The organism is Spirosoma arboris, from assembly GCF_009754945.1.
In the GTDB taxonomy this organism is placed as follows: Bacteria; Bacteroidota; Bacteroidia; order Cytophagales; family Spirosomataceae; genus Spirosoma; species Spirosoma arboris.
The window spans coordinates 403700-519042 of sequence record NZ_WPIN01000004.1 but is presented as its reverse complement, the minus strand read 5'-3'; the positions used below and the strand labels follow the sequence as shown (position 1 = coordinate 519042).

General features: G+C 46.2%; 102 protein-coding genes, 1 tRNA gene and 1 riboswitch (2 of these 104 running past the window's edge). Of the genes, 62 read left to right on the top strand and 41 right to left on the bottom strand.

The annotated features are described in order from the left end of the window. The 5 genes from metH to GO755_RS13245 form a co-directional block, all read right to left on the bottom strand. Positions 1-2364, bottom strand: partial view of a methionine synthase gene (gene metH / locus GO755_RS13260; RefSeq protein ID WP_317165860.1) — the 5' portion only. The gene continues 1422 nt to the left of window position 1, outside the view; only the first 2364 of its 3786 coding nucleotides appear in the window; the start codon lies at positions 2362-2364; its stop codon lies off the left edge, out of view. Positions 2365-2472: 108 nt separating this feature from the next. After that, positions 2473-2580, bottom strand: a riboswitch (SAM riboswitch). Between the two features lie 74 nt (positions 2581-2654). Next, positions 2655-3017, bottom strand: coding sequence for an SxtJ family membrane protein (locus tag GO755_RS13255; RefSeq protein WP_157585460.1), 363 nt, complete (start codon positions 3015-3017; stop codon positions 2655-2657). A 3-nt stretch (positions 3018-3020) separates the two neighbouring features. Next, positions 3021-3170, bottom strand: coding sequence for a DUF5989 family protein (locus GO755_RS40910; protein WP_198174828.1), 150 nt, complete (start codon positions 3168-3170; stop codon positions 3021-3023). 8 nt (positions 3171-3178) lie between these two features. Beyond that, positions 3179-4342, bottom strand: a complete 1164-nt coding sequence (locus GO755_RS13250) for an SGNH/GDSL hydrolase family protein (RefSeq protein WP_157585458.1) — start codon at positions 4340-4342, stop codon at positions 3179-3181. A gap of 29 nt (positions 4343-4371) precedes the next feature. Then, the gene (locus GO755_RS13245) at positions 4372-6234 is read right to left on the bottom strand and encodes a carbamoyltransferase family protein (RefSeq protein WP_157585456.1); all 1863 of its coding nucleotides are present in this window, start codon (positions 6232-6234) and stop codon (positions 4372-4374) included. A gap of 177 nt (positions 6235-6411) precedes the next feature. Between GO755_RS13245 and GO755_RS13240 the strand changes: the two genes are divergently transcribed. Both GO755_RS13240 and GO755_RS13235 read left to right on the top strand, forming a co-directional pair. After that, entirely contained in the window at positions 6412-7299 is an 888-nt protein-coding gene (locus GO755_RS13240; protein WP_317165859.1) for a Ppx/GppA phosphatase family protein, read from the top strand. A gap of 195 nt (positions 7300-7494) precedes the next feature. Beyond that, entirely contained in the window at positions 7495-8862 is a 1368-nt protein-coding gene (locus GO755_RS13235; protein ID WP_157585454.1) for a sensor histidine kinase, read from the top strand. Between the two features lie 29 nt (positions 8863-8891). On the opposite strand, the gene GO755_RS13230 is transcribed toward GO755_RS13235, so the two are convergent. Further along, positions 8892-9680: a hypothetical protein gene (locus tag GO755_RS13230; RefSeq protein WP_227686944.1), complete on the bottom strand. Its 789-nt coding sequence runs from the start codon at positions 9678-9680 to the stop codon at positions 8892-8894. Between the two features lie 37 nt (positions 9681-9717). On the opposite strand from GO755_RS13230, the gene GO755_RS13225 reads away from it, so the two are divergent. The 16 genes from GO755_RS13225 (at position 9718) to GO755_RS13150 (ending at position 27712) form a co-directional block, all read left to right on the top strand. Further along, positions 9718-10668: a GNAT family N-acetyltransferase gene (locus GO755_RS13225; RefSeq protein ID WP_157585452.1), complete on the top strand. Its 951-nt coding sequence runs from the start codon at positions 9718-9720 to the stop codon at positions 10666-10668. Positions 10669-10767: 99 nt separating this feature from the next. Continuing rightward, the gene (locus tag GO755_RS13220; protein WP_157585450.1) at positions 10768-11670 is read left to right on the top strand and encodes a motility associated factor glycosyltransferase family protein; all 903 of its coding nucleotides are present in this window, start codon (positions 10768-10770) and stop codon (positions 11668-11670) included. A gap of 18 nt (positions 11671-11688) precedes the next feature. Further along, complete coding sequence (locus GO755_RS13215) at positions 11689-13206, top strand: sulfatase-like hydrolase/transferase (RefSeq protein WP_157585448.1); 1518 nt, start codon at positions 11689-11691, stop codon at positions 13204-13206. A gap of 45 nt (positions 13207-13251) precedes the next feature. Continuing rightward, a complete protein-coding gene (pseB, locus tag GO755_RS13210) occupies positions 13252-14271 on the top strand; it encodes a UDP-N-acetylglucosamine 4,6-dehydratase (inverting) (protein WP_157585446.1) in 1020 nt (339 codons plus the stop codon). 19 nt (positions 14272-14290) lie between these two features. Continuing rightward, a complete protein-coding gene (gene pseC, locus GO755_RS13205; protein ID WP_157585444.1) occupies positions 14291-15469 on the top strand; it encodes a UDP-4-amino-4,6-dideoxy-N-acetyl-beta-L-altrosamine transaminase in 1179 nt (392 codons plus the stop codon). Beyond that, positions 15466-16152 (top strand): pseudaminic acid cytidylyltransferase, encoded by a 687-nt coding sequence (gene pseF / locus GO755_RS13200; RefSeq protein ID WP_157585442.1) that lies wholly within the window; start codon positions 15466-15468, stop codon positions 16150-16152. The genes pseC and pseF overlap by 4 nt, the downstream gene beginning before the upstream one ends. Before the next feature lie 161 nt (positions 16153-16313). Beyond that, on the top strand, positions 16314-17354 hold the full coding sequence (pseG, locus tag GO755_RS13195) for a UDP-2,4-diacetamido-2,4,6-trideoxy-beta-L-altropyranose hydrolase (protein WP_157585440.1): 1041 nt from the start codon (positions 16314-16316) through the stop codon (positions 17352-17354). Positions 17355-17380: 26 nt separating this feature from the next. Then, entirely contained in the window at positions 17381-17887 is a 507-nt protein-coding gene (locus GO755_RS13190; RefSeq protein WP_157585438.1) for a GNAT family N-acetyltransferase, read from the top strand. 45 nt (positions 17888-17932) lie between these two features. Then, positions 17933-19012, top strand: a complete 1080-nt coding sequence (pseI, locus tag GO755_RS13185; protein WP_157585436.1) for a pseudaminic acid synthase — start codon at positions 17933-17935, stop codon at positions 19010-19012. A gap of 67 nt (positions 19013-19079) precedes the next feature. Beyond that, positions 19080-20576 carry a lipopolysaccharide biosynthesis protein gene (locus GO755_RS13180; protein ID WP_157585434.1) on the top strand — a complete coding sequence of 499 codons (1497 nt, stop codon included), beginning with the start codon at positions 19080-19082 and terminating at the stop codon, positions 20574-20576. Between the two features lie 114 nt (positions 20577-20690). Further along, positions 20691-21497: an FkbM family methyltransferase gene (locus tag GO755_RS13175; RefSeq protein WP_157585433.1), complete on the top strand. Its 807-nt coding sequence runs from the start codon at positions 20691-20693 to the stop codon at positions 21495-21497. 88 nt (positions 21498-21585) lie between these two features. Then, positions 21586-22572, top strand: a complete 987-nt coding sequence (locus GO755_RS13170; RefSeq protein ID WP_157585431.1) for a hypothetical protein — start codon at positions 21586-21588, stop codon at positions 22570-22572. Further along, the gene (locus GO755_RS13165; protein ID WP_317165858.1) at positions 22569-23861 is read left to right on the top strand and encodes a glycosyltransferase family 4 protein; all 1293 of its coding nucleotides are present in this window, start codon (positions 22569-22571) and stop codon (positions 23859-23861) included. Before GO755_RS13170 ends, GO755_RS13165 begins: the two co-directional genes overlap by 4 nt. Positions 23862-23904: 43 nt before the next feature. Further along, positions 23905-24663, top strand: coding sequence for a glycosyltransferase family 2 protein (locus GO755_RS13160; protein WP_157585429.1), 759 nt, complete (start codon positions 23905-23907; stop codon positions 24661-24663). Positions 24664-24905: 242 nt separating this feature from the next. Beyond that, entirely contained in the window at positions 24906-25880 is a 975-nt protein-coding gene (gene pfkA, locus GO755_RS13155) for a 6-phosphofructokinase (protein ID WP_157585427.1), read from the top strand. Positions 25881-26212: 332 nt separating this feature from the next. Next, positions 26213-27712: a TlpA family protein disulfide reductase gene (locus GO755_RS13150; RefSeq protein ID WP_157585425.1), complete on the top strand. Its 1500-nt coding sequence runs from the start codon at positions 26213-26215 to the stop codon at positions 27710-27712. Between the two features lie 68 nt (positions 27713-27780). On the opposite strand, the gene GO755_RS13145 is transcribed toward GO755_RS13150, so the two are convergent. Together GO755_RS13145 and GO755_RS13140 are read right to left on the bottom strand one after the other, a co-directional pair. Next, a complete protein-coding gene (locus tag GO755_RS13145) occupies positions 27781-28692 on the bottom strand; it encodes a DUF58 domain-containing protein (protein WP_157585423.1) in 912 nt (303 codons plus the stop codon). A gap of 215 nt (positions 28693-28907) precedes the next feature. Next, the gene (locus tag GO755_RS13140; protein ID WP_157585421.1) at positions 28908-29342 is read right to left on the bottom strand and encodes a septal ring lytic transglycosylase RlpA family protein; all 435 of its coding nucleotides are present in this window, start codon (positions 29340-29342) and stop codon (positions 28908-28910) included. A 272-nt stretch (positions 29343-29614) separates the two neighbouring features. Between GO755_RS13140 and GO755_RS13135 the strand changes: the two genes are divergently transcribed. Next, a complete protein-coding gene (locus GO755_RS13135) occupies positions 29615-29941 on the top strand; it encodes a DUF3276 family protein (protein ID WP_317165857.1) in 327 nt (108 codons plus the stop codon). Positions 29942-30211: 270 nt separating this feature from the next. Further along, the gene (gene ychF / locus GO755_RS13130) at positions 30212-31312 is read left to right on the top strand and encodes a redox-regulated ATPase YchF (RefSeq protein ID WP_157585417.1); all 1101 of its coding nucleotides are present in this window, start codon (positions 30212-30214) and stop codon (positions 31310-31312) included. A gap of 88 nt (positions 31313-31400) precedes the next feature. On the opposite strand, the gene GO755_RS13125 is transcribed toward ychF, so the two are convergent. Beyond that, positions 31401-32699 carry a type IX secretion system plug protein gene (locus tag GO755_RS13125; protein WP_157585415.1) on the bottom strand — a complete coding sequence of 433 codons (1299 nt, stop codon included), beginning with the start codon at positions 32697-32699 and terminating at the stop codon, positions 31401-31403. Between the two features lie 146 nt (positions 32700-32845). Here GO755_RS13125 and GO755_RS13120 point away from each other — a divergent pair, with 146 nt between their 5' ends. Continuing rightward, the gene (locus GO755_RS13120; protein ID WP_157585413.1) at positions 32846-33790 is read left to right on the top strand and encodes a bestrophin family protein; all 945 of its coding nucleotides are present in this window, start codon (positions 32846-32848) and stop codon (positions 33788-33790) included. Positions 33791-33813: 23 nt separating this feature from the next. Here GO755_RS13120 and GO755_RS13115 read toward each other — a convergent pair whose 3' ends face one another. Continuing rightward, the gene (locus GO755_RS13115) at positions 33814-34875 is read right to left on the bottom strand and encodes a PA0069 family radical SAM protein (RefSeq protein ID WP_157585411.1); all 1062 of its coding nucleotides are present in this window, start codon (positions 34873-34875) and stop codon (positions 33814-33816) included. Between the two features lie 158 nt (positions 34876-35033). Beyond that, positions 35034-37016, bottom strand: coding sequence for an ABC-F family ATP-binding cassette domain-containing protein (locus tag GO755_RS13110; protein ID WP_157585409.1), 1983 nt, complete (start codon positions 37014-37016; stop codon positions 35034-35036). An 85-nt stretch (positions 37017-37101) separates the two neighbouring features. Here GO755_RS13110 and GO755_RS13105 point away from each other — a divergent pair. Then, positions 37102-37174: transfer RNA gene (locus GO755_RS13105), tRNA-Thr, on the top strand. Between the two features lie 120 nt (positions 37175-37294). After that, on the top strand, positions 37295-37612 hold the full coding sequence (locus GO755_RS42175) for a hypothetical protein (RefSeq protein WP_394351023.1): 318 nt from the start codon (positions 37295-37297) through the stop codon (positions 37610-37612). A 509-nt stretch (positions 37613-38121) separates the two neighbouring features. Here GO755_RS42175 and GO755_RS13095 read toward each other — a convergent pair. Then, positions 38122-38400: an ArsR/SmtB family transcription factor gene (locus GO755_RS13095; RefSeq protein ID WP_157585405.1), complete on the bottom strand. Its 279-nt coding sequence runs from the start codon at positions 38398-38400 to the stop codon at positions 38122-38124. A 557-nt stretch (positions 38401-38957) separates the two neighbouring features. On the opposite strand from GO755_RS13095, the gene GO755_RS13090 reads away from it, so the two are divergent. The 5 genes from GO755_RS13090 to GO755_RS13070 all read left to right on the top strand — a co-directional run bounded on the left by GO755_RS13090 (position 38958) and on the right by GO755_RS13070 (position 47153). Continuing rightward, the gene (locus GO755_RS13090) at positions 38958-41426 is read left to right on the top strand and encodes a glycoside hydrolase family 9 protein (RefSeq protein WP_157585403.1); all 2469 of its coding nucleotides are present in this window, start codon (positions 38958-38960) and stop codon (positions 41424-41426) included. Positions 41427-41924: 498 nt separating this feature from the next. Further along, on the top strand, positions 41925-42371 hold the full coding sequence (locus tag GO755_RS13085; RefSeq protein ID WP_157585402.1) for a nuclear transport factor 2 family protein: 447 nt from the start codon (positions 41925-41927) through the stop codon (positions 42369-42371). 149 nt (positions 42372-42520) lie between these two features. Next, positions 42521-43693 carry a DUF1624 domain-containing protein gene (locus tag GO755_RS13080; RefSeq protein WP_317165856.1) on the top strand — a complete coding sequence of 391 codons (1173 nt, stop codon included), beginning with the start codon at positions 42521-42523 and terminating at the stop codon, positions 43691-43693. Positions 43694-44085: 392 nt separating this feature from the next. Next, positions 44086-44736 (top strand): DUF1028 domain-containing protein, encoded by a 651-nt coding sequence (locus GO755_RS13075; RefSeq protein ID WP_227686943.1) that lies wholly within the window; start codon positions 44086-44088, stop codon positions 44734-44736. 266 nt (positions 44737-45002) lie between these two features. Beyond that, the gene (locus GO755_RS13070; protein WP_157585400.1) at positions 45003-47153 is read left to right on the top strand and encodes a hypothetical protein; all 2151 of its coding nucleotides are present in this window, start codon (positions 45003-45005) and stop codon (positions 47151-47153) included. 31 nt (positions 47154-47184) lie between these two features. Here GO755_RS13070 and GO755_RS13065 read toward each other — a convergent pair whose 3' ends face one another. Beyond that, positions 47185-48057 carry an SDR family NAD(P)-dependent oxidoreductase gene (locus tag GO755_RS13065; protein ID WP_157585398.1) on the bottom strand — a complete coding sequence of 291 codons (873 nt, stop codon included), beginning with the start codon at positions 48055-48057 and terminating at the stop codon, positions 47185-47187. A gap of 107 nt (positions 48058-48164) precedes the next feature. On the opposite strand from GO755_RS13065, the gene GO755_RS13060 reads away from it, so the two are divergent. The 4 genes from GO755_RS13060 (at position 48165) to GO755_RS13045 (ending at position 51114) form a co-directional block, all read left to right on the top strand. Further along, on the top strand, positions 48165-48338 hold the full coding sequence (locus GO755_RS13060) for a hypothetical protein (RefSeq protein WP_157585396.1): 174 nt from the start codon (positions 48165-48167) through the stop codon (positions 48336-48338). Positions 48339-48649: 311 nt separating this feature from the next. Next, on the top strand, positions 48650-49291 hold the full coding sequence (locus GO755_RS13055) for a hypothetical protein (protein WP_157585394.1): 642 nt from the start codon (positions 48650-48652) through the stop codon (positions 49289-49291). A 39-nt stretch (positions 49292-49330) separates the two neighbouring features. Then, a complete protein-coding gene (locus GO755_RS13050) occupies positions 49331-50692 on the top strand; it encodes an erythromycin esterase family protein (RefSeq protein ID WP_317165855.1) in 1362 nt (453 codons plus the stop codon). A gap of 86 nt (positions 50693-50778) precedes the next feature. After that, positions 50779-51114, top strand: a complete 336-nt coding sequence (locus GO755_RS13045; protein WP_198174827.1) for a metalloprotease family protein — start codon at positions 50779-50781, stop codon at positions 51112-51114. Here the strand turns inward: GO755_RS13045 and GO755_RS41980 are convergent. Together GO755_RS41980 and GO755_RS13035 are read right to left on the bottom strand one after the other, a co-directional pair. Next, entirely contained in the window at positions 51072-51197 is a 126-nt protein-coding gene (locus tag GO755_RS41980) for a hypothetical protein (protein WP_317165868.1), read from the bottom strand. The two genes, GO755_RS13045 and GO755_RS41980, sit on opposite strands and share 43 nt — an antisense overlap. Positions 51198-51341: 144 nt before the next feature. Next, entirely contained in the window at positions 51342-51713 is a 372-nt protein-coding gene (locus GO755_RS13035; protein WP_157585388.1) for a winged helix-turn-helix transcriptional regulator, read from the bottom strand. A 106-nt stretch (positions 51714-51819) separates the two neighbouring features. Here GO755_RS13035 and GO755_RS13030 point away from each other — a divergent pair, with 106 nt between their 5' ends. The 4 genes from GO755_RS13030 (at position 51820) to GO755_RS13015 (ending at position 55228) form a co-directional block, all read left to right on the top strand. Next, on the top strand, positions 51820-52572 hold the full coding sequence (locus GO755_RS13030) for an SDR family NAD(P)-dependent oxidoreductase (protein WP_157585379.1): 753 nt from the start codon (positions 51820-51822) through the stop codon (positions 52570-52572). 16 nt (positions 52573-52588) lie between these two features. Next, positions 52589-53215 (top strand): NADPH-dependent F420 reductase, encoded by a 627-nt coding sequence (locus GO755_RS13025; protein ID WP_157585377.1) that lies wholly within the window; start codon positions 52589-52591, stop codon positions 53213-53215. Between the two features lie 76 nt (positions 53216-53291). Next, entirely contained in the window at positions 53292-54050 is a 759-nt protein-coding gene (locus GO755_RS13020; protein ID WP_157585375.1) for an SDR family NAD(P)-dependent oxidoreductase, read from the top strand. A 689-nt stretch (positions 54051-54739) separates the two neighbouring features. Next, positions 54740-55228, top strand: a complete 489-nt coding sequence (locus tag GO755_RS13015; protein ID WP_157585373.1) for a hypothetical protein — start codon at positions 54740-54742, stop codon at positions 55226-55228. Between the two features lie 240 nt (positions 55229-55468). Here the strand turns inward: GO755_RS13015 and GO755_RS13010 are convergent, their stop codons facing one another. The 3 genes from GO755_RS13010 to GO755_RS13000 form a co-directional block, all read right to left on the bottom strand. Beyond that, entirely contained in the window at positions 55469-56218 is a 750-nt protein-coding gene (locus tag GO755_RS13010; protein WP_157585371.1) for a hypothetical protein, read from the bottom strand. Next, positions 56218-57318 (bottom strand): serine hydrolase domain-containing protein, encoded by a 1101-nt coding sequence (locus GO755_RS13005; RefSeq protein ID WP_157585369.1) that lies wholly within the window; start codon positions 57316-57318, stop codon positions 56218-56220. Before GO755_RS13005 ends, GO755_RS13010 begins: the two co-directional genes overlap by 1 nt. Before the next feature lie 430 nt (positions 57319-57748). Next, on the bottom strand, positions 57749-58372 hold the full coding sequence (locus tag GO755_RS13000; RefSeq protein ID WP_157585367.1) for a dihydrofolate reductase family protein: 624 nt from the start codon (positions 58370-58372) through the stop codon (positions 57749-57751). Between the two features lie 88 nt (positions 58373-58460). Here GO755_RS13000 and GO755_RS12995 point away from each other — a divergent pair, with 88 nt between their 5' ends. Further along, positions 58461-59171, top strand: coding sequence for a dihydrofolate reductase family protein (locus GO755_RS12995; protein WP_227686955.1), 711 nt, complete (start codon positions 58461-58463; stop codon positions 59169-59171). A gap of 84 nt (positions 59172-59255) precedes the next feature. Beyond that, positions 59256-60662, top strand: a complete 1407-nt coding sequence (locus GO755_RS12990; RefSeq protein WP_157585365.1) for a serine hydrolase domain-containing protein — start codon at positions 59256-59258, stop codon at positions 60660-60662. Between the two features lie 106 nt (positions 60663-60768). Here GO755_RS12990 and GO755_RS12985 read toward each other — a convergent pair whose 3' ends face one another. The 11 genes from GO755_RS12985 to GO755_RS12940 form a co-directional block, all read right to left on the bottom strand. Next, on the bottom strand, positions 60769-61752 hold the full coding sequence (locus tag GO755_RS12985; RefSeq protein WP_157585363.1) for a glycoside hydrolase family 43 protein: 984 nt from the start codon (positions 61750-61752) through the stop codon (positions 60769-60771). A 172-nt stretch (positions 61753-61924) separates the two neighbouring features. Then, complete coding sequence (locus GO755_RS12980) at positions 61925-63448, bottom strand: hypothetical protein (protein ID WP_157585361.1); 1524 nt, start codon at positions 63446-63448, stop codon at positions 61925-61927. A gap of 59 nt (positions 63449-63507) precedes the next feature. Next, the gene (locus tag GO755_RS12975; protein WP_157585359.1) at positions 63508-65202 is read right to left on the bottom strand and encodes a TolB family protein; all 1695 of its coding nucleotides are present in this window, start codon (positions 65200-65202) and stop codon (positions 63508-63510) included. 84 nt (positions 65203-65286) lie between these two features. Further along, on the bottom strand, positions 65287-68106 hold the full coding sequence (gene galA, locus GO755_RS12970; protein WP_157585357.1) for a beta-galactosidase GalA: 2820 nt from the start codon (positions 68104-68106) through the stop codon (positions 65287-65289). 66 nt (positions 68107-68172) lie between these two features. After that, a complete protein-coding gene (locus GO755_RS12965) occupies positions 68173-71046 on the bottom strand; it encodes a glycosyl hydrolase (RefSeq protein ID WP_157585355.1) in 2874 nt (957 codons plus the stop codon). A 178-nt stretch (positions 71047-71224) separates the two neighbouring features. Next, positions 71225-72781, bottom strand: a complete 1557-nt coding sequence (locus GO755_RS12960) for a RagB/SusD family nutrient uptake outer membrane protein (protein WP_157585353.1) — start codon at positions 72779-72781, stop codon at positions 71225-71227. Positions 72782-72818: 37 nt separating this feature from the next. Then, positions 72819-76025: a SusC/RagA family TonB-linked outer membrane protein gene (locus GO755_RS12955; RefSeq protein WP_157585351.1), complete on the bottom strand. Its 3207-nt coding sequence runs from the start codon at positions 76023-76025 to the stop codon at positions 72819-72821. 33 nt (positions 76026-76058) lie between these two features. Continuing rightward, positions 76059-76193 carry a hypothetical protein gene (locus GO755_RS41825; protein ID WP_262887000.1) on the bottom strand — a complete coding sequence of 45 codons (135 nt, stop codon included), beginning with the start codon at positions 76191-76193 and terminating at the stop codon, positions 76059-76061. A 22-nt stretch (positions 76194-76215) separates the two neighbouring features. Beyond that, on the bottom strand, positions 76216-77037 hold the full coding sequence (locus tag GO755_RS12950) for an SDR family NAD(P)-dependent oxidoreductase (RefSeq protein WP_198174825.1): 822 nt from the start codon (positions 77035-77037) through the stop codon (positions 76216-76218). 42 nt (positions 77038-77079) lie between these two features. After that, entirely contained in the window at positions 77080-77487 is a 408-nt protein-coding gene (locus tag GO755_RS12945) for a hypothetical protein (RefSeq protein WP_157585349.1), read from the bottom strand. A gap of 33 nt (positions 77488-77520) precedes the next feature. Beyond that, the gene (locus GO755_RS12940; protein WP_157585347.1) at positions 77521-80964 is read right to left on the bottom strand and encodes a ThuA domain-containing protein; all 3444 of its coding nucleotides are present in this window, start codon (positions 80962-80964) and stop codon (positions 77521-77523) included. 380 nt (positions 80965-81344) lie between these two features. Here GO755_RS12940 and GO755_RS12935 point away from each other — a divergent pair, with 380 nt between their 5' ends. Further along, complete coding sequence (locus tag GO755_RS12935; protein WP_157585345.1) at positions 81345-82124, top strand: NUDIX hydrolase; 780 nt, start codon at positions 81345-81347, stop codon at positions 82122-82124. Between the two features lie 250 nt (positions 82125-82374). Here GO755_RS12935 and GO755_RS12930 read toward each other — a convergent pair whose 3' ends face one another. Next, positions 82375-82749 (bottom strand): permease prefix domain 2-containing transporter, encoded by a 375-nt coding sequence (locus GO755_RS12930; protein ID WP_157585343.1) that lies wholly within the window; start codon positions 82747-82749, stop codon positions 82375-82377. Between the two features lie 64 nt (positions 82750-82813). Further along, entirely contained in the window at positions 82814-83077 is a 264-nt protein-coding gene (locus GO755_RS12925; RefSeq protein WP_157585341.1) for a PadR family transcriptional regulator, read from the bottom strand. 169 nt (positions 83078-83246) lie between these two features. Here GO755_RS12925 and GO755_RS12920 point away from each other — a divergent pair, with 169 nt between their 5' ends. From GO755_RS12920 to GO755_RS12900, 5 genes are all read left to right on the top strand, one after another. Next, positions 83247-83984 carry a phosphatase PAP2 family protein gene (locus GO755_RS12920; protein WP_157585340.1) on the top strand — a complete coding sequence of 246 codons (738 nt, stop codon included), beginning with the start codon at positions 83247-83249 and terminating at the stop codon, positions 83982-83984. A gap of 18 nt (positions 83985-84002) precedes the next feature. Further along, positions 84003-85079: a BamA/TamA family outer membrane protein gene (locus GO755_RS12915; protein WP_157585338.1), complete on the top strand. Its 1077-nt coding sequence runs from the start codon at positions 84003-84005 to the stop codon at positions 85077-85079. Between the two features lie 2 nt (positions 85080-85081). Beyond that, positions 85082-86212, top strand: a complete 1131-nt coding sequence (locus GO755_RS12910; protein WP_227686942.1) for a tetratricopeptide repeat protein — start codon at positions 85082-85084, stop codon at positions 86210-86212. 56 nt (positions 86213-86268) lie between these two features. Further along, positions 86269-87285: a YncE family protein gene (locus GO755_RS12905; protein WP_157585336.1), complete on the top strand. Its 1017-nt coding sequence runs from the start codon at positions 86269-86271 to the stop codon at positions 87283-87285. Positions 87286-87710: 425 nt separating this feature from the next. Further along, entirely contained in the window at positions 87711-88361 is a 651-nt protein-coding gene (locus tag GO755_RS12900) for an START domain-containing protein (RefSeq protein WP_157585334.1), read from the top strand. Between the two features lie 48 nt (positions 88362-88409). On the opposite strand, the gene GO755_RS12895 is transcribed toward GO755_RS12900, so the two are convergent. Next, positions 88410-90131 (bottom strand): hypothetical protein, encoded by a 1722-nt coding sequence (locus GO755_RS12895; RefSeq protein ID WP_157585332.1) that lies wholly within the window; start codon positions 90129-90131, stop codon positions 88410-88412. Further along, positions 90121-90729, bottom strand: coding sequence for an RNA polymerase sigma factor (locus GO755_RS12890; protein WP_157585330.1), 609 nt, complete (start codon positions 90727-90729; stop codon positions 90121-90123). Before GO755_RS12890 ends, GO755_RS12895 begins: the two co-directional genes overlap by 11 nt. A gap of 173 nt (positions 90730-90902) precedes the next feature. On the opposite strand from GO755_RS12890, the gene GO755_RS12885 reads away from it, so the two are divergent. The 4 genes from GO755_RS12885 (at position 90903) to GO755_RS12870 (ending at position 93862) form a co-directional block, all read left to right on the top strand. Beyond that, positions 90903-91742: a hypothetical protein gene (locus tag GO755_RS12885; protein WP_157585328.1), complete on the top strand. Its 840-nt coding sequence runs from the start codon at positions 90903-90905 to the stop codon at positions 91740-91742. 120 nt (positions 91743-91862) lie between these two features. Then, on the top strand, positions 91863-92321 hold the full coding sequence (locus tag GO755_RS12880) for a hypothetical protein (RefSeq protein ID WP_227686941.1): 459 nt from the start codon (positions 91863-91865) through the stop codon (positions 92319-92321). 77 nt (positions 92322-92398) lie between these two features. Next, a complete protein-coding gene (locus GO755_RS12875; RefSeq protein WP_157585326.1) occupies positions 92399-93184 on the top strand; it encodes a LytR/AlgR family response regulator transcription factor in 786 nt (261 codons plus the stop codon). Positions 93185-93253: 69 nt separating this feature from the next. Continuing rightward, entirely contained in the window at positions 93254-93862 is a 609-nt protein-coding gene (locus tag GO755_RS12870) for a PepSY-like domain-containing protein (RefSeq protein ID WP_157585324.1), read from the top strand. A gap of 414 nt (positions 93863-94276) precedes the next feature. Here GO755_RS12870 and GO755_RS12865 read toward each other — a convergent pair whose 3' ends face one another. Together GO755_RS12865 and GO755_RS12860 are read right to left on the bottom strand one after the other, a co-directional pair. Beyond that, the gene (locus tag GO755_RS12865) at positions 94277-94450 is read right to left on the bottom strand and encodes a hypothetical protein (RefSeq protein ID WP_157585322.1); all 174 of its coding nucleotides are present in this window, start codon (positions 94448-94450) and stop codon (positions 94277-94279) included. 33 nt (positions 94451-94483) lie between these two features. Beyond that, positions 94484-94957 carry a glycosyltransferase family protein gene (locus GO755_RS12860; RefSeq protein ID WP_227686940.1) on the bottom strand — a complete coding sequence of 158 codons (474 nt, stop codon included), beginning with the start codon at positions 94955-94957 and terminating at the stop codon, positions 94484-94486. A gap of 231 nt (positions 94958-95188) precedes the next feature. Between GO755_RS12860 and GO755_RS12855 the strand changes: the two genes are divergently transcribed. Both GO755_RS12855 and GO755_RS12850 read left to right on the top strand, forming a co-directional pair. Further along, positions 95189-95542: a PadR family transcriptional regulator gene (locus GO755_RS12855; RefSeq protein ID WP_157585318.1), complete on the top strand. Its 354-nt coding sequence runs from the start codon at positions 95189-95191 to the stop codon at positions 95540-95542. Then, positions 95515-96630, top strand: coding sequence for a permease prefix domain 1-containing protein (locus GO755_RS12850; protein WP_157585316.1), 1116 nt, complete (start codon positions 95515-95517; stop codon positions 96628-96630). The genes GO755_RS12855 and GO755_RS12850 overlap by 28 nt, the downstream gene beginning before the upstream one ends. Before the next feature lie 5 nt (positions 96631-96635). Here GO755_RS12850 and GO755_RS12845 read toward each other — a convergent pair whose 3' ends face one another. Next, positions 96636-97808 carry a cytochrome-c peroxidase gene (locus tag GO755_RS12845; protein ID WP_157585314.1) on the bottom strand — a complete coding sequence of 391 codons (1173 nt, stop codon included), beginning with the start codon at positions 97806-97808 and terminating at the stop codon, positions 96636-96638. Positions 97809-98396: 588 nt separating this feature from the next. Between GO755_RS12845 and GO755_RS12840 the strand changes: the two genes are divergently transcribed. From GO755_RS12840 to GO755_RS12810, 7 genes are all read left to right on the top strand, one after another. Further along, entirely contained in the window at positions 98397-99314 is a 918-nt protein-coding gene (locus GO755_RS12840) for an LEA type 2 family protein (RefSeq protein WP_157585312.1), read from the top strand. 146 nt (positions 99315-99460) lie between these two features. Then, entirely contained in the window at positions 99461-100360 is a 900-nt protein-coding gene (locus GO755_RS12835; protein ID WP_157585310.1) for a hypothetical protein, read from the top strand. A gap of 31 nt (positions 100361-100391) precedes the next feature. Continuing rightward, the gene (locus tag GO755_RS12830) at positions 100392-101192 is read left to right on the top strand and encodes a class I SAM-dependent methyltransferase (protein WP_157585308.1); all 801 of its coding nucleotides are present in this window, start codon (positions 100392-100394) and stop codon (positions 101190-101192) included. Positions 101193-101196: 4 nt separating this feature from the next. After that, positions 101197-102018, top strand: coding sequence for a class I SAM-dependent methyltransferase (locus GO755_RS12825; protein WP_157585306.1), 822 nt, complete (start codon positions 101197-101199; stop codon positions 102016-102018). A 19-nt stretch (positions 102019-102037) separates the two neighbouring features. Then, positions 102038-102706, top strand: coding sequence for a HemK2/MTQ2 family protein methyltransferase (locus tag GO755_RS12820; protein WP_157585304.1), 669 nt, complete (start codon positions 102038-102040; stop codon positions 102704-102706). Between the two features lie 44 nt (positions 102707-102750). Further along, a complete protein-coding gene (locus tag GO755_RS12815; RefSeq protein WP_157585302.1) occupies positions 102751-104271 on the top strand; it encodes a B12-binding domain-containing radical SAM protein in 1521 nt (506 codons plus the stop codon). Further along, positions 104268-105065, top strand: a complete 798-nt coding sequence (locus GO755_RS12810; protein WP_157585301.1) for a class I SAM-dependent methyltransferase — start codon at positions 104268-104270, stop codon at positions 105063-105065. The genes GO755_RS12815 and GO755_RS12810 overlap by 4 nt, the downstream gene beginning before the upstream one ends. 207 nt (positions 105066-105272) lie before the next feature. Here the strand turns inward: GO755_RS12810 and GO755_RS12805 are convergent, their stop codons facing one another. From GO755_RS12805 to GO755_RS12785, 5 genes are all read right to left on the bottom strand, one after another. Continuing rightward, positions 105273-106391, bottom strand: coding sequence for a glycosyltransferase family 4 protein (locus GO755_RS12805; RefSeq protein ID WP_157585299.1), 1119 nt, complete (start codon positions 106389-106391; stop codon positions 105273-105275). Next, complete coding sequence (locus GO755_RS12800; protein ID WP_157585297.1) at positions 106388-107413, bottom strand: glycosyltransferase family 9 protein; 1026 nt, start codon at positions 107411-107413, stop codon at positions 106388-106390. Before GO755_RS12800 ends, GO755_RS12805 begins: the two co-directional genes overlap by 4 nt. Positions 107414-107510: 97 nt before the next feature. Then, positions 107511-108404 (bottom strand): dienelactone hydrolase family protein, encoded by an 894-nt coding sequence (locus GO755_RS12795; RefSeq protein WP_157585295.1) that lies wholly within the window; start codon positions 108402-108404, stop codon positions 107511-107513. 62 nt (positions 108405-108466) lie between these two features. Beyond that, positions 108467-109138, bottom strand: a complete 672-nt coding sequence (locus GO755_RS12790) for a YceI family protein (RefSeq protein ID WP_157585293.1) — start codon at positions 109136-109138, stop codon at positions 108467-108469. 195 nt (positions 109139-109333) lie between these two features. Then, positions 109334-110212, bottom strand: coding sequence for a PfkB family carbohydrate kinase (locus tag GO755_RS12785; protein WP_157585291.1), 879 nt, complete (start codon positions 110210-110212; stop codon positions 109334-109336). 301 nt (positions 110213-110513) lie between these two features. Between GO755_RS12785 and GO755_RS12780 the strand changes: the two genes are divergently transcribed. The 5 genes in view from GO755_RS12780 to GO755_RS12760 are tightly spaced (at most 44 nt apart) and all read left to right on the top strand, a layout consistent with a single transcriptional unit that may run on beyond the window. After that, entirely contained in the window at positions 110514-111179 is a 666-nt protein-coding gene (locus GO755_RS12780) for a TetR/AcrR family transcriptional regulator (RefSeq protein ID WP_157585290.1), read from the top strand. Between the two features lie 44 nt (positions 111180-111223). Further along, entirely contained in the window at positions 111224-111670 is a 447-nt protein-coding gene (locus GO755_RS12775) for a phosphatidylglycerophosphatase A family protein (protein WP_157585288.1), read from the top strand. A gap of 6 nt (positions 111671-111676) precedes the next feature. Next, complete coding sequence (locus GO755_RS12770) at positions 111677-112054, top strand: GtrA family protein (protein WP_157585286.1); 378 nt, start codon at positions 111677-111679, stop codon at positions 112052-112054. Next, positions 112051-114621 (top strand): DUF5686 and carboxypeptidase-like regulatory domain-containing protein, encoded by a 2571-nt coding sequence (locus GO755_RS12765; RefSeq protein WP_157585284.1) that lies wholly within the window; start codon positions 112051-112053, stop codon positions 114619-114621. The genes GO755_RS12770 and GO755_RS12765 overlap by 4 nt, the downstream gene beginning before the upstream one ends. Positions 114622-114640: 19 nt before the next feature. Then, a protein-coding gene (locus GO755_RS12760; RefSeq protein WP_157585282.1) for a DUF4833 domain-containing protein crosses the window boundary here: on the top strand, positions 114641-115343 show its 5' portion. Its footprint extends 590 nt past the window's final position; the window shows 703 of its 1293 coding nt (coding positions 1-703); it begins with the start codon at positions 114641-114643; its stop codon lies beyond the right edge, outside the window.

Here is a 115343-nt window from a genome sequence, read left to right as displayed (position 1 = left end):
ATCCAGAATTTTCTGCGTCGGCACCATTACGCCAAGATCAATAATTTCGTAGTTATTGCACCCTAGCACTACGCCAACGATGTTTTTACCGATGTCGTGAACGTCACCTTTAACGGTAGCCAACAGGATTTTCCCGGCTGATGACGACCCTCCGCCCGACTTCTCTGCTTCGATAAATGGTGTCAAATAAGCCACTGCTTTTTTCATTACCCGCGCCGATTTTACGACCTGTGGCAAGAACATTTTACCCGCGCCAAACAAATCACCGACTACGTTCATTCCGTCCATCAAAGGACCTTCAATGACGTGCAATGGCCGCTCAACCTGCAAACGAATCTCTTCTACATCCTGATCAATATAGTCGGTAATACCTTTTATGAGTGCGTGCTTGAGCCGTTCGCGAACAGGCTCGAGTCGCCAGCTTTCATCCTGAACAATGGCTTTCCCCTTCGCTTTTACTGTTTCAGCAAAATCTACCAAGCGTTCGGTGGCATCGTCACGGCGATTCAGCAGGACATCTTCGCAACGTTCCAGCAAATCTTTGGGAATGCTGTCATATACTTCGAGTTGACCCGCGTTCACGATACCCATATCCATGCCAGCCCGGATTGCGTGGTATAGAAATGCAGAGTGCATGGCTTCACGAACGACATCATTACCCCGGAAGCTAAACGAAATATTCGACACCCCCCCACTCACTTTGGCCAATGGTAGATTCTCCTTGATCCAGCGAGTAGCGTTGATAAAGTCAACGGCGTAATTATTATGCTCTTCAATACCCGTGGCAACGGTCAGAATATTCGGGTCGAAAATGATGTCCTGTGGGGCAAAATTGACTTTATCGACCAGAATCCGATAAGCTCGTTCGCAAATCTGAATACGCCGTTCGTAAGAATCAGCCTGGCCAGTTTCGTCAAACGCCATCACAACGGCAGCTGCACCGTAACGCTTCACTAATTTGGCCCGTTCAATGAACGCTTCTTCCCCTTCTTTTAGAGAAATAGAGTTTACAATAGCCTTTCCCTGAACGCATTTTAGACCTTCTTCAATCACTTCCCATTTTGAGGAATCAACCATGATAGGTACACGAGCAATATCAGGCTCGGCAGCAATCAGATTCAGGAAGGTTTTCATCGCTTCGACTGAATCCAGCATACCTTCGTCCATGTTGATGTCAATCACCTGCGCTCCACCTTCAACTTGTCCGCGGGCAATACTTAGGGCTTCGTCGAAATTACCTTCTTTAATAAGCCGGGCAAATTTCTTCGAACCGGTTACATTCGTCCGTTCACCAACATTCAGGAAGTTAGTTTGCTCCGTTATTTTCAGAGGTTCCAAGCCGCTCAGCTTCTGATAAGGCTCAGCTTCGGGCAGTTGCCGGGGCGGGTATTTAGCGGCTACATCTGCAATAGCCCGAATATGATCGGGTGTGGAGCCACAACAACCGCCCACAATATTGACGAAGTTACTTTTAATAAAATCTTCAATTTGCACCGCCATCATAGCTGGCGTTTCATCGTACTCGCCAAATTCGTTTGGCAAGCCTGCGTTCGGATAGGCCGATGTAAAGAAGGGCGCTTCTTTCGCTAACGTTTGAATATACGGACGCATCAATTCGGCACCAAGCGCACAGTTCAACCCCACACTCAGCAATGGTAAATGCGAAACTGAGTACAAAAATGCTTCGGTTGTTTGCCCCGAAAGTGTCCGGCCACTAGCATCCGTAATGGTGCCGGAAATCATAATGGGCAGAACCGTCTTCTGCGGATTCAAATTAAAATACTTGTCGATGGCAAACATAGCTGCCTTCGCATTGAGCGTATCAAATATCGTTTCAACCAGAAGCAAATCTGAGCCACCATCCACCAGCCCGCTTACCTGTTCATAATAAGCATTGACCAACTCATCGAATGTGACTGCTCTATAAGCCGGATTGTTTACATCAGGAGAAAGCGAAGCCGTGCGGTTAGTCGGCCCCATCGCGCCGGCGACAAAGCGTGGTTTATCTGGATTTTGCCGCGTAACGGCAACGGCAACCTCTTTCGCAATTCTGGCTGATTCATAATTGAGTTCATACGCCAGTTCCTCCATGCGATAATCGGCCATAGCAATGGTCGTACTACTGAAGGTATTCGTTTCAATAATATCCGCTCCTGCTTCCAGGTATTGTTCATGAATTGCCTGGATTATTTCGGGCTTCGTCAACGATAGCAAATCGTTGTTACCTTTTAGATCATGTGGCCAATCTTTAAATCGTTCACCCCGATAATCAGCGTCAGTGAGGTTATACCGTTGGATCATGGTACCCATCGCGCCATCAAGGACCAGGATACGCTCATGCAGAAGTTCGGATATTGTTTTCACAAGCAAGTTATAGAAGGCATGGTTGTTAGGACAGCTAACAAACAGCACACTTAAAAAAATCCAAAAAGCTAAAACACTTACAGACAGAAAGACAGGTAGTAGAGGCTAGTCTTATCTATCCCGCGATGAAGCGGGAGGAATTTGGCACCATTTCCTGGAGTGGGTTGGTTGCCAAGACATCATCGGGTCCGTTCCCTCCGTCTTTCTGGATAAGTTACAACAAAAATAGAAAAAAATAGGGTACGCCGTATATCGGCGTACCCTAGATTACTTTTTTGATAGGGTAGATTCTACCAAGTCTGCTCTAAATCTTCTTTTGTGTACAGGTGATTCCGCTCGTTATAAAACGACTTTTCGTCAGTTCGTTTAATAGACAATGGGTTTTTGGATGTCAGCCGATATAGCATGGCGATAGGCCATAGAAATACAAAAAACAGGACCGACAAAATGATTTTGCCATTTATGTTTCCCAGTACTTCAGCTATTTTAAACCATGCCTTCACGATCAGGTCACCTACAACCGGAACAGCCAGACTCAATACACCAACCGCAACGGCTCCATATAGAAACCAGGGCGACTTGAATACAAAATATAATACGACTAGCCCAGTTACAATAACCAACTGGGCTTTTACTTTTTCAGTAACATCCATGCTTTAAAACAACGTATAGATAAATGGAGCAACGGCAGAGCCACCGCCAATAACAATGAGAATACCAATGAGCAACAGCAGAATAATCATTGGAGCCAGCCACCATTTTTTACGCTGTGTCAGAAATTTGAAAATGTCCTGCAAAAATTCCATGCCTACTTTTAGTTTAGTTGTTTGTTAACAGATGGCGCCTGAATAATACCCGGATTTGCCTGCATTAGTCGGAATAGGGCATCACCCACACGTTGGTTCACTAGTGCACTGGCATGGCCATCATTGCGTCCCACTACCCGATCGTTTGGGGGGATATCGCCCATGAGTTTACCAACATCCAGAATAGGTACGTTACTACGTTGAAAAAAATCGACTACAGGTTTAACGTATACAGCCGTTTTCTCAATATTATGGGAGAACGGAAACATAACAACGTAGAATCGAGAATTATGCTCCTGTGCATAGGTTATGAATTTGTTAAGGTCACTCAGGTGGTCGTTAATAATGGCCGGAGTACCATAAGCTGTGCGAGCATACGTGTCGAAAGGGGCAAAATTACCGTGAGGAAACTGCCAGTATAAATAGTTGAGCAGATACGATTTAATAAATAGCGATTGGATAGCTCGTGGCATATCAGAATATGGCTCAAATCCAGATGGCACTAGACCATGATCACGGGCTACTTTTTCGATGTCGTTCGGAAAATATTGTAAAATTAGCACATCAGGCTTTTTCCCAAACTTTACTAATCGGGCATATTCATCACGCGTATCTGAGCCAGATATACCAAGGTTATAGGTCACATACTCTTTTGTGCCTAATTTCTCGCCAAGGATATTACCATATCGTTCGTCAGCAGATTTGAGACCATGCCCCGATGTAAACGAATCGCCCAGGACGAAAACATTCTTTTTCCCCACTGTATCTACTTTCGGCGTGTCTCGATAATCACCCACCATCGGTGGCCAGTACCGTTCGAACCAGATGTGCGACGCCAGTGTAAGCCCACCTTCCTGACTTTGTGAGATGCACATAAAGCCAATCTCGATCGTAACCAATAGTCCAACACTCAGAACGATCAACGTACTTAAATTACCAAGGAGCTTAGGCGATTTGGGATTTTTGACAATACCATAATAGTAGCACCGCAGCAGTTCAATCACAATTAGCACCAGGATGCATCCCTTAGCTAGTCGAACGTAAACATTATCAAAAAAACCTTTGTGCGGATAATCGAAGGTAACATGCAGTCGATCACCATAGTACAAAAGAAAGGCTAAAAATCCCAGCAAAAGCAAGCGGACAGCACTGGATACAAGTTTTGATCCCATCAGGACAAATTGTTCGGCAAGTAGTTTAGTTAGTCTAAAACGAATTCTTCTTTCCAGTTATCCTTCTCCTGCCATTCGGGCTGTTTGCGCTTATCGAACAGATAGTTACCGACGACTAAATAGTCCATTTCGGTACGCATAAAGCAGCGGTATGCATCGTCGGGCGTCAAAACGATTGGCTCGCCCCGCACGTTGAAACTGGTATTCACGATGACACCATAACCCGTAAGTTTCTTGAAGGCATCAATCAACCCATAATAACGCGGATTGGTGTCTTGGTGAACCGTTTGAATACGGGCCGAGTAGTCGATATGTGTAATCGAGGGCAAATCTGAACGCTGATAATACAGCTTTTCGCGCAGTGGGAAACTAGCATAGTCAGCAGGAACGGGCGTCCGGCGACTTTCGGCGACTGGGTGCACCAGCAGCATGTAAGGTGAAATACCGTCGTAATCAAAGTATTCCGCACAATCTTCGGCCAACACTGAAGGAGCAAACGGCCGGAACGATTCTCGATATTTGATTTTAAGGTTCAGCTTTTTCTGCATCTCGGCATTGCGGGGATCACCCAGAATGCTTCGTCCGCCCAGGGCTCTTGGTCCAAATTCCATCCGTCCCTGCACCCAGCCAACTACATTACCTTCGGCAAGCAAGCGCGCGGTTTCGGTGCTTAATTCGCCAAAATCGGTAAAATGCGTTGCAACCCCTTTGTATTTAACGGCCATGAGCTCAACGTCCAAGTCCGAAAAGGTTGGTCCCAGATAAGAGCCTCGCATAGCATCGCGTTCTTTGGTTACTTCACGCTCCTTCCCATAATAAATATGGTAGGCCGCCAGGGCAGCTCCTAAGGCGCCACCAGCATCGCCAGCGGCTGGCTGAATAAAAATATCCTTAAACAGGCCAGCGGCTTGTAGTTTTCCGTTCGAAACACAATTGAGTGCTACACCACCCGCCATTACCAGTGCATCGGCATTGGTCAGGCGTTTAGCTTCGCGAGCCATATTCAGCACAACTTCTTCAGTTAGGTACTGAATGGCAAGTCCCAGATTGCAATGATAATCTTTCAGCTCATCTTCAGGCTGACGCTTCGGAAAACCAAATAGCTCTCCCCATTTGGCCTCTTTTACCATTGTCAACCCAGTGGCATAATCAAAATACTCCTGATTTAGCCAAACGGAACCATCGGGACGAAGGTCAACTAGTTTTTCTTTGATGATGGCAATATACCGGGCCACATCGGGCGAATTCGGATCGCCATAAGGGGCCAATCCCATTAATTTGTACTCGCCGGAATTAACTCGAAAGCCCAGAAAATACGTAAATGCAGAATATAATAGCCCCAGAGAGTGCGGAAACCGCATTTCTTTCAGGATAGATATATTCTTCCCTTCGCCTAATCCGATCGAAGCCGTTGCCCATTCGCCCACACCATCGATAGTCAGGATAGCAGCCCGCTCGAAAGGAGATGGATAGAATGCGCTGGCTCCGTGGGACAGATGGTGCTCTGGGAACAGCAGCTTCACTTTTTTGGCCGGATCGTACCCTAACTTTTCTAACTCCTCCCGAATAAGCCGCTTAAGAAATAGTTTTTCTTTCAGCCATACGGGAATCGACATTAGAAATGATCGAATTCCCTTAGGCGCAAAAGCGTAGTAAGTTTCGAGCAACCGCTCAAATTTGAGCAATGGCTTGTCATAGAAAACGATGGCATCTAATTTATTTAGGTCTGCTCCGCTATATTGAAGGCAGTACTTAATGGCTTCGGCAGGGAAGCCCGGATCGTGCTTTTTACGCGTGAACCGCTCTTCCTGTGCAGCGGCAACGATACGACCATCTTCAATCAATGCAGCTGCCGAATCGTGATAAAAAGCAGAAATACCTAATATAGTCATGAACTAGAAGACTGATCAAACAGGGGCCAAAAGTAACTGTTTTTTTTCGCAAACACAGTATTAAGAGTTTGGTGACTTAGCCTACGGTCAGGCAAAAGGCCGGGAGGAATTAGACTATAGGGCGTCAAAAAAGAGTATCTTTGACCGTTTTATATTACGTAAAAGCGTCTTTATATCGTGAAACTGGCAGCCATTGACATCGGTTCCAACGCAGCTCGTCTGCAAATTTCGACAGTATTACACAATGACGATCTGGTTAGCTTTAAGCGCGTCGAATATGTGCGTTTTCCGCTTCGATTAGGCCACGATGTGTTCAATTATGGAGCCCTGACACCCGAAAGTGAAGCCCGGACATTGAAGCTCATGCAGGCGTATAAGCTTCTAATGGAGCTACACGAGGTAGAAGATTACATGGCCTGCGCTACATCGGCCATGCGTGAATCCGACAATGGACATGAGGTTGCCAAACGAATTGAAGCCCAAACAGGAATTAAAATCCATATTATTGAGGGTAGTAAAGAGGCTGAACTTATTAACAATGTAGTAGTACAGGCCCTGGATGACCAACAGTATTTACACATTGATGTAGGTGGGGGTAGTACTGAGCTAAACGTGTATGAGAACCGCAAAAAAATAAATTCTAAATCCTTTAAAATCGGCTCCGTTCGTTTGTTGGAGGGAAAAGAAACCAAAGGAGCCTGGCGCAAAATTGAGGACTGGGTTGAGGAAAATGTAGACGCAACGCGTGAAATCACGGCTGTTGGCACGGGGGGCAACATCAGTAAATTATTTAATCTGGCCTCCAAAATATCAGAGTTAGAAACGACACGTCTCGAAATTGAACGCATTCGAGACTACATTGCGAGCTTCAGCCAGGAAGACCGCATTAACAAACTTCGCCTGAATGCCGACCGTGCTGATGTAATTGTACCAGCGGCTGATATCTATATTTCGGTCATGAAATGGGCGGGTGCTCAAAAAATAATCGTACCCGATTTAGGCCTGAAAGATGGAATTATTCAATTAGTATACGCACAGCTTGGCAAGAAAAGGTTGTTAGTTTGACCGAACGTTTACCTATACACTGCATATTATTTCCAAAAGCTTTTGTTGCTAGTGTATTTGATTGGAAAAAAATAAATTACGTGACAATCAGTTTTTTAACGAGCGTATTAAATTTGGTTAATCTTTTGCTTATGTGCATACGGCATAAAACATAGCCGGTTTTCTGAGGAAAAAAGTGTTATTAACTACCGTAACATGGACGTACTGTCAACTACTCACTTACAGAAACAAATCGACGCCCTGGCCCTTGAAAACAGCCAGCTAAAATCTCAGGTCGATCAACAGAGCATCAATCAGCGTTTTCTACTGGAATTTTCAGATCGATTTGCCACCTATAAAGTTGGTGATGAATTCTTCCACTCCCTGGTCAATTATATTACCGAACAAACAAAGCTTGATTATGTGTTTCTAGGCGAGCTGGTAGAACCATCACCCGGTGCGTTTGCCATTCGTACCTATGCGCTCACGGCTTATGGACAAACCGTTGGCAATATTCAATACGATCTTCCCGACGGCCCTTGTGAACAGGTTATTCGGGGTCAGTTATCTACTTACCCCAGCCAGTGTCGGCGCCTTTTCCCCAAAAACCAGACCCTGGTTCAGTTTAATGTAGAAGGCTATATTGGTTACCCATTATACGATACGAAAGGGCATGCATTTGGTATATTGACTGTCATGCACCAATCGGCCATTAGCGAACCAGAATATATTTCATCGTTATTAAAAATTGTGGCCAAGCGAGCTGAATTTGAGTTAGAACGAATTCGCTACGAGACAGAATTAAAAGATATCAATCAGGCTCTGTTAGAAAAGAATCAGGAGCTAGTCCATCGAAATGCTGAACTAGCTTCGTTCAGTTATGTTGCTTCGCACGATTTACAGGAACCGCTACGTAAGATTCAGGCTTTTGGCGATCGGCTAAAAACAACTTACGCGCCCAACTTAGACGAAGAAGGAGCAGATATTGTTGAACGAATGGTGATAGCAGCAAGGCGTATGTCGATGCTGATTAAAGATTTACTCGATTACTCCCGACTTACGCTACGTCCTGATAGCTGGCGTCCCCAACCTTTAGGCGAACTTCTGGACACTGTACTGAATGAACTGGAAATCGGCATTCAGGATACTGGCGCGCTGGTGCAGATAGGCGAACTGGATACAATTCCTGGTGATGCCAGACAACTCATGCAGTTATTTCAGAATCTGCTTTCCAACGCAATCAAATTTATGAAGCCCGGCACAGCCCCTCACATTCGAATAGCGAGTCGGCGGGTGAGTGAATCTGAGCTCCCAGCGGTCTTTCTTCCTCTGGCTACCCAGACAGAGTACTGTCTGATTGAGGTTATTGACAATGGTATTGGCTTCGATGCTCACCAGGCAGAACGCATATTTGGTACATTCCAGCGGTTGCATGGCCCCGACAAATATCCTGGTACAGGCATTGGCCTAGCCATTGCCAAAAAGATTGCAGAAAATCACCGAGGTTATATTATGGCGCAGAGCCAGCTTGGAAAAGGGGCCACATTTAGTGTGTATTTACCAACACAAGACTTCATGAACTAACGGCATCCTAACTACAGTCATTTAGCAATTCAATGCCCTCTGCTTAGTTTCTGAATAACAATCGGCACACACTTTTCAGGAAGGCAATTGCAGGCTATGTTCGCCAGCGTTACTGATTGCACTGTATAACAACCAAATGCGCTGTACATTCTTACGTCGTATGTCTTTGGATTACCCGTTCGACTAAGGTGGCTCACAACGACCCCATCAGTCGGTATCGGATAATTTTGACCCGAAAACAGTCCATTGGTTGACACCTCATAGCGATCCGTCGGTTGATAGCCGATAAGCTTTATCCATCCGTCAGCCGCCGATTCCGAACCCATACAACTTGCTTCCTGCGCCTGTAGAGTAGCCATTGCGCTGGCTTTAATCGTCACTGTAATTAATGCGAATGGCTTACAGTTTACATCGGTCGGTGCAGGTGTTACGACTCCATACACATAATACGTTTTATCAGAAGCATCTGTGTTAGGCGGAAAAGCTATGGTTCGCATGGTGGCGATGCCATTTGATGAAATCAACTCACCTAGCGATACGCCGTCTATACGCTCATAAGGGTTAGTCTGAGGAGAGTTAAAACGTATTAGTTCGATCTTATCCGGCCAAAAAACGCTTGTCTTAACCTGCAAGCTATCAATGATGTAGCCAGTACAAGCAGTCACTGACGTTTGCGTCGTGTTAGTAATTGTAGGACAATCTCTTGCCTGCGCGTTTGATAAGAGTGGACTGAATAAGCCTAAAATCAACAAGCAAGTAACGCCAACCTCACGTACAAACCAATTACACCAACCCACGTTTCCCGTTACTTTATCCATACCCTTGGCGTCTTACACGAAGCCCACATATTAAAACATGGACAATTATACAATTATACGTCAACAAAATCCACAACCTCCCGACATTCGACCATTCTGTCAGCATGGTTTTCTATTTAATGAACGTGACCACCTTCGGCAACAGGCCGGTGGTCAGTTTTATTTATTGACAGCCCTCAACCAGACAACCCAACTAGCCGAAGCCCGTTGTGCATTTTTTATTCGTTCCAACGAGGCAATTAGTCCCGCTGCTGCTCCGTTCGGCTCTGTCGAATTTGCCGAGACACTACCCGAACTTGTTTTGGATACGTTTCTGAACTCGCTTATCGATTTCGCTTACTCGGCTAAGGCAACCCTATTGCGAATAGTTAATTACCCAACCTGTTATGCACCTAAACAGGCCACTATACTAACAATTAGTTTACTTAAATATGGTTTCCACATACAGGAAACGAGTCAAAATTTCTTTTTACCTATTACTAACCAGCCATTTGATTGTAGCATTGCACCTGCTGAACGCCGACGATTGCGCAAATGCCGTGACGCTGATTTTCAGTTTATACACTGGGCAACGCCTAACCTCTATAAAGTGACTGAATTTCTACAGAAAACTCGTCGACAGAAAGGGTATCCGCTCACGCTATCTCCCGAACAACTGATAAAGTTAGTACAGAGCTTTCCGGAGCAGTTCATTGTTTTTGCGGTAGAAAGTAAGGCTAAGCTTGTTGCGCTAACGGTGGCTGTGCGTGTTCGTCATGATATATTGTATAATTTTCTACCTGCATCCCATATCGATTATCAGACGTTTAGCCCGATGGTTATGCTCATAGATGGGTTATTTTCATACTGCCAGCAACAACAAATTCGGCTTCTCGATTTGGGGGTAGCACTCGACAATAACCGCCAGCCGAAGCCCGGCTTAATACGATTCAAACGAAATCTTGGTGCCAAGGAATCACCTAAACTGATTTTCGAGAAACAGCTCTGATTTCTGACAGGATTAACAGGATAAGACAGGATTGGTCCGGTCTGCTATTTTCTTCGTTATTTTGTAGAAAAAAAGGCTGCCTTTTCAGGAGCCGACAGCATGATTGAAGCTGGTTTTAATTCGGTTAGTCAATTCCTGAGTGAGTTGTTTACATCGCTGGTATCGCTATTGAAGGTAGCGATCCGTGGCCGCCATGCAACTCGTTTGCCCGCCCGGCAGCTTCCTGTTTGCTCTGTATTAGGCAACGGTCCTTCGTTGAATGAATCGCTAAGTGAGCAGTTCGATTTTATTCGCCAAACCGAAATTGTCTGTGTGAATAACTTTGCGCACGCCGATATTTTTCCACGATTACGTCCGCAGAATTACGTTATCTCGGACCCTAATTACTTCCTGTTTACAGAACAAACTACTGACCGTGAGGACATTCGCCGGACGTTATCGGTTTTCGTGGAATCTGTCGACTGGGCCATGACCTTGTATGTTCCGTATTTTGCCAAAGGTTCCTACGTACTTAGCAAGATCGAACAGGGAAATCCACTCATCAAGGTCGTCTATTTTAACTACACAGTTGTTCATGGGTTCAGATGGCTTATCTATTGGTTGTATGCCAAAGGTTTAGGTATGCCACGGGCGCAGACTGTTATCATTGCGGCACTGGCACTGATGATCAACCGGAAGTTCGAGACGATCTATCTTTTCGGCGCCGATACATCCTGGCATGAACAAATTCGATTAAACGATCAAAACCAACTATTAATCAAGCAAATACACTTCTACGATAAACCAAAAGACGTAACCCACCAGCCGGTATATTCCGATGCGCAACGGCAACGCACGTTTTCGATGGCATCTCAGTTTTTATCCTTACACAAAGTGTTTCATGGCTATGAGGTCCTGCGCGATTATGCCGACCATCGGGGTGTTCGGATCGTGAATGCCAGCGCCAAAAGTTATATCGATGCTTTCGAACGAGAATCTATCGGCCAGTCGGTTAATCAGTGAGTAACGGCTAAATGCAGCATGAAAACGACGTCTTTTTTCTTTCTTCTTGGTATTTGCCTATCATGCACAGTGGTTGTGGCCCAGCAAAAGCCCAATATTGTCCTGATTTATGCGGATGATTTAGGGTATGGGGATATTAGCTGCAACGGCGCGACGAAAATTCATACACCTAATATTGATCGAATTGCGAAGGAAGGACTGCAATTTACCAATGCACATGCCTCATCATCAACCTGCACACCTTCGCGTTATTCACTTCTAACGGGTGCATATGCCTGGCGGAAAACAGGAACGGGCATTGCTCCCGGCGATGCAGCTCTCCTGATCCCAACTGATCGTGTTACATTGCCTGGTGTTCTCCAAAAAGCAGGCTACAAAACGGGCGTTGTAGGCAAGTGGCATTTGGGTTTAGGCCCAAAGGGCGGTCCTGACTGGAATGGCGACATCAAACCCGGTCCGCTGGAAATTGGCTTTTCCTATTCATTTCTTTTACCCGCCACCGGCGACCGGGTTCCGTGTGTATATGTCGAAAATCACCGCATCGTTGGTTTAGATCCCGCAGACCCAATCCAGGTAAGTTATAAAGGTCCAGTCGGAAATGATCCGACGGGCAAGGAACACCCCGAATTGCTCAAGATGAAATACTCGCACGGGCATGATCAAACCATCGTAAATGGTGTCAGCCGAATTGGCTACATGAGCGGTGGTAAGTCGGCACGATGGGTAGATGAAGAAATGGCGGATGTACTGACGGGAAAAGTAAATCAGTTTATCGAAGCCAGTAAAAGCGGGCCTTTCTTTGTTTATTTCTCTACCCACGATATTCACGTACCTCGATTACCAAACTCCCGTTTTGCGGGTAAAAGTGGCATGGGACCGCGCGGAGATGCCATTCTTCAACTGGACTGGTGCGTTGGTGAAGTAACGAAGACATTGGATCGACTGGGTTTAACGGACAAAACGCTCGTCATTATCAGTAGTGATAATGGCCCAGTCGTTGACGACGGTTATCAGGATGACGCCGTTACAAAACTAAACGGGCATAAACCTGCTGGCCCACTTCGCGGAGGAAAATACAGTGCTTTCGATGCCGGAACCCGAGTTCCTTTTATCGTGCGCTGGCCGGGCAAGGTAAAACCGGGCACATCCGATGCATTGGTTAGCCAGGTAGATTTGTTAGCGTCATTTGCCGCACTAACGGGTCAGTCATTAGATAAAACAGAAGCAAGAGATAGCTTTAACATGATCAATACGTTTCTTGGAAAGTCTAAAAAAAGCCGGGAATACGTTATTGAACACGCGCTCAACGGTACACTTTCGTTGTTACAGAACAGCTGGAAATATATTGAACCCAGCAATGGCCAGGCCTTTATGCCAGAGGTTAAGATCGAAACAGGCTACACACCGCAACCGCAACTGTACGATCTGAAAACTGATCTGGGCGAGACCAAAAATCTGGTCGGACAATACCCCGAGATAGTTACTAAACTTAGTGCTTTATTGAACGCCATTCGGGAAAAAGAAGGCACTAACTAGACAGCTTTTTACACGGCCCGACGGCCAACTCAGTACCTATACGCAATGCTTGATTTATCGAATAAATCCATTTTGATTACGGGCGGCACCGGCTCCTTCGGCAAAAAGTTTGTCGAGATGGTGTATCAACGCCACCCGAATGTTAAACGCGTTGTCATTTACTCGCGCGACGAACTGAAGCAGTTCGAGATGGCACAATACTACCCGCAGCAAAAATATAAGTCCATCCGGTTTTTCATTGGCGATGTACGCGATGGAGATCGACTCAAGCGGGCTTGTGAGGGAATCGACATTATCGTGCATGCAGCTGCATTAAAACAGGTTCCGGCGGCCGAATACAACCCGATGGAATGCATTAAAACCAATGTCTTCGGGGCCGAAAATGTTATCAATGCCGCTTTAGACAACGGCGTCAAGCGCGTAGTGGCCCTTTCGACCGACAAAGCAGCTGCGCCGATTAACCTATACGGAGCCACAAAACTCTGCTCCGACAAGCTATTTGTTGCCGCCAATAACATGAAAGGCAGCCGCGATCTGCGGTTCTCGGTTGTTCGTTATGGCAACGTGATTGGGTCTCGTGGATCGGTGGTGCCGTTCTTTCTGGAAAAGCGGAAAGATGGTGTTCTGCCCATCACCCACCCCGACATGACTCGTTTTAATATCTCGCTCGAAGAAGGGGTTGAGATGGTGTTTCATGCCCTCGAACATGCCTGGGGTGGCGAGATTTTCGTTCCGAAAATTCCCTCGTATCGCATCACCGACGTAGCCACAGCCATCGGTCCCAACTGCGAACAGAAATTGGTTGGTATCCGTCCTGGAGAGAAACTGCACGAGGAAATGATTACCGAAACTGACTCACTCAACACGGTCGAGACAGATAAATACTACGTCATTACGCCATCAACGCCCACCTGGAGTGTCGACGATTATATGGAAGCCTTCAACGGCAAACAAGTTGAGATGGGCTTCAAATACAACTCCGGCACTAATACAGACTGGCTGAATGTGGAGCAATTACGCGAACAGATTCGGGAGCACGTTGATCCAGCATTTTCGATAAACTGATTGTTCGCCAGACCAAAATATGAATCAACCCATTCCATACGGTCGGCAGCACATTACCGACGAAGATATTGCTGCCGTTGCCCACGTACTACGCGGGCCATTTCTGACTCAAGGGCCGCATATCGGTGCGTTTGAAGCTGCGTTTGCCAGCTACATTGGCTGTAAATACGCCGTTGCCATTGCCAACGGTACAGCCGCTTTGCACCTTTGCTGCATGGCATTGGGCGTTAAAGAAGGTACTCGGGTTATTACGACACCGATTACATTTTCCGCTTCGGCCAACTGCGTTCGATATTGTGGGGGCGAAGTTTATTTCGCGGATATTGATTCAGAAACGGCCTTACTCGACATCAAGGCAGTTCGGGCTTTATTGGAACAGCATCCTAAAGGATTCTTTTCGGGCATTATTCCCGTCGATTTCGCAGGTTATCCGGTCGATCTGGCTGCCTTCCGCGAACTGGCAGACGAGTATGGATTATGGCTATTGGAAGATGCCTGCCACGCACCCGGTGGTTCAATTATTGATGAAACGTCGAATACTGAACACCGCTGTGGCGATGGGTCGCTGGCAGAATTAGCTATTTTCAGTTTTCATCCCGTCAAGCATATTGCAGCTGGTGAGGGGGGCATGATTACGACAAATGACGAAGCCCTTTACAAACACCTACTGCGACTCCGAACGCACGGAATTACCAACAAACTCAACGAGTTTACACAGCCTTATCCAGGCGAACCTGAACGTGGAGGCTGGTACATGGAGTTGCAGGAGTTGGGTTATAATTACCGCCTGACCGATATGCAGGCTGCTTTGGGAACGAGTCAATTACAGCGTGTTGATGCCATGTTGGCGCGTCGACAGGAAATTGCCAAACGCTATGATGACGCCTTTGCTGGAACCAACGTGACCATCATCGTTCCGCTCGCCAACGTGCATCACGCTTATCATCTTTATGTTATTCAGGTAGATGATCGAAAAGGGCTGTACGATTTTCTTCGCACGAAAAACATCATGGCGCAAGTACATTATATACCCGTACACCTGATGCCTTATTATCGGGAGTTTGGTTGGAAACCCGGCGATTTCCCAAACGCCGAACGTTACTATGCCCGATGCCTAAGTCTACCTATGTTTCCGACCTTGACTGACGAGGAACAGAATTACGTCATTGACTCGGTAAAGGAATTCGTGGGCGCATGAATAACGTAGCCATCATCACGGCAAGGGGCGGCAGCAAGCGGATTCCGCGCAAAAACATCCGTCCATTTCTGGGCAAACCTATCATTGCCTACGTCATTGATGCGGCTTTACAATCGGGTTTATTCAGCGAGGTGATGGTTTCAACCGATGACAGCGAGATTGCAGAAATTGCCCGGAACTATGGCGCGTCGGTTCCGTTTTTACGTACTCTTGAAACAGCAGATGATTTTGCCACAACTGCCCAGGTGCTAACGGAAGTACTCACCCAATATGTCCAGCAAAATAAACAGTTTAGCTACGCTTGCTGCCTCTATCCTACTGCCCCCTTCGTTACTCCTGACCTTCTGAATCGTGCCTTTTCGACTCTAATCGAAAAACAATTCGACACTGTGTATCCGGTTCAGCAATTCAGCTTCCCCATTCAGCGCGCTGTGCTCTTGAGAGAGTCAAAAGTGCAATGGTTTCAACCTGAACATGCCCTGACACGCTCGCAGGATCTGGAACCAGTTTACCACGATGCGGGTCAATTCTATTTCTTTAACGTGAATGCATTTCAGCAAAATCAGCGCCTGATTACGGACAATTCGGGCGGCATTATAATTCCTGAAATGGCCGCACATGATATTGATACAGAGACCGATTGGCAAGTAGCGGAATTCAAGTATCGGTTATTGCATCAGTAAAGAGGCAAGATTATATCAGCCCACTGCTTTAGCTGTGGTTCTATGTAAAGGCCAATATTGATTTTAACCGTTTCAACGGCTCACCCTTATATTTTCAATCTGATTATTTCACCCACAGCTAAAACCGTGGGCTGATATTACTCACTTACTGAACCTTCTCGATGAATTCCCTACAATCAATTCTTTTCCGCGCTGACGGTAACGCTCAAATTGGCCTCGGTCATGTGATGCGTTGCCTGGCTTTAGCCAATATGCTGAAAGGTGAATTTTCGATGCGCTTCGCAATCGTAGAACCAACACCAGAAGTCAGGCAATTGCTTGAAAGCGCAGGGTTATCGATCAGCTCACTCGCGGCATCAACTCAACAAGCCGACTTCCTGATCCAAATCGAACCTACTGAAATTGTCGTACTGGATGGTTATTCGTTCGATAAAACGTTTCAACAATCCGTCCGATCCCGCGCTAAGAAATTGGTCTTTATCGATGATTTGGTAACCGGACAACAGGCGGCCAATGTTGTTATCAATCACGCTGGGGGTGTTTCGGTTGCAGATTATGATACTTCTCCAGATACGCAGTTTTGTTTAGGACCACACTACGCTTTACTCCGGCCTGAATTCTTAAGATCAGAATGCTTCGGCGAAACGCCCATCGACGGTCCTATTTTCGTTAGTCTGGGTGGTGCTGATCCGCATAACACGTCGCTAACTGTGCTGGAAGCCATTCGTCAGGTTGATACTACGCTGCCTGTACACATTGTTTTGGGGCCATTTCATCCAAATCGTTCAGCTATCGAAGCCTTTCAAAGTCAATTACCGAATCTGACGATTCTTCAAAATCTGAGTGCGTCTCAAATGGGTAACGAATTACGATACTGTAGTCTGGCTATCACCGCTTGTAGTACAATTAGTTATGAGGTTTGCGCCATAAATCGACCACTCATTGCCGTTGTGACTGCTGATAATCAGGCTCGATTAGCGCAGTTTTTATTGGAAGAAAAACTGGCTCTTTCTGTCAATTTCCCAACATTACTAACTCGCCTGACTCCCGTACTTGCGTTAGATCAGTTATTAAAATTTTCGATTCAATCGTTTCAATTTTCTCCCGAAAACATCGCTGAAACACTCGTAAACCAACGTCGGTTTTTCGACGGCCACTCGCCCGAACGGTTTCGTGCGCTATTTCAACAATTAAGTGCGTAATTCGGTCAGATGTTCGCGCTACGACTATGCTTACCTACCGAACTGCCCAACCCGCCGATGCCCGTCTTTACTTCGATTGGGCCAATGACCCCGATACCCGGCAGCAGTCGTTCAACTCCGCACCAATTTCGCTGGAGACGCATACCGCCTGGTTCACGCGCAAATTAGTTGATCCCAATGCCTTGCTACTTATCTTTTCTAACGAAGTGGGCCAACCGGTTGGGCAAGTCCGTTTTGAGCGTACACCGATTGCCGATATGCCCGACGAAATTATTATTGGGATATCCGTCGATTCCCGGCAACGCGGCAAAGGTTTAGCCAGCCAACTAATTCAGCAGGCTTGTGCCATCTGCCAGAAACGGTGGGACGCCGTTACCATTCATGCCTATATCAAATCAGAGAATCAGGCTTCGGTTCGGGCTTTCCAGCGAGCCGGTTTCAAATTGTCGGGCGAAAGCGGTAAATTTGGGGATTCTGGCCAGGCCACGTTAGGCCAGCAGAGGCCGTGCTTGCTTTATGTTAAAACCTTATAATCGGGCCGCCGTCGCGGTTTAGTAGCCTATAAGGTTTGTTATATTATGACAAAAGACCAACCGATTCAGGTCGCCCACTATACTATTAGCCCGGCTCATCGTCCGTTTGTTATCGCCGAAATGTCGGGCAATCATAATCAATCGCTCGATCGGGCGCTGGAAATTGTCGATGCGGTAGCCGATGCCGGTGCACATGCGCTCAAACTCCAGACCTATACTCCCGACACGATTACCTTTAATGGTGGATCGGAGGAGTTTTATATCCGGGATGCCAAGTCGCTCTGGGCCGATAAAAACCTCTATAAACTTTACGCCGAAGCGTATACGCCCTGGGAATGGCACAAGCCCATTTTCGAGCACGCGCAAAAGCGAGGGATGATTGCCTTTAGCTCGCCTTTCGATACGACGGCGGTTGATTTTCTGGAGTCGCTGAATGTACCCCTCTACAAGATTGCGTCCTTCGAAAATACAGATCATATCCTGCTCAAGAAAGTAGCACAAACGGGTAAGCCAGTCATAATGAGCACAGGTGTAGCCTCTATTGCTGATCTCGACGAATCGGTAAAAGTCCTGCGGGCCAATGGGTGTAAAGACCTCATTTTGCTCAAATGCACCAGTACCTATCCAGCCACGCCCGAAAGCACGAACCTGCGTACGATTCCACACATGCGCGAGTTATTCGACGTGCCTGTGGGTCTTTCCGATCATACTATGGGCATTGGCGCAGCAGTAGCAGCAGTAGCTTTAGGCGCAGTTGTGCTGGAAAAACACGTTACGTTACGTCGAGCTGATGGCGGTGTTGATTCTGCGTTTTCATTAGAACCCGATGAGTTAAAAAACCTCGTCATCGAAACCGAGCGAGCGCATCTGGCTATGGGCCAAGTCAACTACACACTCACGCCCAAAGAGGAGAAAAGCCTGCAATTCAAACGGTCGTTATACGTCGTGCGCGACATGAAAGCGGGTGAACCGTTCACGTCGGATACCGTCCGTAGCATCCGTCCAGCCAACGGTTTACACACCCGTTATTACGACGACATCATCGGCAAAATCGCCAACCAGGACATTCAGGCTGGGACGGCGTTGGCGTGGAATTTAATAAAGAGTGAAAGAGTGAAAGAGTGAAAGTGCGGATTGCTGACGCCGGCATTTTTCGCTCTTTCACTCTTTCAACTCTTTCGCCTTTCATCACATGGGTATAATCAAACGGCAAACCATTCAGAGTTCTATTTACTCCTATGCGGGTGTGGCCGTTGGCTTTCTGACGCAAGGTCTTTGGTTTCCGAATTTATTTCGAGGAACCCAGGTAGTAGGCCTGTTAACCTTACTGATTTCGTTATCGCAGGTACTGGCGCAAGCATCAAACTTGGGGCTAAATGGGGCTGGTGGACGCTATTTCCCGCTCTTCCGAAATGCAGAACGACAGCATAATGGTTACCTGCTGATTACAACGCTGACGACGTTGGCAGGTTTTGGAATTTGCGTGTTGGTTCTTTGGCTGGCGCGTCCCTGGGTTATCGAATTCTACCAAAAGGATTCAGCCCTTTTTGTAGAATATTATTATCTGCTTATTCCATTAACGCTTTTTACCGTCTATTTTACAGTCTTTGACAACTACGCCCGGTTGCTCTACGATCCCGTTACAGGAACCCTGTTGCAACAATTTGTACTACGTCTGTTAATTCTTCTGGCGGGTGGACTATACTGGCTCGGGTGGGTTACGTTGCCGCAGTTTCTTGGCGTTTGGCTACTGGCGTTCCTCATTCCGCTGATTCTTATGATTATCAGCGTTGCCAGAGATGAGGCTTTATTTTTCAACCGTACGTTTGTGTCAGTCAATGCCGACTTACGGCGGAACCTGATGCGCTATGCCGGACTAACGCTCACTTCTGCCCTTTCGACACAGATTGTCTGGACTATCGACAAAGTGATGATTAACAGCAAGCAGGGCCTGGGCGATACAGGAATTTATGGTACTGCCTCTTATTTTGCCGCTGTGATTGCGATCCCGGCGACAGCTTTATACAAAGTTTCAGGAACACTCATCGCCGAGTCCTGGAAGACAAATGACTTGCAAAACATTGCCACTATCTACCGAAAAAGCTGCCTGAATCAACTGATTGCCGGTTGCCTGGTTTTTGTAGGTGTAGCTGCTAATCTCTCCAATGTTTTTCGTTTTCTCCCCCCCGACTATGAAGCAGGCTATTATGTAATTCTCTGGTTAGGGCTTGGCAAACTGATTGATATGGCGACTGGCGTAAACGGTATTATTTTGAATACATCACGCTACTATACCTACGACTCATTATTTTTTGTCGTGCTCATTTTCATTACCATTGCCGCCAATATGTTACTGATTCCACGTTTTGGCATTAACGGAGCTGCCATAGGTGCTGCACTGGCAACAATACTATACAACCTTGCCCGAACACTTTTCGTAGGATTTGCCTTTCGGATGCAACCGTTTACCTGGCGAAATCTCGTTGTTATCTTGCTGGGTCTTGTTGTGTGGTGGGTAACGATACAAATTCCTTACCCTAGCGCAGATGCTCCAAAATGGCGAACTATACTGGATATTGGCTGGCGATCAGCCTTAATTACTGGTCTTTTTGGTGGAGCAGTTATCGTCCTGAAATTATCTTCAGATATAAATCAGACGGTAGAGGGATTACGAAAACGGTTTTTATGATTTTATTTTTTGTCATGCTGACGAAGGAAGCATCTTAAAGCTCCCCAACCAGTCAGTAAGGAAGTTTTATGATGCTTCCTTCGTCAGCATGACAAAATCACACAGTTATAATCCATGTGGGTTTTTCGATTTTTATTTACTGAAGCGGCCCGACTTTTGCGATCGGTTGAGGGTCGTCGGTTATTAGGACTGGCGTTTCGCTATGGCGATCGACCACGTAATCAGGCCATTGATGTTACGTTTGGCCCCTACCGATTTCGAGTGCCAGACGCGCTATCGTTTGTCTGGCAATACCGGGAGATTTTTGTCGATGAGTTTTATAAGTTCACGACGACGAATCCTAATCCCGTCATTTTCGATTGCGGAACGAACATCGGCACAAGTGTCGTGTATTTCCGGCAGAACTACCCCAATGCGCGCATTGTAGCTTTTGAAGCCGATGAGCAGATCAGCGCGATCTTGCAGGATAATCTTCGCAAAAACCAGATTTCGGGTGTTGAGGTAATCACAAAAGCCGTTTGGACAAACGAAGAAGGTATTTGGTTCGGTAGTGACCAGGCCGATTCAGCCTCTATCTTCTCCCAGACCGATCGAAAATTAGTACCATCGGTACGGCTGCGCGACGTTCTCCTACGTGAGACCCGCATCGACATGCTTAAGATGGACATCGAAGGAGCCGAAACCGCCGTCCTAACCGATTGCCATGATGCACTGGCCCATGTCCAGAACCTATTCGTCGAATTCCATGCCTACCTCGACCACCCACAAACACTGACCGATGTCATGAAAGTCCTGGAAGGCAGTGGATTTCGTTATTATATCAATACCAGTCAGTACCGCCATGCGCCTTTGGTCAATCATCGTTATACTGGCAACGACACCATGGACTTGCAATTGAATATCTTTGCGTATAGAAACTAGTAGAGAAGTGAAGTAGGTGAACTAAGTGAAGTGCGTTATAGACTTTACTCACTTCACTTAGTTCACCTACTTCACTTACTAACTAATAATGATCGACAAAATCCTTTCCCGCCCTGAGTTCCAAACTGAACCACCTGTGCTGGTGGACATTGGTGCGTCAGGGCAATTGCATGGCCGGTGGAAGTCATTTGCCAAATACGCCGTTTGTATCGCTTTCGATGCCGACGATCGCGACTTTGGTTATGTCGAAAGTGAGTCCGGGCATTTTCGGAAGCTTTACACGTTCAATAATATTGTTACTGGACCCAGTTCGGATGAGGAAGATACCGAAACAGCCAATCCAGGCCGGGCCAACTTTTACCTGACCGTTTCGCCCCACTGTTCCAGTCTGCTACGTCCCCGACCCGATTTGATTCAGGAGTATGCGTTTGCGCCAAAATTTGAACCAACTAAAGTCGTTCAACTTAAGACAAGGAGCCTTCGCTCCACACTCGATAGCCTGAACATCAAACAGGTTGACTGGTTCAAAACTGACTCGCAAGGCACCGATCTCCGACTATTCCGCAACCTTGGCGACGATCGCGCTCAACGTGTGCTCACCGCTGAATTTGAGCCTGGAATTGCTTCTATCTACGATGGCGAAGACAAACTTTATCAGGTACTGCAATTCATGGAAGAAACGGGTAGTCACTGGCTCGCCGAGTTGCTACCAAAGGGATCTCCACGGATCACACCTGCTTTGCTGGACAGTTTCACAAACCAACCACTACTAAAGAAATTCGTCCTATTTTCGCTCAAGAACAGCGCCGTTTGGGGAGAAATGACTTATCTGAATCGGTTTGCTAATGAAACCATGCTTACCCAGCGAAACCTATTGTTAGGCTGGGTTTTTGCCACGACGCTAAAGCAACATGGCTTTGCACTGATTCTGACTCAGAAAGCCAAAAGCATCTCCTCAGACCCGATTTTCACCGAAATGGAAGCCTATTCACGTCGGCGAATTTGGGGGCGCGTATTTGGTCTGGGCTTCTGGCCTGAAGTCGTTAAGAAGTTCGATAAACTAGTGGGGCGGTGAGAGTTACGCACCTGAGCACATACCACCTTTTTGGAGGAGCGGCTGTGGCGGCCAATCGGCTTCATCGGGCGCTGCAAAAGCAAATATGGACCAGTACACCGGTTGATAGTACAATGCTCGTCGGAACAGCAAATCGGCTGGAAACACATAAATCAGAGTCAGGTGTCCTGTATTTAGCAAACAATTTCCTGGCTGAGCAAACTGCTTTTGGACGCTTCGTGGCTGAACGGCTATACTTTTTGCCACATGAGCGTGACGCTTCGGTGCGCTTTCAGTTTTCGCCCGCTAAGTTTGGCGCTACACTCAACTTTCATCCGGCAATCCAACAGGCTGATATACTGCACCTTCACTGGATCAACTTTGGCTTTTTGTCGATCAATGGTCTACAATCACTATTCGATTTAGGTAAACCCATCGTGTGGACGCTGCACGACCAGTGGGCCTTTACGGGCGGATGCCACTACTCACGCGGATGCGATCATTTTCTGACTCATTGCCACCAGTGTCCATATCTGAAAAAGCCAGCGGAACACGATTTATCCAATAAAGTTTTTGAGCAAAAACAACGCCTTTTCGGTAAGGCAAGCCTGCATTTTACACCACCGAGCCATTGGTTAGCCAATGAAGCTAAACGAAGCGCGCTGCTGCGGAATTTTCCGTTCACTGTTATTCCCTACGCCATTGACCAGACTGTTTTTTGCCCCGTTGACCGCGCCGAAGCAAACGCTCGTCTTGACCTTCCTGACACACAACACCCAAGGCTTTTGTTCGGTAGTGCGAACGTAACGGACACCCGCAAAGGCTTCACCTATTTTGCCGAAGCCCTAACGCTTTTGCACCGGCAACACCCTGATTTAACGCCTGAAATTCTGGTATTTGGCAAAGGGCGCTCCTATCTGTTCAATGAGCTTCCCTACCCTGTCCGACACCTCGGTTTATTAACCACCGAGGACGATATTGTAGCAGCCTATAATGCTGCTGATGCCATGATTGTCCCCTCTTTGGAAGATAATTTACCCAATACGGTTATCGAAGCTATGGCCTGTGGAACACCAGTAGTGGGATTCAGAACCGGTGGCATTCCTGAGATGATTGACCATCAGCAAAATGGGTATCTCGCCGACATTGGTTCAGCCCAGCAACTCGTCGACGGAATGGACTTTATATTAACAAATGCAAACCCGGAAATCGTACGCTATAATGCCCGAAAATCCGCCGAAAATCGTTTCTCGGAAGAAGTTATAGCGAAGCAACATATTGAGTTATATAATCAATTGTTGAATACCTGAATGATGAATTACGGAATGTCATTCATCATTCATCATTCAAGCCATGCCTACCGTCTCTATCATCACTATTACTTATAACGCTGAGCGGTTTCTGGAGCGTACGATTCAGAGCGTAGTAGCTCAACAGGCGACTGATTTTGAGTACATCGTGATTGATGGAGCATCGAAAGATAAAACCCTGGAAATTGTTAAACGCTATGAGAGTCATATTACGAGCTGGGTTTCGGAACCTGATCAAGGGCTTTACGATGCGATGAATAAAGGGCTTCATCAGGCCAAAGGGCAGTATGTCTGGTTTATGAACGCTGGTGATGAACTGTATGATTCGCAAACCCTGGCGAATCTGCTGGCCCGCATAAAAGAAACACAAGCGGATATTTATTATAGCGATGCTTTATTTGTCCGGGATGATGGAGGCTCCCAATCCGGGATACCGGTTGGGCTACGAAGTAAGGTGACTCCGCATAGTTTACCGCACAAGCTGACCTGGCACGATATGGCACTCGGTATGAAAGTTTGTCACCAGGCATTTGTGGCCAAACGAGCCATTGCGCCCGATTACCAGACGAATAATCTAAGTGCTGATTTAGACTGGGAAATCCGCTGTCTGAAAGCAGCCACCAAAATAGAGTTTCTACCGTTTGTCTTATGCAAGTACCTTATTGGTGGATTATCAGTGCAACAGCATCGCCGATCATTGATTGACCGATTCAAGGTTTTAGTAACCCATTTTGGCCTGCTAACGACCTTACGCAACCATATACAGATTATTTTACGAGCTAGTAGCTTCAAAAAACAATGAATATTTTGCTTTCTTCTTTATTAGTATTAAGAATTTTTGGTAACCGCTACTAATAGGTACTTGTTTAAAATCATTGCCCCTTAAACATGCTCATTTAGCCTATTTTATGAAATTTAGAGGAAAACAATGGGATAATTACCAGAGCGATGCCTTTAGATTGCGAAATGCGGATAAATTTGCGGGGTTTATTATAAGACCCGCCTGACCTTTTGTGCAAATCCGTTAAAAAATTGATTTAACCTATGAAACGAATAGCTGTTTTTACCTCAGGTGGTGATGCACCGGGTATGAACGCCTGCATCCGGGCGGTTGTCCGGGGGGCGGTCTATCATGGTCTCGAAGTGTTTGGTATACGCCGGGGGTACAGCGGAATGATAAATGGCGATATTTTTCAGATGTCTTCGCACTCGGTGAGTAACATCGTGCAACGCGGAGGCACCATCCTAAAATCGGCCCGCAGTAAAGAATTTATGACTACCGAAGGCCGAGCGAAAGCCTTCGATCAACTTAAAAAGTTCGATATCGAAGGGTTAGTTGCCATTGGAGGGAACGGCACATTTACCGGTGCAACGCTTTTTTATGACGAGTATGGTATTCCTACCGTTGGCGCGCCGGGTACGATTGACAATGACCTTTACGGCACCGACCATACAATTGGATTTGACACGGCCGTTAATACTGCGCTAGAAGCTATTGATAAAATTCGGGATACCGCCGACTCACACGACCGAATTTTCTTTATTGAAGTGATGGGCCGCGACTCGGGCTATATTGCTATTCAGTCGGGTATTGCGGGCGGTGCCGAAATGGTCATGGTACCCGAAGTATTAACGCCAATTTCTGAAGTTGTCGAAACGCTAAAATCAGGCTGGAGCCGTCAGAAATCGTCCTCTATCGTCGTGATTGCCGAAGGTGAGGAAGCAGGTATTGCAACAGAAATTGCCGAAAAAATTCGGCAACAAGTTGACTCCAACATGGACATGCGCGTTACGACTCTGGGGCACATCCAGCGAGGTGGTATTCCGACTGCCTACGATCGCATTCTGGCCAGCCGTTTGGGACTTGGCGCATTGGAAGGGCTAATGAATGGCGAGAAAAATGTTATGGCAGGTGTAGTCAATAACGAGCTAGTTTATACGCCTTTCCGCGATACAATTCGTCTACCCAAGCCTATCAATGAAGATTTACTAAGGATGGTAAAGATTTTATCCGTCTAATATCTTGTAGACCAGAGCTATAAGGCTTCATAAAGCCTTATAGCTCTATATAAATCCAGATCTCCTTTTACGCTTATAGAGTGTAGGCAGTACAAGTTATATGTATTGAAAACGACGTTTCTTTCCAGTACGTTAGTCATTACATTCTACCAGAATGGCAACTCATCCTCACGATTTTGAGCAGTAGTATTGGTGGTAGATCGTAGATATGCTTTAGAAAAGAAATAAACCATAGACTATAGCGGGTGTGGCAAGCGTTTTGTAGGCAATATAATTACGATCAAATACCGTAAATTTGACCCTATTTTCCTGCGAAGATCGTACCACCCTGTATGAAAAATCTCCTTCTGACTGCTCTGCTTGGCTTATTTTTACTACCTGTTGCCAAAGCACAATCAACCGCTGAAACCCCAACTGACGGTTTCCGGATCGCGGGCCAGATCAAAGGTCTGAAAGATACGACCTGTGTATTGGCTCACTATTTTGGAGCAACGCAGTATATTCCTAAAGATACAGCCCGCGTAGACGGAGCAGGCAATCTAATTTTTGAAGGAAAAAAGAGCCTGCCACAAGGCTTGTTTATGGTGGTAGTTCCAAATGTGGCTCCACAAAAAAGATACCTCCAGTTACTTATCACTGCTGATCAGCAATTTTCATTTGAAACTGATACGACCAATATCGTCAAGGATATGAAGGTGACGGGCTCTAAGGAAAATGAGTTGTTCTATGGGTATCAACAACAGCTTAGTAAACTCTCCGAGGAAGCCCAGGTGTTGAATATGCAGAAAAAAATTCGTACCGACGCGCCTTCAATAGCTATGCTAAATAAGCAGATGGGCGATTTGCAAAAGCAGGCTAATGACTACCGTAACCAGTTTCTAAAAGATAATCCAGGCACGTTCGCAGCCAAACTATTTAAAGCAACCGCCGAACCTGATGTGCCGCCTGCTCCTAAAGCATCAAACGGTCGGCCTGATTCTGTTTGGGTATTCAACTATTTTAAAAACCACTTCTGGGATGATTTTGATTTCTCAGACGAACGTTTCGTTCGTACCCCATTTTTGCAGGGGAAAATTGAGCGATATATTAAAGAATTAACTGTTCAAGTTCCTGATTCCCTCATTAAAGAAGCCGATTTTTTAGTGAATAAAGCCATTGTGGGTAAGAATAGCGAGGTGAAGTACTACACCATTTATTACATCACAAGTCAGTATGAGCAACCTAAAGTGATGGGAACGGATGGATTGTTTGTCCACATGTTCGAGAAGTATTACAAAACGGGGGTCATGACTGTATCAGATTCCTCTACGCTGAAGAGTATAGGCGAACGGGTAGCAACGTTGAAACCCAACCTTGTTGGTAAAGTGCTGGTTTCTCCTGTCATCAGCGACACTCTTCGTCGGCCTATTGCTTTCTCAGCGCTCAAAGCCGACTATACCGTCGTGTTTTTCTATTCGCCAACCTGCGGTCACTGTCGCGAAAGTGCGCCCAAGCTGAAAAAGTTTGTCGATGATTATAAAGGGAAGGGTGTTGATGTTGTGGCCATTGCCATCGACCAAAGCCCCGAAGAGTGGAAGAAGTTTATTAAGGAATTCAAACTTGGTAACGCAGTCAACGGCTACGATTTTACCTACCGCACCGATTACCGCCATCAATACGACGTCTGGACAACACCAACCGTTTACATGCTCGACAAAAACAAGAGAATCATCGCGCGCAAACTACCTGTTGAGCAAATCGAAGATTTCATGTTATTCCACAAACGCCAACAGGCTGCCCAGAAAACTGCCTCAGTAGCACCTGCGAATGCTAAGGCAAGTGTAAAAAAATGAGTGAATGATAGAGTGATTGTGTGAATAGCTGACGCAATTTTAATTCACACAATCACTCTATCATTCACTCATTTCATTTTCGTCCGCTTCACCAGATACGACGTCAGAATCTGGTCAAAGCCCCGATCAATATCTGCTTCGATAAAATCGATTTTGTACTGACCACAACGCATTTTCAATTCCTGAAAATAGGTTTTTACCGCTTGCTGATAGGTTTCCCGAACCTGCCCTGGCTGGAGTTTCACCTTCTCGCCTGTTTCAAGGTCGATGAATTCGTAAGGACGTTCCTCAAATGCGAAGTCTTCCTCGGTTTTCTTATCAGTAACGTGAAACAGGAGCACTTCATGCAGATTATGGCGAAGGTGTTGCAAAGCAGAAAATAGCGCATCGGCTTTTTCGCTATTATCGAACATATCGCTAAAAATAACGACTAACGACCGCTTGTTAATTTTCTCGGCTACCTGATGAATAACATCAGCAGCCGAAGTTCGACGCAACGGTTTCGGTTGCTGCATCAATAGGTCCAGTTGCGTAAAGAGCTTGTGAACATGCGACGGTGTTGACTTAGTAGGTGTTTGTAAGTCAATCTGATCGGCAAAAGTGGTCAAGCTTACCGCATCTTTCTGACGCTGTAGCATATACGCTAAACACGCTGCCGCCATGACGCTGAACGTCATCTTACCGTAGTTGGCTTCTGGATAATACATCGACGACGATGTATCAATCAGCAGATGGCAACGAAGGTTGGTCTCCTCCTCATACCGTTTGACAAATAGTTTTTCAGTCTTGCCAAATACTTTCCAGTCAATATGCCGCGTGGTCTCGCCAGTGTTATAGAGCCGGTGTTCGGCAAACTCCACCGAGAAGCCATGAAATGGCGATTTATGCAGGCCGGTAATGAAGCCTTCGACCAATTGGCGGGCTAAAAATTCGACGTTGCCAAACGAACGTACCTGACCTAGGTTAAGCGGTTGTTTCATTGAAGAGAAGAAGTATTTTTTGTCATTCCAACGACAGGAGGAATCTCAAGCTTGACTAATAGGGAACTTGAGATTCCTCCTGTCGTTGGAATGACAAAAACATTCGAGTATACTACCTCCAATTTAACGCAAAAACCGAACCGTTCGACATCTCCGGCAGGAATTGCACAGGGAAATGGCGAACGGTTCGGCTAAATGTACCTTAAAGAGGCAGGTTAAAATACGGGTTCCAGCATTGGCTGAAAAGCAATAGGGTTATCAAATGCAGAAGGGGTCAATGTAACAGGGCGACCCTTTCCAACAACCCGAAGCGATACATTGGCGATTCCTTTGGAAACCATACCAAGTGCATGAGCAGCTGCATGTGTCAAATCAATAACACGGCCTTTGGCGAAAGGACCCCGATCATTGATTCGTACAATTACTGACCGTTGGTTATCCAGGTTTGTTACTTCAACCAACGTGTTTAGCGGCAGGTGACGGTGTGCACCAGCAAGGGCTTCGGAACTAACTCGTTCACCGTAAAAGGTCTTCCGACCATTGAACTTCTTGGAATAAAAAGACGCTTTGCCTTTCTGTATGAGGCTCGGAAGAGCCTCCGCCGGTTTCATATTGCTAAAAAACAACATGATGGACATGATCAAACTCATACAGCTTTTGGTTACGTGAAAAAAATAGACGAATAGCATGAAGATTAATCCACTCATACCATCCGCCCCCAAAAAGTGCAATTCCTGTAAAACAAAGATAGTACAGACCGACTTAACTACCAAGCGATTAGCCAAAAAAGTGTGGAATAGCCTCCACAACCTTATTTGTTTTTGGGGTTATTATACCCCAAAATATATTTATACGCTTTCTTTTTGTTCTTTCTTTAATGACCGTACTTTAGCGTTTGCGAACCTATTAAACCTCACTGATTGTGGACGAAAGAGACCGGGAGAAAATCTATTCAAGGCGAGTTCGGGCGGGTAAGCGAACGTATTTTTTTGACGTTAAATCAACCCGAACAAACGACTATTACCTAACCATTACCGAAAGTCGCCGGCACCCGCAGGGCGAGGGGTTTGTCTATGAAAAACATAAGATGTTTCTCTACAAAGAGGATTTCGATAAGTTTGTTGAAGCCTTACAGGAAACGGTAGAGCATGTAAAAACTGAACTCATGCCCGACGTAGATTTTGCACAGTTCACTCAACGCGAACGCGACGAACAGGACGATTTCGCCAGCGAGCTAAAATGGGAATAAACAAGATTTACAACGAACGAATTACATTTTGCGCATGATCTAGACTTTACTTCATAATTATATCAACCGGGATTTGTCCCCACCGTACAGTTAGCCCTCGGTTTCACACCGAAGGCTTTTTTTGTGGTCCGCCAATGCGGTTGTATTTTTGCAAAAAACAAAGAGCGAAAGAGTGAATGAGCGAAAGAGCAGGCCGCCTAAGCGGTAAAAGAGTAACTAAACTGGCTACTCTTTCGCTCATTCACTCTTTCGCTCTTTCATAATTGAACTATGGGACTTCAATGTGGAATCGTAGGTTTGCCAAATGTGGGCAAATCGACACTGTTTAATGCAATTTCGAGCGGGAAAGCCGAAGCGGCTAATTATCCGTTCTGTACAATAGAACCTAACGTGGGCGTAGTAACCGTCCCCGATGAACGCCTGAATACGCTCGAAGGGCTGGTGAAACCACAAAAGGTGGTACCGACTATTATTGAGTTTGTTGATATTGCGGGTTTGGTAAAAGGAGCCAGTCAGGGAGCTGGTTTAGGCAATAAATTCCTGGCTAACATCCGGGAAGTCGATGCGATTGTGCACGTTATTCGTTGTTTTGAAGATGACAACATCGTCCACGTCGAAGGAAAAGTCGACCCCATTTCAGATAAAGAGATTATCGACGCTGAATTGCAGTTGAAAGATCTGGAAGCAGTTGACAAGAAAATTCAGAAAATTGCGAAAGCTGCTCAGGTTGGCGATGCAAAAGCAAAAGCAGAATTAGAAATTCTGAAACAATACAAAACGACTCTTGAAGCAGGAAAAAGTGCACGTACTGTGCTCTTGTCACCTGAAGAGCGAGACGCAGCCATCGGCGACATCTCACTCCTGACGATAAAGCCGGTCATTTATGTAGCCAACGTAGACGAAGGTTCATTACCCAACGGTAATAAATATTCAGACGCGCTTCGGGAAGCCGTGAAAGATGAAGGCGCCGAGGTAATTGTAATCAGCGCAGGTATCGAATCGCAGATTGCCGAAATGGAAGATCCTGAAGAACGGGAGCTGTTTCTGGGTGAATATAGTCTGACCGAATCGGGTTTGAGCAAATTGATCAAAGCCTCCTACAAGTTGCTGGGTCTGATTACCTACTTCACCGCTGGCGTGAAGGAAGTTCGTGCCTGGACGATTCATCGGGGTTGGAAAGCGCCACAGGCTGCCGGTGTCATCCACTCCGATTTCGAAAAGAAATTCATCCGGGCGCAGGTTATGAAACTACCCGATTTTTCGCAGTTTAAAACTGAAGCGGGCGTTCGCGAAGCCGGTAAGCTGGCGGTTGAAGGCAAAGAATACGTTGTTCAGGACGGCGATATTATGGAATTCTTGCATAGCGCCTAATTGGTGATTGGTGTAGTAAGTGAAAGTGGGTGGAGTAGGTGGAATGAGTAGATGGGTACTTACTCTCCTATTCCACTTACTACATCAATCATTTCCGTTTATTCACCCCTATTTTCCGATACGCAATTAACTGATCGGCTCGGGACGCGGGTGGTCGATGATAGACAAATACTTCGTAGTCATTTTCTGTCGACGAGAAACTACCCTCAATAAAATGCTCATCTACTTTAGGGGGCGAGGCTGTGATTTGCCCAATATAGTCGTAGTTATAAACACCCTGTTTGAGTAGAATAGTGGCTCGATAGGCACCTAACAAGGCATCGAACGACATGCGGTTGCGATCGTTTAACTGCCAGAAATTGAAGACTCCATTTACGTATATATCCCAGCCTGCTATTTCAGGGACTTTGAGAGTGAACACCGTTTCGATATAATCGGCGTTCGTTGCTCCGTTACTAGTTTCACGGTGGTCGATCACGAATAGACCATTGAAATCATCGCTCTGGATATAAGGCCCCTGGTTACGTGGCTGATCGGCCTGCACATACACAACATTCCGATCGGCAAGGCGGTCGATTCGGTCAATGTAATTAGCACGAGATAATACGGTTCGTGTATCAAAAAATCGAAATTCATTACCACCGGACATGGTGTTGCTCAAGTCAATAAGTCGATATTCCAATGTCTGATCGAAGGACTGTACATTGGTCGGACGAAGGCCCCGAATTTCGCGATCATCACGGTAATTCTGACGAATAACTACCTTGAAATCGTCCTGCGGAGAAATCACCTGATAGCCTTTATAGCTAATACTTAGGTCGATTTGCTGATCGGAGAATTGTCGGGATGGGTCAGTGGAGAATCGCGCTTCGGCAGATACCGTTACTCGATTCTGATACGTACTAAATCGACGGGTAAATATGATATTGTTCCGGTTACGTTCATCGTAAACAACCAGTAGATAATTGCCCGGAAGTTTCACTCGGGGAAGCGTAAACCGATAATGGTAATACGGAATTTTGGTGTTGATCGAATTCTGATATTCCGTAACTGGGGTGTCATTATACTCGTAGGTGAACTCGATGTCATTTAAAATAGAGCGTTTCCAGTCGGCATTACAATGAACAAGTCGGGCACGAAACGAGCGATAGGTAGCCGTCAGATCGTCGAATTCGAGTTGGAGTGGCACCTGTTCGTCCAGCGAAATAATCGGCGGATTTAGCGTTAAGGATGGATCGAGCTGGTTGGCACTAACCTGCGGAAACAACAACACAGTTTCCACTTTAGGATCATAAATATGGTCGACGGTTTTGAGCTCCTGACCCTTTAAGGGTATTGATAGTATCCCGAAAAACAAAAGAGCAGATAATCTGATAAGAACACCCATTTAAGCTGATTTTAATACGATAGAGTTGCTTGATAAACGCTTCGAAGTCGGTCTGATTATACAAAGTTGTCAACGTCAACGGATTTAACCGTTGTTATCGTCAACAAAATCGCGTATGATTATAGTCTACTCAGCAAAACAGATCTATGGTCAATTATAACCCGAAAGACTGGTTCCGGTTTATCATTACATTAAATCGGGCCGATACGGTACGCAAGCTATCCCCTATTTTACTAGCAGTTGGTGTTTACTCGTTCATTATCGTGCATCTGCTCGAACTATTGGGCATAAGTGAAAATCCACATCTTAAAAACTTTTCGCTCATGCACACGCTGCTGAGTTTCGTGATTTCGATGCTGTTAGTTTTTCGCACAAATACGGCTTATGATCGTTGGTGGGAAGGCCGTAAACTATGGGGATCGCTGGTCAATAACTCCCGAAACCTGGCCCTGAAACTAGATCAATTACTCGAACCCGACCAGGCCGATGCCCGCGAGTTTTTCAGGGCTATGATTCCCAATTTCGCCTTTGCTCTCAAAAATCATCTACGACAACAGTCGTTTGAAGGGGAGTTTACAGAACCGTCTTCCTTCAGTATTCAGAGCTTACACCTGAATGAGCATGTTCCTCAACAAGTTGCGTTAATTATTTTCGGCAAAATCAATGACTTACAGCGCCGGGGGATATTAATACCAGAACATCTTGTCATTCTCAACTCAGAGGTACAGGCATTAATGGATGTCTGCGGAGCCTGTGAACGAATCAAAAACACGCCTATCCCCTTCTCCTACAGTTCATTCATCAAGAAATTCATTTTCACCTATTGCCTGACGTTACCCATCGGCTATGTCTACACGCTGCACTATCTAGTCATTCCACTAGTCATATTCGTTTTTTATGTATTAGCAAGCCTCGAAATCATCGCTGAAGAAATCGAAAATCCATTTGGCACCGACGACAATGACCTACCACTCGATACGATTTGCAAGGGTATTCATAAAACCGTAACGCAATCTTTCGATCATAAACTTACATTGGAACCAGACGATTTGCCCAACGAAAAGCAAAAAGGCTTTTCGTATGAGAAATAGCTATCTGAAAGATCAACAGAACTCTACTCAAACAATCCAATTTGCCCCGCCGGTCGGAATAGGTTTGTTGTGAGCCGGGGAGCTTGACGACCACTGAGGTATTTCTGGCAACCAATACGATGCAGTTGAGCGATGTGCTGGGCATACATTCCTTCTCCTGACACGCGAGTTTTGAATCGTGAATCATTCAACTGCCCACCATGACAATCGGCAATCTGGTTCAGAACGCGTTCAGCACGGTCGGGAAAAGCTTGTTGAAGCCAATCGGTAAAAAGTGGACCGAGTGCTCCATTCAGTCGCACAACTGTATAAGCCGCCCAGCAAGCACCTTGCTTAGCCGCCTGCTCGATCAATTTAGGGATTTCGTGGTCGTTCAGAGAAGGAATAATTGGAGCGGTCATGATGCCTACCGGTACACCTGCCTGATGCAGTGTATGCATCGTTTTGAACCGTTGAGCGGCCGTAACCGTACGCGGTTCCATCAACAGTCGCAGGCTTTCGGTCAGGGTTGTAATCGAAATAGCTACACTTACTAGTTTGAGAGCAGCCATTGGCTTCAGAATATCCAGGTCGCGAAGAATCAGCGCGTTTTTTGTAATAATCGAAACGGGATTGCGATAGTGAAGACAAAGGGCAAGCATCCGTCGCGTAAGCTGATAGGTCCGCTCGGCGGGTTGGTAGCAGTCGGTATTGCCCGAGAAATGAATGACGACGGGTTTATAAGAACGAGACTGAAATTGTTTCTCCAGTAAATCAGGCGCGTTTTTCTTCACCATAATTTTGCTCTCAAAGTCCAGCCCTGCCGAAAAGCCCCAATACTCGTGCGAAGGCCGAGCATAGCAGTAAATGCAGCCATGCTCACAACCCTGATACGGATTAATAGACGCCGAAAAACCGATATCAGGGCTAGTAGATCGGCTGATAATCTGTTTTGGCGTTTCTAGCAAAAACTGCGTTTTTACCGTTGGCGCGGGGAAATCATCATCATACGACGCACTAAGATCATCATCTGGTTCGTATTGATGCTTCGAAAATGAATTCGCCGTATTAAACTGTGCTCCCCGCCCTTTTTTGTAGTCGCCCATGATCGTACAAATAAAACATAAATATATTTTACTTATACCATAAAGAAAATAATTGTAAGTACTAAGTTATAAAGCGGTAAGTGGCTGACGCGAGCATGATACTTGCGCCAGCCACTTACCGCTTTATAACTTAGTACTCTCTTTTGCTTCCGGCTTTTTTACGCTAATTTTTTCTCCCACTCTTCGGCTTCGAGCATGGCCAATTCCCACTCATCCTGCAGTTGGTTGATCTGGGCCGTTACATGTCGGTATTCGTCATTTTTGGCCTGCATCAGTTTATCGTCGCCATAGGTAGCGGGATTAGCCAATTCAACTTCGAGCCATTTCTTGCGTTCTTCCAATTGGGCGATTTTCGTTTCCGACTCCTGTGCTTGACGGTTCAGATTCTTAAGCGTCTTTTGCCACTCTTTCCGCTCATCATCCGATGGTTTGCCATTCGTAGCCTTCCCGTTTGTTGGTTGTCCGTTTGTAGTGGGTGTTGGGCTGGTTGCAGGTTGCATCTTTGAATTGTCGGCGGGTTGCTTCGAAGGACCAATACCCTGTGCCTTACGTTCTTCCTGCCACCATTCGTATTCGTCATAGGTGCCTGGATATTCTTTAATCTGTTCATCTTCGATGTACCAGATTTTATTAGCAATCTGCGATACAAAATATCGGTCGTGGGAAACAACTACGTAGGTACCTTCATACTGCTGAAGAGCCTGAATCAGGATATTCACCGATTGCATATCCAAGTGGTTCGTCGGTTCGTCAAGTAGCAGGAAGTTCGCCTGTGAGAGCAGTACTTTCGCCAGTGCTACGCGCGACTTCTCCCCCCCCGACAGCACTTTGATTTTCTTGAATACATCGTCGCCCGAAAACAAAAAGCAGCCTAGTACACCACGCAGTTCACCATCCGACTTGGTTGGGTTGGCCTGTTTGAGTTCATCCAGCATAGAGTCTTCGACCCGGAGGGATTCCAACTGGTGCTGGGCGTAGAAACTAAACGAAACATTATAACCTAAAACACGCTCACCATCAATGGGTTCTGAGCCCGAAATAATGCGCAACAGCGTTGATTTGCCACGTCCGTTAGCACCAATCAGAGCGACTTTATCTCCTCGCTCGAGCCGGGCTGTGGAATGAGTCAGAATACGTTTTTCACCATAAGCCTTCGAGATGTCGTCCAGATGCAGAATATGTCGACCGGGCTGCTGCGAGAAGTTGAACTTAAAATTGACTCGCGCATTACTGTCGATCACATCGTCTACCAGTTCCATGCGTTCGAGTTGCTTAACCCGACTTTGTGCTTGTTTTGCCTTTGAGGCTTTCGCCTTAAAACGTTCGATGAACCGCTCTGTTTGCCGGATTTTGGCCTGTTGGTTTTCAAATGCCCCTTTCTGAATCTCATTCCGTAGTGCTTTCTCTTCCATATAATAGGAATAGTCACCGGCGTAATAATTCAGTTTTGCACCCGATACTTCAACAATGGTATCGACTACGTTATCAACGAACTCGCGATCGTGGGAGACCACAATTACCGATCCTTCGTAGTTCTGAACATATTTTTCTACCCACTGAATCGACGGTAAGTCCAAGTGGTTGGTTGGCTCATCGAGCATTAGTAGCGAAGGCTTTTCCAACAGCAGTTTAGCGAGCATTACGCGCATCCGCCATCCCCCAGAAAACAACTTTAACGGCCTATGCAGATCGTCGGTCGAAAAGCCTAGCCCTTCCAGAATTTCTTCTGCTCTCGACTGAATTGTATAGCCATCGAGTGCATCGAACTCTTCCTGCGCCCTACCTAATTTATCGACCAGATCATCGGTATAATCGGTCTCCATTTTATGGAGCAACTCATCAATTTTGATCTGTAATTCATTTTGTCGGGCAAATGCCTGCATGGCAACAGACAGAATCGAATCGTCGGTCTGGTAGGATAGTAAATCCTGATTTAGGAAACCGATCGATACATCGCCCGCTTTGGAAATAATACCGCCATCGGGTTGGTATTCACCATTGATAATTCGGAGTAACGTCGATTTGCCGGTACCATTCAGGCCAATCAGACCGATTTTCTGGTTAGGCTTGATATGGAGCGATGCATTTTCGTAGAGCGCCCGGCTACCGAGGTAGTAAGAGAGGTTTGTGATGGAAATCATGGATGCAAATTTACCAAAAATAGAACGGATACTTGTGTTCTTAAATTCCAAACGGTTATATTTGCACCCGCAAAAGCAGCAAAAAGCCTCCTTAGCTCAGCTGGTAGAGCGACGCATTCGTAATGCGTAGGTCGCAGGTTCGAATCCCGTAGGAGGCTCAGTTTTTGAATGAAGGCTAATCAGTTTTAGAGCGTAACTTCTCTATATCAACTGGTTAGCCTTTTTTAGTTTATCGTACTTTACTACTAAGACGGTTTAGTAAAGTAAGTCCGCTCCCTATTCTGTCCCCGGTATTTATATTATTTGTAGCTTGGTATCGACCTTTTGAAAGACGCCCGCGCCGACCGACACTTATAAATCTCGTATTTCGGTACAATAACGTCCGGTTTAAAGCCTCAACAGGACTAACTATTGAGCCTTATCAATGGGATATGATTAGCCAGCGTGCCTACATCAATCAAAAGAATCAGGCTGCCCGTGAACCTTTCGAGACTATCAACGCTCACATTGATCGGTGGCGATCTGCTACCAAAAAGGTACTAAACGCGCTGCAACTTACCCAGGTTACCTTCGACAACGAAGGCATTCGGCGTTAGGCTATCTTTCCCCTTTCGACTAGTATAACAGCCAATTTCAAAATGTCGCTTAGCTATTTGTCCAGTGTTTTGTTGCAAGTCCACAATTTGAGATAGAGTGTAGCCAGAATGAACGCAATTGGTAGAAGTTCTGCGAACATCGCTTAAATGGGGCGTTTAATAGGACGTTATTTCGCCAAAAAATAGGCTGTGTTAAACTATGCAAAAAGGGCTATCCTACTTCTTTTGTAAGGATAGCTCAAACACTAAAGGCACAGTGGAAACTACTCTATAAGAGCCAAGATATCAATCAGTTTACCGAGACTGATCTAGATCAAAGCAATCCGATCAGGTTGATCGAAACGCGTGGCGAATGGAGTAAATATTTGATTGTTCGCTAGGCCCACTCAAAACGAAAATTAATTCCTAAACAGCAGGTGCAGGGCTTCACCGATAGCACCCAGGCAATCTGACGCTACTACAACAATGATTTATGTCGGGTGAGGAGCTTTAACGGTACGTGGGTTGAATTACCGAAGGAGCAACCTGACAATGTCAATCAAAACGGGGTCTACTAAGGAGTAATAGATTTCTTTACCCCTTCGAGTGCTACTAACCAGCCCATGATCGGTCATCTTTATTAGGTAAGTCGAAGTCAATGCCTGGCTAATCTTTAAATGAGATTGAATAACGCTCACATTGAGCTCACCCTGTTCTGCCAAAAGTCGGATAATCTGAATCCGAATGGGATTGGCTAGCACTTTTAACACATTAGCGATTCGAATGCGGTGATGCTCTTCTGGATTCATTTCGTATACCAATAGAAGGAGTTTACAACGGCGAACCAAGGATTCATGGCCCGCTAGAGCATATGGGCAAACGATACTCTTTTATACGGATGCGGTCGGCGTGGACTTATTACTTGAATACTGACCCTCGCAATCAAGGCCAGCCGTATTCTTAAGTCAGCTGACCGCCTATCGGTAGGAGTAGATCACCAGAATAACACAAAAGAAGAACGGTTTCCGTTGACTTAACAGGGGGTATTTCCCCTTTTTATACGGGAGATTTCCCCTTTTCTTTTAGGCTATTATCCTTTTTAAATTAACTCCTTGCAAGGTTATTAATCACGCCACTATCAGATGTACTCTTGCCGATTTTGAATGCATAGCTATAGCGAAGCTGTGACTCCCAGTCGAACGTGGCTAATCTGAAATTGCCTTTGGCCCACGTTCAACAGCAACTCCAGAACCAAACGCGCCATTCTCTAACGGATTGGCGAAGAAATACCCTGCTGTAGTCAGGACTTGAACTCCCATTTGTTAATTTTTTACGTTTGATTTACAGTTTCGTTTAACCTGCGCGAATGACTCTACGTGTACTCTATACTCTGCTGGTTGCCTGTACGGCTTCTGCTCTTAATGCCCAGCCCCCCAATGATGGAATTAAGATAGAATTAGTCAATGAGATTATTCGAAGTGGTGTCATTCATCGGCCCTTACCGCTAGATTATTCCCGGTCTTACGAAGCCATGTCGCTGAGAAAGCCAGTAGTAACAGCGGAGCCCCTGACCGCAGCGGCTGTTTTCAGCAATTGGAAACATATGGGCTACGGAAAGCTTGCCATGGCTAATAGCCGAACAAAATCTGGGCATCCTACTTTGCGATTGAGCCTTCCAACAGTTACCGGAAAAAGGGCTGTGGGTTCAAGTAATGACCCAGACTATGCCACGTATGGCAACTGCCGTATGCAGTTGAACTTGAATGGGGCGAATTGGGAAGCCTACAACCGACTTGAATTCTTTATTTATCCCGAGGCCGAAGGGGCGCCGGTAGTAAACATCAATATTGATTTTCGAAATAGAAACAGATCTGCCAAAAATGGAACGCTCATGGCTTCGGCCGATCATCTTCTAAATTTGACGAACAACCAATGGAACCGCTGTTATCTGGATCTGTCGGACCTGCGTCGCGATGAGGTGGAAGAAATTGCCTTTTACGTATCATTAAAAGGGAAAAACTTAACCAACGGTGACTCGGTCATCTATTACATTGATCAGCCCGTTTTAAAACAAGTAAAAACAAAGGAAATAAGCCATGGATGGATGCCAGCGCCCAACCATATTGTTTATTCCACATCGGGCTACATGACCGAGGGCCAAAAAACGGCTATTGCCAATCGGGCAGACGGTAGAAGCACTACCCGTTTTCAGCTGATCAATGAAGCGACTCGCCGGGTAGCTTATGAATCGAACGCAAAGCTAGTACAAACGTCCACGGGTGAATACGAGGTGCTCGACTTCAGTGATTTCAGAAAAGCCGGTAACTACCATATCGTCTTTGGTACGACTAAAACCGCTTCTTTCGGGATTGGCACTCGTATATGGACGGCTTCCCAGTGGCGGGTATTAAATTATATTTTTTGTCAGCGGTGTGGGTATGCGGTTCCGGAAATACACGGACAGTGTCACCTTGATCTGTTTTCTGAACATAAGGGACAAAAGATTTCCTACAGTGGTGGCTGGCATGACGCGGGTGATCTTTCTCAGCAAACCCTGCAAACGGCAGATGTTAGTTTTGCCTTGTTGGAATCGTTCAAAAACCAGCGAACAAAAAATCCATTACTGGCAGCCCGCTTGCGGGAAGAGGCCGAATGGGGGCTTAATTTTGTGTTGAAGAACCGCTATGACGATGGCTATCGTGCCAGCAGCATGGGATTGCTTATTTGGCAGGATGGTGTGATAGGCACGCTGGATGATATTCAATCAGTGCGGGTACAGAATAACTCGTTTGATACGTTTCTCTATGCTGCTTACGAGGCTTATGCCGCCATGACGCTGGATGGGGACCCTGCGTTTAGCGAATACCTGGGTAAAATGGCCCGGGAGGATTTTTCGTTGGCGATGAAGACGTATCGAGAAAGTGGGTATGGAGGCTTCACCCAGATGTATGAACATAGCTATAATACGTCGCAAAGCCAGTATATGGCCACTGTTTCCTGGGCAGCCAGTATGCTTTACCAATTGACGGGCGAAAAGCAATATGCCCAAACGGCGGCCGATTTTATCCGCTATACACTCAAGTGTCAACGGACCACTCCGCTAGGCGATGCCAAGGGGAGTAAAGGTTTTTTTTACCGGGATACGACCCGAAAGTCCATTGTGCATTTCGTGCATCAATCCCGAGATCAGGTGTACATGCAGGCACTTATTCTGCTATGCCAAACGCAGCGCAATCATTCCGATTATCCGAAATGGTATCAGGCGGTGCAGTTGTACGGCAATTACCTCAAGGGCATCCTGGTATACACCGCTCCTTACGGAATGATACCCAGTGGTGTATACCATAAAGATGAAGCATCTGATTCGGCGTCCTTCTATTCGCTGCATTTATTCCCGCCAGCCAACGCCAAGGAGTTATATATGGAACAACTGACAAAAGGTGTAAAACTGGACGAAGAGCATTACCTGAAGCGATTCCCCGTTTGGTTCAGTATTTTCAATGGCAATACGGCTGTCCATCTTGCCACCGGCAAGGCGGCTGCTATGTGTGGGAATTTTTTAAACGATGACAAGTTGCTTCAAATAGGGCGCGAACAATTATACTGGACGGTAGGAAAAAACCCATTTGGTCAATCGCTCATTTACGGGGAAGGAAACAGGTATCCGCAAATGGATAGTTTTTCTTCCGGGGAAATAACCGGGGAAATACCGGTTGGTATACGAACCGTCAATAACGAAGATGTTCCTTGGTGGCCGGCCATCAATAATGCTACCTATAAAGAGGTGTGGGTTACTTCAGCCGGCAAGTGGTTATCCTTACTGGCCGAATATTAGAGGGCTAAAGAAAAATGCGTAAAATTTAAATACGTAGCCATGATTTAATCCTTTCAAAAAATAGACTCCACCGTATACGACTGATTACAAACAGCTTTTAACAAAACTCCGCGTAAACCTTTCGAGCGTTAAGTTGAACGAAATCAAGGCCACTCTTAATTGCATTTAAGCTAGAAAAAAGCTGGATTAACCTTTTGAAATTACTAGTATTACAAATAGACTATTTTCAGGATAACTGCTATCAAACATTCCCAGCAATAGGGGTCTCTTTCAAGAAAGTACTAACATCAATCTTGCAAACCTCTTCCACGATCATACGTTTGTAAAAATGTTTTACATACTCATCTGTATTTTCAAAATGAGATACGGCCCGCCATCGCGGTTGATTTTTGAGACGGCGATTTGAGACTTTTGAATAAATCATTGGTACCGTTTCATAGGAATGGCCGCACTCTTGGATAAACGGGCGTTTTAAGAAACCATCAAACAGACTGAAAAATGACAGAAAATCAAATTGATGAAATTGTAAAGGAATTAGCAAAAGCATTACAAAACCGTGAATATGAGACGTTTGCCAGTTTTTTCACAGACAATGCTGTTTTTGAAATTCCCTTTACTGTGAATGGCGGAACAATTCTGAAAGGACTCCCTAAAATAAACGAACACTTTCTCAGTGTCGGCCAAAATCCGCTAACCAAACTGATTCAAATCGAAACGGTTACGGCTAAAGTATATCATAGCACAAGCGATAAAATGGTAACTGTTGAATATTTTACGAAGGGCAAATCCGTTAGTACAGAAGAAACTTTCGAGATTCAATCGTCAATTGCTCTGATTCAATTTGATGAGATAGGTATTATCTACTATAAAGACTTTCCCAACACCATTGGTATAGCCAAAAAAGCAGGTGTATTAGCTCAATTGGCCGCTATGTGGTCAAAATAACACGAGCCTATTGAGTTCATAAAAATGGGTTGCAACTAATTATTTAGCTTCAAGTAATCCTCCCAACTTGATACGAAGGAACTTTCTTAAATAGGGCGATTACCTCCCATAAACAGCACTTCTTTGTAAGCCTATTAACGAGCTTCGTTGTGACATCAATAATAAAGAGTCGGATTGCATCCATCGATCTCTTAAAAGGATTCGTGATGATAATTATGGCGATTGACCATACCCGTGAATATTTTCATGCACCGGCTTTTCTTTTCGATCCAGGTGATCCTGGTCATTCTTCATTACCCATTTTCTTTACCAGGTTCATCACCCATTTTTGTGCGCCTGCGTTTAGCTTTCTAGCAGGGATTTCTGCCTTTATGGCTGGCCAAGGAAAACCAAAAAAGGAACTGTCCACATTCTTACTCAAAAGGGGGGTGTGGCTAGTGGTTATGGAACTAACAGTGGTGAACTTCGGGTGGTATTTCGATGTGCACTTCAGAAATATTGACCTGCTGGTACTTTGGTCATTAGGTATTAGTATGATGGCATTGGCAGGCTTGATATATGTCCCAAGAGGGTTGTTAGTTTTGCTTTGCTGTCTTTTGATATTTGGGCATAATCTGCTGGATACTATCCATTTTAAAAACAGTATTATTTGGGGCTTGCTTCATGAAGAGAAAGTATTCCCTATTTCGGGCATTTACAACCTATATGTTGGTTATCCTGTTTTACCGTGGATAGCAGTAATGGCGTTGGGCTATTGTTTTGGCTTATTTTATTTGCCACTATTCGATGGAACTAAAAGAAGAAAGCTGTTTAATACAGTAGGTGCTTTTGCCTTGCTCCTATTCATACTTCTTAGAATCACAAACCTATACGGTGATGAAAGAGCTTTTGTCCATTATCATTCTTTGAGTAAAGACATGATCTCTTTTTTCAATCCCACTAAATACCCTCCTTCCCTTTTGTATTTATTAATGACATTAGGTACCGTCTTAATTTTTTTGGCTAATTCAGAAAACGTACGAGGTAAAGCCGTTACTTTCTTTTCTACATTCGGCAAGGTGCCTTTTTTCTATTATATTTTGCATATATATTTTATACATGGGCTAGCTATGTTATTTGCTCAATTGTCAGGTTTTGGCTGGCAACACTATCTGTTAACGGCCTGGACCAGTTTTAATCCTGACCTGCAAGGCTATGGCTATCCGCTTTGGGTGGTTTATGTAGTATGGATAAGCATTATTGCCTTGTTATATCCTTTATGTAAAAAGTTTGCTGCTTACAAACAAAGTCATAAAGAAAACTGGTGGTTAAGTTATTTATAACTCACCGGTAAGGTTTTCTACTATGCAGGCTGATGAAACGCATCTCATCCTTAGAATTCTAATCATCTTAAGTAAGCTAACGACAGACTGAATACGATTGTCAGCACAGTAGAAAGTCAGAGCCTTTGTCCGCTCCGCGCGGAGTAGTTATCAGTCTTCCGACAACTACTCCCGAGGAGCGGTTTATAGCCCAACCAACCCAAATTACACAAGTAAGTGTTTGCCATCCCTCATCGGCCGGCCGCCTATTCGTTTGGCTGTTGACTAATTTGCTTTATCTCATAAAAGGCTCCCAAAAGTGAGACTGAGAAGGCTGAAATTATTATGAGGGGCACATAGGCAACTTGTTGCTCATAAATTGCATCTGTGAAGTGTAACCCGGATGATTTTTTATGAAATACATTTTCCTCTGTTTGTCGTTTCTTTTAACACCAACTTATTCCTGGGCTACCTGGTCAATCATCCTCATTAATCCCAAAACAGGTGAAATCGGCATTGCTGGTGCCTCTTGTACCTACAACTGTAGTGGCATTGGTAAAATCATTCCTGGTCAGGGAGCCATTATTGTTCAGGCCATGAGTAATGCCGACGCCAGACGAAAAGGAACCCAGATGATTCAGGCTGGATATACACCTCAGCAAATCATCCAAGCCTTGCAAGATCCAGCTTTCACGCCTGAAGAGCAACAGTACGCTGTGGTTACCCTACAACAGCTGGCCGAACCCAGAACCTACACCGGAACAGCAACGAATCCTGCTGGTGGGAGTTTAACCGCGACCGGTATTTCCATCCAGGGCAACACGTTAGCCAATCAAGATGTATTATCTACGATCATGCAGGCGGTAGTAAAAGCTCAGGCCCAAGAGTTGCCAATGGCAGAAATTCTCATGCTGGCATTGGAGGCAGGGTCGGCGGCTGGTGGGGATAAACGGTGTGGGGAGCAACGCGCCACTTGTGCGTTTATCCGAATAGCTCTCCCCGCTGAGAAATCAACCAAATCCAGTTTATTCCTGGAGTTTTTTGGCCAGAAACGTGGGGTATGAATGCGGTAGATTTGTTACGAGGCAAGTATGAACGCTGGAAAGCAAAGCACCGTATTTGATGAATCTTAGCACTGTCAACCTCACCTGACATATTTCCTGCAAAGAAGGACTGTCTGACCTCTAGTAATTTATTCTCAAATAAAGCTCCTACTAGCTCTTATTTTGATACCTAGCTTATTTTGTAAGTGACAACTAGAATTGAATAAATCTCCTTTAGTCATCCAGATACGTAGCCCATTCCAAGACAAAGTAGGTAGTATTGGCAGATGATTACGAAATCAGCCATGCTAGTGAAACCCATTTTCCAACTCCTTGCACTGCTTTTAACACCTATTCTGGTGTGGTCCCACGCTTCTTACGGGCAATCATTCGTTCAGGAAGTGGCTACCTCCTATACGGTTGAAAGTGGACTTACTAAGGGAAAAATAACGGCGATAGCGCTGGTGAACAATTCTCCCCTTGCTTTCAGTAATAACGACATATACGAGCTGTCTGGACATACCTGGCGGTCAAAAACAGGCCATATACCGGCCAAACCAGCATCGGCATTAACTCAAATCGAGGGAGCAAAAGTCCTTTCTTCGGTTACGTATCAAAATCGGTTGATCGTAGGCACAGCCAAGGGATTATATCGTCTGACTGGAAAAAAAATCGAGCGTCTAATGCCCTCAAACGAAAAATACAATTGGGCCTTACGCAAGGTTTCGGTGGTACTAGTCGATTCCAGAAACCGCTTGTGGTTCGGCGCGGAAGAAGGGGTAGGCTATCTGGATGGAACACACTGGCATCTGTTTACCGGTAAAGAAGGGCTACCCTACAATCAGTTCACTTGTGGAGCCACTGCACCGAATGGGGTAGTCTGGTTTGGCACCTCCAAAGGCGCAATCAAGGTCGAAAACGATTTTTTTACCTATCGGTTCAGCCAACGGTGGCTTCCAGATGACGTTGTTAACGACATAGCGATCGCCAAAGATGGAACAGCCTGGTTTGCAACGAACAATGGCGTAGGGCAGATTAAACCCACTTCGATAACCCTGGAACAGAAAGCAGATTATTTCACCCAGCAAGTTGAGCAACGACACAACCGAATGGGTTTCATAGCCCAGAGTCATCTAAAAAAACAGTTTGATCGTGAGAGTTGGGAACACGCTATTTCAGACAATGACGGCATGTACACCGCCATGTACGGTGCAGCCCAGGCCTTCCGCTATGCAGCAACGGGCAATCCACAAGCCAAGATACTCGCAGATCGATGTTTCAATTCCTGCAAATGGCTGGTGGACATTTCACACGAACCGGGTTTCCCTGCAAGGGTAATTATTCCTATCGACTGGCCTGAGCCTGTCAACGAGCAGTATGGACACGAATACAATAAACGGCATCAGCAATCCGATCCGATGTGGAAAGACATTTACCCCCGATTTCCCAAAAGCAAGGACGGAAACTATAGGTGGAAATGCGATACAAGTTCGGATGAGCTGGCTGGGCATTTTTTCTTTTACGGAATTTATTATGACCTGGTAGCCAAAACCGACGAAGAGAAAAAAGCCGTGCAGGATGTGGTTCGTGCCATAACCGATCACCTGATTCGCCATGGATACAAACTGGTTGACCATGACGGGAAAGTGACCCGATGGGGTGACTTTTCACCGGAATACTTCAATTCGGTGTATGGGTATGATCAACGTGGACTAAACTCTATGATGATGCTCTCATTTCTTAATGTTGCCAAGCACGTAACCGGTGACAATAAGTATGATCTCGAAGCCGACAAACTGCGAAAGCAGTACAATTACCATATTTTCGCCCTGCATCCAAAAGAATTTTTCCCCCCAGAAAACGTAGTTCCCTGGGACAATAATCTTTGCCTGATGAGTCTCTACGGGTTGATTAACTATGAAACGGATCCATCGTTGTTACTCATGTACCGCCAGGCTCTGGAAACCGCCTGGTTACATGTCAGTAAGCAGAAAAATGCCTTTTGGGATGCCATTTACCAGTCATTGGCCAATAAGTTTACTGGTCTGGCCGATCAGAAGTACTTTGAAGGCAAAAATCTCTTTCCCGAAAACCACCTGTATGCCCCGTCTCTAGTCCAGAGCTGCTACAAAGCATCAAACAACCCAGCCTTTATTCTTGAAAATCTTCAGAAAATCCCGCTGGATTTAATTGGCTATACCATGGACAATACCCACCGGTTAGATATTGTTTTTGACCCTACTCCTGGACAAGATCCCACCAAAGGTTGGCGTACGGATGGCTATGCCCTCCCAATCGATGAGCGTGGACACGTAAGACAGGATCGTGACGGGTTTGCCCTCAGGTTATCAGAAGGAGATGGAAACGATGAACATGAAGGGACGTTTTTCCTCTTACCCTATTATATGTCGGTCTATCATAACCTCATTCAGCCCTAAAGCACCAGATATCAGATCCTACTTTACGTCATTAAACGCCTGGCAGTTCAGGTAGCGGTTGCTGATTGGTAAAGTCGATGTAAGCACTTACTTCTTTCCACCGGTCGGCAACTTTCCACTGTTGTTCACTGATCGCCCTGGCAAATTGATAGACGTCACTGCCCAGTAGAATGTGAGCAGGAAGCTGTTTGGCTTCGGCAATTTTAAGCACCAGTTGGGCTACTTTTTCGGGATCGCCACTTTCATGGCCCCAATACCCTTCAACAGCTTTATACTGTGCGCCAACTGAAGGTTCGTAATCTGGTAATAAGTCAAGAGTACCACTAAAGGCGCGTTGGCCCCAACTGGTTCGCATGCCACCCGGTTCCAGTGCCGTTATGTTTACCTGAAAAGGAGCTGTTTCTAGAGCTAAACTTTCCGTAAACCCGCCAATGGCCCATTTAGCTGCGTGATAGGCTGCATTGCCCGGTGTAGCAAAACGACCACCGATTGAGGAGATTTGAATGATATGGCCACTGCGTTGTTTTCGCATCGTGGGCAACACTTCGCGGCAGAGGGTGACCACCCCAAAAAAACAGGTTTCGACCAACTGCCTGAACTCATCAGCTGGCGTTTGTTCAAAGGGTCGTTTATCGCCATAACCCGCATTGTTGACTAACACATCAATTCGTCCAAAATACTCAATAGCCGATTGAACTACTTCTTTGGCCTGTTTTTCGTTGGTTACGTCCAAGACCGCTATTCGTATCTGCTGGCCGTATTGGTTGGCTAAATCCTCAAGTTGTGTTATGTTGCGAGCCGTTGCGATTACCTTATGTCCGGCTTGCAATGCAGATTCAACAATGTTTCTACCCAGGCCGTTACCACTTCCCGTAACGAGCCATACTTTTTCGGTTTGTCTCATTTTTAACTTTTTGCTTGAGACAAAAGTAGACGCGGGCCTGTCGCTCAGAAAGCTCGTTCCGCTGAGCGCGCCGAAAGCCGGAATGAGTGGGAGGAAACATGGGATAAATGAGCCGTTGTCTTTTACAGAAACACTTCCTGTTTAACCTTGTTCTAGGTCGATCACTCCATCGCCAAGATGGCTTTTTCGACACCTATCAAGTACTGGGTGTTGCCACAGAGATAATGGATATCAAGCCGGAAGGCTGGGATGCCATCGAAAAAATGCGGCAGGGTAAATGAACTGGGTTTATCACCGCCCCCTAAAACGCTCCCAAATGTGCGATGGAACGTTCATCTATCTGTTTCTTAAATAGGGTGTTTTAAGATGTGGTAAACTAAGCGGGCGAACCGTTAGTATTCTGACGCTTTATCTTAAAATGACCAAATTATAGCCTATAAAATCATTTTATGTTACTCGCAAAAGTAGCAATACAAGCTCAATTGCAATTATTTTTATATTTAACTACTATTTAATTATCCTTTTTCAATATCAGTAGTTGTGGAGATAGGTCCACTTTTCTGCCTGTTTAAGTTCCTTTTCCACTTTAGCGATGAAAGCCTTTACTTTACTAGTCGTTCCACTCTCCTTACTGCTATTGTTGACTGCCTGTAAAAAGCAGGAAACCCAACCCCAATCAATCGCTAATGCGGTGGTCAATGGGGATTTCGAAGCTACTCCCTACCAGGATTGGAGTTCAGCTGTCAACAGGAACTCACTGGTAAAACCTAACAGTTACTCGGTCGATTATACTACGGAAGCGGCTTCATCGCCCTCTCATTCAATTAAAGTGAGTTGCAATGCAGCCTACAATGATTCCACCTATCACCTCCTTCAGCAGAATTTTTATATGGCCAGTTCCAGCTCGTCACCCCCAGCCGGGGCTAAGGTACTATCGATACCGGCTGGAGCTAAGTTAACCATGAAGGCCAAAATCAAGACCGTCAACATCAAAGGTGAGGGTATCAATATCGCCATGGGTGGCTACTATGGAGCCGATAAGAAATATGCCTCGGCTTTCTATACAGAAAGCCGAGGGAAAATATCGATCAACGGTACCAATGACTTTACAGAATATACGATCAGCTTCGATTCATTTCCGCCTAACGTTTACAATATGTATGTAATAATCTTCTTCATGCCTAACACGACCGGAACCGCTTATTATGATGACGTATCCTTAGCGATTAATTAAGCGCAATACTCGTTCTGACAAACTACCCTCAATTAACCTGTGCATTTGGATAAGGCTATGTTCTCACCAACGTATAGGCTTTTCTGTCTTCTGGGACTCAGCCTGTTAATCGCTAGTTGTAAACACACGGACCCCGATCCGAATCAAGGGCTATCGACCAGCCAACTCGCCGTTGTCCAGGCCCTTAACCAGGTGGCATTGCCCATTCAGGACGCTGATCCTACACGTAGTTTTGCGGATCTATCCCCACTGGATAGCGTCCTGGCTAAAGCCCAGGTGATTGGCCTGGGCGAAGGTACCCATGGCACCCATGAGTTTTTCCAAATGAAAGACCGGTTGTTTCGGTATATAGTCCAACACCAAAGTTATCAGGCGCTTGGCTTTGAAGCTGACTTTGGCCTTTGTCTCACCATTAATCGGTTTATTCATGGGGAAAGTACTTCCTTCGGCTGGACGACAGATGCCGCCAGAAGTCTTCGCTTGTGGCCCTGGCAGGTTACCGAAGTAAGTGATCTGCTCCAGTGGATGAAAGACTACAATACGGGTAAAGTTGCTGATCAGAAAATCTCGTTTTATGGCTTCGATTGCCAATCGGCCGATGATAATTTTCCTATAGTTAGCGAATTTTTGTCGACGGTCGATCCCGCTTCCGTGGCTTCAATGGATTCAATCGTGAACTTATATTCCCTTAGCGGGGGATCAAGTACCCATGCTGCCTGGCAGCAATATTCCCAGCGTTTACCCACTTTATACAATCTCTTTGTTAACCATGAGGCTCAATGGATAGCTGCTGGTGGTCAGCAAGCGTATCAACTAGCCCGGCACGCCGTGCGCGTACTGATTCAAAACCAGGATGTAATCAGCAGTAATCAGGCGACTTGCCTGAGTTATTCAAAACGGGAACAATACATGGCCGAAAACATTCAGTGGCTCTACCAGACACTGGGCATTCATAAACTAGGCTTATGGGCTCACAGTGGTCATGTGGCGAACGTTCCTTCGAGTTGCGGCTCTGCTTCGATGGGTTATCTGCTCAAGCAGCAGTTGGGGAGTAAGTACCTGATTGTTGGGACAAGTTTTTCCAATGGCACCTTCACGGCTATCGATGCCAGCAAAACCAATCTCCCGCTTAGCAGCTTATCGATCCAGTCCGAATCCATTAAAAGCACCTCGAACTACCTGTTAGGTAAGGTACAGTATCCTAATTTTATGCTTAACCTTACCCAATCCCCTGCGGATTCATCGCTACGGAATTGGCTCCGGGGGACTCAGCCTCTTCTTTTAATAGGTGCCGGTTACGATGGTAGTAATCCCCAAAAGTACCTGTATAATTATCCTCTAACGGGTAGTTTCGATGTACTGATCCATTTTCGGGATACGACACCCACCCACATTTTGTAACACCCCCAGTTTTCTGGCCTGTTTAAGGTTGCCCTCAATTACCGTGATTCATCACTCTACGTTACATGGTTACCCAAGAGCTTACAATGTCCGCCCTGAGGGCCCAAATCTACGGACTAGTCGCTTTTTGCTTAGGAACTCCTCTGTTACTTTGGCCCTATGATCTCATCTGGGAAGTTCACCTGTCCAGCCACATCCAACTTTCTACCTCGCTTTGGTTCGGCCTACTGATGATCATGGGCATGCTTGCTCACGAACTCATTCATGGCCTGACAGCGGTTTGGTATGGACGAGTAAGCTGGCAGGATACTAAATTTGGGGTACAATGGCAGAGTCTAACGCCTTACTTCCACAGTACCGTACCGCTGAAGGCGCAGACTTACCGGGTAGTGGTGGTTAAGCCCCAATCCTTCATGGCGTAGATGATGGGAATTAACGTATCGGCATAGGCTTCTGCTGTATACGAAATCTTAACGGGGTAATCCCCGACTACGGTTCGCTTGATGAGTCAGTTGAAGCATGACCCATTTTTTTAAAAGCCAGAAGAAAAATGAGACAGGTTCTCAAAACCTGTTTCGTAATAAACAGCTACTGGTTTCCCCTTTCTTAGATAACTAGTAATGGGCTAGTTTCGGTCTTTTCAGGGCAATCAGTCGGTGGGGAGTTTACTCCATTGGTAATCAGTCTCTTTGGGGATTGTAGCTACTTCATATTTTAAATTCCATTCTTTGATGTGTTCTAAAATTGGCAAAAAAGCTAAGCCTTTTTCAGACAATTTATAGTCTACCCTTGGAGGTAGTTCCTTAAACGCCAATCGTTCCAATAAGCCATCTTCCTCCAACTCTTTTAACTGTTCGGTCAGCACTTTCCTTGAAATGTGGGGTACGATGGCATCTAACTGACCAAAACGCATGGTACGGGTGCCAAGTACATTAATAATGATTGGCTTCCATTTATTACCAATGGTGCCAATAGCTCTCGTAAATGGACAATTCGAATTGCAAAATCGGTCGTCTTTCATAGTCAAAATTTGTAGTTACCTACTAGTAACCAGAATAAACTATTATAGTTTCAAAAATAAACTATTGATGGTTCCTTTGCGAAACAAATGTAAAAGTAGCTAAAAAATGAGTAAGCTAAACAGCAAAGTTGCCGTGATTACAGGGGGTAATAGTGGCATTGGATTGGGCATTGCCCAGGAATTTAAAAAGGAAGGAGCGGTAGGTGCTATTGTCGGCAGAAATCAGGAAACGTTAGCGAGTGCTGCGGCTCAGCTTGGCGATACGTTTATAGCCATCAATGCCGATGTAACCAACCTGACCGACCTGGAAAGAGTGTTTAAAGAAACAGCGGAAAAGTTTGGTAAAATAGACGTGGTTGTAGCCAATGCGGGTGGTGGAACGATTGGAACGGTGGCAGATACCAGCGAAGCCGACTATGACAAGGCAATGGATCTGAACCTGAAGAGTGTCTACTTCACAGTTCAAAAAGCACTGCCCTATATGAATGATGGTGGCTCAATTATTCTTATCGGGTCAAATGCCGCCCATCGGGCCTATTCCTCATTTTCGCTGTATGGAGCGGCAAAAGCGGCTATCATCTATTTAGCGAAAGGATTTTCAAGCGACCTTTTAGAGAGAAAGATCAGAGCTAATGTCATCACACCCGGTACAACCGATACACCAGCCTTTGACAAGTTTGTTCCTGCCGAACAAATTGACGCGGTTAAAAAACACTATGCCGGTGTCATGCCGATCGGCAGGATTGGGCAACCATCGGATATTGGTAAAACAGCGGTTTTCCTGGCCTCTGATGATTCTTCGTTTATGCTGGGTGCTGAACTCCTGGTTGATGGGGGTATGACCTATTTGGCTAAGTAATTAAAAAATTCTGAAAATGAGTGAATTTAAAAACAACGTAGCAAGAAGCTACGCCATTATCGGCTTCGGCAAGATCGGCCAGGCCCTGGCCAAGGCGTTTGCCCGCAAGGGCATCGACGTAGCCGTTGCCACTACGCGAGACCCGGAAAGCTTTGCATCTGCCGCGGCCGCGATCGGACCCGAGATCATTCCCACCACACTCACGGAAGCCGTTAAGGCAGACATCATCTTTTTGGCAGTGCGTTTTGAAGCGCACCCAGATGTCGCAAAGGCGCTGCTCACCTGGCAGGGGAAGACCATCGTCGATGTGACCAATGCCTACGGCGTGTCCCCTGAGCAGCTGGGAGGACAGCCTTCCGGCAGGGTCGTCGCGCAGGCCTTCACGGGTGGAAAACTGGTTAAGGGTTTCAACCATTTGGGCGCTGCCGTCCTTGAACAAGATCCGGCCGTACAGGGTGGCAGGAGAGTCGTGTTCCTGGCAAGCGACGATGACGACGCAGCAACGCAGATTAGTGCGCTGGCGGACAATCTGGGTTTCGCGGCAATCAAACTTGGCGGGCTATCGGAAGGTGGACTGCTTGTGCAGGCGCACGGAAATACCTGGGGTCAACTGATCTTTAAGGACTTAGTCAAATTCGACTAATGAATCATGATCGCCAATGTCAAGGCGATTCTGCCTCGTGGCCAAAGGAGCCACAGTATCAAATAATAATAAAGAAATGAGTAAATTAAACAACAAAGTAGCGATAGTGACAGGTGCATCAAAAGGAATTGGTGCAGGAATTGCAAAGGCATTTGCCAAAGAAGGGGCAAGAGTTATTGTCAATTATGCATCAAGTAAAGAAGCAGCGGATAACGTAGTGAAATCTATAACCGATGATGGAGGCACAGCCATTGCAATACAGGGCGATGTATCAAAAGAAGCCGATGTAATCAGGCTGTTTGACGAAACAAAGAAGGCGTTTGGCACGTTGGATATTTTGGTCAACAACGCAGTCTTTCAGCAATTTTTACCTGTTGAACAGGCATCAGCAGACGCTTTTCATCAGCATTTCAACGTCAATGTGTTGGGTCCTGTACTGACCATCCGGGCAGCTTTAAACCTGTTTGGCTCTACCGGCGGCAATATCATCAATATCAGTTCGGGTGCCAGCAAATCGCCGATGGCGGGGGTGTCGTTATATTCTGCTACGAAAGCGGCCTTAGATGCCCTAACGATTTCTTTATCGAAAGAACTGGGAGCAAAAAACGTTCGTATCAATTCTATTTTGCCGGGCGCCACGGAAACCGAAGGGGCCACTAGTGCGGGCGTCACTACGGGCAGTGAGTATGAGCAACTATTTATTGCCAATACCCCGCTTGGTCGTAGGGGTCAGCCTGAAGATATTGCGAAAGCTGCCGTATTTCTGGCTTCCGATGATGCAGCCTGGATTACGGGCGAGCAACTTTCGGTTTCGGGTGGTATGTACGGTTTTTAACTCCATCCACTCAAAAAAAAGAAAACCAATGAGTCGGCATTATTGGTTGACGGTGGTTCTACCGACTGCGCCCTAAACGAAGTCATCAATCCCATTCTTAGCCCAAAAAAGCCACAGATATACAAGATATCCGTGGCTTTTTTGCTTTTCGGCCCACACGTTTAACTGACAGACAAAACGGGCGACAAAAGCCCGTGTTGGTACCAGCGGTTTTGCGTTAGTGCGACTGAAGCGTAAACTAAAAACTGAACCGCGGTGGCGACGGTCAGCCGCTGCTGGCCATTCGACAAGTATTGAAAATAATCGTCTCTCAAAACCCTCCTCAGTCTGAGACAGGGGCCCCTGATTGAGTAGAAAGTAAGAAATATTTGCCTACTCACAATAGGGCATCCTACCCCTATTTAGGCGGATCAATGATTATAGACCCAGCAGTTGGGCACAAAGCCAAGGTAAGATTACCTCGACTTTCTAGTCGAACTGGGTAGGCGATATGAATAGAAAAAAGCTATATAATTGGATCTTCGCCCATGCCTAGGTTTAAGGGTCTTTGGGAATAAAGGTTACTGCCTCACCAACTCGCCGTTTTACCTCCCAACAGTTGAGATCCGATATGTGCAGTAGTATTTCATGCTAGTCTCCATAGTGATGTTCGAAAGCTTATTTTTGCTAGTCCCAATGATCAACCCCTCATGCGATACGTCTATCTTTTCCTGCTGGCTAGTCTCCTTTTTTGCGCCTGTAAAAAACAGCAGCCTCAAAGCCTAGTGTCTCAGATCAAAGACGTAGCGATCTATAAACCAAGCCCGGATTCACTTTCGATCTATCTGATGTTAGCCGATACAGCGAATAAACCTGTTGCGGTCACTGGATCGTATCTGTTCATGTTGGCCGACTCTACCCTTGTTCCAGCTCCCATTTATTCCGACAGGGGTACCGTTCAAAAGACTGATTTCGCCCCGTCGTACCCTGGAATGCCCAAAAACGCAGAAAAGACACTGGCGGCCCAAATTGGCCGTTTTTCGGGCCAGGATCTTCGGAACTGGGCGGCTGACCACGGTCTACAGGAACGATCGTTGACTGGAAAACTTGAAATCAGAGTCTCGTTTCTACCAGCGACGGGTAATCCCCAAATTGACACGGTGTTTCTGTTTAAGCGGGTAAAGGTTGATCTAAATTAAAGTCCGATTTTATACAACTCAGAAGCTTCATAAAATCGGACTTAATAAAGGGATACTGATTACGTTAACTCAGGCAATATGGATTTGCTACAGTTTATTGGACAAAAAGATAAGTAACATCTGTCTTGAAAGGTAACAAGCCTAATCTCAACAAAGGCTCCTACCTGAGACGAACGAGATTTCATCTTAGGTGGTCCGAATCAGGAAGGTGATCACAATGGCTCATAAGGGACTAAGCCCTTAAAACGTTCGCTGAAGACCTAGCCTAACGCTTTGATATAGCCCATTTACAGGTCGGGGCTTATCGTATTGGAAATAGGTCAGTTGGTAGCTACTGACTGCCGCTATTTTTTTACTAAGTTGATACTGATATGATACCTGAATACCCAATATCGGATTCTGACCAAACCAGCTTATGGCAAGTTGATCCCGGCCAAAATAAGCGTAATTTGGCCGATAAACACCGCTAAGGACCGATACAAAGCCCTGTCCTTGAATATGTTGTCTAGCGCTCAGTTGGTAGCTCGCTTTTGCCGATAAACCCAAAGCGGCAATGCCTGTCGTCACTATCGTCGAGACGTCAATATCAGGTGAATAATTTGTTGTCGTGCTAAACAGATGAACGCCAAGACCACCAAAATACTGAAGCCGATTGCCCGGACGGCTAATCGACGACAATCGCCATAGGTAATTGAACGTTAAATCCACAAGCTGAGTGGACGCTTTTCGGGAGACGATGGATTGTGGGGTTGCCCGACTATAAGCCGCTTCGAGTAGCCATTGCTTAGTTGATCGGTTCTGCCCATAATAAGCTTGCAGACCCAATCCCACTCCCCGATAGGTGTAATCTGAACGAAACTGATCCTTGATTTGCAAAGGAGAAAACCCAGCTGTCAGCCCCAAAATTTGCGTTCGTTGCTGACCTAGAACCGGCTTATCCAACACTAGTACTCCATAAACCACTAGTATGGTCACTATATACTTACTCATCATAAAGCGGGAAGAATACCAAATCGAATCATACCAAATAGCTGTGCCGCGTATGGGGAATTCAAATTTCCAGCCGTTGAAACAACTACGATATTCTCGCTCGGAATAACGACAATATAGTGGCCGCCGTTGCCCGACGCATAGTAAGCAGGATAGGTTTTTCCATCCATCAGGAATGGCCTGCGCCACCATAAATAACCGTACGCCTGATCGCGTAATACTACCTGTTGGCGAGTCAACTCGTTCACCCAGTCAGTGGAAACTACCTGCTGACTCTGCCATTTGCCTTGATCCAGAACTAATTGGCCTAGTTTGGCCATGTCGCGTGGTCGAATAAACAGCCGTCCACTAGTATTGACCTGACCGGTCGGCATGCGATCCCATCGAATGGGCTGAATACCCAGGGGATTCCACAAATAGGCTTGAGCAAACTCGTCGACGGTTTTACCCGTCGCCCGCTCAAGAATACCGCCCAACACCGCAACGCCCCCCGTGCAATAGGCTGTTATCGTGCCGGGATCAGCCTTCATGGGCAAACTAAGCGTATAGCGGACCCAATCCGTTGACTTATACATGGTTGCTTCATTGCCAGGTGACAGCGGCTGGTCATCATCACACTCCAGGCCTGAACTCATGGTTAGCAAATTCCGGATCGTTATTTGCTTTTTGGCGGGAGTTAGGTTCGGCAAATCGGCGTATTGGGGAAAGTAATCAATGACTTTATCCTCAACACTGCCAATCAGGTGTTTGTCGAGGGCAATCCCAACCAGCACAGAGGTGATGCTTTTGGTGGACGAGTAGATGTTTTCGGGAATGGATTGGTTATAGCCATTGAAGTAGTTTTCGTAGACCAGTTTTCCGTTCCTGACGATCAACAGACTGTGAATATTGTGATATTGCTCAGTCAGGATCTGATTGGTTAACTCCTCAATCGGCTTAGGATCGACTTGCTGGCTTTGGAGCGAAGCTACTGACCAACCATCTGCGATCTGCCGGGGAAGCTGATAGGCATAGGTTGGCGGAGGGTCCTTACTGACCTGATTGCAGGCTGTTAAACCAATGAATATAGCCGTACGAGCCAGTACACGAAAATACTTCATTCTTCTCTGTTAAGTTGCTCACAAAAGTGTGGCCTTCCAGAAATTAATAAAAGCCTGGCCGCTAACCTTAACTTAATTTAACAGGCTGTCGAAACCAAGCCACCAATCTGTTTTAATTGTCAGCCGCTTCCCATGTAGTGTACTGTTCGGCAATAGTAATCCTACTCTCATAAAAGGCTGATTTTACCATCTGTCCTGTAGTTCCGCACAGGCGGTGGTACGGCCGGCTACCGCAGCTCAATCTGTAGCATATTGGTAGATGGAAAAGCTGACGCAGATAACTTTAATTTAGACGGGTCAGGATGACTTTCTCTTGCATTTATATGTGAATTAAAGCGTAGACTTCGGTCTGCTGGTTGTATTTGGCCAATAGACAAATCCGCTTACAGCGCATTCAAGGTCGACACCAAACATATTCCCCAATCAGCCCTTAGCGATTTAAATATCGATCAATTAACGTTTGAACAGGTTCGGTTGGAAACAGTTCTTCGGCTCGTTTGTACTGAGCAATAATGACTCCTTTTGTTGTGACAATATGCTCCGTCAGGGTAAAAGCTGTAGGAATCGTACCATTGTCAAACAACTTTTTTCCTTTGCCAAGAAGTATGGGAAAAATTCTAAGATGAAGTTCGTCCACTAAGCCATTTTCAAGAAGAAGATGGATAAGCTCGCTACTACCCCAAACCTGAATATCAGCACCTTCTGAATGTTTGAGCTGTTGGATATCGTTTAAACTTTGGAGGAATACCGTGTTATTCCAATCTGAGGTTTTAATCGTTTTGGACAGGACGTATTTAGTACCGGTATTGATGCCAGGCCATATAGTGGCATGTTTAGGCCAGTAGGCGGCAAAAATCTCAAAGGTTTTTCTACCCAACAGGTAATCTACGGGTTTATTCATCTCTTTTTGTATAGCTCTACCACTCATTGCATCCGCACTAGGTGCAGCCCAACCTCCATAGTTAAACCCCTCTGATGGATCTTCTTCAGAGGAAAGGGCTGCCTGCATGACACCATCCAAAGTAACATGGGTTGTTACGATAATTTTTCTCATATTTTTATTTTTAGTAGACTTGATCTGGTTGGCAAACTAAGTGAAAAAGCCGTTCTTTAACTCTGATCGCTTCGGTTGGTCCGCCGTGATGCGACATTCCGAAGCGGTTCCGATTGGGTCACCTAGGAGAAACGAATTTCATACGTTTATTATCGCAACGATACCCTGTTTAGATCGCCTGCGGATATTAGTACTAGAAACAAACACGATCCCGGACAAACTACTAATTAGTATGCGAAAATTAAAATTGCAGATACAGCTCTCTCTTGATGGTTTTGCCGCTGGCCCCAACGGCGAGGGCGATTGGGTGCTTCTGGCCGGCAAACAGGATCCGGCCGCGCTACAGTTCACCATTGACCTGGCCGATAGCTGCGACACCATTCTGCTGGGCCGCAAAGGTGTTCCAGGATTCGTCCCATATTGGGAAAACATAGTCGATAACCAGCCCGATAGCCCCTGGTACCCGGTAGCGCAACGTATGGTTACCATGCGGAAGATCGCTTTCAGCCGCACCGAAACGGACATCCCCGGCCGCAACCTCGAAGTGGAAAACGGCGATTTAGCAACCGTCGTGCAGACGCTGAAAGTCCAACCCGGCAAGGACCTCCTCGTTTATGGTGGTGTCGATTTTGTTAGCTCGCTGATCGATCTCAATCTGATCGACGAATATTACCTCATCATCAATCCCGTCGCAATTGGGAGCGGGCTGTCAATCTTCAAGGAGCGAAAGGTGCTGGCATTACAAAGTATAACGTCCTACACAAATGGGAAAGTGCTGCATAAGTATGTACCAGTATAAGGGAGTGTTTGATTTGTTGATCGAGTTAATCATTTCTGATCTACGACTTCACCTGGAAACAACTCATCCTTCATTAGTTCGCCCATGAACAAGTGGTTACTCATCAATCTGCTAGGACTAGCATCACTGACGGCCCAAGCCCAAGTGTCTTCTTACCGATCCTATTCAAAACTTAAGGAATTTCAGGGGCTCTATCAATATCAGAACCATACTACCCTCAAACTGGCAGCTTCGCCCCGAGATTCGCTCTTATACGCTATTATCGCCGAAAGCCGCTATCCACTCTATCCCATTGGCCCTGACCTGTTTCGCAACCAAAGTAAGGATACCATTGCGTTTCAGCGAAATCCACAAGGCAAAGTCATTGCCTATTCGGTTAAGCATCAACAATTTCTCCAACTCAGTGATACGCTGAGTTTCCCCATTCAAATGTGGTATCCCCGCTTAGGGCCACCCGGACAGTCACTGGTTTACACCTATCACCCCCCTTCACCTAACGAAGATGGCCTAATGGTTGGCAATCTCCGGCAATCGGGTTTAGATGCAGCACTACTTACAACGATGGTGGACAAAATTATTAAGGGCATTTATCCTAATATTCACTCGGTGTTGATCATTAAAGACGGTCGGCTGGTGTTCGAAGAATATTTTTATGAATACAATCAACAACGGCTTCATCAGCTCCGCTCAGCCACCAAAAGTTTTATTTCCGCTTTAACTGGCATCGCCATCGATCAGGGATACATTACCAGTGTGAACGCGCCTGTCTTACCGTTTTTTCCCGAGTATCAAGTTGCTAACAACTCGCCGGCCAAGCAAGCCATCACCATCGCCCACTTATTAGCTAATCAAAGTGGTTTGGATTGTGACGTTGCTAATGAGCACTCAATCGGTAATGAAACCCAAATGGATTATTCGGCGGACTGGGTAAAATATACCCTGGATTTACCTATGAGTGATGTGCCTGGGGGCAAAGGGATGTATTGTTCCGGTAACCCCATTACAGTAGGCCGCATCATAGAAAAGCAAACTCATCAATCGTTACCTAAGTTTGCCACCCAGCGCTTATTTACTCCCTTAGGTATCACCCAGTTTGATTGGCACTTTCAGCCCGACTCATCGAGTGCTGAGACCTATTGTCAGCTTTCATTGCGCCCAAGGGATATGGCTAAGTTTGGCCTGTTGTATTTAAATAAGGGGGTGTGGCAAGGCAAACAACTCCTCTCCCAAGATTGGGTCACCGCTTCGTTCACCAAACATTCGGTGGTCCAGAACGTAAACTATGGCTACCTGTGGTGGCTGAAGTACCTCAATGCGAATGGAACACGTTTCGAGGGCATGGCGGCCCAGGGAAATGGCGGCCAGCGGATCTACATCTGGCCAACCCTACATATGGTGACGGTGATTACCGGCGGCAATTTTAATCAACAGTCGCCGGCTGACGAACTCTTAGCAAATTACATCTTGAAGGCCTTTACCAACCAACGGTAATGGCTTATAGGAGGGCCCTAAGTCGGTCTGAATTAAAAATAGTATTTATTGAGGAGATTGATTGTCCGCTTCAATAAAGAAAATCTTCATCTCACAAAAAAGCTCCTCATTTTTCGGCCATTACAGGTACAATTACCTCTTTCTCTTTTACGCTAAAAGTAAAAACACCGGCTTTTTCATCCCATTGTTTTACTACTGGCACTATACGTGTCCTGCGTGGGCTTACTTTATCTGATGAGTTGTGAATATGGTATACATAATACAATTGCTTGTCTATTCCTTCAAACAAGTCACCATGTCCTGATCCGTTCTCACCAACTATAGTACGATGGATAATAGGGTTATTTTTATATTTTACCCAAGGCCCGTATGGCGAATCGGCCACGGCATAGCCAACAGCATAATCGATATTCTGGAAATGGTTGGCTGAATAAAACAGGTAATATTTATTTTTCAATTTTATAACGGTAGGACCCTCCATAATGGGGGCTGATTTATAATTAGGTGTTGCCTCCCAAGGTTCTGTTTGGTCAAAACATCTTTTCAGGGTTTCGGGGTTTATCTTACCGGTTTTCATGTCAAACTCGGCTACATACAGGTAATTACCTTTATTAAAACGTACACAGTAGAGGTAATATGTGCCATCGGTATCCTTGAAAATATAGGAATCGATATTTTTCTCAGAACCATCAATAGGTCCAACTTCTTTTTGCCTGTATGGGCCCAATAACGATTTTGACTCAGCCAATACGGTTTGTTCATCGGCCGTATAGGTAATATAATAAGTGCCCTTATCTTTGATTATTTGTGGTGCCCAGAAGCCCTTGGTGCCGAAGGTGTGGTCGCCTTTGGTAAGGATCATACCTAGCGAATCTGTTGACTTAGCAGGCACTGCCCATGTTTTCAGGTCCTTTGATTCTAAAAAGGCAAATCCCTGCGGCCCGACGCTCCCACCTTTTGACCCGGTAAGGTAATACATGCCTCCTTCAATATATATGGTTACATCTGCAAAAAAAATCTCTCGCTTTGCCTGTGCTGATGCTTGTAGTACAGCGAATAAAAGAAAAGGATAAATAAGAATTGATTTCATTTTTTCGGGATATAACTAATTAGTTGAGGGGTGGGCATTATTGACTAACCAGGATTATATACTGACTTAATACAGATAGAAGTAGTCTTGAAATCAAGACCAAAAACAGGGAAAAATAGGCCCCTAAAATAGATAAATTTGCCAGAAAGCGGGTCAGCTATAAAGTTTTATTTCACTTATTGAATTCAAGAAACACAATGCCATGAGCTGGCAAGATCACTTGCCCCTTTTTTACTGGCTTACCCTTAATAGGTGGTACGTTGCCATCCGTAGTTAGTTTTAATTCTGAGCCATTAAGCTTTACTTTTTTGGTAAGTAATTCATCCGCAGTAAGTAAATATTGCGTTGCTCCGACAGGTATAGTAACGGCAGTGGCTTTTTCAGTTGTATTTAAAATCAAAACACTTCTTCCGGTAGAATGTATTTTAGAGTTGTGGACAAACATATCAATACCAGGCTCTAACTGCCCCCCATCAAATACCTGATTTCCCATGAGCTTATTCCAGAGTAATGCCGCCCAATAATTCGGACGGGGGTTATGGGTATCCTGATCTAACAGGGCATATTCGCTTCGTGTCAATGTATTGTGCATCACGACCTGCACGCCTTTTTTAGCTAAGCGACCTAATTGCTCCAAATATCGGAAACTGTCAATATAAGTAACAGCCCAGGGGTTGCCTCCGCAGGCGGTTTCAGCCGTTTCGGTGAGCCAGATGGGTGCCCCAGGATCATATTTGTCTCTGGCACGCTGATAAAATTCGAGTCCTTTTTCCGTTTTACTTAGCCAGTCGGCGGTCAACGCGAGTTCCGGTTTCTGAGCGCCAAGACACCGTTTAGACACCGTGCCATAATAGTGATAGGTAAACACATCAAAGGTGGGTTTCGGTGAAGGCGACAACAATTGATCGACCGACAGATCCAGTCCGGAGGGAAGTATGCCCCCTTCGCCGGTAGAACCTGGGCCAAGGATCGTCATGTTAGGAGCCGCTTTCGCAACAAACGATTTAAAGAGGGAAAACTCCTGGGCGAACTGATCCCCATTATAGCCCCTGGGAGCGTCTCCATGAGAAGCATGGGAAGGTTCATTGAAAAATTCAGCCGCACTAATTTCTCCCCCTGCTGCTTTGGTGTACTCTAAAATGGCTTTTACCTGCTGGGGCTGCCATTTGCCATTTTCGTCTCGCATGCCATCGCTAATGGGAAACGAACTCACTAGTTTCCCATTGACAGCCTTGCAAAAATCAATTACCCCTTTCCATTGCTGCCGGGTGAGAATGTTTTTGAAACCATTCGGCGGGCTGGTCAATTTAGGTTCATCGTTGTTTTGAAAATAGACGCCATTGGCCCAGGTGCCACTTACGCGTACGTAGGTAGGGCCCAGGGCAGATGCCAGGTTACGTAATTTTTTATCGTACAAATTAATCGGTTCGATTTTCCACTTTAAGGCCGCAAATCCGGTTTTATTGGAATGCTTTTTTACTGAATCGACCAACTCATAAGGTATCCAGAAATCACCACCGATTACTTCACACATTTCGATATTGAAAGATTGGTATCGCTCATCAACTTTACCGATGAGCGGCATCGCCTTCAAATCGATAGCGTTTTGTTTTGTTTGCTCAAGGGTATTCTTATTCTGCGCATAACTGACAAGACTGACCAATGGCAATAAATAAATTAGCAATAATTTTTTCATAAGGAATAGATCGTTTTGGGGAGGTAAATACTGATGGGTGCTCTTGTCAACGTTCGAACCTACCGAAGCACACCGGGTACACCGGTCGGAATGCCATGAGAAAGGTCAACCTCGACTTTGTGTTTACCAAGTTCAGCCTGAATGGTCCCGGATGACATGCTGGTCGTTCTGAACTTTACGTCTTTGGCTTTTAAGAACCCTGTCTGTTTGCCGCTGACTTTAATATCAGCCTCCCAGGATACGGGCTTAGTATAGTCGGCTGTACCTATCGTAGATGACTCAACACCATTTAAAATGTATACGCCATCATCCGAAAAGTCAACGTATTTTATGACTCGTCGGACTTCATCGGTAGACCCTTGGGCCGGTTTCACCGTGCTAATTTCAGCATACCCAGAAACGTATCCTTTTAGAGTTCCCTTCTCCGGATAGGTTGGGGTGATCCATTTATAGTCCTTCAGATCAGGTGCCCAGTTTATTTCAGGTCGAACGGGCGTTAACGGTTTTGTGGGCTTTCTGGATGTAAACCGAATCATACGTAGCCGCCCGGTTGATTCACCCTCTTTTACGGTTTTGGGGTCTTTTTGTTCCCAAAAAATGCCATGAGTACTGGTGGGGTGCCACGCGAAATTTCCCAGATGATGATAAAGTGTAACATCGTCTTTATCCGTCATCAGATTTATTCCTGTATAGCCTTCTTCGGGCAACCGGGCCCGGTCGCCGTATTTGTCCACCATGGTAAGCCCATAAAAGCGTGTTGCTTTGGGATAGCCTTCATACTCTGCATTTCGCTGCATGGAAACACCGGCTGCCTGCGGCAATCCGGCAATAAGGGGTCGAGGAATCAGACCAAACGCATCCATGCGTGTGGTGTGCCTGTGGGTTTGAAAAATGACCCAGTTTCCATCGGGTGAGGGATAGGTGCCTTCGTCATAACTGAAATGTTTCGTTAGACGAGTTACGCTGCCATTAGTCAGGTCAATCTTGGCCAGGTCGAAATTGTCACCTTCAAAGAAACCAAGATTGATAAGCGACTTTCCGCCATCGGCAAAACTTTTCACTTCGCCGGCCCCGTCTATTTTAGGTCTGAATCCCGTCAAATCAGATCCACTCGAGCTACCGGCAACCACCTTTCCCTTTTGCAGTTCATAGTGATCGCCTTTACTATCTGATACTCTTGTTAGTTCACTGACTAGTACAATATACCCTTTGGTCGTTACCAATCCTGATGCCACATGGATGCCATCAGGCGACATATTGGTAGCTATATGCATAAGATACTTCGCCTGCGGAATATCTGGATAGACCAATGGAAGAATACGAGCCACTTTACAATCAACGATAGAGGGACTGCATTCCAGAATACCATTGGGTGTATACACGCGTTTCCCGTCTGGTAGTGGCACGGGCATTTCGCCACCAATTTCTTCTTTCAACTCACAGGTCAGACACTTGAAATCGCTACCGTCTTCGTTCATAACGGCGATGTCCCCCTTTTTTTTACCCGCATAATGCACCTCTGCGATGATATGCTTCCCGTCCGGGAGATAGTTGACCACGTCACTTTCGACTACATTCGCCGGTAAGGGTATTGTTGAAACGGTGAACGGCTCCGGCTTGGGAGGAAGAGGAAGTTTGGGAATAATCGCATAATTGGGTGCCTGGTTAGTAACTGTCTGGCTAAAACCAACGGTGTTAACCAAAAGAAGCGTTGTGGCAAGATATATGCCTTTCAAACAACTGGGCATTTTCATAATTTTATTTCAATTAATTGATTAACAGATCTTTAAAAACAGAAAACAAACAATTTCCCCAATTATCAATACGTCAGAATCTGGTTATTCTACGTTAACGACGCCCCCAAATCCGGCTTGCTTAGCCTTCTCTGCTTCGATTAGCACAACTAGTTTATAGGTCTTATTCATACCCTTGAACGGAATTCTCACCGCTTCACTCCCCTCACTAGCCTTGGTAAAAATCAATTGGTTATTCAGCCATACCTCCGCTTTTCCAGTCAGGCTCTTTAACGATAGTGTACGGTCGGTTTCGCCGGGAGAATCGGTCAGGGTGAAGCTGGTTCTAAACAGAGCAAATCGCCCTTCGGCAAAGGTTTGTAGCTGAGCAGCTTTGGTCGGTAGCCACGAATTCATGTCATTCTCGGCTATTTCTATTACTGGATTTGGTTTCGAATCCGTGAAGGGACTCATTCGCCATTCCGTTAGTTGAAGCGTTGGACGTACCATCGGCACAGCCGCTACTAACGGGGCTTTCCTGACCGGAATTCGTAAGGTAAATGGCTGCAAGCCCTCAGCACTGGCCATCAATTCGACGGGAATTATACCTTCATCGGCTTGCACAATGACCTGGGCTAACCCATTGAACAGGCTACGTTGATCGCCTTTTTCCAACTCGTGCGAATTGGGGTCGCCGTTTCCCACACCGATGATTCGGCCGCTTCCCTTGATGCTAAGTTTTACCACGTTGCTAGCCGTGGGAACCTCGCGGCCTTTCTTATCGACAACGCGCACCGTAATGGGCATTGCATCCTGTCCATCACCGTCGAGTGCTAAGCGGTCGGGCACAAGTTGTACGGCTACTGGAGGATCGGTGGTTTCCTGCTTCGTTCGGGCGATTTCTTTCCCTCCTTTATAGGCTATTGCTTCTAACTTCCCCGGACTGTAGGGCACCTGAAATGTATTCATTTCGTATGTATCCACCCGCTGCCCGGCGACCGGTTTTCCATTTAGCACCAGTCGTACACTGTCGGCATTGCTCATCACCATAACCTTAATGGATTTGCCCACACTATCGGCAGACCAATTCCAGTGGGGTACCATATTGAGGATGGGTTTGTCGGCCACCCACTGCGCCTGGTGAATGTAAAAGGCGGTCTTGGGAAAGCCACAGAGATCCATCGCCCCGAAGAAGGAACTGGCGGAGGGCCAGCTAAACGGCGAGGGTTCGCCCCGATAATCAAACCCTGTCCAAACGAAGGCTCCGGCTAAGTACGGTCGCTCAACAATGGCCTTCCAGGCTCCCCGGTGCGTAGCGCCCCAAAGGGCTCGTTCGCTATCGTAGGCATCAATTATATTTTTCCCCTTATCGGTTTTGTATTCGCCCCGCACCTGAAAGGCCGACGCATCTTCCGAACTAGTCAGCTTCATGGTCGGATTTTCTTTATGAAAGCGGTCGTAAATGTGCATCTGGTAGTTAAATCCCACAACATCAACCGCTTTCGATACATTATGGGGAGCAAATAAGCCCCCGTTCATGGCGGCTGTGACTGGCCTTGTCGTGTCCAGCGCCTTCACTTCGGCACTCATCCGACGCACCATTTCGTAGCCCTGCTCTGACCCCTGCATGGGCTCTTCGTTGAACACTGACCACAAAATAATGCTGGGATGATTGCGATCCCGACGAACCATCCACTGCAATTGGCCCATGTATTCCGGCGACGTGTTGAAGTTGCGATTCTCATCCATCACCAGCATCCCCATTCGGTCACAGGCATCAAGAAATTCGACCGAGGGCGGGTTATGAGCGCAACGGTAAGCATTCACACCCATTTCTTTTAGCTTCCTCAGGCGAAACTCCCAGAGCGCATCGGGCACGGCCATGCCCACCCCGGCATGATCCTGGTGATTGCAAACGCCCTGAAGTTTCAGGTGTTTTTCGTTCAGATAAAAGCCGGAATCAGCATCGAAGCGAATGGTTCTAAAGCCGCAGGTTGTTGTCAGCGAATCGACAAAGGTAGTCCCCTGTTTGACTATTGTTTTTACCCAGTAACGGTATGGATTATCGACCGACCACAGCGTAGGGTTATCGACCTTGATAGTTAACCGGGCAATGTTCTGTCCCAGGTTCGTTACGCTGGTCTGCGTCTGCCCGGTGGCGACTGTTTTGCCAGTTGCATCCAGTAGACTAACCTGAACATCGGCCTTCGTTGGTTGAGTACCCGAATTGGCCAGCGTTATCTCCGCCGGTATAGTCCAACCGCTTTCGTTTTTGATTGGATTGGCAAATATGCCGTCTGTAATGACATGTAAAGGGGAACGTTTGACCAGCCAGCTATGACGGTAAATACCGGCTCCTTCATACCACCAGCCTTCTTGATCATCGGCATCGACCCGCACGGCAATGGAGTTCATCTCATCGCCGTACTTTGCTAAGGCTGTTATGTCTACATACATCGACGTGTACCCCGACCAGTTGCGATGAACGACCATCCCGTTGAACCAGATGGTAGCATGCGTCGCAATGCCATCGAATTGAATTTCAAGATGTCTGCCCCGGTCGGATGGGTCCAGCTTAAATTGACGACGGTACCAGCCAATGCCCCTCTTCCGGTACGATTGGGAAATATTTTCGGCTTTATCGAAAGCGCCCTCTACGGCCCAATCGTGGGGCAGGTTTACAATAGGCCATGCCATATCGCCGAAGTTCGGAGCGGCTGCCCCCAGCGCATTTCCGGCTTTGGCATTGTTGTAGCTCTCCCGGTGCCCTTTCACGACCGGAAACGGAATATCCCCCTTGAAAAACTTCCACCCTTTATCTAAAGTTAGCTTTTCGCGAACTGGCGTGTTACGGCCTGGATCTTGCGCCGATATAAGGCTGCTGATACAGCACAAAAACAACAGGGCCCAAATTCTTGCTTGCATACCGATTGTGCGTTGAATTTCAGACTCGACTCAGCGAGTCTATTGATGATTTTCGAGCTATTGGCGTTAATTCTCTCTGATGATTACCGGGCCTAACAAGCCTGCCGACATAAGTTGATCCTCTTTGTTTTTAAACTGTCGATAGCGACCATCGCCCAATTTGGCCTTTTGAATAAAGCCATTCAATTGGCCCGGTGTCACCCGGATTTCCAGCTGATTCGTGCCTACTATCAGGAGCGGGGTGATGTCGAGCGTGTAGGGTGCGAAAATGCGTTTCCCAGCCGATTTGCCGTTGACAAAAACGTCGGCAATGAACGATACCCTCCCTAAATCAAGCGTATATCGGGTTGCCGAATTAGGCTTACTCCATTTAAACGAAGTTGTGTAGACACCTTCCGATGAAGAAAATTTGAGTTGCTCGTTAGAGCGCCAGTCAAATAGTGGGCTGTTCGTTATCGCAACGCTATCCGCTTTCAAACTCCATGTATCAAGTCTGATTAGTTCTTTTCCTTCATCTGTTGCGACCTTTGACGCAGGGCTACTTACGTTCTGTTCTTGAGTAGAGGCATAGAGGATGACAGACCCGTAAGGCGGCATCCGGTACGTAACAACTGGGCCCTTGTCTTGGATAGCGGTATTCAGATCCGCATTGATCCAATAGCTGGTTTTGTATTGCTTATTGAGCGACAGGGAAAGTGTTTGCCATTGGTCGCTCTTGTTCCAGATGAATTGAATACGACTGCCGTCGCTCATGTTTAGCTGGGCCAAGCGTGTAAACGAGTACCGGTTCCTGAACTTAACCGGTCGGGGCAGGCTGCTGATCCAGGTTGTTAGCTCGGCATCGCTTTTGACGTACGTACTGCGCTGAGCTTTTACCGCAGCTGCAATAGCCTGAGCGGTTTTCTGATCGTTTTCTTTCCAGTTCAAAAAGGAGGGTTGTCTCTGGGGTAATCGCCCGATAGTTAGCAGGTTCATGCCGTTTGCTGCCAGTCGACCAATCTGTTGGGCTGTTTTTACCTGCATGGTGGTGTCGTCCGCCAACACAAGGGCCTGATACGTATTGCCGCGTATGCTAATTCGCTTATCGGGGGTTAATTGAGCGGCTTGTATGGACAAATCATTAACCCACGCCCAGGTAATCCCGTTGGATTCCAGTTGATTAATCAGTGGATAGGCCGTTTGTGCCCACTTTTCTTTGGCCGCACTTTTTACTTCTTTCGTGGGTGGCAGCGGGCCTTCAACACCCGGCAACTCGCCTTTAGCCAAAATCTCTTCGGGGTTATCCGGCATTCCCTCAATGTCCATAAACGGGAAGTAAATGAGTACATCGGCATGCGGTTTTCCCGAACGTAAAGCATACTGAGTTCGCCGGATATAATCATTGATTGCTTTCTGATCTTTCCAGAAGATATTTCCCTCGCCTAGGTTCGACGAATAACTCGTCCCACTGTTTGGTCTGGAAAATGGATACCATCCTTCCGGGCCTAACTCCGTGGGTGTGTAGTGGTAAGGAACGCCGTGATAGATAATCTGATTAACCCCGGCAGCAAAGAGTTTATCCACCGCAATTTTGATTTTCTGGGGCGTGTTGGTGTAGGCCCGGTTCGCAAAAACAACCGACTCAGCGGATACGATAGGCCGATTATACAGCAGCCCACCGGAGGCCATGAGCTTTAGGCTCGCTTCCGGGCCAATCATACTTTCCGTTTCGGGAATCGACGCCTGGCCGGCCAGGGCCATCATATCTGAGTTAAATCCATACGCCTGCGTGCGGTGGAGCAACCCCTGCGGTTCCAGCCAGTTCCGCGTGGCATCCTCAAACTGTTCGCCTAGTACTTCGCTCAGGGTCAGATCGTAATCGTATTTGAGACGCCAGTCCTGGTCAGAAAACGAAAAGTCAGGATCGGCCACGGGTCGCGAAAAGACAACAAAATTGTAACCTTTCTGCATTTGGGCCGGTAACCAGGGAGCCAGGTCATACCCCCGGCGCTTTTTGAAAAAATCGAGAAAGTTTAGCGAGTAATGGCGATCAACGGAGAACTCATAACTGTCGTCAAAAACGGCCCGCATTGGGTTGCCGAAATACGGTTGCAACCCAGTGCGTGGACCAAACAGATGCCGATAATTCTTGAGCACTTTGCTGGAATCGAAATGATCCATCACCGGGCCTTGTTTGGGCGTTGCCGTAAATGCGTTTTGGCCTTGCTGTTTACTCCAGAAGGCGATGATTGTCCAATCGCCCGCTGGGGATTTCCACTGCAACGAGTCGTTTTTAACGAAGCTGGTAAGAACAATTGTTGAGGCAGAGTCTAACCGAGTTGTTTTCGTATTGTCACCAGTTGGTTTAGCTCCCTTTTTTACGGCCAGTACAGCCTCCAATCTGGGCGGAACTGCTGTGCTTTTTTTGACGGTAGGCAGTGCGATGGCAATGGGGCCACTGACTACGTCCACCTCTGCATGATCTAAGGTCAAAAAACCATCTTCGGCCGACAGGTAGGGCCCACCAGCTGGCCAACCGCTACCGTCGCTCATATCCACCGTAATGCCTCGTTTTCGGGCCTCCTGCATGACCGCAATCACATTGTCATAATAATCTGGTGTGTCCCAGGTAATCTCTTTCGCCCTGACTTCTTTCGGACCCGGCGCAAATCGGTTGATCGGCTGTATTTCCACGCCCCCGAAGCCGTTGTCGGCAAACAGATTAATCTCCCGTCTTAATTCCGTCTTGTCCACACTATTGCCCGGCCACCACCAGCGGGTAAAGGGTGCAAAATCAAGGGCTGGATTCTGAAACGTCCGCAGATTAAAGTCATATTTCGGAAACCATTTTTCGGTTGGGCTTTTCACCAGACGAGGAGCTTTCTGCCCAAATGCAGAAAGCATCATTACTGAAAAAGCAATGGCTAAAATCGATTTCCGGTTGTGGGACACAGGTATCATCTTTTTAATCTCAATTTTTTAAATACTTGTGCAATTGTTTTGCGGCATTTTACCCCACCCCCGGCCCTTCCCCTTGAAATAAGGGGAGGGGGGCAAAAGTCCCCTTTCTAGCCCCTCCCTTGGTTTTCAGGGGAGGGGTTGGGGTGGGGTAAAATGCTCAAAATCCATGATCGCCTACTTAATACCCCTCATTCTGGATGATTTTTCCATTGGATAGATCAATCTCCGTTTGCGGGATTGGTAGCTTTTCGAATTTACTATCCAGCACCGCGATACTTTTGGCGGCTGCCAGGCGTTGGGCAAGTCGGCCCGTGCGAATCAGGTATTCCCGGCGGTGTCCTTCCAGAGCGAGTTCAACCCGTTGTTCGTGCCAGATGGCCGTGCGCAAAGCCGTTTGATCAGTTGTCGTTACGTCCGGCAACAAGGTGCCGGTATAGGTCAAATCGTACGAAGTCGAGATCCGTTGAGGATCGGTGGCGGGCGTGGTGCGGGCCCGTTGGCGGACTTTGTTCAACCACGTAAGAGCGTCTGACGCTTTCCCGTTTTCGTTCAGGGCTTCGGCGTATAACAGTAACACTTCGGCATACCGAATAATATGGTTGCTTTTGGCTTCATCGAACAGGGTCGGGGATGTTTTCTCGGCCGGTACCACAAAGTATTTCCGGTTGGTACGTCCGCTGACCGAAGCCGTTGAATTATTTTGGGTATAGGTTGTTGCCCCATTTGGGTAAACGTCGCCTTTAAACGAGATCGAGTAAATTGCTCTCGGATCTCCTTTCTCGAACTCCTTTACCAATTCATCGGTCGGTTCATCATAGCCCGTTCCCCCAATCGCTGCGTCGTTGGGCATGAGAAAATAATAGATAAATGAACCTTCGCCGGGAATATTGCCGGTATTAGTCTTGTGTTTGATGTCGAAAATCGATTCGGGACTGTTGTTGTCGCCAGAGGCTTTTCTAAAAATCGCTCCGTAATCAGCGACAAGCGAATAGCTGCCCTCATCGATTACTTTTTTCAGCGTGGCTTCGGCCTGCGTATATTTCTTCTGGAACATATATGCTTTTCCCAATAAGGCCAGAGCCGCTCCTGATGTGGCCCGGCCGTCGTTAGCAGCGCCCCAACCACTTTTGGTAGGTAAAGCGGAGGCATCCGTTAAATCCTTCTCGATCTGAGTCCATACATCTGCTTTGGACGACCGGGATAATGTGACTTTTGCTGGGTCAAGGTAGGTTAACGGCATGGGTACATCGCCAAAGTTGGTAACCAGCCCGTAGTATCCGTAAGCCCGCAGGAATTTAGCCTGGTTCGCTATTTTTTTGATGTCAGCTGCATCGCCCGAAACCACCGATTGCTTATCCAGGATCAAATTACAAGCGGCAATCATGGCGTACAGATTTGACCAATACAGACTGACCATGCTATTGGTAGTTTTCGCCTGTCCCAAGGAAATTTCATAGATTCCCGGCTGGTTCGTGGAAGGGCCTCCTCCTTTATTGGCATCATCGGACCCCACATCGCCGATGGCCCATATGGCCGCTTCAGCAGGCGGAAAACCCGACGTATTCATATAGCTGTAAGCTGCCGTCAGGGTCTTGCTTAAATCATCGGCCGATTTAAAGTAACTGTCATCTGTCTGGACTCCATAGGGAGATTTGTCCAGCAGATTTTCTTTACAGGCGCTCGTCGAAAGCAGAACGATTGCCATGACCATCTGAGCTAAAAATTTCGTTTTCATATAGATGATGCGTTGTTGTCGTTGATTAATTCGGCCATTAGAACGTTACGTTTACCCCCAGGCTAAATCGTTTCATCTTTGGATAGGGTGAAAAATCCCAACCCGCCTGCAAGGGATTGGCCGCCAGCCCAGCTTCCGGATCATTGCCGGTGTATTTGGTAATGGTGAGCAGATCGGTCCCACCTACCCAGATTCGGCTACTACTGATCCCCGCTTTTTTCACCCAGGAACCCGTTAGTTTATAGCCAATCTGAAGATTCTTCAGGCGTAGATACGACCCGTCTTCCACGTACCAATCGGAAACTCTAAAGTTGTCGTTGCGATCTACGCTGGACATGATCGGTTGGGTGTTGGACGTACCCTCACCCCGCCAGGCTGCCTCGTAGGCCTTCAAACTGGCACCGCCGGTTCCGTTTAAGATGTTATTGTACTTTTTGTTGGCGTTGAACAGCTTATTGCCATACGCCCCCTGGAAGAGAATCGCGAGATCGAAATGCTGATAGCTTAGATTCAGGTTAAACCCATAGGTGAGTTTAGGCAGCGGATTGCCAATGAAGGTTCGGTCGCTGGCATTGATGACGCCATCGCCGTTGAGGTCTTTAAACCGGAAATCACCTGGCAGTGCGTTGGGTTGAATCAATTTGCTATCCTTCGTATACGCATTGACTTCACCCGTGTTTTGGAAAATTCCGTCGGTAACATAACCGTAAAATTCCCCGACCGTTCTGCCGACTTCCGTTCGGTTGACGCTTAGATTCGTGTATGGATCAGTTACAGCAATAGGGTTATCACCCGTACCTAAACTAACCACCTTATTGACAAACCGGGACGCGTTCGCCGACAGACTGTAGGTAAGTTTTCCGGCGCTTCCTGCGTACCCCACCACCAGTTCAACCCCTTTGTTCTGGATGTTCCCGGCATTGGTATACGGAACTTTGGGAAAGCCAGCATACGAGGGCAAGGCAACCTGCAATAGCATATCCCTAGTGTTTTTCACAAAGTAGTCCGCGGAAATAGTGAGTCGGTTATTAGCTAGGCCCAGATCCAATCCGATATTGGTTTGCTGAGAGGTTTCCCAGTGGATGGATGGCGTGCCTAACGAGGTCAGATAATTACCATTAGCGATGGCATCGCCAAAAATATAGCGGTAGTTATTGGTGTTCTCGACCAAAGACAGGTAGGGATTGTTGGTACCGCCCGGCATATTCTGGTTGCCAATCTGTCCCCAACCCGCCCTCAGTTTGATATCGGAAACAAAATCAAGTCTTAAGTTTTGAAAGAAATGTTCATCACTGAGATGCCAACCCGTTGAAATGGATGGAAAGGTACCCCATTGGTAGTCAGGGGCAAACTTTGACGAACCATCCCGCCGTACCGTCGCCGTTAGCAGGTACTTGTCAGCGAACACATAATTGACACGGGCGAAATAGGATTGGAGCGCATATTGCGTTTTATTACCCGTCAGCGAAATGGCCCCGGTTGCGGCATTGAGTACCTGAAGGGCAGGATCATTGTTCGCCGTGCCCTGCCGGGTAGCTCTTACGAACTGACCTTTATAAAGTTCCTCCGTATAACCCAACAGACCAGAGATAGCATGCTTGCCGATTTTCGTGTTATAGTTCAGCGTGTTTTCCCAAAGCTGACCGAAAAAAGTACTATCATTCTGAGTTACCGAACTGGTCGCGTTCTGCTCCTGAGCGGATATATAATAGCGCGGGTTGAACGATGGGTTATCGATGTTGTTGTAATCGTAGCCAAAACTGGTTCGCAGTTTCAGGCCTTTTAGTAATTCCAGTTCGCCATACACATTCCCAACGATCTTAAACAGGTTATTTTTATCGTTGATGCGGGCTATCGTGGCCGCCGGATTGGCTGCTCCGGTAACCGACGCGGCATATTTATTATATTGGTAATCAGGATCATTAACATTCGGATTCGGATTGAGAATGGGCGAGAGCGGGTCACCCTGTAAAATCTGAGCAACGGTACTATTGGAGCGACCTTCCGCAAATCCTGCTCCTCCTAAAATAGAGGAAGCCGTGATGTTTACATTTTCTCCCACGACTAGTCGCTTACCCAAGTTATAATCGGTGTTAAGCCGGAAATTATACCGTTTATAGGAGCTGTTGTCAATTATTCCTTTTTGATCAAAGTAGGCGGCACTGGCGGCATATCGCATGGTCGCTGATCCGCCCCGGATAGCGAGATCATAGTTTTGAATAGAGGCCGTTTTTAACAGCTCATCGGCCCAATTCGTATAATACCCTTTATCATACTGCGTCTTTACGATTTTTAACGAGTTGAAAAACGCATTGGTGGTGGTGAAGGGATCAATCGTAGGATCGGCATTGGGTGTCGAGCGTAAATACCCATTCAGGTAAGCCGTTTTCTGATAATCAAGGAATTGATCCCGGTTCAGCGTTTTCATCAAATTGCTCACTCGGCTAATCGAGGTAGTCGCATTAAACACAATCGTAGGCTTGCCACTTGCCCCTTTATGGGTAGTGATCAACACAACTCCATTAGCTCCCCTCGACCCGTAGATTGCTGTAGCCGAGGCATCTTTCAATACTTCCAGCCGGGCAATGTCGGATGGGCTTAAAAAATTGATGCTATTGACAAACATACCATCCACGACGTACAAAGGGTCGTTGTTATTCACTGTTCCGATACCCCGGATACGGATGGTGCCTTCGCTACCGGGCGAGCCGGAGTTAGTCGACACCATAACACCGGCAGCCCTGCCCTGCAAGGCATCCGTTGTATTGATGGGCGTCGCTTTTGCCAGATCTTTGGCGCTCACCGAGGAAATGGCACCGGTCAGATCCGATTTGCGTTGGGTGCCATAGCCAACCACAACCACTTCATCGAGCGTTTTTTGATCGGGCTGAAGCTGAATGCTAAGGCTGGAACGGCCATTGACAGCAACTTCTGTAGTTTGATAGCCGATAAAGGAAAAGATAAGAACGGCTCCCTCAGCAACATCCAGACTAAATTTACCATTGGCATCCGTGGTGGTTCCCTGTGTTGTTCCCTTCAGAACAACACTTACCCCTGGCAAGGGCTCCTCTTTTTCACCGGTTACTTTGCCGGTAATGGCCTGAATCAGCGCGTGTTTACCCATAGAGTGCGCTGAATGCCCGCCATTCTTTGCCTCGCTTACACCGGGTAAGCCAAGCAGCAGCAGAAATGGAACCACCGCAATTTTCAGACGTTGTCCCGTTGAAGTACGAGTTTTGTTCATACTTTTGACTGTTTTGTTTGATTTTGAGAAATTTCAGGCATGACAATCCCGGCCAACCAGATTCTGGTTGTTCTGCGAAATGGGATTTACAGAGCCAATGATTCTAGTCCAATCATTGGCTTTTTCGTTTCGAATTGGGGTATTTAGCGTTCCTTCAAAGGCTGCCAATGGTTTACTGACAGCCGTTCTGTTACATCTTACTTAAGGTCTTTTTCATCATTTTTCCAATGAAACGGCTGGCCCGTTTTGGGCTTAGCCGGTACAGGATGTCCAGCAACGTAGCATCCTTACCGACCGTTACCCGGTACTTGTTTTTCTCCATCGCCCGGATGATGATGTCGGCAGCTTTTGAGGCCGACAGCGCCATTTTCGACGATGCAGCATTGGGGTCCACTTTTGGACCGGGCAGACCCGAATTGGCCGTTATGTTGGTAGCGATTGCTCCCGGATGCACGACCGTTACGCGGACTGCCGTATCAGCCAGTTCGGCGTGTAGTCCTTCGGTAAAGATCTTTACAGCAGCTTTGGCAGCTCCATATAAAGTCTGCCCCGGAAACGGAATAAACCCACCCATGCTCGACACATTCACGATATGGGCCTCCGGGCGTTGTAAGAAATGGGGCAGAAACGCTTTCGTCAGGTAAACGGTACCATAAAAATTGACCTGCATAACCCGGTTAATCTGGTCAAACGTTAGCTCGTTTACCGGTTTAAAGGGCTGAATGATACCGGCATTATTGATCAGTCCATCGACTGCGCCAAAATGAGTAATGACCTCGGTTGGGAAGTTTTCAACACGTGCCTGGTCCGTAATATCCAGGACATACCCCTTGAATCGCTCATCGCCTACCCCGGCCAGTTGTTGAGTTTCCGACAAAGCGTTTTGGTTGATATCTACGCCCGCAACGTTCGCACCTTTTCGGAGCAATTGAAGGGTGAGTTCCCGACCAATGCCACTTCCGGCACCCGTTACGACGATGGTTTTATTTGCTGGCTGCATCCCAATTTCCATAAGTACGACAGACGCTAACCGCGCTATCTGTAGGGTGTTTTACTATTTGACTCGTTTGGCGGTAGTGTCAAAGTTCATCATCGAGCCTTTGAGGTTATCGTTGTCCACCTTTGTCAGGTCGATGGTGAGATCATAGCCCTGCGCGTTAAAGCCTAGTGCCAGTTTGTCGCCACCTTCGACAACACTGGTCAGAGGAATTTTTTCGGCGCTTGGATCGGCCGTATTGGTTAGTTGGCCGGTTAGTTTACCGTCTTTTCGAATCAGGTCTGCCACCATTTTCGAATCGCCATTGGGTGTCCCAGCTATGACAATTTCCCATTTCCCGGCATAAAAGTCGGTTGACGAAGTCGCTGTCGTCGGTGTAGTGGCTGTCGATGCTGTCGTTTGAGAAAAGCCGTGGAAGACAATTCCGAGGAGAAATACAGAGAGGAAAAAGCTTAGTTTACGCATTGGTTTGGTTGTTTAAATTGAACAGTTGATTACTTATTTAAGGACAAATTCGGTACCCATGATCAGCATCAGCGAACCGGGTTCGGCATTTTTATTGACGAAAACCACATACACATCATGCCACTTACCGTCGTAATTGTCGGGTAATTTGATGGGGGTTTTCAGTTGATTAAAGGCAAACTTTTCGCTTGGCTCCAGGAAAGGTGATGTACCCAGCAGGGTTCCGATTGGACTGTCTAATCGGAGTTCAACGGTACCGCCTTTAGACTTTAACTGCGCTTTAGGTGCTACAGCGTTGACAATCAAGGCATCCAGATTAGACACATCCACTTGTTTCAGCACCATATACGCTCCACTTTTACCCGGAATGGCCATGTTATTACCACTCGCTACTTTGCGTACATCGGCATACACATCATAGCCATGCGGGTCTATTTTGGCGTTCCGAAGCATCAGCGTTTGTTCAGCCCGTAACGACGGCAGGCCATTGGCCCCTTTATCGGCATAAGCCGCTCTAACCATATAAACGCCCTTGCCTTTATCGCCATCAGGCACCTTAGCCGTGTACGTTCCGTTGGCGGGCAAGGTCTGCGCTTTTGCTTTTTCGTTGGCCAGGGTCAAAATGTAGGCAACCATCTCCGACGCATCAGTAGCCGAGAGTTGTGGGTGAGCCGACATCGGTGTTTCACCCCAAACACCACTGCCCCCAGCAATAACCTTCTTCATCAGTCGATCCAGCGCCGTACCGTCGCCTTTGTATTTTTGGGCCACATCGTGGTAAGCGGGCCCAATCGACTTTTTGTCTACGCTGTGGCAAGCTTTACAGTCGCCAGCTTCAATGAGTTTCTGGCCCTTCGATAACTGCGCACCAGCATCGGCGGAGCGGTGACCCTGGGTAATGGCTACCTTATCATAGCCTTCGGCCAGATAGTCGATGTTAACCGCCACGCGTTCCGGATTAATACCTTTCCCCAACGTACCATCTTCTTTATCGGTCACGTTGACATCGTACCGAAAGGGCTTGTTAGGCGCGTAAAACGATTTGTTGCTCGCTGGCATGTCCAGGCTAACTACGGGTGGTTCGTTGCCCGCCGTAATGTCCATGGACTGTGAGGCAATGCCCCCTTTACCATCCGAAACGGTCAGAGTAGCTTTGTAGTCGCCCACTTTCGAGAGCGTCAGATTAGCGTCGGGCGTGTTCAATACCTTTGTGAAACCGTTCTTCGATGAAATCTTCCAACTGTAGATTAGTGCATCACCATCGGCATCGGTGGTGCCTTTCGCACTAAGTTTCAGGGTCAGTGGCACCGAACCACCCAGTTTATTAGCGACCATCTGGAGCTGTGGTTTTCGGTTTCCTTTGTTGTATTCAATCCGAATCAGGCGGGCATCATCGTTTTCCGAAAACCAGCCTGCGCCATATTCGAGCATATACAGGTCGCCATCAGCGGCAAACTCCATGTCCATTGGATTGGAAAAGGTGTAGCTGGGCATAAACCGCTCCATCGACTGGTAATTACCTTCCTGATCCATAGCAACCGACATAATCCAGCCCCGCATCCAATCGTAAATCAGGAGTTTGCCATCATAATAGGCCGGAAAAGGGCGAATTGCCTGCTTAAAATCGTCGGCATAAAAGACCGGCCCCGCCATTGCATTTCGCCCGGCGCTGCCCACCAGCGGAAATTCTTTCGATACGTCGTAAGGGTACCAGATGAATGCTTTCTGGGCTGGTGGCAGCACATTCAGGCCCGTGTTATTGGGAGACGTGTTTGTCGGTGCGTTAACATCCCACAGTGCTCCGGATTTGTTGGTTGCGAAATCGTACTTGCGGTACGCCTTGTTATCGCCCACAAAATAGGGCCAGCCGAAGTTACCGGCCTTACGGGCCTGCCCCACTTCATCCTGACCGGCGGGACCTCTTGTCGAGTCAGATTTAGCCGCATCGGGACCTACCTCTCCCCAATATACGTAACCCGTTTTCTGGTCAATCGAAATGCGAAATGGGTTGCGGTGGCCCATCGTATAAATCTCAGGACGGGTTTGGGTGCGGTTCGACGGGTCGATGCCTTTTGGAAAGAGATTTCCTTCGGGTATTGTATACGTTCCGTCCGCTGTGGGGTGAATTCGGAGAATTTTGCCACGAAGATCATTCGTGTTCGATGCTGACTTCTGAGCATCCCAGGCATTGCGACCTTCGCGCTCATCGCTGGGACTAAATCCGTTGGACGCATGGGGATTGGTATTATCACCCGTCGATAGATAAAGATTACCCTGACGGTCCCAGGCAATGGAACCTCCTGTGTGGGAGTTTTCTTCGCGGGTAGTCGGTATGTTGAGCAGCACCTTTTGAGATGTTATCACCAGTTCATCGCCCTTGAGGTCAAAGCGAGCCAGTACGTTTTTGGATTCTTTAGGGTCGGAGTAATAGAGGTAAATCCAGTGGTTCTGAGCGAAGTTGGGGTCTTTACTCAATCCCAGCAATCCATCTTCACCAATCGCTTCCCGACCATCTTTCGTAAAATTCTTCGTATTCACGGGAAGTTTGGCGATCGTCTTCAGTTGATTCGTTTTGGTGTTATAAAGCCGTACTTCGCCTTTGCGCTGAATGAATAAGATACGACTATCTCCAAGCACGCTTAGTTCCATGGGTTCATCTAACTTCTGGGCCAGAACGACTTTGGTAAATCGGTTCTCTTCGGGCCTTGCTTTCTCATAATCCAGCGATTTTGGCGCATCGCCACCAGTCGTGTAGTTGATACCTGCCCACAGATGATTGAGGAACAGCGGGTCGAGGTAGACTTCGTCGGTATGACCCATAGCCGTATAAAACGCCCGGCCACCGTCATACTCCTGATACCAGCTCATCGGGTGGAAATCGGGATTCTTGCCGCCCACGTAGCTCTTCTCGTCAATTTTCAGGACGACATTGATTTTGGGCGAAATATCTCGGAAGCTATAAAACTCATCGGTTCGCTCAAACTCATCGGGCATGCCTTTCGTCGCCCAGTGATTTTTCAGGGTTACGATAAACTTGCCCTTTTGCACATTATTGGGCGTAGGGTGATCCAAAAAATAAGCGCCCGCCAGTTTGCCGTACCAGGGCCAGCCGTATTCAGTATCGGTAGCCGCATGAACACCCACATAGCCACCACCAGCCTGAATGTAACGCTCGAAGGCCGTTTGCTGCTCTAGATTCAGAACGTCGCCGGTCGTGTTGAGAAAAATGACTGTGTTATATTTTTTCAGGTTATCCTCCCGGAACTGCGCGGCATCTTCAGTAAAGCTCACGCCAAAGCCCTTCTCCGTTGTCAGCTTAGCCAGCGCCTTTTTTCCGGCGTCAATCGACTCATGTCTGAATTCAACTGTCTTGCTAAAGACTAATACGTTGATTTTTGGTGATTGAGCCAGAACTATCTGTAGAGGTAGCCACAGATACGCCAGTAAGACACTGAAAACAAAAGATTTAAATCGCATCTTCTTCAGGATTTTCAAATTCTGAATCAAAGGTAAAAGAAATATTTTTTATTGTGTCAATACATACACAATAATTTTTTTACAATTACATACCTTTGTAATACAATCAATGTATAATTTAATACACATTAATTCTGACACTTATGAATTGGTGAAATTGGCTACTAGTTTATGCTTCCCCTGATACGTTATCTGGGTTAACGGATGCCCGTTCGGTTGCTATACCGGAAGTAGTATTTGTTTTTCTATGGTTGCGCTGGACGCAGAAAATAGCCAAATGAAGGCCTTGAGAGATGATGAATGCTAAGTAACTATAAATTTGTACCGGCAGAGCTACCGGCTTCACCGATGTAAACCTTCCAATTGATGCTCCGTTTAGTATGACCACTATCCAACCGCTACCGACTCTCAGTGAGCAAAATTATATTCAGCAACTTACGATTGATTGTGTCATTTTCGGTTATCGAGATAGGCAACTAAGCGTACTGGTTCCTAAGCTTCGCTACAAAGGTGATTTCTGGGCCTTACCCAGTTGGTTTGTGTTTCAGGATGAAGATATTGACGAGGCTGCTCAACGAATAATTCGGAGCAGAACCGGAATTGAAGAAAACTATCTGGAGCAGTTTCAGGTGACGGGCAAGGCGAACCGCAACGGCAAAGCCTTTCTGGACCAGTTAATTGAGCTTAATTCCGAATTAATTGGGCCTAATGCGACAATAAGTGAAGGAGAGGGCCTCCGTGAGTATGAATGGTTTACCCGGCGATTCGTTTCCATCGGGTATTATGCCCTGGTGGATATGGACCGGGCCATTCCCCGGAAAAGTGAGCTTGATCAGTCTATTGAGTGGTATGATATCAAGCAATTGCCACCCATGATTATGGATCATAACGCGATTGTGACCAAAGCGCTTAAAATGCTTCGGCTCACGCTCGATCAGGAGTTGAACGTATTAAACCTACTTCCCGAAACCTTCACCATGAAAGAGGTGCAGGAACTCTACGAAACCATCTTAAATAAACCCTTCGAACGAGGCAACTTTCAAAAGAAAATATTGAGTCTTAATGGATTAGAACGATTGGAGAAGAAGTATACGGGTGCCGCTAATAAAGCACCGTACCTATATCGGCTGCCAAAACCCACTTTTTGTGAAGTGAGTTAAGCCGTTCTTTACGTTTTGAGCGTGTAAAGTTGGCCGTGAATAAGTTAGGGCTAATATCCAATAATAAGCCCGCTGAAAATGCGACTGACTGAGTAGAGACACTGACTCGGCCTTCGTAACAACAACGCAAACTATATCAGAAGCTAAATGTATTTGGTTCGATCAGCGACAATATCCAAAATTACGTTAATCCCCAAGCGAACTAGCGGACGTATCGGCAAGCTGATGGCAGCAGATGACGATGTCCTGTTTACCAATACAGCATTCTCTTCCAGTCAACCAGTCGTCTCATTGGAGGATCAATTAGTGGGACAGATACGATCATCCATACATTAACCGAGAGTCTCACAACGTCGATGAAGGAGAATAATTTATTCCATATGATGCTGCGGCCAGATGTTTTCAGGTAACTGCCAATCATAATCGGTTGGGGGAAAAATGTACGTGATGAAGGCTTGCGAAGGGTATAGATTCGGGCGAATTTGAGCATGTCGAGAACGTAAATCCAACGGGCTTGCTTCGCTCCTTTTGTTACGAGGTTGCGCTCAAAGTATTCATTCAAATCACCCTGTAGATCTTCCAATAACTCGGGGCGGTAATACCAACTGGCAGACGCTGCGCCCATTTGGGTGGTTCGACAGGCTTTCCAATAGTATCATCGAAGTTTGGGTTCTGGCTGTCTGGCATTTTCATAGACTGGTTTTGAGAGCAAAGGCTGAAATTAAGTGCCAAAGTCCATCGCGCACTTCCTTACTTTTCAGTAAAGCGGCCTTCCCCGCACTGGTCACCGAGTAATAGCGCTTATGCTTCCCTCCTCGTGTACTGGTCGATTCGCCCAGGCTACTATTGACCAGTCCTTTCTCTTCCAGCCGATTGAGCACTGCATGAACGACCCCAAATTTGGCTGCTCGTCCGGTATGTTTTTCTAGTTCGTCGCAGAAAACTGAATACATTTTCAAGTTGACTTGTACAACCACTGCCAACCAACTTCAGATTCTCTTTAGGTTTCCTCTGTTTCTTTATGCTACTATTCCTGCCCGACTCCTATAAAGTGTTGTAACCACCCCACCCTGACAGCCCCCGGTACGTAGTGACAAAATAACAGACCATACGAATAACCGAATGACAAAACGCAACGGGCAATTCGATTCTCCATTTTCTTCCTGGGTGATTAGTTGCTGGTTTTTTCTGCTTCCAGTAATCGCATCCTTTGGGCAACCGCTAAACACTGTTTTCCAGCGGGCATCCTGGGACAGTATTCCTGCTCAGCCAACCACTTTCCGATGGATTGCGCCAACCGTACTGATTCCCGTTGGATTAGCCCTATCCCCCGACTACCCAAACAGTAATTTCGACCGCTTTTATATCCGAAGTGAGATTCAGGATAAAATCCATTTTCGCACCCATGCCGACGACTTCCTACAATATGGTCCAGTCGCTGCCTGGGTCGGTTTAAGTCTGGCAGGCGTGAAAGGTCGGTCGCAACCTCTCGATCGGGCGCTTATCGGGGTGCTTGCTTATGGGATCAGTACGGGCGTGGTGTTGGTACTGAAACACACGACGAATGAGCTTCGGCCTGATGGGTCCAACTACCTCTCCTTTCCATCGGGACATACTACCAATGCCTTTACCGGAGCGAGTTTACTGGATCGGGAATTTAGCGGAGTTAGCCCCTGGATTCCGATTGGCGGGTACGCGATGGCCACCTCGACGGGCATCTTACGAATGACCAACGATAAACACTGGATATCGGACGTACTGGTTGGCGCGGGTATTGGACTACTCTCGACCGAAGTCGCCTATCGGGTCTATCCGTGGCTGAAACGCACATTAGGTCGACATAAACCGGCCATGAATTAACTTATTTTCTCACGGGCGATGACTAAACGACTGTTGTTCGGCTTGCTTCTCTTTGCCATGCAAGTGAAGGCTCAGGAATCCAGATCGGATTCTGAACGCTCCAAACGCGCTCAGTTTATTCCATTACCCGTCATTTATTACACGCCCGAAACCAAGTTGGGCTATGGCCTTTTGGGCGTTTCCCTGTTCCGAACAGATAGTACCACCCGAACGTCAAATGTGGATTTTGCCATCATCCATACCCTCAACCGGCAAACTGTGGTAGAGCCAACGTACACCGTATTTACCCACCGTGAACATTATCTACTACGGGGTATGTTTCTCTACACACAGTTTCCGGAGTTTTATTACGGCATCGGAAACGAAACAACCGATAGTCAGAAAGAACTGATTTCCTACAAAAGCCTGCGGGCCTACAATCGATTTCTTCGGCAAGTCCGGCCTAGACTGTTTGTGGGTTTGCAGCAGCAGTATTTCAAAACGTTTGATGTTAACCGATCATCGGAAACTCCCTTTCCGACAAACACGCTGATTGGAGGACTCGGCAGCGTGGTCAATGGGGTTGGTGTGGCGGCTGTTCTGGACACGCGGGACAATATTTATTCGCCCTCTCGGGGCTGGTACGCCGATGTGTCCAGCATGCTCTATAATCAGACGCTGGGCAGTCAGTTTACCTTCACCAACTATACTGTAGACATTCGGCGGTACAAGTCCTTATCTCCCCGTACCGTTCTGGCGTTGCAGGGGTTTGCCAATCTGAATGTGGGTGAAGTGCCGTTCAAGTTGGCCGCAACCTTAGGCGGATCTTTTCTATTGCGGGGCTATTACAATGGTCGTTACCGCGACAATAATGCGTTGGCATTTCAGGCCGAAGTTCGGCAACGACTACTTGGGCGCCTGGGCGGTACGGTGTTTGCCTCGGCGGGCAACGTAGCGAATGTACTACGTGAGTTTTCTCCTTTAGAATGGAAGGTAGCGGGCGGAGCCGGACTACGCTACCTGATTAGTCGAAAAGAGCACCTGAATTTACGATTCGATGTGGCCGTTGGCCAGCAAACACACGGCATTTATGTCAATATATCGGAAGCGTTTTAATTATGTTGACACGAATAATCATCCGACACACTCTGGCGTTTATAGCCGTTTTTGTTCTGTTTACGAACAGCGCTCTTGCTCAATACACGTTGATAAGCAGCAATTCAGGTGCACGAGCTTTGCTGACAGAAGGCCTGGATCAAGTCTATGACAATCAGTTTACTGCCGCCGAAGCAACCTTTGGTCAACTGGAGAAACTGGTACCCAAACATCCAGCTATCGATTTACTCCGGGGTGTTAGTTTATACTATCAGTGGTTTCCGGCCCGTACTGATGCGAAGCTGAAGCAACGTTGTCTACAACAGCTAGAGATGGCGGCAAAAAAAGCCGATGACTGGCAAAAGACGCTAAAGAAAACGAATGGTGCTGCCCAGCCTGAAGCGATGTTTCTGTACTTCACGGCCGAGGCTATGTTGGCTAAGATCAGCCATTACGAACATGAACCATTCGCAGCTATTGGGCATGCCAAGAATGCCTACCCCTACATTCAGAAAGGCAAAGATTTTCAGCAGACTTACCCGGACTTTTACCTCTCCACAGGCCTTTACAATTTCTATCGGGAAGTCTACCCGGAAATTCATCCGTTCTATAAAACCGTTGCCTGGGTCATGACATCAGGAGATAAAAAACTGGGTATGGCCCAACTTCAGATCGCCACCCAAAAAGCCCTGTTTGTTCGAACGGAGGCCATCCTTTATCTAACGCACCTGCTAACGGATTACGACAATAAACCCGCCGATGCGCTACCGTATCTGGCTCAACTGGCTATTACGTATCCCAATAATCCGTACTGGCGCTACAAGTATGCAGAATCGCTACTGAACGCCCATCAATTAGATGCCATCCCTCACGAAATCAGCCAGTTGATGGCTGCTCAGGAGGTAGTTTATCATCAGCTGGGAACGCTTCTAAAAGCTCGTTACGCATTGGAAAAGGGGCAGCGATCAACCGCCCAAACGCTGGCCGACGAGGTGGTTCGCAGTTCGATCCGAGATGAATCTGTGCGGGCCTATGCGTATCTGGTTTTGGCCAGAATAGCCCGTGTTCAGGGACAGGACAAACAGGCCAAACAATACTATAAACAAATGCTCGCGTTTGCCGAGTACCCGGTATTACGTAATGAGGCCCACTAAACAAGCCCTATGTAACTTAAATCAATTGACAAACCAATAAACCGAATTTGATCAGTATGAAAACAGTCTGGATTTCTGTCGTATGCCTGTGTTTAACGGGCTCTCTCTTCGCCCAGTCAGCGAATTATCACCTCGTCAAGAAAACGACCATCGGGGGTGAAGGTGGCTGGGATTACCTGCTGGCCGACCCACAAGGCAGTCGGCTCTACGTTTCGCACGGTACGCAGGTGGAAGTCCTCGACCTGAAAAGTCATGAGAAAGTTGGTGTCATTACCCCTACTCCTGGTATTCACGGCATAGCAGTTGTGCCCGGCACGTCTATCGGTTATACGACCAATGGCCGTCCTAATACAGCGACTATGTTTGACACGAAGACCTTTAAAGCCAACAAAGAAATTCCGACGGGTAAAAAGCCGGATGCCATCATGTACGACGCCTTTTCCAAGCGGGTCTTCATCTTCAACAATGAAGGCAACAGTGCAACGGTGCTGGATGCAACCACCGGCAACGTAGCCGGTACGGTCGAGTTGGGCGGTGCGCCCGAAGCGGCTGTCAGCGACGACCACGGGACGATTTTCGTGAATCTGGAAGATAAAAACGAAGTGGCCGTATTCGACGCCAAGTCGCTGGCGGTGAAACATCACTGGAAGTTAGGTAAGGGCGAAGAACCTACCGGCCTTGCGTTTGATAAGCCGCATCACCGATTGTTCAGCACCTGCAATAAGGTCATGGTGGTGATGGATTCGCAATTGGGTAAAGTGCTGGCGGAAGTACCAACGGGAAGCGGAACCGACGGAGCTGTATTTGACACATCAACCGGATCAGCCATCAGCTCGAATGGCGAAGGCACGCTAACGGTGGTGAAGGAAGTAAAACCAGGCAAATTCGAAGCCGTTCAAACAGTAACGACCCTACGCGGTGCCCGAACCATCACCATCGACCCAACGAGTCATCACATTTTCGTGACAACCGCCGAGTTCGGTCCTGCTCCAGCCGCCACAACCGAAAATCCGCGACCACGTCCGTCGGTGAAGCCGGGTACGTTTATGGTGCTGGAATACGCAACCAAGTAGTTTCAGGACTTTCGCCTACTATATACAATAGCCCCTCAGAGAAAGCTTTACTGACTAAGTTTCTGAGGGGCTATTGTATTTCGTGGTTAAACCCCAGAAGTCCAGTTTTGCTTAGAAACACTCTACAATTTCATTTGTAGCAGCCCCCACGTTCGGTCTGCTTTTTTCGTATAGGTAAGTGATATGTTCAGGAAAGCCTTCTGGAAAAGGAATAATCCAATCAGCCGATGAAAATCCAAATCAAAGAGCAGTATGTACCCTATCTTTTTGGGGCGGCTCTCGCCCTGGTGGCTTGGACTTTAGTTCGGTATGGCTAAGCAGGCGGCTACCGAACCCTTGATGGAGAATCGAACTCTTTTTCTGGGTCTGGCAACCCGTTTTTAGTTCAGTTACGGGAATAGAATATCGTCCTAAACCAATAGCGAATGGATCGAATCGTATTGCTGATAGTCGCCTGCCTCGGGTTAAGCCGAATCGGCTACGCGCAACCCGTCGACGACTGGCATCTTGAAAAAGACAAGGAGGGTATTCGGGTCTACTCGCAGCACTTGACTGACAACCGGCTAAAGGAGTTACGCGTTCAATGTACCTTTCAAGGCACGATGGCGGCCTTGGTGGCTATGCTCTCCGACGTAGAAAACTACCCGAGCCTAATGTACAAGACTAAAACTTCCCGGCTACTACGTCGTGTCAGTGAGACAGATCTGTATTATTATATCGAAACGGAATTGCCCTGGCCCGTTGATAATCGGGATATGAATGTTCATTTGACGTTTTCCCAGGAACCAACTACGCATACCTTGCAGATTCGGGTTACTAAAGCAGCCGACGAGGTACCTCCCCAACCCCACATTGTCCGCGTTGCCGAATGGTCGGCCGTCTGGGAGGTTCACCCACTGACGAATCAGCAGCTACAAATCGATTATCGGTGCCGGGTTAATCCAGGCGGAAGCCTCCCTGCCTGGCTTGTCAATCTAACGGCCGCCAGTGGCCCCTACGAATCCTTCAAACTATTAAGAAAAACGATTCTGGAGGCACGCTATCAGGGCCATAGATTTAGCTTCCTAACTGAATAAACTGGCCTCTCAAGGGTTTTGACGAGTTGATTTTTTGAAGCGCCCAACTCATTTTCCTAAGCGATAAAAAACCTGAAGGTTTGCTCCCCAGGAAAGATCATCTGGTTTGTTACCTGTCGAACGAAGTTGCGGACTGATAAACGGCCCTGCCCGAAACTGCCACTTTTTCCAGGATCGTTCTATGGCTGTACTCAGTATAAGATTGTTGATTGTATGAACGTGATCTTTACTACGTGACAACTCGTGTTCAGATGATCGGCTGCTTTCCTGATAGTCAAAACTAACGGTGCTACGTTCCCAAAGCTTCAGCTCTGTGCCGAGTCCCAATCGTATTCCCCATTGTCGACCCAACGGAAAATGATAGGCTACCTGGATGGGGACTTGAACGAGCAGGGTCATCTGATTAATATCCTGAATGTCAGACGACGAGGACAATTGTGGCGCATACGTCTGTCGAAAATCCTCTTTCTGATGTTCATTAAAGTCCTGTTCATCCCGGTAGTGAAATCCCTGTTTATAACCGAGTTGTAAGCCAGTCTGAACGCTCCAATGGCGATTGAGCATAATCTCGCCCAGCAGTGCTCCCCCCGCCTGGTCACTGCCACCCATAAGGCCTACTCCTAATCGGTATTCCGCATTGGGCACTGATAAATTAGGCATCGTCAGATGCCAGGGTCGGCGAGTGGCTTTAACGGCCAATTCGTTCTTAGGAACGACAAGGGAATGGCTTGGCGAAATTATCGCCAGTTTAGTTGACGTAGTGCTCGCTTGCAGACTGGCTAGCGGTTCAGCAGGTATCGTTTGGCGATTAATTTCGGGTATTGATGCGTTCGAATTGGCATTCTCCGTAATGACGGGCGTGAATCCTGACGTTGGTGGATTAGAACTCGTCTGCCGATTCTGTTTGTGGGACTGATCCGTTACCAGCAATCCACTGTTCTCATTAGCAGGTAGTATTGTTTGTCGCCCCTTGACATTGTTACGGCGACGAGATTCTGCCCGACCGGCAGATGATATCCGATCATTTACGGAGAGACCCTCCACCTTTTCCACGCCAGCAGGCGCAGGCTTATTTATTCGCTTGGTTCTGGTTGTAGGATTGGCCTTTTCCGTCAGCAAACGACCTGAAGAAATGATGGGGGAAGTTGCGGCTAAACTATCCACTTCAGTACGTACCTGACTTGATTTCTCCCCCCGCTGACTGGGTGCCGCCGATTCGGCAGTAGCTACTTTGTTTGTTGATCTTAACGCCGGGCGGAGAGAAGTTGCCTCTGGTTGCGATGAACGAACTTCATCACCCGATTGAGGTGATTTCGTATCCCCTGTCGCAACTGAGCCTTTACGTCCGATTTCATCCAATTGGGTTGCATTGACTTGCTCAACCGGCTCGTTTTCTACCGTTTCAGGTGCGGTACCCGGTACCGACTTTGCTCCTATTTCCTGTGTACTGCCCGATCGCGTAATGTATACCGTATCATGACGAACTCCCTGATTTGGCGTAGCCTGAACGACCGGCTGATGAGTCAGTGAATCAATGGATGACTGTAAATGTGTGTTTCGATAGGTTTGGATTACGTTATAGGATAATGACCCGATTAGTAACAGGCTACTTCCACCATACAGCAATAGCTTACCCCACCCAAAACCGGGTAGCGTAGGTTGGTTCGCCTTAACAAAGCCTTGTATGCGTTCGACTTCACCGGGGTCAGCCTCGGCGGGCAGGCCCAGCAGTTTGCGCCGGAATTCCTCGTCAAATCGGTCAGTTTTCATTGAGTCGCTTGTTGGGCCACGTATACTGTTGATACAAAGTTGGGTAGTGTAGTTTGATCATGAGTTGCAATTTACGCCGGGCATCCCGCAGGTTCGACTTGGACGTACCCTCCTGAATACTAAGCAGATCGGCAATTTCTCGGTGCGAATACCCTTCGACCACAAACAAGGTAAAAACCATACGGTAGGCTGGAGGCAACTGTTGCACCATTGCCAGAATCTCCTGCGCCGATATAGCCGAAATCACATCATCGTTCCAGTCAATCACCTCTAGTTCGTCCAGGCTAAGCTGGTGCGCCCATTTCTGCTGTTTTCGGTAATAATCTACCGCTGTATTTACTAATATGGTTCGTAACCACGCCTTGAACGGTTGGGTTTGATCATACCGATCCAGGTGAGTAAATACTTTCAGAAACCCTTCGTTGATTATTTCTTCCGTTTCGTGCGGATGCGCCGTATACCGCTGACAAATGCTCTTGGCATAGCCTAAAAACTGGCTAATCAGGCTACGCTGCGCCCGGTCATCACCAGCCAGACAGGCTTGCAGAACACTGGCCAGATCATCTTCCGAGAAGCGGGTTTTCTTTTTAAAAAACAAGGGCTGCGCAGGTTATTGAGAGATCAACCATTCATCAGTACGAAGACTGATTGGCCAAGGTGGGGTGCGAATCTGTTTTTTTTCTGAAGTTTTTTTTTGACGCACTACCCCACCCTATCCCTACGACACCCGTAATGGCGATTGAAGGTAAACAAATTTCATCTATTGACTTTATGAATGCATCTCACCGATTTATTGGACTTGCCCTATTGATGGGCCTGTTGAGCACGCCATTTGTCTATGGCCAGGATAACATCATCCTGAAGAACGGCTCCGAGATTCAGGCCAAAGTGCTGGAAGTATCGCCCGGCCAAATTAAATACCGTCGTCAGGATAATCCCGACGGACCAATTTACACGACGGGTACTACGGATGTATTACTGATCAAATACGCCAATGGTACCAAAGACGTATTGGGACAGTCAACCAGTCGCTCATCGCGTATGGCCCCTGCGCCTATGAATCCAGTTCTGTCAGCCCCTGCCCCTTCAACAGGCGCTACAACACCTGGACGGCTGGGCTATCATACGGGTTTGTTCAGCCGCTATTTTACAAATAGTGTTGGCGAGCGGATCGACAATTCAGTGGCTCGCTCGCTGTTAGTTGAGCATCCCGATGCCATGCGGATTTACCGACGTGGGCAATCCCTACGCAAATGGACCTATGCAACGGCTGGTACAGGACTCGCCTTGATAGGAGCTGGCGCAATCGTTGCGGCAGTCGGCGACGGTGGTTTTGGGAGAAACGAAGGCAATCGTCGAGATGGTACCACGACAAACTCAACAATTAATAACGATGAGCGAAATCGGGGGGATCATGGTTCGGCAGAAGTTGGTATAGCGCTGGCCGGGGGTGGAGTATTGCTGGGTGTTGCCGCTATTATCCTTGACCACCGGGCAACCGTCCAATTTCGGCGAGCGGCTGATCGGTACAATCAGCAGCAACCGGCTACCAGTCTCCGATTCGGACCGAGCTCGCGTGGGCTAGGTATTGGCATGACCTATACGTTTTAATTCTATATCAAAACCCGCCGGATACGCTCTATTCCGGCGGGCTAATTCATTTTGCTATATTCTCTATGCGTGATATCTACTCATTTCTATCGATTTCTTCTCTAATCAAATTTTCATCTAATGGCAAATTCACGCATGAAAAACGTATTGTTTTTACTACTTCTAGGGCTGACGATTGCGGCCTGTTCTAAATCAACTGACCCAACCCCTGATGCGGGCAGCCAAGTGGCGGGAACCTACACCATGAGCTATGTTGAAGCTGATTCGGCAGGCATTGTTTTATATAAATATACGCTGCCGTATACCGTGAGCAGTACAACGTTAGCAGGAACACTAACCGCCCGGCGCGACTCAGCCAATGCCGTATTCCTGACCCAGACGATCAAGCTAACGGGGCAGTCTGACCAGACTAGTATTATCGGCGAGATTAGCCTGCGCACAAACGGTACTGGTTATGATATGTACCTGAGCAATCAAAAGATTGGTACGGCTGACGGCAAAACAATCAGTATTGACGATCAACAAACCGATGCCACAACGGGCATTAAGTACCGGGATATTCTTACCGCTGCCAAATAATTTCTATTTCAATTCGCCCGTCAAGAAGGCTTCACGAACAGTCTTTTTGGCGGGCATTTTATTACTTCCCCAAGAACATGTTAAAAGCCATTGCTTTAGACGCTGACCCACTCGCATTGGAGATTCTGAATACGTTTTGTCAGCAGATGGGTACCGTAGCCATTGCCCAAACGTTTACTCATTCATCCGAAGCCCGCCACTATTTACACGTTAATCCAGTTGATCTGGTATTTATGGAGATCGACCTGCCTACTGAATCCGGCATTGATTTCTGGCAGTCTATTCGTCAACATGGAACTGGATATGCAGAAGCAGACTTGCTTCCAATGGTCATTTTTACGACAGCCTCTACTGACTTTGCGCTGATCAGTTACGAGCTCCAGGCTATAGATTATCTGCTAAAACCGTTCACCGTTGACCGATTTCATCAGGCCATCCAAAAAGCGACCAATTACGCCAGCTGTCAACAACCACCTCATTCACAACCAACTACCTATCTTTCGGTGCGGGTTGACGCGGGTTTAGTTCGGATTAAACTCGCCGATATTGCGTGGATTGAAGCCTTGAGTAACTACTTGAAAATTCATTTGTCAGATCAGAGTTTCCTGGTCGTACGCATGACCATGAAGGCCATGCTTCAAGAATTGCCGAGTACTGACTTTATTCGGGTTCATCGTTCCTACATTGTTCCGATTCACCGGGTACAGGCGATACACAACAAGCTCATCCGAATCGGTGAAAAACGTATCCCGCTGAGTAGCTACTACGACGATCAATTTGTTGAACGCGTTCAGGAATACCAGCCTTCGTCCCAGTTTTTGCCCCTTTCGTCACATAGACAATTGCCCTTGCAACAGGCTTAGGGCAACGCTCGTACTAGCTAATGAAGACAACATAGTCTAAATCCAGTAAAACAAACACAGCAAAATTCCATGAAAAATCTGCTTGTAGCCGTTACGACGGCCCTACTCTTTGTTGGCATCATTGCGGCCTGCACCCAAACCAGTGTGGACTCAGCCTCATCGGCTAGTCTAGCCGACGCCCGGATTGCCTCGGTCACCAGCACATCAGCTGTGAGCGGCACCTGCGTGAAAGGTTCCAGCGAAACCGTTGTCAGTGCATCGAGTTTGCCAGCCGCCGTACTCACCTACCTCAGTACGAACTATGCGGGTTATACGCTGGTACAAGCTGAACAGGGAACTAACCTTAACGGTGGGGCTACGTATTATGAAGTTAAGTTTACTTACAACGGGGCAACCAAAGAGCTGCACTTCGACATGACTGGTGCCGTTTTAGCCGAGACTGGCCACGGAAAAGGTAAGGGGCAAGGCGGATCAGGCGGCAACACCGAGGTAGTCATTACCGCCGATAAGCTACCGGCCGCAGCCCTGACCTACCTGAGCACCAACTTTTCTGGCTATACGCTGGTACAGGCCGAACAGGGAACGGATAGTAGTGGAGCAACTTACTATGAAGTAAAGTTCACCTACAACAGTAAGACCAAAGAGATTCACTTTGATGCGAATGGTGCTTTGCTCTAGTAAACTTCTTACTCTTTATTGATAGGTTATTGTTTAGGAATTAGGTATCACCAGAAACGCCAGATCAGCTTGATCTGGCGTTTTTTTAAGTTACCAGCATCCCTACTATATGAATGATGCGTATTCACTTATAATCACTTTCACGCACTTATGCCGGCATATCAACCAGCAGTTCATATTACCGGCATTAAGGATCAAATCGTACCACCGTCTGCAAACCGATTTAAGGTTGAACGATATGGAAGCAACCGAAATGGTCGTTTTCATTGGATTATTGTATGGACTAACCTTACCCGATGAGCTCTTATGTCCTCACTCTTGGTGGCAAATTATGTAGGCTCATTGAACAGCACAAGGATTATCCACAGGTTGATTCAGCATTTTTGATTTATCGGCAAATTATTCGGCTTTAGACTATCGGTCATCGGAGTTTGGGAAACAGTCGCTGAACGTAATAGAGTAGATCTCGCTGGTCGCTGGGTTCGTGTATCTGGCCGGGCATACTGCTTTCTGAGCAAGGGCTACGAGTGGCCCAATAACTAACAGCATGAGCAACCAGCATGGGCGATAAGGTAACAAGTTATGCATAGGCCAGATAAATGGATAAACCACACAATCGCATCAGAACGATGTACCAGGCTTACATTGAACCGGGCGTGGTGACCCCTTCGGTATAGGCACGTCCTGTTTCGATTGGTCGACGACCCGTTGGAGCGCCGTCACAAACAGGCTGTGTCCTTTGCTATACCATTTCCGAAAACGCTCACTTACCGCTTCATCGTAAGTAGCAGCAAACCTCATAAGCCGATCCAGGTCAAACATATGATCCGCAATACCAGCGCCTACCCGTTGGCCATCGAGTGCATTACTAGCCTGTTCAAAATGAGCGAATTGTGGCATCATCAGCACAGGCTTACCCAGATAAAGCGCTTCACAAACGGATTCGAAACCTGCTGTTGTCAATACAGCCTGACAATAGTGTGACCGGCCTGCTGAAGTAGTTGCGCCATTGAAATGGCCTGCGTGAGGTGCCCTCGTCCTTCGCCCTGTACAACAAATAAAACCCTCATCGTCTGCCTGTTTGGTTGTATTCATGTTGCTATATCCCTTTTCTCGATACGGTGGTATGCTCAGGTGTCTAGTCAGGTGTCTAGTTATTAATACGGATACAGCCTCTGTCAGGCGGGGTAAGTCGATTAGCATTGAGCGATTTTAATTAGGTCTCTATTTTACCGGAAGAAAAGTCAGAGGGTTTATAAAAAAAATAGTAAAAACTTTTAAGCATAGAAGTTCTATGTATATTTGCTATACATTGTACATCGAGGTATGGCCAGTCAGGAAAACCTAAACAAAGAGCTTGTTGCGGCAGCTATGGTGCCGCTTGTGCTAACCATCTTAGCTCAGCAGGAGAATTATGGCTACGAAATCATTCGGCAGGTACGTGAGCTTTCTGGCGGAAAACTGGATCTGGCCGAAGGCACCCTGTATCCTGTACTTCGTAAGCTTGAGCAGCGAGGTTTAGTCGAATCGTTTTGGCAAACGGCACAAAATGATCGCCAGCGTAAGTATTACCGACTAAAAGATCAGGGCCGTGAAACACTGGCTGCTGAACGTACTAATTGGAACCTTGTTAACCAACTTCTCCAACACTTATGGACTCCCAATCCCAGTTTAACCTAACGACAGCCGTCCAAACCTGGCTCAGCCGATTTGAGCAATCTGGCAGTTTCACTACCGATGAGCTTCAAGAATTAACGAGCCATTTGCTGGATAGTATTGACGACTTACAAACCAAAGGTCTAAGTCAGCAGGAAGCTTTCCTGATTGCCAGTCAGCGATTAGGATCAATCGATCTCCTCGATCAGGAGTTTACAAAACTAAGCCGTTCAGTACCTCAACAACGAGAACCCGTACTACTTTTACTCGGTGCTCTTTGCTTTATCATTAGCAAGAATATCAGCGAAATAATCACAGAATACGGAGCCGTTTGGTTTGCCAGCTACTGGGGCGATACACGGATCACATTGTTACTTGATGTTAGCGTATGTCTGGTTACGTTAGTTGGTCTGCAACTGGCAGGCATGCGGTTGGTCAGGCAGAGCCATCGGCTTGGACAATGGTTTTTCCATCAGCTTAACCAGTACCCCATCGGGTTAACATTGATATTGGGAAGCTTCGTGGGATTAACAGCCTTTGGTGCGTATTTCGCCGAGCATAGCTTTATTGATTTATTGACAATGACCATTCGAAAACAGTGGATCAATCAGCAGTTCAACCATATTCACCACATTTGCTGGTTAGGATTTTACCTGACCTGGCTGTTAATGTTTCTACAAGTGGTGCTTCCTTATGCCACCAACCAACGTTTATTTACCTGGTTAGAGCAAGCACCAGTAGGCTGGCTGGTGCTTGCCGGTTTGTGTGTATTCACGTGTTGTTTGGGACTGAGCATCATGGGAATGCGGATACTGGCTCCCGAAGATGGCATTGCCCGCTTCTACCTGAGTGCCGGAGTCTGTTGTTTACTGAGTAGCGTTGTGCTATCTGGTTCACCCCGATATACAGCCTTTAAACGCCTGTTAATCAGTCTGGCTCCGCTTCTGGTATGGTACATACTTGCCTTAGGTACTGCTATTATTTCTGAAGAAAGGCCTTCCTACCTCCTGCTGGATTGGTTTCCAGTCAATTTTTTTGTCTCAGCCATTGTTGGTGCGCTGGCCGGTATGTGGCTGGGTGTGCTGAAAAACCGCAGTCGGGCAGCTGTTTAACCTGATCAACGAATATTTCCTCCGGGATTCAATTTACTGGGTACACTCGTCGGAATACTCTTGTCAAAATTAGTATCAGTGAGTGCGGAAAGAAAGGCTACGATCTGTGCCTGCTCATTGTTGTTCAGGTTGATACGTCGAAGGTTAGTGTCTAGCTGTTGCCGGGATACGTGTGGATTCTGAGAATTCCCAGCACCAATTCGATCATAAAAGGCGACTACCTGACCGAGCGTCTGGAACACCCCGCTATGCATGTAAGGAGCCGTTAGCCCCACGTTTCGCAGACTGGGCGTTCGGAAGGCATAGGTTCCATGAACGCCAGCATCCGATGCCGTCAGTTTCGTATTATCCGGCACCGACAGCACATGGCTCTGATAATCGGAAAACATGGTACCCGAATGACAAGTCGTACAGTTCTTATTCGTGAACGTCTGCAAGCCCTGAATCTGCAAGGCTGTCATGGCCGTTTTATCCCCTTTTTGATAACGGTCAAACGGTGAGTCCGTCGCCGTAAGCGTTCGCTCAAAGGCCGCTAATGCTTTCCCAATAGTAGTGGTGGTAATGGACTGCTGCGCGCCGAATGCCTGCTGAAATAGTGACTGATAGCCGGCAATGGCACTCAACCGGGAAACCAGACTATCCAAGGTTAGGATATCGGTGTAAGCATGCCCTCGCATTTCTTCAAAGGTGGTTAGCGGGCCATTGGCCTGCAATTCCAGACTGGCGGTGCGGGAATCCCAGAACATTGGGGCCGTTGTCGGATTAAACAGGCCGTTAGCATCCATACCGTTATAGGCCGTATTCAAAATTGTCTGAGAATTTCGTTTCGTAAACGACACATCATTGGGTAACAGAAAATGGCGGGCGCTCCCATACCCAACAGCATTTTCCCCCAACGACAGATCAAGCCCATCGGTGTAAGCATTGTTGGGGTGATGACAGGTAGCACAAGCCACGTCTTTACCACCCGACAGAATTGGGTCCCAAAACAAAGCCTTACCCAGAGCAATCTGAGCCTCACCGGTGCTGGCCGTGGTTGAGGTTATGGAGGTAATCGCTGTCGGAAAAGCGGGGTTCACCACATCTGCCTGTTTGGTACAGGCATCCAGGATTGCCATCGTAAACAGGCAAAACGAAGCCATTAATACTCCTAACTCTACGTTTCTTTTTAGTTTCATCTTTTCAAACGACTTCGTGGGTTTAGATTCCAGACAACTAGTTAGTGCATTCAATAGCTGACTGATTCGAAATCGTAGCTTCGTATGTACACAATTCAGTTGTACAGGATTACGACCAACCTTTAGGTTCTGTTGTGCAGCCAGACCGATTAGTGACGAAGGCCCTAAATACTGGGATGAATTCCCGAAATGGTTCGTAAAATGGCCTTCAGATTCTTGCCCTATATATGAAAACAGGTGATTTCAGGCGACAGGATTTGCTATATTTTACTGGACATTACACTTAGCTGTGCTGTATAATACAATCAATCACGCACCCAACTCATGTTATTATGAGAAGATTATTATAGGGGTATCGAGCCTTCAAGGAGACTCAGTTTTCGCAAAAAGGCTAATCAGTTTTAGAGCATAAAACCGCTATATTACTGGTTAGCCTTTTTGCTTTACTCATATTCTGTACTCTAGACTACCAGCTCCCTTTAAGGCCAAATGACATACTGAAAAACAAATTATTCGTCGATCGACGCAGCTAAAATACGTCTCCCTCCGTAACGCCTGATGTACTTGGTTCAACATACTCAACACGTTATGAAAAAGGGATGGATAATTACTCTGGCCGTCGTACTACTTATCGGGGCCGGAGGGTATATAGAATATACCCGATTGCAACACCGAGCCGATTCTCTCAAAGGCTCTGAGGGCAATACCCTCAAACCCCAACTCGAACTAATTCGATTCGACATTACCAACATCAGCGACGATGCCGTCGACTTAACGGTGTACCTACGTATTGAAAATCCATTGCCGATTGGCTTCAAAGCCCATCAGCTGGATTATACGGTCTTCATTGCGAACACGCTCATTGTAAAAGACTCCTACAAAAAAGCTATTCAGATTAAAGCGGGTGACATTTCGTTAGTCAAACTTCCGACTAAGCTGATGGCCAAAACCGCGATGAAGGTTCTGAAGACGCTGGAGCGGAAAGGGATCGACAGCACCGCCTACAAAGTGAATTCGTCGTTTGCACTCGACATACCGATTCTGGGTGAAAAGACGTTCACGGCTACTATTGAACGACACCTACCAACGTTTCACATCCCCCTGGTTAAGATTGAGGATATTGACTTTGGGCCGCTAAAATTGAAACGGACGAATGTTGCTACGAAAGTTGCTATCACCAATAAGAACAGGTTCCCGCTCAACATCACGAATGCGCATTATACGGTTACTATTAACGGAAAAGAACTAGCCGCTGGTGAGCAGGCAGAGCCCATTTTAATTAAGGAACGGGCCGTTACGCCGGTTGTTTTTCCAGTTACAGCCAGACCCGGTAAAACCCTAAGTGTGCTGCCCAAAATGCTGTTCGATAAAAAAGATACACCCTATGAAGTCGCTTTCCGCTGTAAACTGATCGGGCCGAAAAAAGACCCTATGTTACAGGACAGCAAGTTTATAGCGACTATACGAGGCACCCTGGACGATTTTAAGAAGCTGAAAAATAAATAACAAGAGTCGTCTTTTTGTAAGATGGCCATACTCATTATGTATTATCAATTTTCAGCATTGACCACGAATATTTTTTAGGGCTACGCAACCCTTCAATTTGCACCTCCGTATGGTAATCGTTGGCGTAAAAATAAAAACGACTAGCCATGGCAATTACTCAACGACTAGACTGGCATGTTAAAATACGGGATGTTTTGAATATCCTTATTTACTCGGATATTTTTCAATATCCTCTCACCAGAAAAGAAATTTTTGAACGAGGTAAACTAGACGATAATGAGCTGGATATATGTCTTTCAGCTCTCCTCCATGAAGAGCGAATTTTCCTGATCGATGGCTATTATTCACTCCGTAACGATCCAACGCTAATTACGCTCAGGAGTGAGCGTAATGTAAGAGCGAATAATTACATAAAAAAAGCCAGGGTAATCGCAAAAGTACTTGCCAGATTTCCGTTTATAAGAGCCGTATTTTTATCAGGTTCAATTTCCAAAAATTGTGTTGATAAAAAAGGAGATGTTGATTTCTTTATTATCACAGAGTCAAAACGTTTGTGGCTAGCTCAATTTTTTTGTAGTATGTTCAAAAGAACTATATTACTAAATAGAACAAAATACTTTTGCTATAATTATATTATTGACAACAAACATTTATTAATCGATGAGCGTAGTATCTATACTGCTTTTGAGATTAAGACGTTAATCCCGTTGCTGGGTTATGATTACTACAAACGTATGTTAAATGAAAACAGCTGGGCAAGTATTTTTTTTCCAAAATACCCAGTTTCACCAGACAATGATGTAATCCGTAGGCAATCTAAGGTGCAAAAAATTCTAGAATATTTATTAAACAATTCACTGGGAGAGTATATCGATAATTGGTTATTGAATTATTCGTTACGAAAGCGCAAAAAAAGACTTGCTTCTAAGTTTTTCGAAAATCCAGTTTATTACACCAACTTACAAAGACACGTAGCAAAATCGCACACAAATGATCATTATCCTAATATTATAAAAGAGTATCATCAAAAAACTCAGCGATATTAAAGCGTAAAAAAGGGGATAATAGTACAGGCCAATGAATCAGTTTCTGGACTTTCTTGCTAAAACTCATAGCACTTACCTGCATGCAAAAGGTGAGATAGCCACCGAGCATTTGATTAACTGGCTGGACTGTAAACCAGGAGAACGAATTTTAGAGTTTGGCGTAGGAACAGGAGGTACCTTAATTAAGGTCGTATCCAGATATCCACAGACAATATTCTGCGGAGTTGATGCTTCTGATTTAATGATCGATAAAACAAAAAAAAGGCTTGCATTTTGTCACTTAAAAAAGAGCGTTGTCGTTCAGAAAATAGAAAAAAATCAATTGGATTGCTTTGCCGATAATTATTTCGACAAAATCTACATTGAGTCAGTGTTGGGAATTCAGAGTGGAAATGATTTGATGCTTCTTTTAACGCTGTTTGGCAGAATCTTAAAGCCATCTGGAAAGCTATTTCTCAATGAAACTATCTGGTTAAACAGTACAAGTCTGGAGACAGTCGCGCAGTTTAATAAGTTTACCAGAGAAAAATTCGGGATTAATCAAGCCTGTGCCAGTTATCCTTATATAGATGATTGGAAGCGCCTGTTGACGACGAACCAATTTGATATACTGAGAATAGAAAAGGTCGATGCCTTACCTGCTTTTAAGGCAAAATCAACTCTTAACGAAAAGTTATCACTCCTATTTACGTTTCTGGGTCGTGTTTACGGAAAGTTAGCCTTAACCCACTGGTCACAGCGCTTTGAGAAAGCGATCAAATCGGCCCCAACAACACAGCAACTTATGGAAGGGTATCTAATTATGGCCCATAACGCCAAAGCCTCAAGTTAAGCTCATGGTAAAGTACGCTATTGAAAATAAGGCCGCTCAATCAGCATTCACGAAACAGTCTGCCGTTTTTGACCAAACGTATGCCAGCAATAGTATCGTTAGCTACAAACGGGAAAAAATCCGATCTCATGTTGAGAAGTACGTCAAAACTGGTAGCACTATTTTAGAATTAAATGCTGGCACGGGTCAGGATGCTGTTTACTTCGCCCAAAAAGGATACAGCGTACATGCTACCGATATTTCTGAAGGGATGTTGTCTCAACTACAAAAGAAAGTTGATAGGCTGGAATTAGCTGATTTGATCTCACACGAGCAGATTTCTTTCCTTGACCTTGAAAAGCTTACGAACAAAGGACCATTTGAGGCCATTTTTTCAAATTTTGGCGGTTTAAACTGTACGCAATCCCTTGATAAAGTAATAAGCACATTTGCTCCCTTGCTTAAACCGAATGGCTATGTAACGCTGGTCATCATGCCCCCTTTCTGTTTGTGGGAGTTTTTACATGTTGTTAGAGGCCATTTTAAAGTAGCCTTTCGACGTTTATTCGCAAAGAAGGGCGCTAAAGCGCATATTGATGGTGTCCATTTTTTATGCTGGTATTATCCTCCTTCCTATGTTATTAAGCAGTTGAAAAAAGAGTTTGATTTGGTGAGTCTGGAAGGAGTTTGCACAATTGTTCCTCCTTCATATATGGAGGGTTTTCCAGACAAATATCCTGGATTGTGGCAATTCCTGAAACGAGCAGAAGCTAAGTTTAGTACTAAATTTCCGTTCAATAGAATTGGCGATTATTATGCGATAACTCTGCAAAAAAAATCAGTATAGTGTGCAACTGATCAAACTTATGAGTCTTTCGAAATCTATAAGGAAAACATTTGGCAGATGGGTGCTAATTCCAGCTACTAAATACTATTTATCAAAAGAACGGAAAATAGCGTTAGCCGGACTGGAGATAAAGGTTCCTCCCGGCGTTTTTCATCCTACTTTATTTTCAAGTACAAAGTTATTATTAGAGTTCGTAAATAGCCAGCCTGTACTGGGTTTAAAAGTACTGGAATTAGGTGCAGGCTCTGGCTTATTAGCTGTCGACATGGCTAGAAATGGCGCTCTCGTTACAGCATCTGACATTAATCCAATCGCTTGTGCTACTGTCCGGGAAAATGCTCGTATCAACGATGTAGTAGTTAATGTAGTGCATTCTGACTTATTTGATCAGTTTGTTGATCAGTTATTTGACCTAATACTTATTAACCCGCCTTATTACCCAAAAACACCAAAAACAGACGCCGAAAAGGCGTGGTTTTGTGGTGATGATTATGAGTATTTCAAAAAACTATTTTCACAGTTAGCTCATTTTCTATCAAAAACAGGTTATGCGATGATGATTCTTTCAGAAGATTGCAATCTTAAAAAAATTCATCAATTAGCTACTGAAAAAGGATATAAGTGGCAATCATTCTCCACTATAAAAAAGAATGGTGAATGGTATTATTTGGTAAAGTTATCAGTCTAGTTTTAAGCGAGTGCTGGTTACTAAAAGTAAGCGAAATAGATGCCATGAATCAAAAGAATAAAATTATACTTTTCAATCCGCTGGTAACCAAATTCAAAGCCAGAATTCCGCTATCCATATTGCAGGTAGCCGCATCCATTTACGGTAAATACGAGTTTGTTTTAATAGATGGTAACCGAGAAACAGATTCCTGGGGAAAAATAAAAAAATACCTGGACTCCGGCGAATTCAAGTATTTTGGGTGTACTGTAATGCCTGGCCCTCAATTACGACAGGCTATACCGTTTACCAAACAGATTAAAGAGGAATATCCACAGATAACGACTATCTGGGGAGGCTACTTTGCCTCCAACCAGTATAAAGTATGCATGGAGTCGGGCTATGTGGATTATATTATCAATGGCATCGGCGATCTGGCCTTTCCTGCCTTACTTGACGCGCTGGAAAATCAGCTCGATTTGCACCAAATCAATAACCTTATTTTTAAAGTGAAGGACGTGATTGTTAAAACCCATAAAATCACGTCGATTGATATGGATTCCTTACAAACCCTTCCTTATCAGGAGCTTGAGAAATACTACCCCATCCAATCTTATTTAGGCAAAACTTACTTAGGAAAAAAAACCACTTTATACCATAGCAGTTTTGGCTGTCCGTTTACCTGTTCTTTCTGCGGTATAGTTCCCATTTTCGAAGCCCGCTGGAAAGGTATGTCGGCAGATCGACTTTATCAGGACATCAAATACCTGAAAGACCAGTACAAAATCGATTCCGTTGAGTTCTGCGATAATAATTTCTTTGTGTCTGAGAAAAGAATCCGAGCCTTTTGTGAACTCATTGAGCCCGAGAAAATCCAGTGGTGGGGCGAAGCTAGAATTGACACCCTCGATAAATTTTCAGATGATACGCTGGCGCTCATGAGTCGTGCCGGTTGTACAATGATTTTTTTAGGGGCAGAAACGGGAAATGAAGACACGCTCAAGGCCATCGATAAAGGTGGAACGCAGAACGCAGCCCAGATGATTCGTTTTGCCGAACGCCTGGGTCAGTTCAACATTATTCCGGAATATTCCTTTGTCCTGGGCTTTCCCGCGGAGACTCCTCAACAGGTGATGGCCATGATCGATGAAGATATTGAGTTTATCAAAAAGGTAAAACAAGCTAATCCTCATACAGAAATCATCCTGTATGTCTACAGTCCGGTGCTTACGGAAGGCTCTGATTTGTACGAAAAAGTAAAAGCATCAGGCTTTGTGTTTCCGGCAAAACTGGATGACTGGTTAGCGCAGGAATGGAAAGGATTTGATTTACGAAAAAACCCATTGACTCCCTGGCTAACGGCTCCGATGATTGACAAAATCCGAAATTTTGAAGTGGTATTAAATGCGCGTTATCCGACCGTACAAGACGTGAAACTGAGTTCGTTGCAGCGGAAGGCTATTGCTTTTCTATCGAAGGTTAGGTATCAAACCAATTTCTTTCATTTCCCGGTTGAACTGAAACTTCTCCAGCGTTTTTGGCTTCGATACCGTCAGCCCGAAACGGAAGGTGCTACCATGCTATGACCAGTCATACTACGTTGCGCCAGTTCCTGGAGCAAATGCCTACGGCATCGGGCGTTTGGCTGCTTTCAACTTATGTACCCGACCATACACACGAAGAAGTTTATCTACAAGTACGAACAAAGGAAAATCGAGTGCTTAGTGATGAGTTGGTCAGGCAATTACCCGATTTACCTAAGGGCGCACCGCATTACGCTGAATGGCAACTGCGAAAGCAAACAGCTGAGCGCTTTTGTACCGATTTGGCTCAGGTAAAAAAGCCGTTACAAATCCTGGACTTAGGTTGTGGAAATGGCTGGTTCTCAGCCAAACTGGCGAAAATTTCTCAGGTAAGAGTTGTCGGATTAGACCTCAATTTACCCGAATTACAACAGGCACATCGACTCTTCAGTCAAGAAAACTTACTCTTTTGTTACGGTGATATTCTGACGGTATTATTTCAACCCCAAAGTTTCGACAAAGTTGTCTTAAACGCGGCTATTCAGTATTTTCATCCGATTGACCAACTCATTGAAGCTCTTTTTCGGTTGTTAATGCCCGGCGGTGAAATTCATATTCTGGATAGTCCTTTTTACGAAATAGACGAAGTAGAAAATGCCCGGCAAAGGACCGCAGACTACTATCAACAACTGGGCTATCCGGCAATGGCCCGGTTTTATTTTCACCATACATTTCAACGTATTGCCCCCTATTCGCCCGTCTACAAGAATAAAAACGAGTCTTTCTGGAAAAGACTATTTACCAAAAATCAGAACCCTTTTCCCTGGATCATCATTAAAAAAGGAGCCTCTTACTAATCTTTCTTAGTCAGCAGGGCTTTCTTATAAAAATGCCGTAGGCATGTAATCTTTGTAGAAAACGGTCAACCACCCCTTTCAGAACTCCGTAGGAGTGACATAATTGGCCAAGATGTCACTCCTACGGAGTTCTGAAAAGTAATGAGCACCTTTTTACTACAAAGACCCCACCTCTACGAGGTTGTATTTTTTATAAGAAACCCTGTCTTAGTAAGTAAGTAACGACTGATATAGATTGCTGTAGTGCTGGTATTGCGTGCTTAAATCATGATTCTGGCTCCAGGCAATTCCATTGGAACGGAGTTGTTTATACTGATCCGTATTGGCCAATAACTGAAGCACTTTATGAGCTAAATCCTCCGCATCGCCTACGGGCGCTACGACGGTTATGATATTTTCCAAATCAGCAATCAGTCCCACTCGGGTGCCACACACAACAACACCCGAAGCAATGGCTTCATTGACAACAACAGCCTGCGATTCCCATAAGGACGTATGAAGCAAAATATGCGCTTTAGCCAGCCAGTTTCGAAGCTGATGGTTTCGCTGATAGCCATGAAAATGAACCTTATCGCTTATGGCCAACTGGCTCGCTAATGCCTGCATTTCCCCGTGTAGCGTATCGAGTCCAACAATATCCAGCGTAGCGTCAACGGTCTGGCTGATTTTCTGAAACGTACTCAGAAGAGTCGGAATGTCTTTGACCCGGTTAATATTGCCCAGGTAAAGAAACTGGTAAGGCGGACAAACGGGTTTTGAAACAATGGAGAACTGGGCCAAATCAACCCCAAATGGAATAACGACCAGTTTTTTAATGGCCAGCTTTTCGGTTAGTTTCTGCGCATGATGTTGGGTTAGGGCAATAACAACATCGACACGTTTGGCGATTTGTTGAATGATTTTTTTCTTGAGCGAAGACCGGTAGAGGCCATAGTTTATAGTAGGCAGATTGGCCACTTCTCCTCCCATAAACGTAACGGCTGTTTTTATTCCTAACCGTTTACCCATCAACAAAGCCAGTAAGCCAGCCGGATACGCCCAAAAAGCGTGCACAATAGCATATGGTTTTTGGGCATGTTGCTGGATCAGCTTAAAGCCAATATACGCCATTCGGACCAGTGCACTTCTTTTTTCACCAAAAGGCGTTCCTATTAACTGATAGCCTTTCGGCTGGTAGCCCGCATCAATGCGCACCATAGAAAACACCGTCAAATCATACTCCTGAGCAATACGTTCGCATAAGTTGACTAAACAGATTACCCCTTCTGAGCCGATTCCAACCCCAACTCCTCCATAAATGATAATGGCGATACGCTTTTTCGTCATGGATTTGCTAGTAAAGTTTCGCCTATTTCCACAATCATTTCAGCAGAATATCGACTCAGACAAAGCGGAATGGGTCCAAATTGACAATCAGGCTTCATGCAATTTCCACACGCTAAATCATCGGAGGTTAAACTGACAATATGCGTTCCTCCCTGAGAGCTTCTGTTTTTATCTGTCGATCCGATTAAAGCAATAGTGGGTATTTTTTGAGCCCAAGCCATATGCATTAATCCAGAATCTTCGGAGACGACAAGCGTCGCTTTTGATAGGATAACGAAGGCTTCTAGAAGTGTCGTCTTTCCTACCAAATTGATCAAATTCATTCCCAGTTCTTTTTCCAGAAAGGCGGCTTTTTCAGCAATCTTCTGTACGCCCAGTAGTAGAAATTGTGAATTTGGGTATTTTGTCAGCCATATTTTCGCGAAAGAAGCATACTTTTCAAGAGGCCAGTGCCGGCTGGGAAAAGCGCCTGCCGGATTTAAAACAATCAGCTTCTTCTGACCATCCCATCCCTTCTCCTTTAGCTTTTGTAAGCCTAAATCTTTCCTCTTAAGTGGTAAGATTGGATGCTCAAAATACGTCAATAACCCACTCCGCTGAATGGCCGTAAAGTTGCGTTCGGCGGCCGTAAATGGAGTGAATTTTTCAAATTCAGTAAATGCGCTGGGAGCCAGTAACCGACGAATAATCGTTGAATAGGTGTTTGCCTGCAAGTCTAGAACGACATCGTAGCGTTTTAGTAGGAGGCCAGGTAAAATGGCTACCGTTCGAAGCAACTGCCACCCTCGTTTGTGACTGTCTGTAAAGACAATCACATTGTCGACGGCTGTTAAATTTTTAACCAGAGATACCTGACTATCTCTGGTTAAAAAATCAATTTGAGCAGCGGGGTATTGATTCCTGAGCAATTGGACAAATGGAAACGTAATGATCACATCGCCAATGGCTTGCAGACGCATGATCAGGATGCGCCTGGGAGGTTGATCATTGCTCCATTTTTGGGTTCTAACAGATTGGCGCATGTCCAGGTATCAACCCTGAGTTTCTACTTGTAACACGACAAAAGACCAACCTGTTTTGCAGATGACTTGTCAGGCATTATTAATTCGTGTTGGACCTTTACGTCAACTTCGCTTTGAAAAACTCAATTGTACGACTCCAGGCCAGTTCGGCTGCGGCTTTATCATAACGCGGGGTCGTATCGTTATGAAAACCATGGTTGGCATTTGGATAGATGTAAGCGGTGTATTCCTTGTTATTCTTTTTTAGAGCTTCTTCATACGCTGGCCAACCCGCATTCACCCCTTTATCCAGTTCCCCGTACTGTAACAGCAGAGGAGCTTTTATTTTAGGTACATCTTCGGCTGCTGGCTGACCTCCATAAAATGGCACAGCTGCCGCTAAATCGGGAATCCGCACAGCCATCATATTGGCAATCCACCCACCAAAGCAAAAACCAACAACACCAATTTTGCCATTGCAGTCTTTGTCCTTTTTCAGATAGTCGAAGGCAGCTATAAAATCTTCTAACATTTCATTTCTGTCCCGTTTGCTTTGCATCGCACGGCCTTCATCATCAGTACCCGGATAGCCACCTAATGGACTTAACGCATCGGGCGCAATGGAAACAAATCCTGCCAGAGCCGCTCGCCGGGCAACATCGGCAATATGCGGATTCAATCCCCGATTTTCATGAACGACGATAATACCGCCGAGTTTCTTGGTCGTATCCTTAGGCTTCGATAACAACGCTTTGATGGTGCCGCCACCTTTGGGAGATGGATAATTGACATAGTCTGATTGTAGGCGCGGATCATCGGCTTTTACTTGGATGGCACCCTGGTAATCAGGCATTAGAAAACTCATCAAGGAGGCTACAGTAATACCCCCCACGGCATAGGTAGACAGCTTTTGCACAAAGTCACGTCGGTCGATGCGGTTGTGAGCATAATCATCATAGAGGTCAAACACCTCTTGTTTGATATCTTCTTTATGGATGTTGTTGGTTGCCATACGTATGTATCTGAATGTAAGTAATTCCTACTCCTTGTATCTTGATGATTCAACACGCGCTATCACAGCGGTGTCTTTGTGGCTACAATCTTCAGATCCAATGAAAAGGTATCATCGATGATTTTGTCAGCTGCTGTACCAATGATGGCGGCCCGGTACTTAATATCGTAGTCAATTCGATTGACCGTAAGCTTAGCCGTCGCCTGAGCTACATTACCCGCCAGATTTACGGTTGCCGGAAACGTCTGCGGTTTAGTTGTATTTTTAATGGTTAGCTCACCACTAATGGTATAATTGGGTTCGCCGGCTTTGGCGCCCTCAATTGGTTTCACGCTGGTAATTTTAAAGGTCGAGGTTGGGAATTTTTCCACGCCAAAAAAGTCATCTGAGCGCAGGTGGTTGACCAACCGTTCGTTAAACGGATTCGCTTCCCCTTTATCTATATCACGCATCGTAGTCATATCGGCCACGAAGGTGCCGCCCGTGAGTTTGTTGCCCTCCCAGGTCAGTTGGCCTTTAGCTATTTTCACCAGACCATTATGTTCTCCGGTAACTTTTTTGGCGTTCCAGCTGATTGTACTTTGGGCCGGATCAACAGTGTAGGTAGTGGCTTTGGCTAAGGTATGGTGAATAGCAGATTTTTTTGGGATTCCGCTATTGATATTGCCGGTAAGCAGGCTGCTGGTCAAAAATAGGGGGATCAAAGCGGCACCGATAAATAGGCTGTTTTGCATAAATGTACGAACGGATTAAATTAACTAATTTGAGTCTTACCAACTAATTGATTCTCAAGTTAAGAAACATCAGTTGCCAAGGATAGTCAATTTCTCACTCCTTCCTTCAATACGAAAAAAAACATACCTGAATGCCTGATTTTTAGGCCCAAATCGCCTGTTTCTTCAGTCGAATGATAGATCTGGTTGCCCAGATCAGCTTAAAACACCTTGTTCCAATAAGGTTGCAACCTGCGTGGGATACCCAGAAAAGGGCCCCGATGTGCCCACTTTTAAGGAAGCTAATGCCGCACCAAACTCCCCGGCTTCCTGTATATGCCCTCCCTGAACACGCTTCCATAAATAGCCCGCCATGTAGGTATCCCCACAGCCCGTGGCATCAACAACGGCGGTAGGTTTGAAGGCTGGGATTTCATAAAAAGTACCTTCAGAATAAATTAGAGACCCCTCGCTACCGAGTGTTATAATCACTTCCCGCACACCAAGATCAGACAAATATTTAGCCCCGTCCCAGGCATTTTTGCGGCCTGTAACGAGTTCCATTTCAAATTCATTTGCTTTTAGAATACTTACATAGGGGAGCACCTTCTTTTTGCCGGGCCAGTTCTGATACACTACTTTTTTATTCCAGACACGCCGTAAATAGCCCTGTACATCCAGCGAAACCTGCCCTTTTTTTGACAAATCCTTTATCAGTCTTACCGGAATGTCATCGGCGAGCAGTGGTCCCAAGTGAAATACTTTAGCACGTAGGTCGGGCATTTGTGAGACACTGAAAGGAGATGCTTTTCGCAATACCTGTTGCTCCCGATAGTTCTGGTCTTCACTATAGCTGTTCTGAAAGTAAACTGTATGCGTGCTCGGTAAGGTATAAATATCAACGCCCTCTGCCCGTAAATCGTCAACTATATACTGATCCTGTAGCGCCAATGCGGTCACTAACTTATAGTCAACATCCGAATGCAACAGCGTTTTGGAAAAGTAGAATGAGGTTCCACCGGGCATGTATGTCACCGACTGAGAGGTGACAATTTTGTCCAGCGATATATGTCCAATTGTGCAAATGTCTGTCATAAGTGGTGTCTGTCCTTACGCGACAGGTTAAGTTTACTAGTTGAGAATATGTAGTTCAGCACACTTGCTTGATTATCGTTAATGTCCTAATTAATCCCATATTAATCTTATACAACATTGAGGATCACGGCATTACGATGATTTATATCAAGTAGGTTCGTCATTGTAAAAGGGATAAGCCGATTAGAGTTCGTAATGTTCCCCATCATCGAATTATTTAAAACATATAATTTAAACATTTGCTTAAATCATTTGGCAAATATAGTTGACTGACTGTACCTTTGCTCAACAAATTGGAATAATGATGAAATGTGCTAGTTCAACGGAAGAGAAAATTAAGGACGCAGCGAGGAAAGTATTCCTGGAAAAAGGCTTTGAGGGAGCTACCACTCGTGATATTGCCAAGGAAGCCGGGCTGAATTGTGCCTTAATGAATTACTATTTCCGTAGTAAGGAAAAACTCTTCGCAACCGTCTTCGAGGAAATGCTTCAGCTTTTCTTCCAGGGCATGACAACTGTGCTCCACAAGCCTATTAGTCTGAAAGAGAAACTAGTTGAGTTAATCGAGCACGATTTTCAGACGTTCAAGAGCAATCCGAGTCTGTGCATATTTATTCTGAATGAATTGCATCGTGCCCCAGACCATTTGGTGAATATTATACAGGCGGCCAAAACCCAGGCTGCTTTACTCTTTGAGCAGCAACTCAAAGAAGCCATCGATCAGGGTATCGTGCGGCCTGTTAATACGCATCACGTATTAAGTCTATTGCTTTCGAATACTCAATTCATTTTTCTGGGAAAAGCCCTTACCATGAATACCTGGCAAATGAATGAGGATGATTTTAATACCTATGCTGAAGACCATAAACAGCTTATTACTCAAATGATTGTCAACTTTTTATTCATTGCTGACCCCGAGATTGAGCTTAGACAGCACGGCTCGGAATCAGCCGTTTTATCTCACTGATTTACTTAAAGGACTCGCTTTCAGCGACTAAATTCTATAACACAATGCATAAATTAATTGCTACTGGCCTGGGTATTGGCTACATCCGCAAGGGTGGAGGTACAGTAGCTGCCATTGTGTGTTGTGGAATCTGGTATCTGGCACAGTCGGTTCACTATCCATTTTTTGCCCCGATCCTGATTACCATTGGCATTACAGCGGTGGGCATTTGGTCGGCCAATGTGGTTGAAGAGCAATGGGGTAAAGACAGTTATCGCGTCGTTATCGACGAAATAGCGGGCATGTGCCTGAGCTTGTTGTTCATCCCGATTAACGAAAAAAGTCTGCTGGCTGGTCTCGTTTTGTTTCGTCTGTTCGACATCGCGAAACCCTTCGGCATCCGAAAGTTGGAGAAACTGCGTGGGGGCTGGGGCGTCATGTTCGACGATCTGCTTGCCGGGCTTTATGCAAACTTGATCTTACAGGGAGCTCTGGCGCTGAGTATTTTATAAAACGTTATGCAAACATTCCTTAAAGTTCAGGCCACCTCGCTCATAGCTACCGGGATCGACTTTCTAACGACGATTCTTTGTGTGCAATTATGGCAAATCTGGTATTTATCAGCCAGTGTAACGGGCGCTGTTGTTGGTGGACTGGCCAGTTTTATTATCTCAAAAAAATGGGCGTTCGCCGGTAATAACCAGCCCGTTGCGTCGCAGTTTAGCCGGTTTGTTTTGGTTTGGCTCGGCAATGCAGCGGCTAATGCAGCCGGTCTTTATGTGGCCACTCATTTTCTGGACATCCAATATCTACTAGCTAAAACAGCTGTAGGGATTCTGGTGGGTGTCAGTTACAATTATTTTCTGCAAAAAGACTTCGTCTTCACCATGTCATGAACTATTTACTTCACAGCGTATTTTATCGAACAGTCCTGCTTCTGAGCGGGTTGCTGTTTTTGATTTCTGGTTTAACCCGCGCCCAGACGACCACCGTCACTGGAACTATTATTGACGGGGCTACGAATCAGCCCTTACCATTCGCCAACATCGTTTTTGTTGGAACTACCATTGGTACGACCAGTAATGACCGGGGTACGTATACGTTGACCGGGAACGGCAATTACGACAAACTTGCCATCTCATTTCTTGGCTACAAATCGATTACGAAAAGCATTACACCGGGTAAATCGCAGCAGGTTACCGTTCGGTTGGAGCCAGATGCACAGCAGTTGAATGAGGTTGTTATTCGCAAAGGCAAACAGGAACGGTATCGCAATAAAAATAATCCGGCGGTTGAGCTGATTCGAAATGTGATTAGCCACAAAGAGCAGAATCAGATTGGTCATTATGCCTACGCAGCCTATGAGGAATACGACAAGTTGCAATTTTCACTCAGTAGCTTATCCACGAAAGTATCGGATCGAAAGATTTTCCAGAAATATAAGTTTCTGCTAAATAACCGGGATACTACGACTTTGCCGGGTAAGTCACTGCTGCCTGTTTATCTGGAAGAAAAAGTATCGGATGCCTATTACCGCAAAGATCCACAGAAGGAGAAAGTCATTATTAAAGCCAAAAAACGGGTCGATTTTGGTCAGTATTTTGATAGCAATGGACTCAGTCTTTATTTAAACCGGATGTATTCGAAGGTCGATATTTATTCAAATTCGATCTTCTTGATGACCAACCAGTTCCTAAGTCCGATTGCCACGAATGCCCCTCTTTTTTATCAATATTATCTGGCCGATACGCTTACTATTGGCAAGAACAAACTGATCGGCTTGAACTTTGTACCCCGTAATGGAACCGATATGCTGTTCGAAGGAAAGATGTACGTAACGCTAGACAGTAATTATGCGGTACAAAAAATTAACCTGACAGTCAATCCCAAAATCAACCTGAACTGGGTTCGCGACTTGCAGATTCGGCTGCAATTCGAGCAAAATACCGATGGCAAATACTACCTCAACAAAAGTGATATGCTGGCCGACTTTGGGCTTAGTAAAGGCGGCAAGGGTGGCGGTATTTTCGGTCAGCGAACCCTGTCTTATCGAAACTATAAAACGGACGAAGCACACATCGATAGTTTTTATGATGGTCAGCCACAAGTAGTAGAAGCCGACGCCGATAAGAAACCGGATCAGTTCTGGCTGGTTAGTCGACATGATTCTCTTTCGGCTGCCGAATCGAAGATCTACACCAACATTGATAGCTTAAAACGAATGCCCTCGTTTCGGCGAACGATGGAGGCTTTAACGTTCCTGTTGGCTGGTTATAAATCATTCGGGCCTTTTGAGATGGGACCAGCCAATACGTTCTATAGCTTCAACCCGGTTGAGGGCTTTCGGCTACGATTGGGTGGACGTACCACACCTGAGCTGAGTAAACGGTACTACGCCGAAACGTATGCTGCATATGGGTTCAAAGACCAACGCTGGAAGTATTTTTTGAGTGGAACGTATTCCATTAATAATAAGACGATTTACCAGTTTCCACAAAACTACGTTCGGGCCAGTTTCCAGCGCGATACAAAAATTCCAGGGCAGGAGCTTCAATTTGTGCAGGAAGACAACTTTCTGCTGTCGTTCAAACGCGGTGTTAACGACAAATGGCTGTACAACGATACCTGGCGCATTGACTATGTTCACGAATTTGAAAACCATTTTTCATACAACATCGGCTTTAAAAACTGGCAACAATCGCCAGCAGGAGCTTTGCAGTTTAAACAACCTGAAGAAAATGACAGCGCCCCCTCACATACGTTAACCACTACAGAATTCTCGGTGGAAGCCCGCTGGGCACCCAATGAACAGTTCTATCAGGGCAAGATTTACCGGGTGCCCATTGTAGGGCGTTATCCGGTCTATACGCTGCGCTTTACGGCTGGGGTGAAAGGGTTACTCAACAGTACCTATAATTACCAAAACCTGACTGGAAGCATTAGTAAACGCTTCTATCTGTCGCAACTGGGTTATACCAACGTAGCCGTACAGGGAGGCTATATTTTCGGCCAGGTACCTTTCCCACTCCTGACTATTCACCGGGCCAACCAGACATACGCCTATCAATTGAATTCGTATAACCTGATGAATTTTCTGGAATTCGTCAGTGACCACTATGCCAGTGTAAACATTGATCACTCATTTAATGGGTTCTTCTTCAATAAAATCCCATTGTTTAAGAAACTGAAATGGCGGGAGGCCATTTCATTCAAAGCGCTTTATGGCGGTTTACGAAGCCAAAATGATCCGCAGCAGAACCCCTCCTTATACGAGTTCCCGACCAATGCATCGGGTGTACTTACAACGTACACCTTAAACAAAACGCCTTATATCGAAGCAAGTGCGGGCGTCGCCAATGTGCTGAAGTTTTTCCGGATTGATCTGGTTAAACGACTTAATTATTTAGATCATCCAAATGTATCGCAATGGGGTATCCGTGCCCGCGCCACGTTTGATTTTTAACACAATACGCCTACTTACTATGGAACAGGCACTTACATTCAGAACTAGAGTTCAATTAGGAATATATACCGTCATCAATCCTTTTGTCAGATTGCTGATCCGGTTAGGGCTAACGCCCAATATGGTTACGGTCATTGGTCTTGTCTTAAATATTGGCGTTGCCGTAATCTTCATTCTGGGGGCCCAGCAGGGTAACCGGGGCGATTTAAGTTACATTGGCTGGGCTGGTGCGCTGGTGCTTTTTGCGGGTTTATTTGATATGCTCGATGGCCAGGTAGCGCGACTAGGCAAGATGAGTTCCCTGTCCGGAGCGCTAATCGATTCGGTACTGGATCGGTATAGTGAATTGATCATGTTTCTGGGCATTTGTTATTACCTGATTGCCCATCACTACTTTTTCGGTTCGCTGTTTGCCTTTATTGCGCTGATTGGTTCCATGATGGTGAGCTATACCCGCGCTCGTGCCGAAGGATTGGGCATCGAGAGCAAAGGTGGGCTTATGCAACGTCCCGAACGAGTCATTACCATTGGGGTATCAGCATTGGCTTGTGGCTGTTTTGCTCCTTTGCTTGGTCCCGATTTTAAAATCTTTGTGCCAGGTATTCCTGTGCACGTTTTTGAAACGATGTCGATTTTTACATTACCCCTTACGATCATGGCTTTCATGACTAACTGGACGGCTTATAATCGGCTGATGGATGCTAAAAAAGCGCTCGATCAGA

Excerpts from the sequence above, each read along its gene's own strand:
- GO755_RS13090 (WP_157585403.1), top strand. The coding sequence starts at position 38,958 with ATGACTCTACGTGTACTCTATACTCTGCTGGTTGCCTGTACGGCTTCT.
- GO755_RS13045 (WP_198174827.1), top strand. The coding sequence starts at position 50,779 with ATGTCCGCCCTGAGGGCCCAAATCTACGGACTAGTCGCTTTTTGCTTA.
- GO755_RS12985 (WP_157585363.1), bottom strand. The coding sequence starts at position 61,752 with ATGAAATCAATTCTTATTTATCCTTTTCTTTTATTCGCTGTACTACAA.
- GO755_RS13075 (WP_227686943.1), top strand. The coding sequence starts at position 44,086 with ATGAAATACATTTTCCTCTGTTTGTCGTTTCTTTTAACACCAACTTAT.
- GO755_RS12910 (WP_227686942.1), top strand. The coding sequence starts at position 85,082 with ATGTTGACACGAATAATCATCCGACACACTCTGGCGTTTATAGCCGTT.
- GO755_RS12940 (WP_157585347.1), bottom strand. The coding sequence starts at position 80,964 with ATGCGATTTAAATCTTTTGTTTTCAGTGTCTTACTGGCGTATCTGTGG.
- GO755_RS13160 (WP_157585429.1), top strand. The coding sequence starts at position 23,905 with ATGCCTACCGTCTCTATCATCACTATTACTTATAACGCTGAGCGGTTT.
- GO755_RS13150 (WP_157585425.1), top strand. The coding sequence starts at position 26,213 with ATGAAAAATCTCCTTCTGACTGCTCTGCTTGGCTTATTTTTACTACCT.
- GO755_RS12840 (WP_157585312.1), top strand. The coding sequence starts at position 98,397 with ATGAAAAAGGGATGGATAATTACTCTGGCCGTCGTACTACTTATCGGG.
- GO755_RS12955 (WP_157585351.1), bottom strand. The coding sequence starts at position 76,025 with ATGAACAAAACTCGTACTTCAACGGGACAACGTCTGAAAATTGCGGTG.
- GO755_RS12915 (WP_157585338.1), top strand. The coding sequence starts at position 84,003 with ATGACTAAACGACTGTTGTTCGGCTTGCTTCTCTTTGCCATGCAAGTG.
- GO755_RS12770 (WP_157585286.1), top strand. The coding sequence starts at position 111,677 with ATGCAAACATTCCTTAAAGTTCAGGCCACCTCGCTCATAGCTACCGGG.
- GO755_RS12880 (WP_227686941.1), top strand. The coding sequence starts at position 91,863 with ATGGCAAATTCACGCATGAAAAACGTATTGTTTTTACTACTTCTAGGG.
- GO755_RS12850 (WP_157585316.1), top strand. The coding sequence starts at position 95,515 with ATGGACTCCCAATCCCAGTTTAACCTAACGACAGCCGTCCAAACCTGG.
- GO755_RS12780 (WP_157585290.1), top strand. The coding sequence starts at position 110,514 with ATGATGAAATGTGCTAGTTCAACGGAAGAGAAAATTAAGGACGCAGCG.
- GO755_RS13255 (WP_157585460.1), bottom strand. The coding sequence starts at position 3,017 with ATGGATGTTACTGAAAAAGTAAAAGCCCAGTTGGTTATTGTAACTGGG.
- GO755_RS13190 (WP_157585438.1), top strand. The coding sequence starts at position 17,381 with ATGCTTACCTACCGAACTGCCCAACCCGCCGATGCCCGTCTTTACTTC.
- GO755_RS12785 (WP_157585291.1), bottom strand. The coding sequence starts at position 110,212 with ATGACAGACATTTGCACAATTGGACATATATCGCTGGACAAAATTGTC.
- GO755_RS12990 (WP_157585365.1), top strand. The coding sequence starts at position 59,256 with ATGAACAAGTGGTTACTCATCAATCTGCTAGGACTAGCATCACTGACG.
- GO755_RS12885 (WP_157585328.1), top strand. The coding sequence starts at position 90,903 with ATGAATGCATCTCACCGATTTATTGGACTTGCCCTATTGATGGGCCTG.
- GO755_RS13060 (WP_157585396.1), top strand. The coding sequence starts at position 48,165 with ATGAGCCGTTGTCTTTTACAGAAACACTTCCTGTTTAACCTTGTTCTA.
- GO755_RS13120 (WP_157585413.1), top strand. The coding sequence starts at position 32,846 with ATGGTCAATTATAACCCGAAAGACTGGTTCCGGTTTATCATTACATTA.
- GO755_RS13095 (WP_157585405.1), bottom strand. The coding sequence starts at position 38,400 with ATGAATCCAGAAGAGCATCACCGCATTCGAATCGCTAATGTGTTAAAA.
- GO755_RS13175 (WP_157585433.1), top strand. The coding sequence starts at position 20,691 with ATGTGGGTTTTTCGATTTTTATTTACTGAAGCGGCCCGACTTTTGCGA.
- GO755_RS12855 (WP_157585318.1), top strand. The coding sequence starts at position 95,189 with ATGGCCAGTCAGGAAAACCTAAACAAAGAGCTTGTTGCGGCAGCTATG.
- GO755_RS12935 (WP_157585345.1), top strand. The coding sequence starts at position 81,345 with ATGACCACTATCCAACCGCTACCGACTCTCAGTGAGCAAAATTATATT.
- GO755_RS12775 (WP_157585288.1), top strand. The coding sequence starts at position 111,224 with ATGCATAAATTAATTGCTACTGGCCTGGGTATTGGCTACATCCGCAAG.
- pseI (WP_157585436.1), top strand. The coding sequence starts at position 17,933 with ATGACAAAAGACCAACCGATTCAGGTCGCCCACTATACTATTAGCCCG.
- GO755_RS12815 (WP_157585302.1), top strand. The coding sequence starts at position 102,751 with ATGAATCAAAAGAATAAAATTATACTTTTCAATCCGCTGGTAACCAAA.
- GO755_RS12805 (WP_157585299.1), bottom strand. The coding sequence starts at position 106,391 with ATGACGAAAAAGCGTATCGCCATTATCATTTATGGAGGAGTTGGGGTT.
- pseC (WP_157585444.1), top strand. The coding sequence starts at position 14,291 with ATGAATCAACCCATTCCATACGGTCGGCAGCACATTACCGACGAAGAT.
- pseF (WP_157585442.1), top strand. The coding sequence starts at position 15,466 with ATGAATAACGTAGCCATCATCACGGCAAGGGGCGGCAGCAAGCGGATT.
- GO755_RS12795 (WP_157585295.1), bottom strand. The coding sequence starts at position 108,404 with ATGGCAACCAACAACATCCATAAAGAAGATATCAAACAAGAGGTGTTT.
- GO755_RS12980 (WP_157585361.1), bottom strand. The coding sequence starts at position 63,448 with ATGAAAAAATTATTGCTAATTTATTTATTGCCATTGGTCAGTCTTGTC.
- GO755_RS12895 (WP_157585332.1), bottom strand. The coding sequence starts at position 90,131 with ATGAAAACTGACCGATTTGACGAGGAATTCCGGCGCAAACTGCTGGGC.
- GO755_RS13230 (WP_227686944.1), bottom strand. The coding sequence starts at position 9,680 with ATGGATAAAGTAACGGGAAACGTGGGTTGGTGTAATTGGTTTGTACGT.
- GO755_RS12800 (WP_157585297.1), bottom strand. The coding sequence starts at position 107,413 with ATGCGCCAATCTGTTAGAACCCAAAAATGGAGCAATGATCAACCTCCC.
- GO755_RS13110 (WP_157585409.1), bottom strand. The coding sequence starts at position 37,016 with ATGATTTCCATCACAAACCTCTCTTACTACCTCGGTAGCCGGGCGCTC.
- GO755_RS13065 (WP_157585398.1), bottom strand. The coding sequence starts at position 48,057 with ATGAGACAAACCGAAAAAGTATGGCTCGTTACGGGAAGTGGTAACGGC.
- GO755_RS13085 (WP_157585402.1), top strand. The coding sequence starts at position 41,925 with ATGACAGAAAATCAAATTGATGAAATTGTAAAGGAATTAGCAAAAGCA.
- GO755_RS13180 (WP_157585434.1), top strand. The coding sequence starts at position 19,080 with ATGGGTATAATCAAACGGCAAACCATTCAGAGTTCTATTTACTCCTAT.
- GO755_RS12930 (WP_157585343.1), bottom strand. The coding sequence starts at position 82,749 with ATGGGCGCAGCGTCTGCCAGTTGGTATTACCGCCCCGAGTTATTGGAA.
- GO755_RS12950 (WP_198174825.1), bottom strand. The coding sequence starts at position 77,037 with ATGGAAATTGGGATGCAGCCAGCAAATAAAACCATCGTCGTAACGGGT.
- GO755_RS13220 (WP_157585450.1), top strand. The coding sequence starts at position 10,768 with ATGATTGAAGCTGGTTTTAATTCGGTTAGTCAATTCCTGAGTGAGTTG.
- GO755_RS12965 (WP_157585355.1), bottom strand. The coding sequence starts at position 71,046 with ATGATACCTGTGTCCCACAACCGGAAATCGATTTTAGCCATTGCTTTT.
- GO755_RS13250 (WP_157585458.1), bottom strand. The coding sequence starts at position 4,342 with ATGGGATCAAAACTTGTATCCAGTGCTGTCCGCTTGCTTTTGCTGGGA.
- GO755_RS13235 (WP_157585454.1), top strand. The coding sequence starts at position 7,495 with ATGGACGTACTGTCAACTACTCACTTACAGAAACAAATCGACGCCCTG.
- GO755_RS13010 (WP_157585371.1), bottom strand. The coding sequence starts at position 56,218 with ATGAGTAAGTATATAGTGACCATACTAGTGGTTTATGGAGTACTAGTG.
- GO755_RS12820 (WP_157585304.1), top strand. The coding sequence starts at position 102,038 with ATGAGTCTTTCGAAATCTATAAGGAAAACATTTGGCAGATGGGTGCTA.
- GO755_RS12830 (WP_157585308.1), top strand. The coding sequence starts at position 100,392 with ATGAATCAGTTTCTGGACTTTCTTGCTAAAACTCATAGCACTTACCTG.
- GO755_RS12920 (WP_157585340.1), top strand. The coding sequence starts at position 83,247 with ATGACAAAACGCAACGGGCAATTCGATTCTCCATTTTCTTCCTGGGTG.
- GO755_RS12905 (WP_157585336.1), top strand. The coding sequence starts at position 86,269 with ATGAAAACAGTCTGGATTTCTGTCGTATGCCTGTGTTTAACGGGCTCT.
- GO755_RS13020 (WP_157585375.1), top strand. The coding sequence starts at position 53,292 with ATGAGTAAATTAAACAACAAAGTAGCGATAGTGACAGGTGCATCAAAA.
- GO755_RS12995 (WP_227686955.1), top strand. The coding sequence starts at position 58,461 with ATGCGACATTCCGAAGCGGTTCCGATTGGGTCACCTAGGAGAAACGAA.
- GO755_RS13035 (WP_157585388.1), bottom strand. The coding sequence starts at position 51,713 with ATGAAAGACGACCGATTTTGCAATTCGAATTGTCCATTTACGAGAGCT.
- GO755_RS12925 (WP_157585341.1), bottom strand. The coding sequence starts at position 83,077 with ATGTATTCAGTTTTCTGCGACGAACTAGAAAAACATACCGGACGAGCA.
- GO755_RS12860 (WP_227686940.1), bottom strand. The coding sequence starts at position 94,957 with ATGAATACAACCAAACAGGCAGACGATGAGGGTTTTATTTGTTGTACA.
- GO755_RS12870 (WP_157585324.1), top strand. The coding sequence starts at position 93,254 with ATGAAAAATCTGCTTGTAGCCGTTACGACGGCCCTACTCTTTGTTGGC.
- GO755_RS13245 (WP_157585456.1), bottom strand. The coding sequence starts at position 6,234 with ATGACTATATTAGGTATTTCTGCTTTTTATCACGATTCGGCAGCTGCA.
- GO755_RS13000 (WP_157585367.1), bottom strand. The coding sequence starts at position 58,372 with ATGAGAAAAATTATCGTAACAACCCATGTTACTTTGGATGGTGTCATG.
- GO755_RS13145 (WP_157585423.1), bottom strand. The coding sequence starts at position 28,692 with ATGAAACAACCGCTTAACCTAGGTCAGGTACGTTCGTTTGGCAACGTC.
- GO755_RS13140 (WP_157585421.1), bottom strand. The coding sequence starts at position 29,342 with ATGAGTTTGATCATGTCCATCATGTTGTTTTTTAGCAATATGAAACCG.
- GO755_RS40910 (WP_198174828.1), bottom strand. The coding sequence starts at position 3,170 with ATGGAATTTTTGCAGGACATTTTCAAATTTCTGACACAGCGTAAAAAA.
- GO755_RS13025 (WP_157585377.1), top strand. The coding sequence starts at position 52,589 with ATGAGTGAATTTAAAAACAACGTAGCAAGAAGCTACGCCATTATCGGC.
- GO755_RS12900 (WP_157585334.1), top strand. The coding sequence starts at position 87,711 with ATGGATCGAATCGTATTGCTGATAGTCGCCTGCCTCGGGTTAAGCCGA.
- GO755_RS13125 (WP_157585415.1), bottom strand. The coding sequence starts at position 32,699 with ATGGGTGTTCTTATCAGATTATCTGCTCTTTTGTTTTTCGGGATACTA.
- pseB (WP_157585446.1), top strand. The coding sequence starts at position 13,252 with ATGCTTGATTTATCGAATAAATCCATTTTGATTACGGGCGGCACCGGC.
- GO755_RS12960 (WP_157585353.1), bottom strand. The coding sequence starts at position 72,781 with ATGAAAACGAAATTTTTAGCTCAGATGGTCATGGCAATCGTTCTGCTT.
- GO755_RS12945 (WP_157585349.1), bottom strand. The coding sequence starts at position 77,487 with ATGCGTAAACTAAGCTTTTTCCTCTCTGTATTTCTCCTCGGAATTGTC.
- GO755_RS13170 (WP_157585431.1), top strand. The coding sequence starts at position 21,586 with ATGATCGACAAAATCCTTTCCCGCCCTGAGTTCCAAACTGAACCACCT.
- GO755_RS13055 (WP_157585394.1), top strand. The coding sequence starts at position 48,650 with ATGAAAGCCTTTACTTTACTAGTCGTTCCACTCTCCTTACTGCTATTG.
- galA (WP_157585357.1), bottom strand. The coding sequence starts at position 68,106 with ATGCAAGCAAGAATTTGGGCCCTGTTGTTTTTGTGCTGTATCAGCAGC.
- GO755_RS13005 (WP_157585369.1), bottom strand. The coding sequence starts at position 57,318 with ATGAAGTATTTTCGTGTACTGGCTCGTACGGCTATATTCATTGGTTTA.
- GO755_RS12765 (WP_157585284.1), top strand. The coding sequence starts at position 112,051 with ATGAACTATTTACTTCACAGCGTATTTTATCGAACAGTCCTGCTTCTG.
- GO755_RS13215 (WP_157585448.1), top strand. The coding sequence starts at position 11,689 with ATGAAAACGACGTCTTTTTTCTTTCTTCTTGGTATTTGCCTATCATGC.
- pseG (WP_157585440.1), top strand. The coding sequence starts at position 16,314 with ATGAATTCCCTACAATCAATTCTTTTCCGCGCTGACGGTAACGCTCAA.
- pfkA (WP_157585427.1), top strand. The coding sequence starts at position 24,906 with ATGAAACGAATAGCTGTTTTTACCTCAGGTGGTGATGCACCGGGTATG.
- GO755_RS12865 (WP_157585322.1), bottom strand. The coding sequence starts at position 94,450 with ATGCATAACTTGTTACCTTATCGCCCATGCTGGTTGCTCATGCTGTTA.
- ychF (WP_157585417.1), top strand. The coding sequence starts at position 30,212 with ATGGGACTTCAATGTGGAATCGTAGGTTTGCCAAATGTGGGCAAATCG.
- GO755_RS13115 (WP_157585411.1), bottom strand. The coding sequence starts at position 34,875 with ATGGGCGACTACAAAAAAGGGCGGGGAGCACAGTTTAATACGGCGAAT.
- GO755_RS12825 (WP_157585306.1), top strand. The coding sequence starts at position 101,197 with ATGGTAAAGTACGCTATTGAAAATAAGGCCGCTCAATCAGCATTCACG.
- GO755_RS12845 (WP_157585314.1), bottom strand. The coding sequence starts at position 97,808 with ATGAAACTAAAAAGAAACGTAGAGTTAGGAGTATTAATGGCTTCGTTT.
- GO755_RS13070 (WP_157585400.1), top strand. The coding sequence starts at position 45,003 with ATGATTACGAAATCAGCCATGCTAGTGAAACCCATTTTCCAACTCCTT.
- GO755_RS12875 (WP_157585326.1), top strand. The coding sequence starts at position 92,399 with ATGTTAAAAGCCATTGCTTTAGACGCTGACCCACTCGCATTGGAGATT.
- GO755_RS12835 (WP_157585310.1), top strand. The coding sequence starts at position 99,461 with ATGGCAATTACTCAACGACTAGACTGGCATGTTAAAATACGGGATGTT.
- GO755_RS12810 (WP_157585301.1), top strand. The coding sequence starts at position 104,268 with ATGACCAGTCATACTACGTTGCGCCAGTTCCTGGAGCAAATGCCTACG.
- GO755_RS12790 (WP_157585293.1), bottom strand. The coding sequence starts at position 109,138 with ATGCAAAACAGCCTATTTATCGGTGCCGCTTTGATCCCCCTATTTTTG.
- GO755_RS12975 (WP_157585359.1), bottom strand. The coding sequence starts at position 65,202 with ATGAAAATGCCCAGTTGTTTGAAAGGCATATATCTTGCCACAACGCTT.
- GO755_RS13030 (WP_157585379.1), top strand. The coding sequence starts at position 51,820 with ATGAGTAAGCTAAACAGCAAAGTTGCCGTGATTACAGGGGGTAATAGT.
- GO755_RS13225 (WP_157585452.1), top strand. The coding sequence starts at position 9,718 with ATGGACAATTATACAATTATACGTCAACAAAATCCACAACCTCCCGAC.
- GO755_RS13015 (WP_157585373.1), top strand. The coding sequence starts at position 54,740 with ATGCGATACGTCTATCTTTTCCTGCTGGCTAGTCTCCTTTTTTGCGCC.